The following is a 111610-nucleotide window of genomic DNA, read 5'->3' on the forward strand; positions in this document are numbered from 1 at the left end:
CCCCTGCCGGGCCACGCCTTGGCAGGGGCTCATGGCACCTGCGCAAAAGCAATTTCCAGACGTCAAGTTACAGTACCGTCGGGCTGATCATCTTCGCCTATCTCGTAAACGTCTCGGGAAGCCGTTCTGTCGGACTTCTGTCTATCGTCATGGCGGTGCTCAAGGTCGGCGGCATTACGCTGTTCGGCGCGGCCGGCCTCTGGGCCAGTGGCATCACCTTCGAGGCGACGGCCGGGGATGCTGGCGCAGGTGTTTTCGTGGCATCCGTCGCACTGTCGATTCTTGCATTCAAGGGCTTTACCACAATCACGAACAGCGGCGCGGAAATCACAAACCCGCACCGCAACGTGGGCCGGGCCATCATCCTGTCCATCGCAATATGTGTGGCTGTCTATTTGCTTGTGGCATTCGCCGTGGGCTCCAGTCTGCCGCTGGAACGCATCGTGGCAGCGAAGGACTATGCCCTCGCGGAAGCGGCTAAACCGGCGCTTGGACCGACCGGCTTCTACTTGACGGTGGCGCTTGCGCTTGTGGCCACAGCTTCGGGCCTGATCGCGAGCGTTTTCGCGGTATCGCGGATGCTGGCAATGTTGACCGAGATGAAGATGATCCCGCACAGCCATTTCGGAATGCCTGGCACGATCAGGGACCACACGCTGGTCTACACTGTCGTGATCGCGGGCTTCCTGACGGTGTTCTTTGATCTCAGCCGTATCGCCTCGCTTGGCGCTTTCTTCTACCTCGTGATGGACATCATCATTCACTGGGGCGTCTACAGAAATCTTCGCCACGAAATCGGTGCGCAGGGCTGGATGCTGTTGACGGCAATCGCGCTCGACGTGGTGGTTCTAGCTACCTTCGCCGCGATCAAGTGGCAGTCCGATCCGCTGATTGTCGGTCTCGGCATGGTCGGTATGGCGTTGGTGTTTCTGTTCGAGCGGATTTTTCTCACCCGACATCCCGTCAGTGCGGGCGATCACCATAACCATTGACCAAGGCTCGAGCTTCCCCCGTGAGTGAATGCTCCAGGCTACGACTAATCAAATGATGGAACCACAATCAAGAAGTTACGCTGGGCCTACTCAGATCTGATGTGCGCCCATCCAGGTCGCTCGAACAGGAAGTGCCCGAAACCGGTCAAGCCGATAGCAAAATAGAGTATGATCGGAGTCGTCAGGGCTACAACAAAGACCGCAAGGCTGAGTGGCCCAGTTTGCGTGATCAGCCCGGTATTCATAGCTATCTCGCGAAAGATCGACATGGGAATGGTGAAAGCAAGATAGATGACAAGCGAATGCGCGCCGATCCATCGCAACCAGCCAGTATACGGCCGATCCATCAAGACCACACTGAAGGCACAAAGCGCCACCGCGCCCGCAACACCAAGCAGGAAATGCAGCGGTGGAAATGCAGCAAATCCCATATGGGTTTCGCCCGGCATCAGTTCGAAACTCGGCAGAAACACCAAAAGTCCGTTGACGACGAACCAGGCAACCAGCGCCGCAATTCCTTTCCCTCGGTTTTCGGCTACCCAGCCCGCCACCCTGAAAATCTGCGGAGCGAACGCATAACCGATGTAGAAAAACACGAAATAGGCGGCAAATTGCGTCACAATGTAACTTGAAACGTTGATCGAAGCGATCTGCAAACCCGTCGCAACAGCAATCACAAGCCAGTGCGGAATCCGGAATTGCCAAAGAAGCTTTGCGGCTATGGCAAACAAGCCGAGCATGTAGACAAACCACAGTACGCCATAGGGCTGGACAATGGCGCGGGCAAGATCCGCCACCATGGCGATCGGATCGCGAGCGAAAATGCCCACCTTCAAAGCGATCATGATGAATGCCCACAAAACATAGAAATACATGTAATGTACAAAACGGCGATCAGCGTATCGCTGCCAAGGACGTGCAATCACGGTCGAAAGAAACAGGCCGGAAATGAGGAAGAATTCCGGCATGCGAAAGGGCGTCGCGAACGCGATCACGTAATGAAGGAAACCGACGCTGCCGGTATGTGTACCGGTGTTGTAGGCCGCATACATCATCACGACCAAGATCATCGACATGCCCTTTGCCAGGTCCACCCAAGCCAAACGCTTCGAATTGGTCATTTTGGCTCCAGGGCATAGCGCGTATTCATCTCATCATGTCCGCTGCGGATTTCGTCCGGCCATGTGCTCTTGATGTAGGAAAGCACTGCGATGATTTCTGCATCGGTGAGCACTCCTTCATAGACCGGCATTGCCGAAGTGTAGTTCTTCAGATTTGCTGCGGCTACAATTCCGTACTTTGTGATCTCGAAGAGAATTTGATCCGTGTGATGCCAAGTATGGCCGGTCTCGTCATGGGGCGGCGCTGGCATCAGACCGTCCGGTCCCGGCGAACGCCAATCCTCGACTTGTCCTTCCAATTGAACGCCATGGCAGGACGCGCAACTATCGGCATAAAGGGTTTTGCCCAACGCCAAAACCCGCCGGTCATCTAGCTTTAGGAGACCAGCCCGCAGCTCATCCTGTTGCACCGTCACTGCAGTCGCGGCGATTGCGAACCCCGCGAGTGCGGCAAAGACCATGGCATACAAAGTTTTTTCCCGCATGGGCGTCTCAAACCACGATCAGCCGGGAGCCCGAAGGCACGCGGTTGTAAAGATCAATAATGTCCTGATTCATCAGCCGGACGCAGCCGCTCGAGACCGCCTTGCCGATCGTCCAGTATTCGGGCGAGCCATGGATACGGTATAGTGTGTCTACACCGTTTTGGAAGATGTAGAGCGCGCGTGCACCCAAAGGGTTATCGAGCCCAGGTGGCATGCCACCATTGTCCGCGCTCCATTGCTCCAGCTCCGGTTTCCGCGCGATCATCTCCGCGGGCGGCGTCCATTTTGGCCACTGCTGCTTCCATTGTATGCGGCCCTCGCCCGACCATTCAAAGCCTTGCCGGCCAAGGCCAACCCCATAGCGCATAGCCTTGCCGCCTTCCTGGACAAGATGAAGGTAGAACGTGTTTGTGTTGACCACGACAGTCCCGACTGGGTGCGGGCCGACGTAATCGACCTGTCTACGCCAAAATTTTTCCGGTACTTTTGTCAGGTCTACCGCTGGAATGGGAAACCTTTCACCCGGCATCGGTCCGTACATGGCAAGATAGGCAGGCGGTGGCCCTTGCGGCTCTGGCGTCGTCTGCAGTGTTTCAGTTGTCGAACACCCCTGTAGGGCCAAAGCCGAAAGGCTTCCCGCGCCCGTAATAAATTGACGCCGGTTCATTGTTTGCCGGCCTCGAAGAAAACCGCAGGTGCATCACCGGATCGACCAGTGAACGCGTAGACCGCATAGTTTGCCTCCGAATCATCGCCCATGCCTAGTGACCCCATCGGCATGCCCGGGGTCGACACTCCCCGGATATCCGGTCGCTCGGTCATCAGTTTTTCGACCGCCTCGATCGGCACATGGCCTTCAAGCACGTATTTGGTTTCACCGCCGATCACCGCAGTATGGCAGGCCTCAAGACCGCCGGGCACGCCGGCTTGCGTCTTGATCGCGGTGAGGTCCTCGACGTCTGTGGTCGCGACGTCGTAGCCAGCCTGTTCCATGGCTTCAACCCAGGCCTGGCAGCACCCGCACCATGGCGTCTTGAACACCATGATCTGGCTGTCAGTATCGGGCGTTTCGGCGAGTGCAACCGTGGCCGTTACGGAAACTCCAATGGCAAACACGGCGGCTAATGAGATGAGAATTTTAGTCATTTCAGATGTCTCTCGTATTCTTGAGGAACTGGTCATGGCGATTATGGCCGACGGAGCACAACATGAAGCGGTGAGCACCGCGGCATAGGCCAAAAAAACAAACTCCACTTGTGGCGTTTCCTTCGGCATCGCCAAAAGAACCAGTCCTGCGCCCGCGACCTACGGCAATCAGCGTGTCAACATCAGCATTTACCGGGCGGGGTGTCCGCACCGGCCCTGCCGACGTTGCATATATTTGTCCACAGGACGCTGGCGACGCCGGAACACGGTAACGGTTCGTGTGTTTGCTGATGCATCACAAAACCACCACCTGTGCACCGACAGGCACCCTTTCATACAGGTCTTCGACATGTACATTGATCATGCGAATACAGCCGTTGGAGACCGAGCGCCCGATGGACGACGGCTGTGTCGTGCCGTGGATGCGATAGTAGGTGTCGCGTCCGTTCTTGTAGAGATAAAGCGCACGCGATCCGAGCGGATTGCCTGGACCGCCGGGGACACCCTTGGCATATTTAGCGTACTTGCCGGGCTGACGTCGGATCATATTTTTTGTCGGCGTCCAGCTCGGCCATTTCGCCTTGCGAGCTATTGTGGCAGTCCCTTTGAAAGTAAGGCCTGCCTTGCCAACGCCCACGCCATAGCGGCGTGCCATTCCATCGCTCAACTGCAAATAGAGAAAGTGGTTGCGGGGATCGACAATGACGGTGCCGGGCGCATATCCCGAGAACGCAACTGATTGTGGCTCGAACCTCGGGTCCAGCTTGAATGGCTGAATGTGCGCGTGAGCCTGCGATGCAGGCATCAATGCCAAAGCTGCAAAACCCAACATGAATTTCCGTTTGGAGATCATGATTACCTCGTGACTGGTCAAATTCCGGAAGCGCCGATTGGCGCGGCTATCCGTGATCAGGACACGATGGGGGGTCTCATGAGGTGGTCTTCGACCGAAGACGTCGGCAAAACCGTATACGTACTTACTTTCACTGGGACTGTTCGCAGGAAACCCGAATACATATAGGGCGCAAGGTAATGGCAGTCCATGGCACAATTCATGTGCCCATGCCCCATCATGCTGGCGGTCTTCACACAGCAATTCATCATGACGGCATCGGGTAGGCTTTGCATGGTCATCATCTGGTCAACCGCATCTGCAGTTTGCGCACTCTGCGTCGAGGCCATGAATGCGCCATTGGTAAATAGCAATAAAACGACTGCGATGATGATGCTGCGCATACCAACCTAATTACCCGAAAAAGCTGAAATATTCCATAACAAACCAACCATCACGCAACCGTGAACCACGTAGTCATGCCTGCCGCCGCATGTTCAAGCATGTGACAATGGTAAAGCCATTTTCCCGGATTGTCGGCGACAAAGGCAATTTCTGTCGTCTGTTCGGGCCCGATCAGGAAGGTGTCGCGCCACGGCTTGCCTTCGTCCACCTCGCTCCCTGACCGGGAGGTCACCCGGAAATGATGCCCATGCACATGCATGGCATGAACCCAGGCCGTTCTGTTGACGGTTTCTATGATGATGGTTTGCCCGCGTTCCGCAGCGAACAGGGGATCGTCGGCGAGGTTTGCAACGCCGTTGAATGCCCACAACTGGCGTGTGCTTTGCGCATCCTCGCCCTGAAGCTTCTTGCCCTGGTATATAATTTCGACAAAGCCGCCCATGGCCCCGCCCTCCATGACGACTTTGACTCGCCGTGCATTTGCGATGTCGGGCTCGGGAATGGCGTTGACCGTAAGAGCTGGTGCGGCCGCAGCGGCGGTTGCAACGCCCTCGACTTTGAATTCTGCCATGACGAAAGGATCGTTGCCCGACACCTCCTCCAGTGCGAAATGTTCCTGAGGGACAACCAGCAAATCCATGCGCTGTGCCGGGCCAAGCATCGCGGGCGCATAACCAAGGCTGATTGGCTCGGACAAAGCCTGGCCGTCATAGGCCAGCACCTTGGCATTGAACCTGTTGGGGTCTATTTCGAAGACGCGGGCGTTGGCTGCATTGATCAGGCGCAACCGGTAAGCTTCGCCGCGCTTGAGCGCCATAACCGGCACCGGCTCCCCATTCACTGTGATCCAGTTGCCGAGGCGGCCACCGTGGCTCCAGTCCATCAGCGAACCGAAGCTCTCGGTGTCCAGCACGCCCGGCCGGCGCAACCGCCAGTCATCGATAACCAATGCGATGTCGCGTGAGCTGTCGAACGGCATCTCCGGCTCATCGATGATCAACGGACCGTAAAGGCCACGGCCCACCTGGTTCCAGCTTTTATTGTGTGCATGATACCAATAGGTACCCGCATCAGGCACTTCAAAATCATACAGAAAGCTTGCGCCCGGTTGCACCGGATCCTGCGTCAGTCCGGAAACGCCGTCCATGGCGTTGTCGATCCGGATACCGTGCCAGTGAATGGATGTCGGTTCGTCCAGATTGTTGGTGAAACGGATACGGACGCGGTCTCCCTTTCGTGCGCGAATTTCGGGCCCGGGCACCTCGCCGTTGTAGGCCCAGACATCGGAAGCTTCAGTATCTGGCCGGTAGAATTTTTTCCTTGCAGGGCCAGCAATAAACTCGAGCTCTGTGGCGCTTGTGCGCGCCAGCGACAGAGCAGGAAACTGAGCGGCTGAGACAAGACCCGCCGCCCCGACAATGAAATTGCGCCGATTGATCATTTTTCAGGTTCCAAGAGATAAGTAGCATTTGCGGTGAGATCCAGATCGTACAGTAACTACGCGCCTTCGCGAGCGACCACTCCCATTGAGCCACCGTCATCAAAAAGGGTATCGACAAGGTTGGTCCGCCAACCATTTTTTTTGCCGGTCGCCGTCTGCGCCGAATGCGAATTTCCGGACTTGCGGATGCCGGCAACCAACCTCACGATCTTTCTGCGGATCGTCCATAAGGCACTGATAGTGGTTCCACCGACAGGAAGGTCAAGCCAGCAATTTCGCGATTACTCCGACCGGGGAGCGATCTCGGATCCACCCGCGAGCCAACGGTTCAAGCAGGAGAACTGATCCACTGCGTGCGTTTGTCCTCACCAGTTTCTTGGGCAGTCCCCTCCAGCGGGATCAAGATCGAGGCACATAACCCACCCTCCTCCCGATTGACCAACCAGATGTCGCCACCATGCGCAGTAATGATTGTACGTGCAATTGACAGACCGAGCCCGTGCCCACCGGTTTCCAATGACCTCGATTCTTCGAGCCTGAAAAATGGATCGAAAACCCGTTCAAGATCGGTTTCCGGGATGCCAGGCCCGTCATCTTCTACCGTGATCATGAGGTGGTCGTCTCTAGCCCAATATGCAACGCGCGCGTTTCCACCGTAGCGCACAGCGTTTTCGATCACATTGCGAAGGGCCCGGCGCATGGCGGTGGGACGAATGCGAACACTTGTCGGCGCACCCCTATCCAGGAGGAAGGGGACTGGAGAGCCGGTTCTCAGATCTTCGAGCAGGCCGCCAACATCAACAGATTGAGAGGCCTCGGACGCGGCCATCCCGCGGGCGAAGGTTAGTGTCTCCTCGACCATAGTCTGCATTTCCTCCACCGAGGCCACCAGACTGCTACGTGTTTCCTCGTCATCGACCAACTCGGCGCGGACACGAATTGCCGTAAGGGGGGACCTGAGATCGTGTCCCAACGAAGCCAGCAACCGTGTTCGGTCCGCCACAAACCGCGTCAGGCGATCCTGCATTCTGTTGAAGGTTGAAGTAAGCTCCCGCACTTCGGTCGGACCCACTGCGGGTAGTTCAGCAATCTCTTCGCCCCGTCCCAGTCTGTCAACCGCGCCGACCAGCCGCCTCAATGGACCAGTAAAGCGGGTAATGAGAAACCAGAAAACAGCGATCAGGATGACCGCCGCGGTCAGGATAAATGTCAGCATCGAGTAAAGCGGCCACTGGAGGGGCGGACGCTCGAACCGGGTGCCGACATTTAGCCAACGTCCGTCAGAAAGCGCGATGGACAGGTTCATTTCTACTGCCGAGAGCGCACCGTGCATCATAGTCCGATGCATTTCAGCCATTTCCGGCGAAAGGTGCGGCATCGGCAGGATTTGCCCCTCAATTCCATGCAATTCGACACGGATGTCGCCGCGATAGCTGTCGCCCAGAAGCGCACGTATTCGGGATTCAACAAGACCACCATCCGAGCCATCTGAATTTCCAGCTGTCGCTTCACCCGACAAGTCAAATCGGACAAGCGGCGAATTGGCCGCGCGCAGAATCGAGTCTTGCAGATTGTCGGGTGCCTCTTCAATTAGCCTCGCCACGTTTGCGGCGCGGCCTGCGGCTTCGAAGCCGAGCGCAGCCCGAACAGCGAGGCTTCTCTCATCGACGAACAACCACAGACTCACGACTTGCGCGACGACAAGCGCCGCGACAACAAGAAGCACGAGTTGTGCCCTGAGGCTTGTCAACGGCCCCCAACTCAACCTAGCACCTCCACGTCCGCAGATAGGCAATAGCCGCCGTTTCTGACGGTCGCAATGATCTTTGGCTGAAGAATGTCAGGTTCGATCTTGCGCCTGAGACGGCTGATCTGGTTGTCGATGGTGCGGTCCAACGGCCCAGCTGAACGGCCAGCCGTAAGGTCCAGAAGCTGCTCACGGCTCAGTACCACACGCGCGCGCTCCAACAGGACGATCAGCAGCTTGAAGTCTGCGCTCGTCAAGCGCGTTTCGTTTCCAGATACGTCCACCAGCGTCCGACTGTCTGAATCAAGCACGAGGTGGGCAAAACGAAGCCGCTTTCCCGCGAACCCGCCCGCGAGCTTTTCGTCGCGTTCCGAACGCCGAAGAACCGCCTTGATCCGGGCCAGCAACTCTCGCGGATTGAACGGTTTCGCAAGATAGTCATCGGCTCCGATTTCGAGTCCGACGATCCGGTCCGTGTCGTCACCCAATGCTGTCAGCAAGATGATCGGCAACACGCGCTCGGCGGAAAGCCGCTGGCACAGCGAAAGACCGCTTTCGCCCGGCATCATGACGTCCAGCACCATCAAGTCATAATTGCCGATCGCAAGTTTTGCTTCGGCATCTTGCGCATCCCTGGCGGTGCCGGCGCGCATGCCGTTCTTCTCAAGAAAACGCTTTACGCTTTCACGGATTTCCTTGTGATCGTCGACGACGAGAATATGCGGAGCATCGGACATGAGCTCTTCTATCGAAAACCAACACAATGCGTCAGTGATTGTTTTGTCACCGAATGTAACAGAACCCGCATCCTACGACATGCCGGTACAAACCGCTGGATGCAATCCATTTAAATCGGGTTCTTTATGCCCAGATAAGGAATGTGAAACCAACTAGGAGACTGTCAGATGTACAAGTTCAAGACCATCGCAACGGCACTGATCTTATCGGCCGCTTTGCCGACTCTCGCGCTCGCTGATTCCGATCACGGTCATGGCCAACGGCAAGAAACGTCGAATTTCGGCTCCGCGGCGGCCATGGCGGGCGGCAACCCCAACATGATGCAAGGAATGATGGGCGGCGACATGGGATCCATGATGCGCATGATGAGGATGATGCACGGCGGTCAATCGGGCATGATGGGCATGGGTGGTGAAATCGGCGGCATGGGCGCGGGAATGATGGGCATGGGTGGGACGATGATGGGTGACGCCGACCATATGCAACGCCTGTTCGACGCCGATAATGACGGAACAGTCTCGCCCGAGGAACTTCGCACTGGTCTGCTTGATGCCCTGAAAACCTACGACGTGGATGGGAACGGAACCCTTTCGCTCGCCGAATTCGAAACGCTTCACGCCGCCCATGTCAGGGAACAGACGGTCGACCGTTTTCAATCCTTCGACGCGGATGGAGACGGACAAGTCACCTCCGAAGAATTTGCCGCGCCAGCGGACAGGATCAAGCGGATGATGATGATGCGTTCGGGGAACATGCCTGGTCAGAATGGCGGCATGATGGACGGCGAGCAGCCGGGGAGCATGATGCAGAACGACGTGCAGAGCGAAACAAAAGAGGACAATTGAGCGTTATGCTGATTGGATGAACCAGTGGCGGAGGCAACGCCTTCGCCACTACATAGCAAGGGATTGAATGAATGATGAACGGTTATGGCATGGGATTTGGCGGGCTTTGGATGATTCTAATCCTGGTCCTTGTCGGCCTCGCGATTGCCGCGCTGATTAAGTATCTAAGGAAATGAAGGCTGCGTGAAAGGATGACAATCAGATGAGCTACACCATAGACAGAATATTTCCCGGGGCTGATATCGACGATATTGACGCCCGCACACGAGTTGCCCTGGCGGCAGCCGGCTTCGGAGTCCTGACTGAAATTGACGTCAAGGCGACAATAAAGAAGAAAATTGACAAGGACCTGCCGGGGTATCGCATCCTTGGTGCCTGCAATCCGAACATGGCCTGGCAGGCCATCGGCATGGAGCCGAGGGTCGGGGCCATGCTTCCGTGCAACGTGATTGTGCGGGAGACGAACGAAGGTGTGGAAGTGTCCGCGGTCGATCCGGTGGTCTCGATGACCGGGATCAACAATCAGGAGCTTGGCGAGGTCGCTGACCAAGTCAGGCAAATGCTTTCGGACGTTGTATCAGCGATTTGATCCTTCGTGCCGGAAGTCCGCGAAACCGAAACAATCCGCGCGCAACATGCAAGCTTAACTAAGACGATTTGGTCACGCTTGCATGTCCTGCACTATCTATAATTCGTCCGCCTAAGCAATTGCTATGCAGCTCGGCGGGCAGTGTATCGCTTTGCCGTTGTCATCAGCGCCTTTGAGGCACACCTTGCAGGAACCATTCATGGTGAAATCAGGCATCCTGGCCATGCCAGGCTCTGCGGGCATAGTCATGTCACTGCCGCTCATGGTCATCATTCGGGCCGGCATGGCACTAGCCTGAGATGCGAAAAGGCTGAACCCATCCGTTCGGCAGACCACTGGCAGTGTGACAAACACATGCTCTTGGCTAGCAACGTGCTATTACAACCCCAAGCCGGCATCGAAATGTACTATTGGCACTTCATTCAATCTCGAAAAAAATCAAAATCGTCCCGTGCAAATCAACGAATTTCGAACTTTCGTTAACCACACAAACGCACATAGCTGCTACGATGTGATTATGAAAAGCAACATCGCGCTCTCAATGGCACCTGCGGCACCAGCGCTCGGATCCACAAGGGACAGAGACGAATTTGTTTCAAAAGCTACTCAGATTTGTGATCCTGCCCGCATTGGCTGCGACTATGACGGCTTGCGTATCGACGGTTCTTGACGTCGAGAACAAGGCAAATCAACCAATTGCGGCAAGCATCGTCAGCGATATGAGCCGACGCAAAATGACCGCGGCCGACCCCATCCTGATCCGAATCTTCAAGGATGAAAGCGAGCTTGAAATCTGGAAACGTGATCGCACTGGGCGTTACGCGCTTTTGAAGATCTTTCCAATGTGTCGCTGGTCTGGGAAGCTCGGCCCAAAAACCAAAGATGGGGACCGGCAGGCTCCAGAAGGATTCTACCATGTCTCCGCCGGCATGCTAAATCCCAACTCGCAATATTATCTCTCTTTCAATCTCGGCTACCCAAACAAGCTCGAAAGTGCCCTCGGCTACAGCGGCGAAGCCTTAATGGTTCATGGTGCCTGTTCGTCGTCAGGATGCTTCGCTCTCACGGACGCAGGCGTCGCGGAAATCTATGCTATTGCCCGTGAAGCCATCAGGGGCGGACAGTCGTCGTTTCAGGTGCAGGCTTTTCCATTCCGGATGACGCCTGAAAACATGGCACGAAATCGAAATGACCCTAATTTCAATTTTTGGACAAACCTGAAACAGGGCTACGACATTTTGGAAGTCACGGGCCGTCAACCCAAGGTGTCCTATTGCGGCAGACGATATGTCTTCGACGCGACCTTTGAAGGTGGAAATCCTCGCGACCCACTTGCTTCATGTCCACCGCTACTGAGCGCGGAAGACGATGTCCTGGCAGCTCGGCGCGTTTCAGATGAACGCAAGATGGAATCGGTGCTTGCCTCAGGCACATATGTATCGGCACATGCGTATTCGGATGGTGGCATGCATCCAAGTTTCCGAAAACTTCTGAAAAGTCGTGGCGCAAAGTTGCTTGCCCAGAAAACATCATTGAATGGCGTACCGATCAGTCGACCGGATGCTGCGCTGGCCGACCCTCACACTCCCAGCGAATGACTGTTCCCGCAACCAATTCGCTGGGCGGCTTCTTCGACTACCCACCCGAAACCAGAACGCGATTTTTTCCGCAATTGCTGTCTGAAATTGTGGTGGCATGATCGTCCTGCAACCAGCAAACCTCACCGAGGCGGTTCAACATCCACAACGTGAACGATACTCGAGCCAACGCCTGTAAGCTGCAGGTGGTTTCTGTACACCGTCGCTTCCAAAACCGACGACGTGAAAAATGTTCTTGCCGATATCAATTCCATAAACCGCCGCAAGGCGCGGCATATTGCGTTCACACAATGCAATCACTTTTGGTTCGTTAGCCCCTCAATTTGATGCGCTTCAAAAGTCGAGTCTTCGCGGACTTATTAATCGAGAAGATTTTGATGGAGACAATCAGGTTTAGCGAACCGCGAGTCCTTTCAATCCTGCACCGGGGAAAATCTTGCGTGGGCCGTTCCACACCTTGGCAAGATGAGAGAATGACGCCGTATCAAAGCGGTGGCTGAACGCGCGATCATCTTCGGAGGGGCGTTCAGCCCTTGCCGCCACTCGAAACATCCATCAGCATGGAATACATGAATTCGATTGGGGTATTTCTATGGCAAGATTGATTGAGAACTTCAGGTTTGATGACAAACGCCTGGCGGACCGCCTGGAAGCCGAAGCCAAGGAACTGCGTTCTCGGCTTCGGTATGAGGGCGATAAGGAGAGACGTTACATCCAAGACGAAATCGATGAAATAGAATCGATCCTTTGCCAGATGTGTTGTTGATCCGGAATTGGTTTGCGCCGAGGTGGCGGAATGACCTCGCGCCAGATGTTGGCCAGTTGGAGGTTTGTTTCCAAAGATTGATGATTGAACAGGACAGAGTCTCGAAGGCATCCTCTGCGTCACGGCAAACGCCTGCTGACCGCCCATTCCGTCGATGACCTGATCCAAGGGGCCAGCGAAAGCGACAATGGTAGCTTCTGTCACTCCTAGATCAGGACTACCCCCTAACTTCCGCTTTCCACCCGAGGTTGCCAATTGCTCTTTGGAGCTTTCGGCTCAAGGCCGACATCGCCTGCTTCCCGATGACTAACGCGTTGCCCAGTTGGCACGGGTTAATCATCATCGGGAAAAATACGTCTAGCTACAAATAGCCCGATGATATTTGCGTCGGGGAAGCGGTTGATCAGAATGGTATGCATGGCTCGGTAGTGCGTTCCGGCTGTCAGCATATCGTCTACAATACCGATGCTACTGGGTTCCGGGTTAGCCAAGCTTTCGTCAATCGAATAGGCTGCCAGCAATTCTTCTACCGTTACCCGCTCATCAGAGCCTCGCGCATGGTTTGCAACCATTGTTGAGTTTTGGACAACTAAGTTGCGGACGTCCTGTCCTTGTACGACCAAGCGGCAGATTCTTTCCATCCGATTATCGTATGCGGGATCATTTAAAGCCTTTGATGGTGGGACTGGGACGAGCGTTGCATTTGCCAGCCATCGTGGGTTCAAGGCTTGGCGGAAAGCTGCTGCGCATTCCTGGATTGCCCGATTCTTGTATCCCAACACGGTGGGGTTACTAGTCACTGGTTTTTTTAGATTGGAGACAAGATTGTTTGTGGCGCTGAACGTGTAGTCCCTACCGGAGGTCTTTTCGTAAAGGAAAAGACAGACGTCATCGTCAGTCAGCCTCGTGTGACTGTCTCGGTTCGTGTCGTCTATCCTTGAAAAGCGGATCGGTTTAAGGCTCAAGGGCATTCCAAATGTCATCTGGCGTCCGAACCCGAACCGCACCTTGTTTCTCAAACCGTGCTGGCCAAGTGATGTCAGTACGTTTGAAGCAACTATCTAGAATGAACAGCTTGCGCCCCTGTTGCATAGCAGCCCGCGCCTGCGTGAGCGTCCCCGACGTCTCACCCGCCTCGACAATGATGGTTCCCTCTGTAAGGGCTGACATCGTAGCGTTGCGCTCTGGAAAATACTGCCGCTTGTTACGGAAAGGTTCTTCAGAATAACGAATCACAGGAACCTGTGAAATCAACAGGTGGTCTTTGGCGATATGTTCCTGAAGTTTCTGATTTTCTTTGGGGTAGAATTCACCAAGCGGCGTCCCGATCACACCAATGGTCGTCCCGCCAGCCTCCAGTGCGGCATTATGAGCAGCACTATCAATTCCCGTGGCAAGTCCAGACACTACGGCATAGTCGCGCTTTACCAGTTCTTTAGCCAAACGGGCAGCACGCTGCTGACCTTCTTCAGAGGCCTTGCGGCTACCGACGATACAAAGGCCCCGCTTTTCAGACAGTTCCCACGTCCCCTGATAATAGAGCATTTCGACCGGGTTTCTAGCGTCCCGCAACTTGATTGGATATTCACCAGCGTGGTGGATGCGAACGCCAAATGGATTAACCCCACGGTCTTTGAGCATAACCATCACACGCTTTGCAGTCGCATCAGCTTCAGACGGTGTAACAAAGTCGGACGGCATCGCATCGGGGTCATCACGGAACATATCCGCCATCCGCTTCCATGACATGCCTTGCCGAGTCCACAGGGCTTCATATGCGCCCAGTTCTCGCATCGGTGAGATCGCGTTGACAGTGGCGTCTTCTTCAGTGAATGCAAGTTTGTTCATTGTGTCTTGACGGTGCTGGTCATCATCTCACCTTGTATCATAATTTCAATTCTGGGTCCGTTGCGCCGCACTATGACGTCTTTTGCACGTGTGGCAATAATGAGCAAAGGGCATTCGGCTATGCGCAAGGGAATCGACGGCCTTGCGGCGCTCGCGCAGGACGTGCTGCGGCAGAAGCCGACAGGTGGCGCGGTGTTTGCCTTCCGGGGCCGCCGTGGCGACAGATTGAAACTGCTTTATTGGGATGGCCAGGGGTTCTGCCTCTATTACAAGGTGCTTCAGCGGGGCCGGTTTCCATGGCCGACGGCGACAACGGGTGCGGCGCGTCTGACGTCCGCACAGCTGGCGATGTTATGGGAAGGAATTGACTGGCGGCGTCCGGATTGGGGTGCTCCACCCGCGCGTGTCGGCTGGCTTTTTAACCTACCAGTCGATTGTTTTTATGGAGTTATCGGCTGCCTTGTGGTAGTCAATGGCATGTCGAGTGATGTCGAAAATCTTCCCCAGGACCCCGCCTTTCTCAAGGCGATGATCGCTGCTTTGCAGGCGGAAAATGAGAAGATGTCGGCCAGTCTGCGGGCTCATAACCTGCTGGTTCAGGCGCTGCGGGTGCGCATTGCCAAGCTACAGAAGCAAAAGTTCGGCCCCAGCTCGGAAAAGATCGAACGCGAGATCGAACAGCTGGAACTGGCCTTGGAAGACCTGCAGGTCGCACTGGCCGAGGCAGACGATGCGCCGCCGGATGAAGGCGATGGGCCAGAGACAAATGACCAGACCTCAGAGCCTGACGAGTCCCAGGAATCAAGGCGTCGCCGTCCCAAGGTTTTGAAGGACACACCGCGCGAACGCCGCGAGATTGATCCTGGCGATGCCTGCCCGGAGTGTGGCGGTGACCTTCGCGTGGTTGGCGAGGATGTCAGCGAACTGATCGATTTGATCGCAGCGCAGTTGAAGGTGATCGAGATTGCACGGATCAAGAAATCCTGTCGGCGCTGCGAGAAGATCGTTCAGGAACCCGCACCCAGCCGACCCATTCCGCGCAGCATGGCAGGTCCCAATCTGCTGGCCTAAATCCTGACCTCGAAATTCGACGACCACGTTCCGCTTTATCGCCAACATGAAATCTTCGCCCGCATGGGCGCGGATATTCCAGACACGACGATGGTCGGTTGGTGTGGTGGGGCAATGAAGACGCTGGAGCCCCTGATCGAGAAGATCGAAGCCGAGATCATGGCCAGCGATCTGCTCCACGCTGATGACACGCCCATTCGTGTGCTGGATCGCAGCCGACGCGACAAGGGTCTTGGAAAGGGCGTCAAGAAAGGCCGAATTTGGGCCTATGTGCGCGATCAGCGCCCTTGGGCAGGGACTTCCCCGCCGGGTGCAGTCTATCAATTTGCGCCCGACTGGAAAGAGGAGCACGTCCTCGCCCACCTCAGCGAAGCCAGCGGCATTCTGTAGGCCGATGGTTACAAGGGGTATGCCAAACTCTATTCCGCCGATCTTGATGGCAATCGCCAGTTCCGTGAAGCCGCATGTTGGGCGCACTTCCGCCGTGACTTTCACGATGTCTGGGCGGCGACAAAATCCGAAATCGCGCGTGAGGCGCTCGACCGGATCGGGGCACTTTACGACATCGAACGCGAAATCAGCAGCAAGCCTGCCGATCTCCGGCAGAGCGTGCGTCAGGTGAAAAGCAAACCCAAGGTCGACGCCTTCCACGCCTGGGCCGAAAAGCAACTGACCCGTATTCCGGGCAAAAGCGAACTCGCCAAGGCGTTCCGTTACGGGCTAAGTCGCTGGTCCTCCTTCACGCTGTTCCTGGAGGACGGGCGTGTGGCTATCGACAACAATCCAGCCGAGCGCGCGCTCAGACCTATTGGTGCTGGCAGACGAAATTGGTTGTTCGCTGGGTCAGATATCGGCGGCGAAACGCTCGCCCGTGCCATGACCATCATTGAGACCGCGAAAATGAATGGTCTCGATCCGCAAGCCTACCTGGCTGATGTGTTGGATCGCATCCACGACCACATGAACAACCGTCTCAGTGAATTGCTGCCCTGGAACTGGACCCCAGCAGGAACTGTGCAATCGGAGGCTGCCTGATGGGTCGCACGACCAGTGTCTACACCATCACGCATGTTGCCAAGATGCTGGGCGAAACCCTCGAATTGCTTGAAGAGATTGCCAGCAACGCTGACAATCTCGACTATGGCGACATCGTCACCATCTGGACCGGCGACGAAGAGACCATTACCTCCTTTACCGACGACGGCATCGACAGCCTGCGCGCCTTCATCCGTGATGTGAGAACATGGTCGGGCGGTATCCACCAGTTCCTAACCGGCAGCCTATGCGAGCCTGACGTGATCGAACGCATCATGTCCGATGAGCCCAAAACCTGATCCTGCTATCACCGACCCAGACTTTCCCAGATGCGCAAGGCGGTGCCAATCGAGTGGTTACGGTTTGAGTTGGACGGAGTGCCTCCATTATTTGCAGGTGCGATTACCATCAAGTTGAGTTCTCGCAAGCCAAAACGCTATGAACGAATTGATAAGACTTCTGAGAGTGGTGAGCGGTCATTCGCCGCATAAGCCACAAATGGACCGAACTCGATCAAACAGCAGGCAGCCATCGCAACGCCCGTCCCTCTCATCCCACCATGTTCGGATCAAGGTTCAGGATCGTCATAACACCCTCTCCGGGGATCTGGAATGACTGCTCTGTTATCTCATATCTGGCTGCGGAAGCCTTGTCGAACCATGCATCGGCCCCGATCTTCCGCGGAAAGCGTTGCTCGTCCTGGTTCTGATTGTGGAGCAATTCAAACGCGAAGCTGTCCGCATCCAACTCTTCCCGCGGAAACCACCAAGTCGCCATCTTGGGAGCGGATCTGTGCCACTTCCTGCCGCCAGTTCCGTGGCTGATCATCATCGAAGCCGGATAAGTGTCGCTGTCGATCATCCTTATAAGAGTAGCCGTGAGGCTTGTCTTAAAGATCCCTGCCACTTCCTTCAGCGCCTTCAGATCAAGGCGAGGATGCTTGCGGCACTCGGCCTTGAACATGGACCACGGCATCAAGAGATCTGCAGCATACTGATCAGCAGCCCGCTCCACATTGTTCGTCTTCGAGAACTTGCCTATGTCGGTTGCGCGGCATGCGACGGTCTCGCCACGGTGATGAGCCCAATGGCCGAGTTCATGGGCAATCGAGAAGCGCTCGCGCTGAGGCATGCCATTCGGATTGACTGAGATTATCCCCTTATTCCCCAGACCCGTAATCATTGCCTCGCAGCACTTGAGACAGCGCCGTTTCACGCGAAGACCGACATAGTAAGCTATTGCCTCGATATCGATATCGCGCGGTTCTGTAATACCAAGGGAACGAAGCAATGCATCAGGAGACAAATTTGTAGGAAGCGGATCAATTCTCTTCATTGTTTTTATCTTCGTCTTCCAACTCCCCGAGATCTTCAAGAATTGCTTCAAGATCACCGTCCATGGAGCCATCCCCAAATCGAGCAGCCAAAGTGAGACCTGCCGTTGAATCACCCGCTTTCGCGCGGTCATAGCGACGCTTCGCACGCTCCTTATCTAGGTTGCTTACGCCACTAGACATATTGCTGGAAAATGCGCCTGCGCGAGCGCGTTCTAATCGCGAATTCGCAAGCCTGACTTTTGCACTTTCGATAGCATTATTGAACATCTGAATATTTGCCTCATCTTCCGGACCGACAGGGCTGTCGTCCGAGAGGATGAAGTCTATGAAGTTGTCCACGGCGTCTTTCTTATTGTCGCTCATCACGCCAGTCCTTCCTTCGCTCGATAATCATCGGCGAGGTTGTCGATCTTCCGCTTCAGCCGGGTGCGCAGCGCCTCAAGGCGCTTGGCGTCCACTCCCACTGCCTCCTGCAGATCCTTTCCTATCAAGCCTTCTTGGATACCCATGAGGAGCAGCTGCATCTCGTCGTCATCCGCGAAGTGTTCCTCCAGCTTGGAAAGCGCGTCTTCTATGATCGCCTTGCAAGCAAGCCCGTCATCGTCGTCGTTCGCGGCCACCATCTCAAGGTCCTCGGAAGTCACGATAGCGAAGCCCTGGTCCAGGCGCACGACCTTTCTTTCGTCGGTCACGAATGCACTATCGCTGCGCAGGCTCTTCATCACGCCCGCCACGAACGGGACGAATCCGTGCGCCCGCGGCCAGGGCCGTTTCCCTTCCGCGATCCGAACGTATGCCTCGTTGATCAGGTCATCTGGAGACGGGAAGCCGCTGGTGCCCGCAATGAAGCGGGCAATGCGAGCAAGGTTGTCCCGATCCTTGCCGGAAAGCGCGTCGAACGCCGCAATGGCGTCTTCCGCGCCGTGGTATTCTTCATCAGGCTGATCCACCAGGTCCTCCGAATTCTCTTCCACATGTGTCGATCTCCTCCTTGATCTTCACTCTGTTTGCGCGCGGGAACGTGGATTCCGACAAATTTTTTTCGTGTCGGAATCATCGGTTCGGTGCGCAAACAAGGTGGACGAACTGTCCTCCCCAACTCCATCAACCAGGAATCACATACTATGACTATCGAACATCAGGAAACGGACCGCGGCAAGAACACTACTGTCGAAATCGCGGGTCTCGATCTCAACTTCCACGCTTTTGCGCTCGACACGCGCACGCCTACCGGTGGCAAGATCGCCAAGGCCGCCGGCTTCAATGGGGACCAGTATCCTCACGTCCTGCAGTGGCGCGACGACGGCGATCTCGAAGAACTCCGTGCCCGGGAAGAGGCCGACCTCAGCAATGGCGTGAAGTTCATCGTTGCCGAAAGCGACGGCACCAATCGCATCGCCATCGAAGGTGAAGGTCTCGATTGGCCTGCGGACGAAATCTCCGGGGCCGTTGTCCGCAAGCTAGGCCGGATCCCTGCCGACCGCTTCGTCTACCTCGAACGCACGGACAAACCTGACCGCCTTGTGGAAGATGCCGACATCATCAAGATCAAAAAGGGTGGTGTCGAGCAGTTCCGCAGCCGCAAACCCGAGATCTGGGAGTTGATCGTACAGGGCAAGAAGATCATCTCAACCATCCCCGTCATCTCGGTTGTGGACGCGCTTACTCGCGCAGGATTCGATCCGAACGCCTGGATCATCATCCTGAAGGTCGCAGGCCAGCCGAAGCGTCAGCTTTCGGTGGGCGACGAAATCGATCTGCGCGCGCCGGGGATCGAGAAGATCCGCCTGACGGCGAAGGATGTGAGCAATGGTGAGGCGCGCACTGCGCCTTCCCGTGACTTCGCGCTTCTGGAAGTTGACGAATCCTACCTGGACGGTCTCGGCCTTCAGTGGGAAACCCGCAACAGCGACGGCCACCGCTGGTTGATTATTCATGGTTATCCGGTTCCCATTGGCTACACCGCAACCACCACGACGCTCGCCCTTATGATCCCACCTACGTACCCGCAGTCCCAGATCGACATGTTCTACGCGTATCCGCCGTTGCAGCGGGCAACAGGCGCGGCCATTCCTGCGACCGAGGCAGTCCAGAGTGTCGGCGGTCTGCCCTTCCAGCGCTGGTCACGCCACCGCGGCACTGTTGTTCCGTGGAACCCTCAATGCGACAACGTCGTCACCCACCTCGCTCTGGTAGAGTCCTCGCTGGCGAAGGAGGTTGACGAATGATGCCTGAACGCACCCTCGCGATGGCAGGTGTCACCCACTCCATGCTCATGGCTCATCTGCTCTCTGACGGCAATGAGGCTGCTGCAATCCTAATCTGCGCGCCCTCGCCCGGCCCCAGGCAGCGGCTCGTCGTTCGACAGGCTATACTGGTTCCGCATGAAGCCTGTCCCGTTCGAAAGCCGGACGCCATCGTCTGGCCTGGCGTCTATATCGAAGACGCTATAGATATCGCCGAACCTGATGGATTCGTGATCATTCTGCTTCACTCCCATCCGGGTGGCTGGTTGCGGTTCTCGCATATCGACAACGAAAGCGACGCGCGCGTTATCCCCGGTCTGTTCGAAGCTTTCGGCAGTTGTCACGGTTCGGCGATCATTACCCCAGAAGGCGCAATTCGTGCTCGCCTCTACGCGCCCGACATGACTTGGCAGCCCGTGGATCTCGTGACGATCGCCGGCGACAACATCAGCTACTGGTGGAATGATTGCATCAACAACATTGTCCCGGCTGGTCGACCTCTCGCCTTTACGAGTGCCATGACCAAGGAACTCTCCAGGCTGTCTGCTGCAGTCATCGGCGTGTCGGGAACCGGATCCATTGCGGCTGAACAGGTCGCGCGCCTCGGCTTCGGGTCTGTAACGCTGATCGATTCCGACAAGATCGAGAAGAAGAACCTCAATCGCATCCTGAACTCCACCACTGAGGACGCGCAACGAGTCCGTCCGAAGGTCGAGATGTTCGCCGCCGCTATTGCTGCGCACCGAGGCGACGGAATCGCGGTCAGCATCGCAGACACTCTTGGAACGCGGGAGGCAATCGAAGCCGTCGGTCAATGCGACCTGATCTTCTGCTGCGTGGATAGCAAGGAAGGCCGACAGTACGCCGACCTGATTGCTTCAGCCTTCCTGATTCCGCTCTTCGATGTCGGCGTTACGATCCCGACATTCCTTGATGAAGGCACGGTTACCATCGCGGACGTCAGCGGGCGGATCGACTATATCCAACCTGGCGGCTCCACGCTTTCCGATCGCGGCGTGTACACCCAAGAAAGTCTGCGGGCCGAGTATCTGCAGCGCACCGACTCGGCTGCGTTCCGGGACGAACTCGCAGCGGGCTACATCAAGGGAATCCACGAGGAGGCTCCCTCGGTGATCACTCTGAATATGAGAGCCAGCTCTGCCTTGGTGAACGAGTTCGTCGCCCGCGCCTACCCCTATCGCCAAGAGCCGAACCGGAACTACGCGCGCGTCGTATTCAGCCTCGCGGCTTGTGAAGAGGACCACTACTCGGAGGACGACTTCGAGCGGACAGAGAACGCACTCCTTGGTCGGGGAGCTACCGAGCCGTTGCTCGGGCTGCCATTGTTCCGCAAGACGCGAAAGGATGCAGCATGAGGTTCGCTCGTTGGTTTCGACAACTGTGGGGCAAATATGGCCCAGCCCGTCGGCTGCAGATCATTGAGGGCGACACACTGCCGTCGGACTTGCCTGCTCGCGACCTTGTCCTGACACGGGACACTGGAGACGACTGGAGCGTCGGTATGCGATGCCCGTGCGGATGTGGTGAGACAATTGAACTCATGATCCTGAGGGAGGCGCGTCCGCGTTGGGATATTCGCCTCAACGCAGCAGGCCATCCAACTCTACACCCTTCGGTCTGGCGGAAGACTGGATGCCGATCGCATTTTTGGGTGCGCGACGGGCGAGTCCTTTGGTGCGACTAGGAACGGCCTGCGCCGATTGCACTTGCCGGTCAAGTGGCCAGTATACATGGTGCTGACCAGAGCGCGGTCCTTAGTCAACTGAGAGTTATGTATGTTCGAATTCAATGATTTCCTTCGTCGCATCGACCTAGACCCCGCGCGCATCAGGCTTCTGCGTCACGATACACGCGGAGTTGCGGCTTGGCGTCGCGGTCGTGAGGTTAGTTTCGGCTGCTTTGCTAGTTTTCAGAAGAAAACAAACTCGCCTTATGGTGGTGCCAGCGTAGCTTGCCATTTCTTGCCGGGCCCATCCCTCGATGACGGTTCCGCAACGGCCCTCTTCATAGGTATTACCAGGATAATTGATCGTTGGGACTGGGACGAGGTGCGCATGCCGAGGATCATCGACGCAGAGATGATCAAAACGGAACGAGGTCGTTTAGACATCGAAGCGTTCGACCTTGAATGGCTGGACGCGGGACACGATTTCGCCGAACGGATGCTCGTTAAGTGGGGAACCGGAACACGTGCTTGGTCGCAGTGGACGGCCCGCAATTCGAAGGAAATCTTGGAGCTGCGCCTCCAGGCACAGGAGCCACCTTTTCCGGGTTTCTCCGGTTTCATTTCGCGGATTCGTGATTTGCCCACTTTCCCGCAATCCTGGGTCAATGCACTGGAAAGCGTGCGCGGCATCTATTTGTTGGTCACAGACGGAGGAGAACAGTATGTCGGCTCCGCAATCGGTGTTGACGGACTGATGGGGCGTTGGCGCTCATACTTCGCAAACGGTCACGGTGGCAACGTCCTCCTCAGGGAAGGAGGCTATCGGGACTACTCCGTTTCCATCCTCGAGGTCGCGTCGCCGGACATGGCCCCGGAGGATATCTTGGCAAGAGAAGCATTCTGGAAGACAAAGCTTGGAGCGCGTGCGCACGGCTTGAACGCAAATTGAACGGCAATCGCGGCCCGAAGCATGCGTAATTGGGCCGCCTCTGTTCTGGGGTCGAGCTCCCGATAAGATCACAGGGTATCTGTGAACAAGGGTGAAAGATGATGGAATATTTTGCTGGATTGGACGTGTCGCTGCGGTCGTGTGCTCTTTGCATCGTCGACGGCAAGGGCAAGGTGATGTTGGAGCGGGAACTGCCGTGCGAGGTCGATGACATTGCGGCGTGCTTGACGGCCTTGCCGTATTCCATTGACCGCATCGGCTTTGAGGCTGGAACGATGACCTTCAAATCCGCCGTCGATGATCCATCCCGCTTCAAGCGATCGCGCACTGTTGCCGCCCATTTTGGACTGACACCACGACGCTATCAGTCGGGTGAGGCGGATAATCCTGGCCGCATATCGAAGGCGGGCGACAGAGATGTGCGTGCAACGCTTTATGCCGCTGCAAACGCACTTCTGATGCGCACGATGGCTGGGTCTCAGATCAAGACCTGGGGCATGCGGCTGATCCGCACCAAAGGTCGCCGCCGCGCTATCGTCGCGGTCGCACGAAAGCTTGCCGTTGTCTTGCACCGAATATGGACAGATGGCACCGAATTCCGTCCGGCAAAAGTGGAGGGCATGGCATGACCTGAAACGCCTGCCACCCAACCCTGACGGGGTCGTCCCTCACCGGACGAGGTTTGTGGATGAAGCCGAAAATGTCAGCTGCGCAACGTGAAGCGCGTCCCAAAGCAAGGCTCACCACTGCCAATCCGACATATGCGTGCAGCGATGCCACCAAGGCATCAACCAGACTGCGAAGAGAAGCGTGACCCGGATGAGCGACTACGACCCGAAAGAAAGAAAGAAGGAAAACGAGCTTGACCCAAACACCCAATTAGAGAAGCCACCGTTGGCTAGCTTTTGGATCAACGACGAGTTTCTGATTCACATCGAAAGCGTCTGGTAAACCCGTTCGATGAGATATAGTAATTGTTTAAGCCTAAAATTCGTTTGAGCCGCCGCAATTTGCTCGTCATTCGGTGCAGTACTCGTGACAACGTTAATCCAAAAGCCAAACGGCTGATAAATTAGAAATGGTAGGATCAGACTATGACAGAAGTAACCAGTGACAACGGCGCGGACCTTCTCATCGAGTTGACCGCCGAGATTGTCGCAGCCTACGTGAGCAACAATTCTGTCGCAGCAAATGACTTGCCAAATGTGATTTCCCAGGTGCATGCAGCGCTCGGCGGTGCAACAATACCCGTCGACGAGGTCGTGGAAAAGCAGAAGCCTGCCGTTACGGTTCGCCGTTCGATTCAAAACGATCACTTGATCTGTTTGGAGGATGGCCAGAAATTCAAGTCACTAAAGCGCCACCTGATGACCCATCACGGACTGACGCCTGAGCAATATCGTGAAAAGTGGGAACTGCCTGCCGACTACCCGATGGTTGCACCAGCCTATGCCGAAGCGCGCTCGAAGCTGGCTAAGGAAATGGGATTGGGCCAGAAGCGCAAGCGCGGCAAGTAAGCGGGGCTCAAGCGTACTTACTTCCAAGTTTTCGTTTTCCGACAAAGCACAGAATTTCCGTTAGATCGATGGACCGCTATAATCGAACGTGAAGATGACCGCACGAATGCAGGTTTGGTTCAGTGAGTTTTATTGATGACGTCAATCAAGATTCATCCAATTGAGCGGGATGACCCTGACCTAGATGGTTCAAGGCTGCTCGATGCGATCTGCAAGACAGTGCGATACGCCAACGAGCAAGGCGGGATCGGCCTCACCCAGTCCAAGGCTTTCAACCGCAAATTTTGCCACTGGGCATCAGAGAGTTTCAACTGGAAAGAATATTCTGCTGACGAGCTTTTGAGCATTCAAAAAGTGCTCAACGAGCAGGATGTCATGCCAGTGATGCTGCTGCACGAACTGTTTGTCGGCATGCGACTTGGACGGCATAGCAAGGGCAAGTTTCAGTTCAACAAGAAGGCCTATGCATTGATAGAGGACAAAGGGGCACTTTTTAGCGCGATCGCGAATTATTACCTTTTCGAATTTGATCACTCCAATTTTCAGCGACGGCCATTCGTGGCTCCAGGGAACTGGGATGTTTTTCTCAATGTCATCAATGTCGAAGCCCATGGCGGAGCCACCGAACCCGATCTTTTGGAAGTGCTTTATGGGTGCAGTTCCCAAGACGCAGCTGCAGAAGGTTATTGGCACTATGCGTCATTTCTGCACTGGCATGTTTTAACGCCGCTCTACTGGATCGGCTTTCTCGACAGGATTCAGGTTGGCGACAGTTTTCGGGATAGAGAAAACTTTTACATCAAGACGCCACTTTGGCAGAAATGTTTTCGTCTTGAGACGGATGGAGGCTTGGAACCGATATTGGTGCACTGATTTCACGGAGAGGTTTTCCGACACGAATTTCTATATCAATTTCCTCACAAGCAATGATGGCTTGTACCGCTTTCCGTCCCGTTTGAGACGTTTGATGAGTTCTGTCGCAATGGCCCCGCAGTAGTAATCTCGGATATGTGGACAGGCTTGATGTAGCCGACAGCATAATCTTCGTCGCCAAACCGCTTGATGTTCTCCAATTCCCACTCGTCCATGTAGTTATCATCCATCATGACGATATCCTAGCTCAACGGAAGGTCCGACAGGGTGAAGGTCTGGAAGGACTAGTGGAGAATTTGGCCATGCCACTTTTGGCCATGCGGCAAAGAAAACAGCAACGGCGACGCGCTTTGTCAACGCCAGCCTCAGCAGGAGAACCGGAAGGATATTCCGCCCACCTCCGCCGTTTGCCGCGGTGCCACAAATGCCCACACATGGGCCCAAAGTGACCGTCGCGCATTCAGCGTGATGGGTCTTAACCCTAGCGGTAAACCTCAAACCCGCGGCCGATATCTCGACCGCAAAGCGATCCACGCCTCGTTCGCCTTCCTGCCCGCCGCGCCGATCGCCGACGGTTCTGCCTTGAGCATCTCTAGAAGGCCCGTAAGCTCTGCTTCAACAAACATTGGGTGAACACTGGCTTTGGTCATGATTTCAATGCAGGCACGCGCTTTCGACGGCTGACGGAGGGTCAGGACGTCTACGCGTAGTTCGTGGATCGCCTCGCAGAGTGATACGATGTCATCGGAAAATCTTTGCGCCAGCCATCGGCAATCCGGATGCCCCATTGCAAGCGTCTGTGCCCGCTTTTCAGCGAGCAAATCGACCTTATTCTGGATCGCCTCAACAAGGGCCAAGCGAAGCCGATCCGTTTCCAGTTCCAGTTCAGCATGCCACTCGGACGAAAGAAGCCGTGAGGCATGCTCGCGGGTCCAACCAGCGCCAAGAAGTGCGCCAACCCCGCCTACTCCGCCGAGCACCAGAGCCCCCGGTGGACCGAAAACCAATAACCCAAGGAACTTTCCCGACAGCCCGCCTACAGTCGCCAGACCACCCTTGATGCTGCCATCCAGCACCACGGCGATAGGAAGGTCGGATAACGGCATTCTTCCCTGCCACCATCGATGCAAATTGCGGGCCGATGAAATTGCCATGGCGATATATGGGACATTGAGGTCGCCAAGGGCTTCCCCCGCCTCGAGCGAGGTCTTCATGACGAAGTCTGCTATTTCGCGATCAAAGCCATCTATGTAGAAGACCTTGGCGGCCCAAACCTCACCGCTGTCGATGACTGCTTCAGCCAGTTCACTGTTGGCGTAGACGGGCATGTCTGGATACTTAGCAAAATGCTCCCGCAACCCACTGACACCGAGCAAGCACTTGACCTGAAATGGGTGGCCGTCGACGAGAAGGTCGAAACCCGGATTGTTGGCTGTATCGGGGAAGCTAACGACATGGCCGTTCTCTACAAGCCGCGCAGCCACGATCTGCTCCGCCACATAGCCTCGAAGATTGTTTCCTGCCCCCGCAGCCGCAGTCGAAGCCATCGCGCCAATCCCGTCAGCGAACGCGCCGAACTGGAAGATGTCTCCGATGTCCGCCGATCTTGAGAAATCCGCGGCATTCAGGACGGCAGGATCGATTGAGACCGCGTTGTAAAGCATGTCGCCGGCCGTGATGCCCGCGACCGCTGCCACTTCCGCACCATCTCCTGTTCCCCGCGACAGAACTCCGTCAAGGAGGTGGCTCATGCGATCGCTTTGACCGGGGTCCGCACGATACTCTCCGGGAGCATCAGGAAGAGTGCCACCCGTTTCCTTGCCAATGGCTTTGACCTTGCGGAGCGTTTCGTCCCTGAAGGCGTCGGGGAGCACTGTAAAGTCGGCATATGTCGCTGACCTGTAGTCGTTCAGAGCAATACGCAACCCATTCTGCTCGGCAGATAGACCGCGCAAGGCGAGTTGGACCGCAGCGAGGGAGGCCAGACGAGCGCCCTGGCCGCCCGTGACATGCCTGTTCGCAAAATAGACGCCGCCAGCAAGCACCGGAATGCTGAACCACGGATTTGCAGCCATAAAGAGAGTGGACACGACTGCCGGGCCGCTCATCAACGGCATGAACGCCGAAGCCTGGGCTGCGAGAATGTAGGCGCTGAAGCCCGCGAGATTCACTCCGAGGCCAACGCCGAATGCAGAACTGCCCGAAATAAACAGCGCGAGTACCGCCCTGTCGCCAGACTTCATCGCTGTGCGCATGGCATCGTCCCGCATCTCGGGAGATAGCTTTTCAATATGGTGGCGAACCCTTTGACCATGGATCAGTTTCTCTTCATCCGACAGGACATCGGATTTCACTGCTTCGGCGACGGCACGCGTAACCAGTTCCGCCTGGACGGCGACTAGGGAAGAGAACTCAACAGCCTGCCCACCGCGGATCGACTTGAGCTTGCCCCATACGCGCTGAATTTTCGTCGGCGAGACCACGTCGCTATTTTCGTCGGCAGGTTTGGTCCCGGAGATCCCCGCTGCTTTGTGCGCCATAGCTGCGCCGTGCGCATTTGCAGTCCGCTTCGAGAGCGGAAGCACCGGGTCGAGTTGCAGGGCCTCCATCATCCGGAACCACAAGCGAATACGCAGGGTCCGATCAGGAACGCTAGAGGACAACATTTTATCAGCGGCGTTCTTCATCCGGCGGGCAAAAGCTGTCGCTTCGGTATCCGGACGACCGTTCTGGAGGCGGGCGAGGAGATCGGTGGCCTTATCTGCAGAGATCGCAAGCAGTGTGGTCTCTTCGAAGCTTGCCAGCAGATTGCAGAGATCACGTCGGTCCAGTGCGCCAAGGCCGGCGAGGATAGTCCATGGTGGTACGTACAAATCAGCCCCTTTGCTATCCGTGCAACTGCTTGACTGAATGCTAAAGAGAAGTCGAATTGTTTCGCTCCTGCCATGAAAAGCACAGCCAAGTCGGCGGAATTCAAAGGCGAAATCGTTTGAGCCTAATGAAAATTGGTCTGGAAGGATTAGGAGCACGCGGTACGCCGCGTGACTTGTTGGGAAGAAGTGGCGAGATCACACGCCATTCAAATTCAGTCAGATCGTAACGGCTCATCCAGCACCTTCAGTCGAGAGGTTGAATCACGCCGAAGCAAATTTGGGAATTCCGTTTATGAGTTCACGGACTAATCAATTTCTTGACTAGAGAGCGCGCCAGAATGTTGACTGTCGTCGGCGGATGCATGTTCGGGTCAGTGTCGTTGTGACGGTAGCGCTCTACAACATAGCCGTCGACGTTGTGAATTGCTTCTGTCAGTGATCATCTGGCCGATTTGGACACTCGTATCGTAGCTAGCACATTCCCAATAAAATCAAAGGCCTCGGACATCATTTGAAGATGTTCGAGGCCTTTTGAATATTCATCAACAGTGGCGGTAACGGTGGCGGTAGTCTGTCGCCATTACCGTGTCCTTGAAAGTAAGCCTTATTACACAAGGGGTTGATTGGTCGGAGCGGAGAGATTCGAACTCCCGACCCTCTGGTCCCAAACCAGATGCGCTACCAGGCTGCGCTACGCTCCGTTGCCTAAGGCGTGATCCGGATACACTGGAACGCCATGCCCCGCAACTCCAAATCGTCGCTTGCCCCGCCTTGCGGGCAATTCATTTGCCAATCACCCGGTGGCGCACTTTGTCGCCTGCCGCAATGCCCCGCTTCGCAGCCGTTCCGCCATTCAATTCCAGCACATAGCGCACCGGCGCAACCGACGGGAGAATTGTTTCGGAAAAGGGTTCCGTATCCTCGGCGATCCTTGCGACCACGCCATCGGCATCGATGAAGATCATGTCCAGCGGCAGCGGCGTGTTCTTCATCCACATCAGAACCTGCCGGGTCTGATCGAACCTGAACAGCATTCCATGATCGGCGGGCATGCTTTGCCGGTTCATCAGGCCACTGGCGCGGTCGTCCGCGGTCAGCGCCAGTTCAACCGAAAAGGCCACCGGCCCGTTTCGGGTCTCGATGACCAGCCGCTCGGAATCAGTCGGCAGCTGCGCGGCCATGCAAATGGCCGGAAAGACGAAGATCAGGATTGAAGCTATAAGGATCGCGACTTGCTTGAAGCTGCGCATGGCCCGGTCAGTGGGAATTGGGGATCGGCGAGTCGATATCCGGATGGATTTCCGCCGCCATCAGGCCCTTGTCGCCATCGCCGAAACGCACCAGCACCACCTGCCCCGGACGCAGTTCGGCCAGGCCGTAGCGTCTGAGCGTCTCCATGTGAATGAAGATGTCTTCCGTCCCCTCGCCCCGGGTCAGGAAGCCAAAGCCCTTGGTGCGGTTGAACCACTTGACGATGGCCCGCTCCAGCCCGCTCGAAGGCTTGACCTGCACATGTGTGCGCACCGGCGGCAATTGCGACGGGTGAACTGCAGTGGAGGTATCCATCGAGATGATTCTGAAGGTCTGGTAGCCGCGTTCCCGTTTCTGGATCTCGCAAACCACCCGGGTGCCTTCCAGAACGGTCTGGTAACCATCACGTCGCAGGCACGTCACATGCAGCAGCACGTCTTCCATCCCGTTGTCTGGAATGATGAAGCCGAAACCCTTGGCGACATCGAACCACTTAATGACCCCGGTGATCTCCATGAGATCGACAGCGTCTCCAAGTGCTTCCGCATCAACCTGGTTCTTTTCTGAGGACCTTTCCCCCATCCGGATGCCTCTCCAATACGCGCCACAAGCAAATGAAGTGATTCTCGTTCAAAACATTAACATTGTATTGCGAGGACAGCGCAAGCCCTGCAGGAAAACTTGTTCATTCATCCCCTTCTATCGGGCTATCATTGCCTCCGGCACTTTTCCGCCTATCGTTAAGCCCAACAAGAATCATGAGGTAAAGCCAATGCGTTATCTGCACACGATGGTCCGCGTCACCGATGTCGATGCATCGCTCGATTTCTACTGCAACAAATTGGGACTTTTGGAAATCCGGCGCCACGAGAGCGAGGCCGGCCGGTTCACCCTGATCTTTCTCGCCGCCCCCGAAGACAAGGAGCGGGCGCTTGCCGAGCAGGCGCCATTGCTCGAACTGACCTACAACTGGGACCCGCAGGAGTATGACGGCGGTCGCAATTTCGGACACCTGGCGTACGTTGTCGACGACATTCACGAGCTTTGCCAGTCGCTGCTCGACAATGGCGTCACCATCAACCGTCCGCCCCGGGACGGTCACATGGCCTTTGTCCGTTCTCCGGACGGAATATCCATCGAACTCTTGCAGAAGGGCCAACCGCTTGAACCGGTCGAGCCCTGGCTGTCGATGAAAAACACAGGTTCCTGGTAGGGTCTTTCGCAACCGGTCCGGACCATGCCGGACCGGATCTGCGAGGCGCAAGGCTCACGCAACGGACGTGACCTAACCTTCAGATAGGGCCATGCTTTTGCCTCATTTACCAAGCATCGCATGGATTTTGGCCAGTACGCCGAATTGCGTACTCAGGGCGTTGCCTTTGTTCGTTTACAAGGACGCCGCAAATGAGTAGGCATCCTTTCAGGACCTTCGGGTCTGCCGTTGCAAGATACCCGGGGGCTCCAGAGTTTGCAGATTGGCGGAAACAAAGCAGTCTACGGACGCAAGACCACGCGGGCGTTGCTGTTGGCGGGTGTGGCGGCAATCCTCAGCGGATGCATATCAGCCGCGGATCCCGAGATGTTCGCAACCCAGGGATTCGCGCCCGGCGCCCCCGCCATGACCGATGGCAGCGTCGTCGTTGATCAGTCAACCGCAATGGCCGTGGGTGAACAGACCGCGACCGAAACCGCCGCGGGGATTCCGCTGCCGGTACCCTCCCCGAATGCATCCGATGCGCCTTCGCGTATGCCGGCTGTGGCACAGGGCGAGGTCGCATCAGGTCAGTCCGTCGTCATGGCCGATACCGCGGTCGATGCGCTGAACCGCGGCATCACCCAAAGCCAGCCAACCCAGCCGATCGCCAATCTCTATGGCGCAGCACCCGTTGCAGCCGACCTTGCGCTGCAGCAGAACACATCGCTTCAAGCAGAGCCAGCAGCTCAACCGGCCTCCGACAGCCTGACACAGGGCAACCCCGCGGATTCGGGTCTGACCGAAGTCCAGCCGCGGGTCCAGGAACTGGCGGTCGTCGCGCCGCCAAAGAAGAAATCGATTTTCGCGCGGATGTTCGCGCCGCAAAAGACAGCGGCAAGAAACGCGCCTGATGGAACCACAAAACGCCTGATCAAGCCAAAGGCCGCTCAGGTCACCGTTGCCTCGGCAGGCGGGAACGCGCTGCCCGGCGTCAAACTTGAGAGCATGTTCGGCGACGGGTCCGAAGACGCTTCGGGAGATTCCGATTCGGGCCAGATCCAACTCGCCTCGGCTGCCGGCCTGGCGCGCCTTGCACCCAACGGACTGCACCTGCAGACCGAAAAGGTCGAGGTCGCCTGCTTCAAGCCACAGCTTGTCCGTACGCTCAAGAGCATCGAGCGCCATTATGGCCGCCCGGTGGTGGTAACCTCCGGGTACCGGAGTCCGAAGCACAACCGGCGCGTCGGTGGCGCGTCCGGATCACGGCACACATCCTGTGAGGCCGCCGACATCCAGATCGAAGGCGTGTCGAAATGGCAATTGGCGAAGTATCTTCGCTCCATGCCCGGCCGCGGTGGCGTCGGCACCTATTGCCACACGGAATCAGTCCACATCGACGTCGGAAACACCCGTGACTGGAACTGGCGCTGCCGTCGCCGCAAGTAATCCCGCAACACCTTCCGCAGGGGTTTGCGCTGTTTCGGCAACGCGTTCCGGTGGCATCAAAACAATCTTCATCCGAATGTCATTTTTTTCTCCTCAACACCAATTATCCGCTTGCGGTCCTAAAGCGGTCTGATTATAAGACGCCACATCGCACGCGCCCTTCGTCTATCGGTTAGGACGCCAGATTTTCATTCTGGAAAGAGGGGTTCGACTCCCCTAGGGCGTGCCACCCACTTCAAGCACTTAGCTTGAATTCTTCATTCAAAATCTGAAGTTCATGCAAGCCAGCGCCGCAGCGTTGGCGCCTCGGTCCGTGCGCTTTTTGCGTGGGCGAAATCCGCGGCTCCAAGGCATCCAAACATGCCGCGGAACAACTGCTCTGTGTGGATTTATGATGGTTTTCTGACGAGCCCGAAACTCGTCGCCTAGCGCGCCACAGCCGCGTCGATCACACGGATCTGAACCCGCCTGACGCCCTGCCAGTAATCGGCCGACAGCGAACCGGCGACGTGAAATGCCATTCCCCGTCCGCCAAGCAGCGTGGCCCCCATCTCGGTATCGGCGGCGCGGAATGCGATGCCGTTGAGTCGTCCGCCATCGGGACCGGCAAAGGCCAGCTTGATGTGATTTTGTCCGACAACGCGCGCATCCTTGAGCGTGTGTGCCGGCACCGCAAAAACCGGTTGCGGATGTCCGGCGCCGTAAGGACCGGCCCGTTCGATCATGTCGACCAGCTCGAGCGTTGCCCCCGAGGCCGAGATCGCGCCGTCAATTCTCAGCCGGTGCGCCAGGGTCAGACTGGCCACGGTCTCCGCGGCGTTTTCCTCGAAAAAGGCGCGCAGGTCGCCGAGGCGGCTTTGCTCGACCGTCAGCCCCGCCGCCATCGCATGGCCGCCGCCCTTGACCAGCAGCCCGGCTTCCACCGCCTTGCGCACCAGCCGGCCGATATCGACGCCCGGCACCGACCGGCCGGATCCGGTTCCCTTGCCATTGCCGTCAAAGGCGATCGCGAATGCCGGTCTCCGGTAGCGTTCCTTGAGCCTGGAGGCCAGCAGACCGACGACGCCGGGATGCCAGCCCTGCCGCTCGGTGACGATGACCGCAGGTCCGTCGCCGCTGGCCATTTCGATGGCCGCCTCCGCATCGGCTTCCGCCAGCATGGCCGCCTCGATCGCCTGCCGCTCGCGGTTCAGCTCTTCCAGCCGTTCGGCGATCGCCGCCGCCTCGTCTCGGTCCTCGAGCGTCAGCAGGCGGCTGCCAAGCGCCGCATCGCCGATGCGTCCCCCGGCATTGATGCGCGGACCGATGAGAAAGCCCAGGTGATAGGGCGTGACGGGTCCATTGACGCCGGCGCGCTGGGCAAGCGCTGCCAGGCCGACATTGCCCATGCTGCGCGCCGCAAGCAGCCCCTTGACCACAAAGGCGCGGTTGAGCCCCTTGAGCGGCACCACGTCGCAGACCGTTGCCAGCGCAACCAGATCGAGACACGCCAACAGATCGAAGCCGGCGGCCCGGGCGTCGCCTTTCGTCCGCAACAGCCGCAGGGTACCTGCCAGCACCATGAACACCACGCCGCAGGCGCACAGGTGCCCCAGGCCTGACAGATCGTCCTCGCGGTTGGGATTGACCAGAGCATGCGCCACAGGCAGCTCGCTCGCCACCTGGTGATGATCGATCACCACCACGTCTATCCCCCGCCGGGCGGCCTCCTGGAGCGCATCGTGGCTGGTCGAGCCGCAGTCGACCGTAATGATCAGCTTCGCCCCCCGGTCTATCAACTCGCCGATGGCGGCAGGATTGGGCCCGTAGCCCTCGAAGATCCGGTCGGGAATATAGATCTCGCTTGCGACGCCAAAATGCCTCAGGAACCGCTGCATCAGCGCCGAGGATGCGGCGCCGTCGACATCGTAGTCGCCAAAGATCGCCACCCGCTCGCCGCGCGAGATCGCAAACGCGATACGGTCGGCCGCCTTGTCGCAATCGGTCAGCTTTGAAGGATCGGGCATCAGCGACTTGATCGTCGGATCGAGAAACGCCCGGGCATCCCCTATGGCCACGTCGCGGCCCGCCAGCACGCGGGCGATGACATCCGGCAGTCCGGTCATCTGCGCGATCGAGATGGCCTTGTTCTCGCCCGCCATGTCCAGCCGGGACACCCATTTCTGGCCGGACAGCGACTCCTCCACCCCAAGAAATGCCCGGTCCGATGCGCCGTTGCCCGTCATCCACTCACCAACCTGTTGCAAGAGCACCGCGCTGGCGACGCCTTCAGAGACTGCTCATAGCGCAAACCGCCCGGCGCAGCAAAGCGCAGACACGGATCCCTTGAAGGCAGAGCAAGAACGAGACCGCCCCGGCTTCCGGGGAAGTCGGGGCGAGCGGAAATTCACGATCGGACAATGGCCGGCAGGCCGAAGATCTAGTCGAACTTGGCAAGATCCTGGTGCCGCGCCTTGATCTCGCGCACCGTGCGGGAGGAGGAACGCATCACGATAGTGTGGGTAACGATCGCATCCCGGGTGAAGCGGACACCCTGCAGCAGGTTGCCGTCGGTCACGCCGGTGGCGGCAAACAACACGTCGCCACGGGCCATTTCTTCCATCGTGTAGATCTTGTTGGGATCGGATATGCCCATCTTGGCCGCACGGGCAATCTTTTCCTCGGTGTTGAGCTGCAGCCGTCCCTGCATCTGTCCGCCGATGCACCGGAGCGCCGCGGCCGCCAGCACGCCTTCCGGCGCGCCGCCGATGCCGAGATAGATGTCGATGCCGGTTTCATCCGGATCCGTCGTATGGATGACGCCGGCAACGTCGCCATCACCGATAAGCCGGATGGCCGCGCCGGTGGCACGCACTTCCTCGATCATCCGCGCATGCCGGGGCCGGTCGAGAATGCAGGCCGTCACCTGCCCTACCGGCACGCCCTTGGCACGGGCCACGGCGTTGATGTTCTCGGTCGGCGTCGCGTCCAGCGCCACCGTGTTGGCCGGGTATCCGGGTCCGATGGCAATTTTCTCCATGTACACATCGGGTGCGTAGAGAAGGCTGCCCTTTTCGGCAATCGCGATCACGGCCAGCGAGTTGGGAAGGTTCTTGGCGCAGATCGTCGTGCCTTCGAGCGGATCGAGCGCGATATCGACCTTGGCGCCGTCGCGGGTGCCGACTTCCTCGCCGATATAGAGCATCGGGGCTTCGTCGCGTTCGCCTTCGCCGATCACAACGGTGCCGTCGATCGGCAACCGGTTGAGCTCCTGGCGCATGGCATCGACGGCAACCTGGTCGGCGGCCATCTCGTCGCCGCGGCCGCGCAGCCGGGCCGCAGCAACCGCTGCACGTTCGGTCACGCGCGCGATTTCCAGTGTAAGTATCCGGTCCAGACCACTTGCTTCTGTCGGTTTGCCTGCCATGGCCTTGATCTCCCAGGGTATGTCGTTTGGCCGCTCATACAGCTTTCGACGCTAGCAAGGCAATGTGAAAGCCGCATTAAAAGCCGTTGTTTTTTCAGGAATTTGACCTGATCCAAAACTAAATCGATTAGGCTATGCGCAAGCTCCCGCCGCCGCCGGAACCTTCGGCGGCAAGGAGCGGCAAGGACAGGACTTGCAGCGCATTCAATTATCGCGGGTCCGTTCGATCCTGATTACCTGCGGCTCGCCCGCAAGGTAGCCTTCGCTCTTGATGGCATCGACCGCGGCTCGCACCCGCGACTCCGTGGTTGCGTGCGTGACCAGAATGACCGTCTGCGGTCCGTCATCCGTCCGCGTCGGACGCGCCCGCTGAACGATCGATTCCAGCGATATCCCGTTCTTCGCCATCGAGGTGGCGATCGAGGCAAACACCCCTGCCCGGTCATCCACCTTGAGCGAGATGAAGTAGCCGCCTTCATGGCTCTGGATCTGCGCCCGCGTGTAGGGCTCGAGCTTGTCGGCGGGACGGCCGAGAGCCGGCGCGTGCTGATGGCCGGGCCGGCTCTTGGCGATATCGGCGATATCGCCGAGCACCGCCGACGCCGTGGCGTCGCCGCCCGCACCGGGACCGGACAACATCAGTTCGCCGAGAATGTCGGCTTCGATTGTCACCGCATTGGTCACACCTTCTACCTGCGCGATCATCGAGCCTTTCGGCACCATGGTCGGGTGCACCCGCTGCTCGATGCCGGTCGCAGTGCGCTGGGCCACGCCGAGCAGCTTGATCCGGTAGCCGAGTTCGTCGGCGGCATGGATATCGTCGATGGAGATGTTGGTGATCCCCTCGATGTAGACTTCATCGGCGGCGATCTGGGTCCCGAACGCCAGGCTTGTCAGGATCGACAGCTTGTGCGCGGTGTCGTTGCCCTCGATGTCGAACGCCGGGTCGGCCTCGGCATAGCCGAGCCGCTGCGCCTCTGCCAGGCACTCGGCAAAGCCCATGTTGTCGCGCTGCATGCGGGTCAGGATGTAGTTGCAGGTGCCGTTGAGAATGCCGTAGATCCGCGTCACCGCGTTGCCGGTCAGCGATTCCCGCATCGCCTTGATCACCGGAATGCCACCCGCAACCGCCGCCTCGAAGTTCAAGAGAACGCCGTTGGCCTCTGCCAGCCGCGCCAGCTCGACTCCGTGCCGCGCCAGCATCGCCTTGTTGGCGGTCACAACGTGACGCCCGGCTGTCAACGCCGCTGTCGCCGCGGCAAGCGCCGGATCGCCCTCGCCGCCGACCAGTTCCACCAGAACGTCGATGTCGGCGTCGCGTGCCATGGCGACCGGATCATCGAACCAGGCCACATTCTCGAGGTTGATGCCACGGTCACGGCTGCGGTCACGCGCACACACGGCGGTGATCACGATTTCGCGGCCGCATATGTCGGCCAGCAGGTTGTGCCGGCTCGTGACAATTCGAAACAATGCCGCTCCGACAGTGCCAAGGCCTGCAATGCCGATTTTCAGGGCATCAGTCATGTCAAAAGTCCACCTGTATGGGATCGTCCGCAACGAACGTGCGAAGCTTTGAAACTCTGGGCGGGTTTACCGGCGAGAGACCGGACGGTCAACGCCGGGCGGTCAAGGAAACCACATTCTCGCCGCCGCCATTGGTGGCAGTCGAGAAGAAACGCTTGATGTTGCGCGCCGCCTGGCGGATCCGGTGTTCATTTTCCACCAGCGCGATGCGCACATGCTCGTCGCCATGTTCGCCAAATCCGACACCGGGCGCAACCGCCACGTCGGCCTTCTCCACCAGGAGCTTGGAGAATTCCAGCGATCCCAGATGCTTGAACTGATCCGGGATCGGCGCCCAGGCAAACATCGTCGCCGCCGGCGGCGGCACATCCCATCCGGCCTTGCCGAAACTGTCGACCAGCACGTCCCGGCGGCGCTTGTAGATTGACCGCACTTCGGCGATGTCGGACCCATCGCCGTTGAGTGCGGCAGTCGCAGCCACCTGGATCGGGGTGAACGCGCCGTAGTCGAGATAGGACTTGACCCTTGTCAGCGCCGAGATCAGCCGCTCGTTGCCAACCGCAAATCCCATCCGCCAGCCCGGCATCGAGAAGGTTTTCGACATCGAGGTGAATTCGACGCAGATGTCCATCGCACCGGGTACCTCAAGCACCGACGGCGGCGGCGTGTCATCGAAATAGATCTCCGCATAGGCCAGGTCGGAAAGCACGATGATATCGTGCTTGCGGGCGAATGCGACGACGTCCTTGTAGAAATCGAGCGTCGCGACATAGCTCGTCGGATTGGACGGGTAATTCAGGATCAGCGCTAAGGGCTTCGGGATCGAATGCCGCACCGCGCGTTCCAGCGCGGCGAAGAAGCTGTTGTCCGGCACCACGTCAAGCGAGCGGATGACGCCGCCCGACATGATGAAACCGAATGCGTGGATCGGATAGGTCGGATTGGGGCACAGGATCACGTCGCCCGGCGCGGTGATCGCCTGGGCCATATTGGCAAACCCTTCTTTTGAGCCCAGCGTTGCAACAACCTGGGTTTCGGGATTGAGTTTGACGCCAAAACGCCTCTGGTAATAATTGGCCTGCGCACGCCTCAGGCCCGGTATTCCGCGCGAGGTGGAATAGCGGTGGGTGCGCGGATCGCGGACGGCTTCGCACAATTTGTCGACAATGGCCGTGGGAGTCGGCAGGTCGGGATTGCCCATTCCAAGATCGATGATGTCGGCGCCACCGGCCCGCGCCGAGGCCTTCAGCCGGTTGACCTGTTCAAACACATAAGGCGGAAGTCGGCGGACCTTGTGAAACTCTTCCATGGAATTCCCCGGAATGGTGGGCTGGACGGTGCATTCTGATGGCACGGATTTGCGTCCAAACCAAGTCAGACGCAAGTTCTATTTCTCGATTTCCTGCTGTGTATCGCTGCCATGGCTCGCGGCCAGGGCGCGCAATTGCCGCAGCCGCGCTTCATATTGCGCCCGCGCATCCGGCGTGGATGCACGATTTGCCAGCAGCTCGGTCATTTCCGCCTCGGCGGCCAGCTTGTCGGCTTCGGAGAACTGGGCATTGGCCGCACGCGGCTGCCGTCCGAAAGTCGGAAACTGCCCGGATTTGGCCACCCCCGCGTCGACGAACTCCTTGGTGTCTGGCGGAAGTGTTCTCTCAAGCGGAAGAATCGAGGCAAGATCAGGACTGCGGCGTTCTTCGGTGGTCTCTACAGCCTCGCCGGTCGACTGCCCTCCGGCATCAGATACAATCCCTTCCGCCGCAACACCGTTGGCCGGTGTGGCGTCATTGGTCCGACTGACAGGAACCGTCGTCGGCGCGACATCCTCGAGCGACGCCGTCTGGCATCCTGCCGCAAGCAGCGAGAACAAGGCAACAAACGCCGGGCGGACAATAGGTCTCATGATCACGAATATTCCGGTCTCCACCAAATGGCGGTCATGACATGGACAAAAAAAGTCCGTATCAAGGAAGGATAGATGCCAGCAAAGGCATCCAAGCAAAGCAAGTAAGCCGATTTAAGGCAGAAGACGGGCCGGAGGCAAGCTCGGGAACACATGAGGAGGCGCCGCCATGGCGGACAAGGGGAAAACCACGGCCGGAAACGAGGACGCAAAAACCGGCACGCCATCGGCCGAGGCCTACGTCGTCAAGAATCCCGAAGCATTTGCCCGCAATATCGCCCGCATGCTCGAAGAACTGGGCAAGGCTGCATCCGCCTGGGTTGAACCGCGTGAAAAAGGCGAAGTCGTCGACACCATCTCGGAGCCGATGGCCGACATGGTCAAGACCTTCTCCAAGGTTGGCGAATACTGGCTGTCAGACCCCAAGCGCGCCATCGAGGCCCAGACGTCGCTGCTGACCAGCTATTTCGGCATGTGGAACGAATCCGTCAAGCGGATGTCCGGCGAAGATGACAGCCCCAAGGCAAAGACGACGGACAAACGGTTTTCCGATCCCGACTGGGAAAACAACCCGTTCTTCGAATTCCTCAAGAACGCCTATTTCATCACCTCCGACTGGGCCAACAAGCTCGTTGACGAAAGCGAAGGGCTCGACGAACACACAAGGCACAAGGCGGCATTTTACGTTCGCCAGATCACCAGCGCGCTTTCGCCGGCCAATTTTCTGGCCACCAACCCCGAACTCTACAAGGAAATGGTCGCCTCCAACGGCGAAAACCTGGTCAAGGGCATGCACATGCTGGCCGAGGACATCGCCGCCGGCAAGGGCGAGCTCAGGCTGCGTCAATCCGATGCCTCGAAGTTCAAGGTCGGAGAAAACGTCGCGGTTTCGCCCGGCAAGGTCATCGCCCAGAACGACATCTGCCAGATCATTCAATATGATCCGTCAACCGAGACCGTGCTGAAGCGGCCCTTGCTGATCGTGCCGCCGTGGATCAACAAGTTCTACATTCTCGATCTCAACCCGAAAAAGTCCTTCATCAAGTGGGCTGTCGACCACGGTCACACGGTCTTCGTGATTTCCTGGGTCAACCCCGACCAGCGCCATGCAGGGAAGGATTGGGAAGCCTATTCCCGCGAGGGAATCTCCTTTGCCCTCGACACGGTCGAGAAAGCCACCGGCGAGCGCGAAGTCAACGCCATCGGCTATTGCGTCGGCGGCACCCTGCTGGCAGCGACCCTGGCACTGCACGCCCAGGAAAAAGACACCCGGATTGCCACCGCCACATTCTTCACCACGCAGACCGACTTCACCTTTGCCGGGGACCTCAAGGTCTTTGTCGATGATGCGCAGATCACATCCATCGAAAACGCCATGGAAAAGAACGGTTATCTCGATGGCTCCAAGATGGCGACCGCCTTCAACATGCTGCGCGCTTCGGATCTGATCTGGCCCTATGTCGTCAACAATTACCTCAAGGGCAAGGATCCGATGCCCTTCGACCTGCTCTACTGGAACTCCGACGCCACTCGCATGCCCGCAGCCAACCATTCCTATTATCTGCGCAATTGCTACCTCGAGAACAACCTGTCCCGGGGCCAGATGGAACTGGCCGGCAAGACCCTCACGCTCGGTGACATCACGATCCCGATCTACAATCTCGCGGCCAAGGAAGATCACATCGCGCCTGCCCGCTCCGCCTTCATCGGCGGCAAGCTGTTCGGTGGCGATGTCACTTATGTGATGGCCGGTTCCGGCCACATCGCCGGCGTCGTCAATCCGCCGGAAGCCGGCAAGTACCAGTTCTGGACCGATGGCCCGCGGGATGCCGGCTTTGATGACTGGGTAGCCGGCGCGACGGAAACGCCGGGCTCCTGGTGGCCGCACTGGCATGCCTGGATCCGCGCTGCATCGGACGAGGAGGTGCCGGCCCGCAAGCCCGGCGGCAAGAAACTCAAGCCGATCGAGGATGCCCCCGGCTCCTACGTCCGCGTCCGGGTGTGAGTTCGGACTTCAGCAAGCGGGGATCGTCGTACTAACAGAAAATTTTAGCGGCACCGTCCTCAGTGACCGCATCGGCCTCTCGCGGCTGAGTTTACGACCCGATCTCCAGCGTCTGAATGGAGTCGCCCGCAAACGTGAAGCGATATCTCAGCTTCGCGGGGCTGCCAGGAAATGTACCCCTCACCTTCGCCACCACGACGATCGCACCCGGCTCTTCCCGGCTTTCGAGGGGCTCGCTCAATTCGTTGTATTTCTTACTCGTTTCCGCCATCCACGCTGTGATTTCCTGATGGCCGCGATACTTTCTCGCTTCGTCTCCAACTATCGCACCGGCAGCAAAACCTGACAATGCACGCTTCGGATCACGGGCATTCTTGCCGTCGAAATAGGCTTGGATCTGATCGGGCAGTTTCATTTTCACGGCCTTTCGTGTTCATGGGATCGGTTGGCATTTGCTCACTGAAATAAATGGCTCCATACTACCGGAATGAAAAGTACTGATAAAAAAGTAAGGTACATCCGAAAAAGTAAGTCCGACACTCCACCTCCAGCCAGTGGCGCCGCGCGGGTCGGAAATGCCTTGCGGGTGCTGGAAGGACGCTGGAAGCTGGTGCTGCTGTTTCACCTTTTCGGCGGCAAGGTTCTTCGTTTCTCCGAACTCGAGCGGCAGACGCCCGGGATTTCGCAGAAGATGCTGATCCAGCAATTGCGGCAGCTCGAAGCGGATGGGATCGTGCGCCGCGTCGTGTATCAACAGATCCCACCAAAGGTCGAATACTCACTGACCGAATGGGGCCAGGCGCTTTGCCCGGCGCTCGATGCACTGGTCACATGGGTCGAGAGCAAGCCCGCAGGGCTCGAAAATGCAACGGATGATAACTGATCTCGCATGAAATTCGACCCGCCCCTGATCCCTGCCACGCTGATCCGCCGCTACAAGCGGTTCCTGTTCGACGCGGAGCTTGAAACCGGCGAACTGATCACCGGCTCCTGCCCCAACACCGGCTCTATGCGCGGCCTGACCACGCCGGGGTCCCGTTGCTACCTGACACTTCATTCCGGCGGCACCCGGAAATATCCCCATGCGCTTGAACTGGTCGAGGCGGACAGCACGCTGGTCGGAATCAACACCGCCCGTCCCAACCGGCTGGTCGAGGAAGCGATCGAGAACGGATTGATCGGATCGCTCGGCAGCTACGCCGAACGCAGGACCGAGCAGAAATACGGGATCAACTCCCGCATCGACATTCTCCTGAGCGACCCTAACAGGGGCCTCGCCTATGTCGAGGTCAAGAATGTGCATTTCCGCCGCAATGGCAGACTGGCCGAGTTTCCCGACAGCGTCACCACGCGTGGCGCCAAGCACCTTGAGGAACTCGGTGACATGGTGGAGGCTGGACACCGCGCGATAATGGTCTATCTGATCCAGCGCGGCGATGTGGACAGCCTCAGCCTGTGCCGCGATCTCGACCCCGCCTATGCAGCGGCCTTTGACCGCGCCATGAAACGCGGGGTTGAAGCTTGCGCCATACGGTGCAAGATCACATCTGAGCAAATACACGCCGAAAGGTTGGTTCCCGTTGAGGAATCCGGTCTAAACAGCGTATCATGAAGTTGTGCCGGCAAAGCCGGCCGGGACAAGACAAAGCGAGCCTGCCATGGTTACCTATATCGATGCCGCCTCGGCCCCGATGAAAAACACCGGCCAGATCCGGCTCTACGGCCCGGAAGGGTTCGAGGGCATGCGCAAGGCAAGCCAGATCACCGCCCGCTGCCTGGACGAGCTGGTCAGCCGCGTGGCGCCCGGCGTCACCACCAACGAGATCGACCGCTTCGTCTTCGAATTCGGCATGGACCACGGCGCCCTGCCCGCGACGCTGAATTATCGCGGCTACACCAAATCCTGCTGCACCTCGATCAATCACGTGGTCTGCCACGGCATTCCCAACGACAAGCCGCTGCGCGAAGGCGAAATCGTCAACATCGACGTGACCTACGTGCTGGATGGCTGGCACGGCGATTCGAGCCGCATGTACCCGGTGGGCGAGATCAAGCGCGCAGCCGAGCGCCTGCTGGAGATCACCCACAAGACCCTGATGCTCGGCATAGAGGCCGTCAAGCCCGGCGCCCGAACCGGCGCCATCGGCGAAGCCATCCAGAAATATGCCGAATCCGAGCGCTGTTCGGTGGTGCGCGATTTCTGCGGCCACGGCGTCGGCAAGCTGTTTCACGATGCGCCCAATATCCTGCATTACGGCCGCGCCGAAGAGGGTCCGGAAATGCGTCCGGGCATGATCTTCACCATCGAACCGATGATCAATCTCGGCCGTCCGCACGTCAAGGTGCTCTCCGATGGCTGGACGGCAGTGACCCGGGACCGCTCGCTGACCGCTCAATACGAGCACACCATTGGCGTCACCGAAACCGGGTGCGAGATCTTCACCCTCTCGCCCGCCGGGCTCGACCGCCCCGGACTGCCTGCATGACGTCACGCCGTCGCCCAGGTCTGAATGAACAGGGCCCGGACGGCGACGGACCAATCGATGCAGACGATCATCACGCGCCGCAGGACGAACGCACCTATTTTGCCGAAAGCCGCCAGGGCAAGACCCGCGGACGGGCGCTGGAACCCGGTCCGGACGCCGCACCTGCCGCACCCGACGAACATTTCCACGGTCATCGCGACCGGCTCCGCAATCGCTTCCGCGAGGGCGGCGACCGGGCGCTGGCCGATTACGAATTGCTCGAACTGCTGCTGTTCAGGCTGATTCCGCGCCGGGACACCAAGCCGATCGCCAAGGCGCTGCTGGCCCGGTTTGGCTCCCTGCCGGAAGTGCTCGGCGCGCCAGCCCACCTGCTCACCGAGGTCAAGGGCGTCGGCGACAGCGTCGCAACCGAACTCAAGCTCACCGCTGCCATTGCCCACCGCATGCTCAAGGGCGAACTCAAGGGCCGCCAGGTGCTTGCGTCGTGGACCTCGGTGATCGAGTATTGCCGCGCGGCGATGGCCTTCGAGGCGCGCGAACAGTTCCGCGTGCTGTTCCTCGACAAGAAGAATGCGCTGATCGCCGACGAGGTGCAGCAGACCGGGACCGTCGACCACACCCCGGTCTATCCGCGCGAGGTGGTCAAGCGGGCGCTCGAACTCTCCGCCACCGCGCTCATATTGGTCCATAACCATCCGTCCGGCGACCCGACGCCATCACGCGCCGACATCGAGATGACCAAGCTGATCATCGACACAGCGCGGCCGCTCGGAATCACCGTGCATGACCACATCATCATCGGCAAGGACGGCCACGCCAGCCTCAAGGGGCTGAAGCTGATCTAGTCGGATCAGGCTTCATCCCAGCCTCGCATCTCGGAACTTTCGAAAAACCGCTTCGAATCCGCACGGACCTCGTCAAGACGCTCGGGTTTCATCTTGTCGAGCGAGCCCATGATCAGCCCCATGCGGTGGTTCTGTCTCAGCAGCTGTTCGTTCTCAGAGAGGAAGTTCCAGTAGAGATAATTGAACGGACAGGCCTTCTCGCCGCTTTTCCGCTTCACGTCGAACCGGCAGGAGCCGCAGTAATCGCTCATCTTGTTGATGTAGGCGCCTGAGGCCGCATAGGGTTTGGAGGCAACGAACCCGCCATCGGCAAAGAGCGCCATGCCCACGACGTTGGGCATTTCCACCCATTCATAGGCATCGGAATAGACGACCAGGAACCATTCCTGAACCTCACGCGGATCGATGCCGGCAATCAGGCAGAAATTGCCGATCACCATCAGCCGCTGGATATGATGCGCATAGGCATTCGACCTGGTTTCCGAGATCGCCTGGGACAGGCAATTCATTGCGGTCTCGCCGGTCCAGAAGAACCCCGGCAACGCACGCGTGGCCTCCAGCGCATTGGCGTCCGCATAGTCGGGCATCTTCAGCCAGTACACGCCGCGAATGAACTCGCGCCAGCCGATGATCTGGCGGATGAAGCCTTCCACCGCGTTGAGCGGCGCCGCACCGTTCCTGTAGGCCTGCTCCGCCTTTTCGCAACCCTCTCTCGGATCGAGCAAACCGCAATTCATCAGGGTGGAAAGGTGGCTGTGGAACAGCAGCGGCTCGCCCTGCTTCATCGCGTCCTGCCAGTCCCCGAAAGAGACAAGCGCCTCGGCCACGAACCAGTCGAGATAGGCCACGGCGCCGGCCCGCGTGACGGGATAGTCGAACGGTTCGAGATCGCCGAAATGTTCTCCGAACCGTTCGGCAACCAGCTCGATGACCTTGCGTGTCATGCTGTCGGGCAAGAACTCCGGCCTCGACGGTAATGTGATCGAATCGGGCAGCGACTTTCTGTTTTCGGCGTCAAAGTTCCACTGACCGCCCTCGGGCTCGCCATCCGTCATCAGGTAGCCGGTGCGCCGGCGCATCTCACGGTAGAAATACTCCATCCGCAGCGATTTCGGCTGCCCGCCGCTGTCGGTCGTGGCCCAGCTGACGAACTCCTCGTGGCTTGCCAGAAAGCGGGTGTCGGCCAGAATATCGAGATCGACGTCGAGTTCCTCCCGCCAGGTTTCGGCGGCTTCGAGCACACGCATTTCGGACGGCTCGGTCATGACCACGCGGCTTGCCCCGTGGCGCTTCACGGCTTCAGCCAGCGCTGTGCCGAAATCTCCGGGATTGCCCTTTGCATCGAGGCACAGGTAATCGACCGTGAAACCTTCGCAGCGCAGATCATCGGCAAAATGCCGCATGGCCGAGAACAGGAACGCGATCTTCTTCTTGTGATGCCTGACCGAGGTGGCCTCGGCCATCACCTCCGCCATGAAGATCACGTCGGTGTCGGGCCGGGCGTCGCCAAGACTTGAAATGGTGCGCGACAGCTGATCGCCAAGGACAAACCGCAACACTCGCTTCTCTGGCATAGGAACTCCGGCAAAGACATTTGCTTCACGCCCTTCCGGACGAGGTTTCCTATGCTTACGAAGCTGAAGCGCACATGGATTGTTTGCCGAAAGAAGCAATGTGGCTGTGCCAGCGCCCTGACAATACTCAAGGTGCAGAACGCAAAAACGCCGGAGCAATGCTCCGGCGTTTTCAGACATCGAAATCGGACGGGGCTTATTCGGAAGCCGCGTCGTCCTTCTTGGCGGCCTTCTTCTTGGCAGGCGCCTTCTTCTTCGCGGCCGGCTTTTCGGAGGCTTCCGCCTCGTCCTCGGCCATCAGTTCGTCCTTGCTCACAGACTTGTCCGTCACATCGATGACGGTCAACAGGTGATCGACGGTCTTTTCTTCAAAGATTGGGGCGCGCAGCGAGGCTACGGCACCGGGAGTCTTCTGGAAATATTCGTAGATTTCCTGTTCCTGGCCCGGGAACCTCCGGACCTGCTCGAACAGCGAGCGCTGCAGTTCTTCGTCGCTGACCTGAACGCCGGCTTCCTCGCCGATTTTCGACAACACCAGTCCGAGACGCACGCGGCGCTCAGCCAGCGCGCGGTATTCTTCGCGGGCTGCCTCTTCGGTCGTGTCTTCATCGGCAAAGGTCTTGCCGTTATCCGACAGTTCCTGGTTGATCTGGCGCCAGATGCTTTCGAACTCAGCGTCGACCAGCTTGGACGGCGTATCGAACTTGTGCGCCTCGTCGAGCTGATCGAGGATCTGGCGCTTCAGCTTCTGGCGCGTCACCTGGCCATACTGGTCTTCGATCTGCGAACGGACGATCTCGCGCAGCTTGTCAGCCGAATCGAGGCCCAGCGTCTTGGCCAGTTCGTCGTTGATTTCCAGTGCGCCCGGTGCGGCAACCGCCTTGACCTTGATGTCGAAGGTGGCTTCCTTGCCGGCAAGATGGGCTGCTTGGTAGTCCGCCGGGAACGTGACCGTGATCACCTTCTCGTCGCCTTCCTTGAGGCCGACCAGCTGCTCTTCGAAGCCGGGGATGAAGCGGTTCGAACCGATGACCAGTTCCGCATCCTGATCGGCGCCGCCTTCGAAAGGCTCGCCGTCGAGCTTGCCCAGGTAATCGATCGTCACCTTGTCGCCGTCGGCAGCCTTGCCCTTCTTGGGCTCGAAAGTGCGGCTGTTCTCGGCAACGCGAAGCACCTGCTCCTCGACTTCCTCGGCCGGCACTTCGACGACTTCGCGGACAACCTTGACCTTCGACATGTCAGCTAGCTCGAAGGCCGGGATGACTTCATAGGCCATGGTGAATTCGAAATCGGCCGAACCGCTGAGGATCGCGTCGGCTTCCTTCTCGTCCTCGGTCATCGAGATCTCGGGCTGGGTGGCCGAACGCTCGCCACGCTCTGCCAGGATCGAAGCCGGCTTTTCCTGGATCATCTCGTTGACGAGCTGCGCCATGATCGACTTGCCGTAGACCTTTTTCAGGTGCGCGATCGGCACCTTGCCGGGGCGGAAGCCCTTGATCTGCATCTTGCCCTTGGCTTCGGCAAGCTTCTCGTTCATCTGCGATGCCATGTCCGCGGCGGGAACGACAATCTTCAATTCGCGCTTCAGCCCTTCGGCAAGCGTTTCGGTAACCTGCATGTTCAAACCTTCATTTCCTCGCGACTGCGACCGTTCGGGTTGGCCCCGCGACTGGGCCGGTTTTCCGGCGTCGCTTGTGGCTTTCTTCATTGTAAGCCCCAGACCGGATCAACCGGCTGAACGCCCTTCGTGCTTGCCCTGCCGTCCGATGCCAGGCGGCAATCGGACCGGACTGTAATCTGGTGCGGGTAGAGAGACTTGAACTCCCACGCCTTACGGCACCAGAACCTAAATCTGGCGTGTCTACCAATTTCACCATACCCGCTCTTAGGGCCGCAAAACCACGCTCGCGCGAGGCGACCCTGAACGCGGTCGCTCTATATCACCCGATTGGCAGCGATCAAAGGAAAAATCACCCTCAGTGTCAGTGATTTTGGGCCTGGATGCCGCGCCGTGCCGATTTGAAGCCGGCTTTTCAGTAAAGCGGCTCCTCGTAAAGGGTCTCGCCGTCGATCATCAGGCGGGCAATTTGCGGCTCTCCATCCTCTGACACGCGAACTGCGACCGTGGTTCGGCCCGCGTTCTGGGCCTTTTCGATTTCCAGCCCCTCGCCTTCAGGCACGTAGTAGCGTTCGATGCCGAAACGCAGCGGGCCGAAAGAATTCAATCCGTTGCCCGGTCCGGCGACAGAAATCCGCACCGGCAGCGACCGTAACACCACGTCCTCTCCGGCCACCGCCGAGGGTTTGGAGAAGCGCGCAGCCCTGGCGACATAGGCGCCATCACTTCCCGGCGCCAGGATCAGCCACACAGGCGCGGTGGTGTCTTGCTCGGGCCAGCTGCCCTCGACGAGGCCTTCGTCTATCGACGAGACGTCGGTATAGCCGAGCCGGACATAATCCCCGCGCATCAAGTCACGCGGATCGACCGGTTCGGTCTTCAGCACGATTTCGCGTCCGTCCCTGAGAATCGCAGCCCTGTGCTCGATCGCCAGCGCCAGGGTTCCCAACAGAATCACGCCCGACACGATCGCTGCCAGCAGCGGATTGAGCCGCCGCCGCAGGAGTTGCCCGAGATCGGTCATGACCGCCCCTCCGCCTTCTTGAACCGTTTTTCTATCTTCATCACCGCAAATGCGATGATGGCCAGCACCAGTCCGCCCAGGAACAGGAACCCGGAACTGCCGAGCAGCGACCCCAGTGTTTCACTGACCACGTAGATCGTCTCGCAGGCGAAGGCGAAATAGGCAAACCGCCGCACCAGCCGGTTTTCGCCGCCAGCCACGACCAAGAGCGCGACGCTGATCACCAGGATGAGCGCCGCCATCGCCAATTCGACCGCCAGCGAGGGATTGTCGAGCATGGCCTGGATCAGGCCGAGCCCGGAGAGCAGCATGACCGCGCCATAGGCCGACAGCGTACCATGCCGGGCGATTGTGTTGCCGAACAGGCCGGGCGCCAGGGACCCGGCGCCAAACGCGGCCGCGCCGAGCGCCGCCAGCACGTAGCCGGGTTCAAGATCACCAGCGTCGTGAACGATCCACATCACCCAGCAGATGAGCAGCAGGGCAGAGAGATGCCCGGCGATCACCGAGCCGGACCGCCAGGCCGACAGCCCGGTCGCCAGGGCAAGCGCCAGAACGGTCACGTAGGCCGAGACAGGGACACCCGGGCGGGCGTCGAAGATCGACAGGTCGGCGAACAGATATCCGAATCCCAGCAGGCCGGCGCCGATCGCGGCCATGGCCGAGGAGAAGGACAGCGACACCACCAGCGCACCGATCGCCCATGTCAGCATGAACGCCGCTTCGTCGCCGCTGAGATGATACATCTGCCCGACGAGCGCTACTCCCGCCCCATAACATAAAAGCGTGAACACCAGGGCTGCCTCGGAGAGACCGCCTGAACCCCGCCGGAGCGCCAGCGCCGCCAGGACAAGGCCGCCTACTATAAGGACAAAGACACCGATAACCCGCATCAGCCGCGGGATGAATTCCCAGTTCGCAGCGATCAGCGCGATCACCGCCGCGCCAAAGAGCACCGCGGCCAGCACCGCCAACACAGCGGACAAGCTGAAGCCGGTGTGACGCCGGTCATGATCAGCAAGCAAGGCTTCCCCCTGCCCGGGCTGCAAGAGCCCGTTCCGGGTCCACTGATCGATCTCGCGGGACAGGTACCTTCGAAACATGGGGCGATTCTTTCACTCAAGAGCCGGCGATTCTCTCCTTGAAGGAGCCGAAATCGAGATTACATCAACCGGGCGCGCGAACAACGGCGGCTTTAGAGGCAGTTTGCCTCCTAGTATGTCCGAGTTGCACAGCTTTGCGGCAAGAACGACCAAAACACGCCTTAGCTATGCAATTACAGAATAGCTTCCATGATGATATTGCACTGCACAAATCGATTGAACGCCCCTATATTCAAATCATCGGAACGCCACAGTGGTGAACCGGACAACAGCGGGACAAAGGAAGGTCGCCAATGAAACTGATCCAATCCTACGCCAGCTGGCGGAAATACCGCGAAACCTGCGTCGAGCTGAACCGGCTTTCCGAACGCGAGTTGAGCGACATCGGCATGACACGGGGCGATATCCCATTCGCCGCACGGCGCGCCATATAAAAGTTTCTGGAATTCGGAGCGGCCTCCTCCTCCTCCCAAAAAGCCGCTTCGATGTGACTGGTGTCCATCCTCCTCCCGGACATCAGTCTCCCAAAATGACGCCCACCGGATCCTCCTCCCCCGGTGGGCGTTATTTTTTTTGCCTGGACGCCAGCCACCTTTTCAAGACCATGACCTTCCGTGCCGCCAGGACACCTGGCAGACAGGCCGTTGCGCGCCGGATTCAGGGGCTCGGCACAGCAGCCTTGCCACAAACCCATGCAAATTAACGATGGTTAACAAGAGTTTACCAAGATGCCTTGCAGGATTCGCATGGCTCCTTTGCAATCTTTTGCACTGCACAAATATCCATTTTGCACCTATATCAGCATCAACCAAACACGGCGGCCAAACTTTCGGTACACCGTCACAAAGAAAGGAAAATACCATGAACTTCCGTAAGGCTTACAAGGACTGGCGCGAATACCGCAACACCGTCAACGAACTGTCCCGCATGTCGCAGCGCGAGCTCAACGACCTCGGCATCTCCCGCGGTGACATCCCGTTCGTTGCACGCCGTCCCGGCAAGTAACAGCGCGACACCTCTGCCCGGTCGATGACCGGTCATTCAAACGGCGCCCTGGCAACAGGGCGCTGTTTCTGTTTGGGCAGCCATTCTTCACTTTCGAGAGGCGCACTGCGATAACCCTGTCGCTCGCGCTATCGCTTGTTTTTTGATCATTTTCAAAAGTTGACGAACCGATAACCCAGCCATTCCGGAAGCGCATATCAGACTTGCGAATATTGCGCTGCACAAATGGTCGGCAAACGCCTATATGGCAGGCATCAGATTGAGTAAATCGTCATCACTGCCCGAACGGGCATACCCGAGGAGACTGCCATGAAATTCTTCAGCAGAGCCCGCACCTGGATGAAAACCCGCCAGACTGCACAGGAACTTGCAAATCTTTCCAACGAAACCCTGGCCGACATCGGCCTGACCCGTTTCGACATCGACAATGTGGCTCGCGGCCTTCGCACCCGCTAATCGCATATCGCATGACCGCTCGTTACGGCGTCCCCAGGGACGCCGTTTTCGTTTCTGGATCGATAACAAACATCTTTGAGACGGGATCGCGCCCGTGGTAAACGGACGCCATGACCAAGTCCAACTCTCCCCACTCCCCCATCCATGTTGTCGGCGGCGGCCTCGCCGGCTCGGAAGCTGCCTGGCAGATCGCCCGGCGCGGCCTGCCCGTGATCCTGCACGAGATGCGGCCGGTGCGCGGCACCGAAGCCCACAAGACCGACAGCCTGGCCGAGCTGGTCTGTTCCAACTCGTTCCGCTCGGATGACGCCGAAAATAACGCGGTTGGCGTCATTCACGCCGAAATGCGCATGGCGGGTTCGCTTATCATGTCCTGCGCCGACGCCAACCAGGTCCCCGCCGGCGGCGCGCTCGCTGTCGACCGCGAGGGTTTCGCCCAAGCCGTGACCGACGCCATCGCTGCAGAGCCGCTCATCACCATTGCCCGCGAAGAAGTCACCGGCCTGCCGCCAGCTGACTGGGATCAGACCATCATCGCCACAGGCCCGTTGACGGCGCCCGGACTGGCGGAAGCGATCAGCACCGAAACCGGACAGGATGCGCTGGCCTTCTTCGACGCAATCGCACCGATCATTCACACCGACTCGATTGACATGTCGGTCTGCTGGTTCCAGTCGCGCTACGACAAGGTCGGCCCCGGCGGCACCGGCAAGGACTACATCAACTGTCCGATGGACAAGGATCAGTACGACGCCTTCGTCGACGCGCTGGTCGGCGGCGACACCACGGGCTTCAAGGAATGGGAAGGCACGCCCTATTTCGACGGCTGCCTGCCGATCGAGATCATGGCCGAGCGCGGCCGCGAGACCCTGCGTCACGGCCCGATGAAGCCGATGGGCCTGACCAATGCGCACCAGCCCGACATCAAGGCCTACGCCGTGGTTCAACTGCGCCAGGATAATGCGCTTGGCACGCTCTACAACATGGTCGGCTTCCAGACGAAGCTGAAATACGGCGCCCAGGCCGACATCTTCCGGATGATCCCGGGTCTCGAAAATGCGGAGTTCGCGCGTCTAGGCGGCTTGCATCGCAACACCTACCTCAACTCGCCGCTGCTGCTGAACCAGAGCCTGCAGCTCAGGAGCCGCCCTGGCCTGCGCTTTGCCGGCCAGATCACCGGTTGCGAGGGTTACGTTGAAAGTGCCGCCATCGGTCTGCTCGCCGGACGCTTTGCCGCCGCCGAACGGCTGGGGGACAAGCTGCCTCCGCCGCCGCTGACGTCGGCCTTCGGGGCGCTACTCAATCACATCACCGGCGGCCATATTGTCAGCGACGACGAGCCGGGCAAGCGCTCGTTCCAGCCGATGAACGTCAATTTTGGCTTGTTTCCGCCGCTCGAGCCTGGCGCCATTGTCCGCCCCGAAGGCGGTGGGCGGTTCCGCGGCAAGGAAAAAGCCAAGGCCAAGAAGCAGGCCATGGCCCGCCGGGCCTTGACCGACTTCGCCGCATGGCTCGGCCACGCCACGGTTGCCGCCGACGCAGCCGAATAGTGCCATTCATCCGATCGGACGATTGACCTCCGCCATCTGCCGTTTCACCATGTCGCAGACAACGGACGGGAGGGAGCCATGCGGTTCGATATCGGCAAAGTTTACGGGACACTGCACCCCTTGGCGGCAGTCGCGATGCTCGTCGCCCTCGGCGCCGCGCCGGCACTGGCCGAACCCGACTGTGCCGATGAAGTCCGCGCCCTGATGCAGGGCGTTGCCCCCGGTGAAACCGCGGTCAAAAGCCGGTCGACCACGACGATGGCGGGCGGCCACACCATGGTCAATCTCGGACTGAGCGACGGCAAGAACCACATGAGCATGGACGAGGACGGCTCGCCGGTTTCGCTCTTCCGCGAAAACAAGTTCTACACCACCGCCGACAAGGGCGAGACCTGGACGCTGGTGCAGACCTATTCGCCCGAAGTGATGGAACAGTCCCGCGATGGTCTCGCCTCCCAGGCCAAGAAGGCGACCAACATCACCTGCACCTACGGTGTCGACCTCGACGGCAAGACCGTCAACCACTTCACCGTCGATTACGCCATCTACAACACCGGCACCCCGGTCCACGGCGAATACTGGGTCGATCCGGAAACCGGCTTTGCCTGGAAGGCCAGGACGGTCAGCGATCCGGGCGGCAACGAGATCGTCATCGAACAGGTGAGCGAACCTGCACCGGGGGAAAGCCCGCCAGACCCGGACAACTGACCGAAGGATTGGACGTCGGAGAAAGGGGGCCGCGCGCGGGCGGCTATTCGGCTGCCGCGACCGATTCGGTTGCGCGGGTGGCTGCTCCGCCGCCCGGCAGTCCGGGTGTACCGGCTGCCTGCGGATGGCGGGCCACATAGTCGGCCTTCAGCGCCTCGGATCCCATCCGCGATCCGTCATGGCTCCACCCAGGCGGTGCGAACAGGTAGGCCAGCCGCTGCCTGAGGCTCAGGCCCGGCCGAAGCGCATCCCTGAACATGTCGACCCACTCGTGAAACGCCACTCTCACCGGGTTGAACGTGCCGATGTTCTTGACGATCCCGTAGCGCGGCATGTCCTCGTCGAGTTCCGGCACGAAGGTCCCGAACATCCGGTCCCAGATGATCAGCGTGCCGGCATAGTTGGAATCGAGATAGCGCGGATTGGTGGCGTGATGCACCCGGTGATGCGACGGCGTGTTGAAGATCCACTCGATCGGCTTCCACATCCTGCCGATCGTCTCGGTATGGATCCAGAACTGGTAGACCAGGTTGAGACCGCCGACGAACAGGAGAAGCAGCGGGTGAAATCCGAGCAGCGCCAGCGGGATTCTGAGGATGAACATGCCGGTAAACGTCCCGGTCCAGCTCTGCCTCAGCGCGGTCGACAGGTTGTAATGCTGCGAGGAGTGGTGAATCACATGCTCGGCCCATACCCAGCGGCAACGGTGGGCGATCCGGTGGTACCAGTAGTAGCGCAGGTCATCGAGAATGAAGCAGAGCGCGATCACCACCCAGGATGTGCCGAGATCGACGATTCGGAACTGCCAGGCCCACATCAGCACGCCGAAAGCGACAAAACCCAGGAGCAGGCCGGACGCAACATTGCCGACCCCCATCAAGAGCGACGTCGTCGTATCGCGGGTCTCGTAATCACCCCGCCCCTTGAAATAGCGGATAACCAGCAACTCGATCAGGATGGCCGCAACGAAGAACGGGATCGCCAGCTGGGTTACATCCGGAAAATCCTTGAGATCAGGCATTGCCGTTGTCCTCCGGAGCATCAAGCGCCGGACTCGCCAGGGCGAAGCCGCCGCACAGCCAGAGGGAAACCTCGGCGGCGTCCTCGGCCGACTCGAACACATAGTCTCCGCCCTTGAGCGTCGATTCGTGGAACTCGATCCGCAAGCCCGGCTGATCGCCGATCGGTTGCACGGCCACATCGCCGGGCAGGATCAGGCGCGCTACATTGTGGCGACCCATACTCTGCATGAAGCCGGTCTTGCCGTCCGCCAGCCGAAGGAAGCTGGCATTGCCGTCCTTCGTCATCGTCACCGAGCGGATCGCCTCGCCCGGATAGGCGCGTGCAAACTCGAGGATGACTTCGCCTGGGTCCCGGTTGTCCTTCTGTCCGGACCCGCCGGTGTAGTGGACCGCACCGATCACCAGTATGACCGCGAAGGCGACGACGACAATCAGGGCTCCGAGACTCATGCATTCCTCCGGCTTGACGCAGCTCCCGACCGCGTCAACGTCCCTTGACTATGCCGCGCCAGATGCCGGTTCGCAAGGCATCACAGAATCCTTGCGCGAGACGGTATATCCGTGCGGAAGGGACTTTTTATTGCAAGAATGTCAGATATTGCCGCGCCGCTGGGCCCACCAGAGCTGAATTTGACGGCGCCATTGCGGCATCCGAACCGAACGCTCGAGACACCCGGCGTCCTCCTTCTCGGCCCGATCGAACACTGCGTTGGCAAGGGCTACCGGCAGATAGGCGGGCGTGACTGAAGCGGGGAGATCGCGAATCGCCGTGCTCGCCTTTTCCAGATGCTCCCGCCCGAAACCGGCAAAGGCACGAACCGCATTTGCCGCCTGTCCGGGATTGCCGCCGGTAAGAAAGCTGTCACGATCGAGCCCGGTGGCCGACAGCAGGTCTGCGGGTATGAACAGCTGGCCCCGCGCCTGCGAGATCGGCAGCAGCATCAGATGCCCTGCAACCGCCTGGGCGACACCGGCATGGCCGCTTGCCGTGGCAGTCAACGCCGATGCCTCGGGGTCGATCAGATACGCCGTCATTTGCAGAAGCGACGATGCGGTTTCACCGGCATAGCCCTCGTAGCTTGTCCGGTCCGGCATCGGGTCGTCGTAAAGATCGAAGATCCGCGCGTCGCACATGGCGATCAGCGGGGCAACCGGCATGGCGCGACGGTCGATCACCCCGCGCAACAGTGACGCAATCGGATGGGCCAGCGCCTCGCCGTCCCTCTCACCCGAAAGCACATCCCGCCACCATTGAAGACGCACTTCGCCGGGCAGCGGCTCGCGCACCTTGTCGCGGATGGAAGCGATTTCGGCATTGAACAGAAACAGCGCCAGCAGATCGTCGCGTACGCCCTCCGGCATCAGCAGCAGCGCGAGGTAGCGATCGATGTCGGCCTCGCGCAGTTCGCCAAGCAATCGTGACCGGGCATCCGTTGTCAGGGGTGGCGCCGGCATCGCGCTCAGACAGCGATCAGGGCGGCGGCCACTGCCCGGGATTCAGCCAGCATGACATTGTAGGTTCGCACGGCAGCCCCGGTGCTCATCGGATCAGAAGAGACATTGGCCGCTCGCAAAGAGGTCTTCAACTCCGCCGGCAGGGGCCGGATCGACATGCCGGTTCCGACCAGCAGGAACTCGATGTCCCCTGTCTCGGCCAGCACCCGCTGGAACAGATCCATTGTCAGCGGCTGGTCCTCAACCACGTCCCATCCGTGCACACCCGATGGCAGGCAGAGGATCGAGCCGCGATGCGACATGTCCGCGAACCTGAACCCGCCATTGCCATAGGCGTCGATCGGTGGACGGCCCGGAAAATGCGCCGCGCGGATCTCGATCCCCGAGGCCATTCCTCAGGCCCTGCTCTGGTCCGGAACTTCGGCCGAAGTCTCGGTTTCGCTGTCGTCGTCCAGTCCAACGCGGAAATTGTCGGCCCGGAGCTTGAACAGGATCAGCACCGGCGCAGCGATGAAGATCGACGAATAGGTACCGACCACCACACCGAAAATCATCGCGAACGTGAAGGACCGGATCACTTCACCGCCGAAGATGAACAGCGCCAGAAGCGCCAGAAGCGTTGTCACCGATGTCAAAATGGTGCGCGGCAGCATCTGGTTGATCGACAGATCGAGCAACCCGGTCAGCGGCATCTTTTTGTAGCGCCTCAGATTTTCGCGAACGCGGTCGTAAACCACCACCGTATCGTTGAGCGAATAGCCGACAATGGTCAGCACCGCCGCGATACTCGACAGGTTGAACTCGATGCCCGACACCACGAAGATGCCGATGGTCAGCACCACGTCGTGAACCGTCGCAATGATCGCGCCGAGCGCGAACTGCCACTCGAACCGGAACCAGATATAGACCAGTATGGCGAGCAACGACGCGATCACGGCAATGGTACCGGCCTGCGCCAGCTCCCCCGAAACCGTCGGGCCGACAACCTCGACACGGCGAATATCATAATCGCCTTCGAGTTCGCCGCGCACCAGCGTGATCACCGACTGTTCGGCGTTTTCTCCGCCGCCTTGCGCCTGCACCCGGATCAGCACTTCACGCGGCGAGCCGAATTCCTGCGCCTGGATGTCGCCGAGATTGAGCTCCGACAGCCGTGCGCGGATATCGCCGACATCGGCATTTCCGTCCTTGGCCTGAACCTCTATCATCGACCCGCCCTTGAAATCGATGCCGTAATTCATGTTGATCGTGGCAAACAGTCCCATCGCCGCCAGTGACAACACTGCCGATAAAACGAAAGTAAACCTGCGGATTTTCATGAAACGGAAGGTGAAATCCCGGATAATGGCGTCGAGCGCACCCTTGGGCATGGATTTCGGCCGCCGGCGGCGCACCCATTCCGCAACCATCCAGCGCGTGAAGGTGAACGCGGTAAACACGGTGGTGACGATGCCGACGGCAAGCGTCACGGCAAAACCGCGCACCGGACCGGTGCCGAGATAGAACAGGATGACCGCGGCAATCAGCGTGGTGACGTTCGCATCCAGAATGGTGGCGAAGGCCTTGCTGAAGCCCGCATCGATCGCCTGGATCAGCGACCGGCCGGACCGGTGCTCTTCGCGAATGCGCTCATAGATCAGCACGTTGGAGTCGACCGCCATACCGACGGTGAGCACGATGCCGGCGATGCCCGGCAGGGTCAGTGTCGCCCCCAAAAGCGTCAGCACCGCGATGATCATGGTCACGTTGGCAATCAGCGCCAGGTTGGCGATGAAGCCGAGCATGCCGTAGGCCACGAACATGAACACCAGCACCAGCGTCGCGCCGATGATGCCGGCGATCTCGCCGGCAGCGACCGAATCCGCGCCAAGGCCTGGACCGACTGTCCGTTCCTCGATCACCGTCAGCGTGGCAGGCAGGGCACCCGCGCGCAGCAGGATCGCCAGATCATTGGCGCTCTGAACGTCGAAATTGCCGGAAATCTGTCCGGTGCCGCCGAGAATGGGTTCGCGGATCACCGGTGCCGAAACCACCTGATCGTCGAGAACGATGGCAAAAGGCAGGCCTACGTTCTGGGTGGTCGCCTGGCCGAAACGCTGTCCGCCCTTGGAATCGAAGCGGAAACTGACGATCGGCTCATTGGTCCGCTGGTCGTAGCCGGCCTGCGCGTCGACAAGGTTTTCGCCCGACACCAGAACCGAGCGCTGAACCAGGTAAGGCACCGGCGGATCATCTGTTGTGTAAAGAACCTCGGAGTTGGCCGGCGGACGACCCTGGATGGCCTCCTGCACCGGCATGGAGGTATCCACCATCCGGAACGCCAGTTTTGCGGTCTGGTTGAGCAGGTTCTTCAGCCGCTCGGGATCGTCAAGTCCGGGAACCTGGACCAGGATTCGGTCAGCGCCCTGGCGTTGGATCACCGGTTCCGTAGTCCCGAGTTCGTCGATGCGCTTGCGAACAACCTCGATCGATTGCGCCACGGCCGAGGAGACGCGATAGGTGATGCCGTCATCGGTGAGAAGAATGCGCAACTGACCCGGCTGGGTTTCCTCGATCGTCGCTTCCGCCACCGTGCCGCCGCCAAACAGTCCGGAGTTGACCGGTTGGGTGAGTTCGTCAAGAACCGTCTTGGCTTCCTCGACCTTGGCATCGTCGCGAATCCGGACCTGAACCATCTGGCCGGTCCCGGACAATCCCGTGTACCCGATCCCTGCTTCGCGCAACAGCCGCCGGACATCGTCAACCGTCGTGGTCAACCGGTCCTTGATGATGTCCTGACGCTCCACCTGCAGGAGCATGTAGGAACCACCTTGCAGATCGAGACCGAGCGTGAGTTTCTTCGATGGCGCCCATTCCGGCAGGCTGTCTGCCTGCTGCTGGCTCAGAAGATTCGGAAACGCAAACACCACGCTGGCAAGAACGGCAAGCCAGATGAGGGTTGTTTTCCAACGGGAGAAATAAAGCATGGGGCTCTCGGTTCATCCTCGGGGACGAAAAAGGGTAAGATGACAGGCAACGCGACCTGGCAGACAGGACCGATGTCCTGTCTGCACTATGCGGCTATTCCTTGACCGGCTCGCCCTTGACGCGAACATCGGCGATCAGGCTGCGGATCAGGCGGACCTTCACGCCATCGGCGATTTCGACTTCCAGTTCCGCGTCGTCGATCACCTTGGTGACCTTGCCGACCACGCCGCCGCCAGTGATCACCTGATCGCCACGGCGCACGTTCTTGAGCATTTCCTGACGTTGCTTCATCTGGGTCCGCTGCGGGCGGATGATGAGGAAATACATGATCACGAAGATCAGCAGGAACGGCAGGATCGACATCAGGATCTCGCCGCCGCCACCGCCGAGTGCGGACTGGGCATAGGCCGGGGTAACAAACATGAAAAACTCCTTGAAGATAAGGCATGGAGCCCTTCACGGGGCCTCCAGCGGTCGAGCGGAATATAGTGGCAAGATGGGCGATTGCAACGCAAACATCGTGCCTTCCCACCTGAATTCCTGCTCAAAACCGCTTTTCCGCTTCCCCACGCCGTGCTACCCGCACTTGAACGTCTCGGGCGCGGAGGAATTTGGCTGCGCTGGAGGCAAACGCAGTGTATCGGGTGGAGCGGCAAGGCTTGCGCATTTTTGCAATGTGCGCGGACGCCGGACGCCCAAGCCCAACATCAGCCAGCTCACGGACGCTAAGATGCAAGACCAGACAGCCCAGCAAATCCTCGCAGAACTCGCCCGGCTGTCACGCGCCGTGGAATCTCTGGCGCCGGCACCCCGCATGGAAAATCGTCTCGATGCGGCCGATTGTTTTGTCTGGAACGCCGATGCGCATCATCTCGCACCGGTAGCCCGGCCAAACCGGATCGACATCGGCCTGATCAAGGGAGTCGATCACGTCCGCGATATTCTGGTCGACAATACGAGGCGCTTTGCCCGCGGCCTGCCGGCCAACAACGTTCTCCTGTGGGGCGCGCGGGGTATGGGAAAATCCTCGCTGGTCAAATCCGCCCATGCCGAACTCCTCGCCGAAAGGGAGACAATCGCTCCCCTGAAGCTGGTCGAAATCCACCGCGAAGACATCAATTCCTTGCCCGAGTTAATGGCCATACTCAGGCCCGCGCGGGAACGTTTCATTCTGTTCTGCGACGACCTGTCGTTCGACCACGACGACACCGCATACAAATCGCTCAAGGCGGCACTCGACGGCGGCATCGAGGGCCGGCCGGACAATATCGTGCTCTACGCCACATCGAACCGGCGCCACCTGCTGCCGCGCGACATGATCGAGAACGAGCGCTCTACCGCCATCAACCCGAGCGAAGCAGTCGAGGAGAAAGTCTCGCTCTCCGACCGCTTCGGACTGTGGCTCGGTTTTCACAAATGCTCCCAGGACGACTATCTCGAGATGGTCGCCGGCTATGCTGCGCATTTCGATCTGAAGATCGCACCTGAGGACCTGCAGGCCCAGGCGCTTGAATGGTCCACCACCCGCGGCGCGCGTTCGGGCCGCGTCGCCTGGCAATTCATCCAGGATCTCGCCGGCCGCAGCGGCCAGAAGCTGTAGCTGTAGCCAGTGAGATCCACCTAACCGGAAATCGAAAAAGGCCGGCACTGCAAAATGCCGGCCTTTTCCGCTTTCGCCTGGAGGGGCGTTTATTCGAGATACTTGATCGGATCGACCGGCGAAGCATTCTTCCGCACTTCAAAGTGCAGCCGCGGCGTCTTGGCCACGCCGGTCATTCCGGAACTCGCAATCACCTGGCCGCGCGTTACCTTGTCGCCGCGATTGACATTGAGCTGGTCGGCATGCGCGTAGACCGTGACCAGACCGTCATCATGCCGGACCAGAACCGTCTTTCCGTATTCCTTCAGACCATCGCCCGAGTAGATGACTACGCCGTTTTCCGCAGCCTTGACCGGGGTTCCAGTCGGCATCGAGATATCGATGCCGTCATTGCGCTTGCCGTTCTCGGTCTTGGCAAAGCCGGTGATCACCTGACCGCGTGCCGGCCAGCGGAACTTGCCGATCCCCGTCGCCGCAGGCGCCACGGAAGCGGTGTCGCCCTTGGTCTTTGCTGCAACGCTGTCGCCAGCGGCTGTCACCGGCGGCGTATAGGCCTTGGGCGCCTGTGCTGTGTTGACCGAAGCCGTTGACGACGGATTGAGCGTCGAACCGGCGCCGCCGGGAATGGTAAGCGTCTGTCCGATTCGGATATTGCTGCCCGAAATCTTGTTGGCGGCCTTCAACGCATCGACGCTCACACCATGACCGCGTGCGATCTTGCTGAGTGAATCCCCGGCCTTGACCACATAGACGCCACCGCCCGCCTCGCCGGACTTGGAGGCCGTTCCGGAAATTGGCTGATTTGCCGACGATTGCTTGTCCGGATTGCGCAGCGACGGCGCTGCCGGCAGCACCGCCACTTCGCGACCCGGCGCAGGTGCGGGCAGAGGAAGCCGGTCATGCTTGACCTCGCCGACCAGGCCGGAGCTGGAATGCGAGGCGCGGGTTTTCGCATCGCTGTCCGGCGCCGAAACCGGTGCCTGGCGCGAATAGACATAGATCGGGATCAGCAATTTCTGGCCGCTTGGAACCTTCGAGGCGTCGGTGATGCCGTTGGCCTTCATGATTTCGCTGGCGGGAACGCCGTAACGCTTCGACAGATTGTAGATCGTCTCGCCTTCGCCAAGCGTGATGCGTGTCGCACCGGTCGTGGTCCAGCCGGCACTCTGCGGCGCGGATCCGGTCACGATCGGATCCGGCGCCAGCACCGGGTCGGCATCCTGATAGCGCGGATTAACCGGGACCGTTGACGTCAACTGCTGCGGCCGCTCAGGGAAAGCCTGGGCCTGCGGCTGGGACGCCACAGGTTGCGTCATCGGCTCCAGAACCGGCAAGTTCGCCGCCTGCTGCTGCACCGGCTGGCGCGACGGCAGGATGCTGCGCGCCACGGACGAAACCCGCTGCACGCCGCCGGTAATGATATTCGATGAGGAAGACGCCCCGCGCGCAACCGAGCCGGGGATGGAGCCGGTCGATGTCGGGTCATAACCCTGTTGCGCCGGCGAGCGGTAATCTCCGGGAAACGCCTGCGAAACCGACGCCGGCGCCTGCGGGAAAGCCTGCTGTCCGGCACTCGGCGCCTGCGGATACGCCTGGGCCTGCGGGTATGCCTGAGCCTGAGGATAGCCCTGCGGCGCCGCATTGCCGCCGACGGAGCCCATCGGCGCCAGCCGGTCGGACGCGGGCTGCGGCACGGAGGCTGTCAGCAACTGATCGGTGTTTCGATAGGAAAAGCGATTGGCGTCCGAACTGCAGGCGGCGGCGGAGCCCGCCAGGAGCGCAACACCAAGCAAACGAGTTACCGATGTGCCGGAAACGACAGTCTGTCTGAGACGCATAACACTACCCAATCAACGCAAAACCAACTGGGATGATTAAAGCGCGTTAGTGTTACTCATCGGTTAAGGCGGCTAAAATCGGTGCTTTTTGTGATGATTTATGCCTCAAAGCGCAGCTGCAACACCCGGGATGAAAGCCCTGTAAGGCACCGCGAAAAGGTCCTCGCGTTCAAAACGGCTGCCGATCTTGGTCAGGCGCACCATCTGCGCCCGCCCATTCTCCTGAAGGATGGGCGCCAGCATGACGCCCCCCGACGCCAGTTGATCGACAAACTGGCGCGGCATGCCGTCAAAGGCGCACGTGGCAATGATCCGATCGAAGCTGCCCTCCCCGTTCATGCCCTTCAACCCATCCGCCTGACGCGAAACGACATTGCCAAGCCCGAGATGGCCAAAGCGCTGCTGCGCCAGCTGGACCAGCGTCTTGTAACGGTCGACTGTCACCACCCGCTCGGCCAGCCGCGCCGCAACCGCCGCCAGAAAACCGCTTCCCGTCCCGAGATCGAGCACCCGGTGACCCGCCTCGATCGCCGCAGCCATGATCAGCCTCGCAACCAGGTCGGCGCTTTCGGCGAAACTGCCGCAATCGATCGGCACCAGGCGGTCCTGGTAGGCGGCATCGGAGTAAGCGGCGGAAAAAAACAGCGTCCGCGGAGTCTGCTCAAGCGCCGTCAGCAACGCCTTGTCAGCCAGACCCTCGGCCCTGAGGCGCAGGAAAAGTCCCGCGAACCCCTCCTTCTCCGCCAGCCGCGCATTCATCGCTCAGTCTTCCAGCCTTTTGGCAATCAGTTCCTGAACCGCATGATTGGTCAGGTCCAGCTTCAGCGGCGTCACCGAAATGTAGCCGTTCGAGATGGCCTTGATGTCGCTGTTGGCTTCCGGAGAGAAATCACGGCGGCCGAATTTCAGCCAGAAATAGGGAAAGCCGCGGCCGTCGTGACGTTCCTCGATCGAAAGACCGTGCGTCATCTGCCCCTGGTCGGTCACGATCACACCCTTGACCTCATCGGCCGGGCAATTCGGGAAATTGACATTGAGCAGCGTGCCTGCCGGAAGATCGATCTTCACCAGCTTCTTGAGAAGATCCGGCGCAAGGGTCTCGACCACGTCCCACGGGACGATGCGGCCATTGACGAAATTGTAGGCCTGACTGATGGCGATCGAGCGGACGCCGAGCAGCGTGCCTTCCATGGCGCCGGCCACCGTGCCCGAGTAGGTCACGTCATCGGCGACATTCTGGCCCGAATTCACCCCCGAGAGCACCAGGTCCGGCGCCTCGTCCATCAGGCTCCGGATCGCCATGATGACGCAATCAGTCGGCGTGCCGCGCAGCGCATAGGTCTTGTCGCGGACCTTGCGCAGCCTGAGCGGCTCCGACAGGGTCAGTGAATGCGCAAGCCCGCTCTGGTCGGTTTCAGGCGCAACGATCCAGACGTCGTCCGAAAGTGTGCGGGCAATGCGCTCGAGCACCTCAAGCCCCTCGGCATGGATGCCGTCGTCATTGGTGATGAGTATGCGCATTGCCTGCTCTCCTGAAATAAATAAACTAGGACGCTTTCTCGATCTTCGTGAGCCCGCCCATGTAGGGACGCAGCACGTCAGGCACGGTGATCGAGCCGTCGGCGTTCTGGTAGTTTTCCATGACGGCGATCAGCGCGCGACCGACGGCCACACCGGACCCGTTCAGGGTATGGACGAAGCGCGTGGCCTTGTCCCCAGCCTTGCGGCAGCGCGCATTCATCCGCCGCGCCTGGAAATCGCCGCACACCGAGCAGGACGAGATCTCGCGGTAGGCTTTCTGCCCGGGCAGCCAAACTTCGATGTCATAGGTCTTGCGCGCACCAAACCCCATGTCGCCGGTGCACAGCACGATGGTGCGGAAATGCAGTCCCAGACCCTTCAGCACGGCCTCGGCGCTCGCGGTCATCCGCTCGTGCTCCTCGAGCGAGGTATCGGGCGAAGTCACGGAGACCAGTTCCACCTTGGTGAACTGGTGCTGGCGCAGCATGCCACGCGTGTCGCGGCCGGCAGATCCGGCCTCCGAACGGAAGCATGCCGTTTGCGCCACGTAGCGCTTGGGCAGCTCTTCTTCGGCAAGGATCTCGCCGGCGGCCATGTAGGTCAGCGGCACTTCCGCGGTCGGAATCAGCCAGCGGCCATCGGTTGTGCGGAACAGATCATCGCCGAACTTGGGCAGCTTGTCGGTGCCATAGGCCGCCGCGTCGTTGACCATCAGCGGTGGATTGACTTCCGTGTAGCCATGCTCGCCGGTGTGGAGATCGAGCATGTACTGACCAAGCGCGCGCTCGAGACGCGCAAGCGCGCCCGACAGGATGGTGAACCTGGCGCCCGACATCTTTGCCGCACGCTCGAAATCCATCATCCCCAGCGCTTCGCCAAGCTCGAAATGTTCCTTGGTCTCGAAACCGAGATCGGGCTTCAAGCCGGAAACCCGGATCTCGACATTGTCGCTCTCGTCACGGCCCACCGGCACATCCTCGAGCGGGATGTTGGGCAGCACCGACAGCGCATGCTTGAGCGCTTCGTCGAGTTCGCGCTCTTTGGCCTCGCCGGCCTGCAGTTCGTCCTTGAGCTTGGCGACTTCCGCCTTCAGGCTGTCGGCCGCGGCCTGGTCCTTGGCGGCCATGGCCTTGCCGATTTCCTTCGAAGCGGCGTTGCGGCGCTCCTGCAGCGCCTGCAGCGCACCAACATGGCTCCGGCGCGCTTCATCGAGAGCGATCAGCTGTCCGGATTGCGCCTCAGCGCCCCGCTTGGCCAGCGCCGCGTCAAGAGCTTCGGGGTTCTCACGTATCCATTTGATGTCAAGCATGGCAGGTTCCGGTACTTAAATGGCAGCGCCTGACCCGCAACCGTGCCGTCAGACGGCACAGCCTTCACATCAATCCGGAGCTCAGGCGTCCCGATCGGCATCGGTGGCCGCCGCCGATGCTGAATCAGCTTCCGCCAAGGCCGCATTGGCTGCGCGCTGGCGCTCCACGAGTCGGGCGCAATAGATGGCAATCTCGTAAAGAAGGATGGTTGGCAGCGCAAGCCCGATCTGGGAGACCGGGTCCGGCGGCGTCAGGATGGCGGCCGCGATGAAGGCGGCAACGATGGCATATTTTCGCTTATCCTTCAGCCCCTCACTGCTGACCAGCCCGACACGCGCCAGCAACGTGGTCACCACCGGCAACTGGAACACCAGACCGAAGGCGAAGATCAGGGTCATGATCAGCCCGAGATACTCCGAGACCTTGGGAAGCAGCATGATCGAGGCCTCGCCGGATCCGCCCACCTGCTCCATCGACAGAAAGAACCACATCACCATCGGCGTGAAGAAGAAATAGACCAGCGCCGCCCCCAACAGAAACAGAATCGGCGACGCGATCAGGAACGGCAGGAAGGCGCCCCGCTCGTTCTTGTAAAGCCCCGGCGCCACGAATTTGTAGATCTGCGCGGCAATAATCGGAAACGCCAGCACAAGCCCGCCGAACATGCCGATCTTGATCTGGGTGAAGAAGAACTCCTGCGGCGCCGTGTAGATCAACTCGATCTTGCGATCGGTCATACCGGCCCAGTCGACGGCCCAGGTAAACGGCTGGACGAGCAGGTTGAACAACGGTTTCGCAAAGGAGAAGCACAACAGGAAGGCCACGAAGAAGGCGCCAATCGCCCACATCAGGCGATTGCGCAACTCCATCAGGTGCGCCATCAGCGGCTGCGGCTTGTCATCGATGTCGTCGGTCACGCCTGGCCCTCGCCTTGCTTGGGTTTCTTGGCGCGAGGCGCACTTTTGGCCGCAGCCGGCTTCTCTGGCGCTTTCGCCGTGGTGCTCGCGGTCGTGGTCTTTGTCGCTGATTTGGGCGCTGCGGATTTGGATTTGGGGGCTGCAGCTTTCGGAGCCGCGGCCGCCTTTGCCTTTGCAGGCGCGGCTTTCACGGAAGCCGCGGACTTGGCGGTCTTCGTCGCTGCCGGCTTGGCCGCAGGCTCTTTCGCCGCAGCAGCGGGCTTGGAAGCGGATTTGTCCGAAACCTCGGAGGTCTTTGCCGCCGGCATGTCCGGCTTGAACTCGGGTGGACCATCCGCAAGCTTCATCGTCGGCTCGGGAGCCGACATCTTCGGCGGCTCCTGCGGTGTCGATGAAGGTGTATTGACCGCTTTTTCCAGGTCCGCCTTGATGTCCTTTGCCGTGTCCTTGAGCGGATTCACGGCATCGCGAATGCTCTGCATCGGATTGAGCTTGCGCGCGTCGTCAAACGTCTTCTTGACGTCGTCGAGCTCCGCTTCACGCAACGCCTCGTCGAACTGCCCGCGAAACTCCGAAGCCATGCCCCGGAGTTTCTTGGTGGTTCGCCCGAAGGCACGCAGCATGGGTGGCAGGTCCTTCGGACCAACCACGATGATCAGCACAATGGCTACGACCAGAAGCTCCGGCCAACCGATGTCGAACATTCAGGCGTCTCCTCACCCGTCAGGGCAACGGGATTGGGATATCAGCCGCGATCCTTGGCTTCTTCGGCCTTGCTTTCGACGGTCTTGGTTTCGGCTGGCGGGGTTTCGTCCTCGCCCATGCCTTTTTTGAAGCTCTTGATACCCTTGGCAACATCGCCCATCAGTTCCGGGATCTTGCCGCGGCCGAAAAGAAGCAGAACGACGACCAGAACGATTAGCCAATGCCAAATGCTGAATGAACCCATGATACTCTCCTGTATGCACCTACCCTGATTTAGGGTGTTTATCCGCTTCTTTCAAACACCAAAATGTCACGCTCGTTGACGGTAACCGATACGTCGCGGACGCCGCCCCTCAATTGACCTGCGCGAATGCGCGCGTCAATCGGGTTTTCTCCGCCCGCAACCACCACCGTCACCAATTCCTCCACTCCGAGGAATCGCCGCGCCACAATCCGTGCCGACACGCCACAAGGCGTTTCCGTAACTTCAACGCCCGGAAGCCTTATGGCAATCGAGACGTTAGCACCATCTCTAAAACCCCTTGCCGCCACCGGACCCAGCGGCGTCGGCGCGGATTCGCTCGAAACCGTGCTCTCGAAGATGTTGATTTCAGAAAAGAATCCGGCCGCAAAAAGATTGGCCGGACGATGGTAGAGGTCTTCCGCCGTGCCGACCTGTTCCAGTGCGCCATCCTTCAGGAGCGCAATCCGGTCGCCCATCCGCATGGCTTCCTCGGCATCATGGGTGACCACGATGGCAGTGGCCCGCGCCTCGCGCAGGATCGCCAGCGTCTCGGCCCTGACACTGTCCTTGAGCCGCGAATCGAGACCGGAAAACGGCTCATCCATCAGCAACACCGCCGGCCTTGGCGCCAGCGCCCGCGCCAGCGCCACGCGCTGCTGTTCGCCGCCCGACAGCGCATGCGGGTAATTGTCGGCGTAATGCACCATGCCTACGCGGTCGAGGGCGGCGAGCGCTTCCCGCTTCGCATCCGCACTCGACAACGCGGTCAGTCCGAATTTCACATTGTCGAGGATGGTCAGGTGCGGAAACAGCGCGAAATCCTGGAACATCAGGCCGATGCCACGCCGTTCGGGCGGCAGGTTGACCTGAGGCCCGGCGATCTCGCGGTCGTTGAGCAGCAGCCGTCCGCGGTGCAAGGGCTCGATCCCCGCCGCTAGCCTCAAGAGAGTTGTCTTGCCCGAGCCCGACGGGCCGAGCAGGCACAGCACCTCGCCTGGTTCCGCCGCCAGCGTCACGCCGCGCAGTGTCGGAAGCTCACCATAGGAATGATGAACATCCTCGAAGGCCAGACGCGCGGCAAAGGTAACACCGGCCGTCCTGCGCGCGATCGCCGTTCTTGTCTGCTGTGTAACGATGGTCGGAACCCTTGCAATCAGCTTCAAGCGCCCCGGAAAGTTCCGGGACCGGACGCTTAGTCCTCCGCTTCACCCATCGGTGTCAAGAGACCGAGCTCTTCCAGGTCCATTTGGGTGATCGGATCTTCGTCCTCGGTCAGTTCGTCGCCGGAAGGCAGAAGCGGCGGCTGGAAGTTCGAAGGCACCCGTCCCGACAGCAGACCCGCGCCCTTGAGCTCGTCCATTCCGGGCAGGTCGCGCAAGTCTTCAAGGCCGAAATGATCGAGAAACGCCATCGTCGTGCCGTAGGTCACCGGTCGGCCCGGCGACCGCCGCCGGCCGCGCATCTTCACCCAGCCTGTCTCCAGAAGCACATCCAGCGTCCCCTTGGAGGTCGCCACGCCGCGCACATCCTCGATCTCCGCCCGCGTCACCGGCTGGTGATAGGCGATGGTCGAAAGCACTTCGAGGCCGGCACGCGACAGTTTCTTCACCTCTGTCTCGTCCTGCCGGATCAGGAAACCCAGATCGGCCGCTGTCCGGAACGCCCAGGCATCGCCGATCCGGACCAGATTGACCCCACGCGAGGCATAGCGCTCGGCCAGCCGCTCCATCACCACTCTTACGGGCGTGTCCTGCGGCAGCTTGCCGGCAATCAGTTTCTCCGCAACCGGTTCGCTCGAGGCAAACACCAGTGCTTCGGCGACGCGTTCCGCCTCATGCAGGGCACGATCCTTGAGCGCATCCAGGGCGTCCGATCCCATCACATTGTCCTCTGCGTCATCCGCTTCCGCCCCGAAGGCGAACGCGGTGCTGTGGCCCGGGTCCATTGTCATGCTTTGCTCCCTGCGCTGACGGCAGCGTGTTGCGGCCGTCGCATGAAGATTGGCTGGAACGCGCCATCCTGACGAATTTCAAGCCGCCCTTCCCGAACCATCTCGAGACTGGCGGCAAACGAGCTGGCGATCGCCGTAGTCCGCTCTTCCGGATCGGACAGATAGCGCAGCAGATACTGGTCGAGCGCGGTCCAGTCCGCGAGCTCGCCGATCAGCCGGAACAGGATCACCCGGGCATCGCTGAGCGACCAGACGCGCCGGCGCGAAATCGTCACCTGGGTAATGGTCTGGCGCTGCTTCTGGGCAGCATAGGCCGTCAGGAGGTCGTAAAGCGTCGCGTCGAAGTTTGACGTCTTGTCGATCACCATCGGTTCGGGCGCGCCGCGCGCGAATACGTCGCGGCCCAACCGGTTGCGGTTGACCAGCCGCGTCGCGGCTTCCCGCATCGCTTCCAGCCGCTTGAGCCGGAAGGCGAGCTGTGCCGCCATTTCCTCGCCACTCGGCTCGTCGCCCTTGGATGCCTGCGGGATCAGCAGCTTTGACTTGAGATAGGCGAGCCAGGCCGCCATCACCAGGTAATCGGCCGCAAGCTCGAGTCTGAGCGCGCGGGCCTTTTCGACGAATTGCAGATATTGTTCGGCCAGCGCCAGCACCGAAATCCGCGCCAGGTCCACCCGCTGGGTGCGCGCCAGATGCAGCAGCAGATCGAGCGGTCCTTCAAAGCCCGCGACATCGATCACCAGCGCCGGATCACCGGTTGCCCGGTCAGCAGCGGCATCTTCCCACATGACGTCCATGGGCGTCCTGCCCTGGGCCGTCTTGCCGGGATTGCCAGCGCTTTGCCGGTTGCCGTTGTTCACACCTGCCGCCTTTCACATCTGGGGTTAGGAGGCCGCCATCAACCCCTCGAATTCATCACGCAATGCTGCCTCGTCGCTGTCATCGGGAGCACGGAATGCCGCCATGACGCTCCTGGCGCGCCGCAGGCTCTCGCCGCTGAGCTCCGGGGTGACCGACGCCACCGCTTCCATTTCGGCCCGATCGCCATTGCAGTGCAATGTGACATCGCATCCCGCGGCAAGAATTGCACTGGTCCTTGTGGCGAAATCCCCAGAAAGCGCGTTCATCGACACATCGTCGGACATTAAAAGCCCGTCAAAGCCGATTTCGCCGCGGATCACCTCGTCGACCACGCGACGCGACGTCGTCGCCGGATTATCCGGGTCTATATCAGTAAACACCACATGCGCCGACATCGCCATCACCTCGCCGGCAAGCGCCTTGAACGGAACGAAGTCACGCGCCGACAGTTCCGCCCGGGATGCCTGAACACGCGGCAATTCGTAATGCGTGTCGGCACCTGCGCGTCCGTGTCCGGGAATATGCTTGATCACCGGCAACATCCCGCCTGCCTTCAGCCCTTCCGCGGCCGCAGCACCGAGGGTGCAGACCACGTCCGGCGTGATCCCGTAGGCACGGCTGCCGATCACCTCGTGTCCGCCAGGCGAAGGCACATCCAGCACCGGCAGGCAGTCGACGCTGATCCCGAGCGGGTAAAGATCGAAGGCATGCAGCCGCGACATGATCCATGTCGCCCGCAGGCCGGCATCCCGGTTGGCCAGGTAAAGCGCGCCGAGATCCGCCCCGGACGGATATTGCGGCACCAGCGGCGGCTTGAACCGCTGCACCCGCCCGCCTTCCTGGTCGATCAGCACCGGCGCGTCAGGCCGTCCAACGCTTTCGCGCAGGCTGGCAGTCAGATCCGCGACCTGGGCAAGACTTGCGATGTTGCGGCCGAAGAGAATGAAACCCCATGGCCGTGTATCGGCAAAGAAGGCTGCTTCCTCGGCAAGAAGCTCAGGTCCCGCGCATCCGAATATGACTGCTTTTGATTCGCTCATGGCGCAATGGTAGTCGAACTGCGGGCATTTGACAGTCAGGCATCACCGGAAGAGCCGACATGAAAAGGCCGCGCATCCTGTGCGCGGCCCCCTTGTTTCAGCGCGCAATCAGCGCGAGACGAAGCAGCTGCCGCCCGCGGCCTTGTAGCGGCTGCAAAGCGCATTGGCCTGGTCCCGGGAGCCGGCGGGTATCCTGACCCGGTGAAACACGCCCTTGCCCGGAATGTCCGCGCGCTGGATGTCGACACCGAGCCCGCCCAGAACCGAACTGTAGCGGCTCGACAGGGTCCGCCAGGACGCCTGGGCGCCTTCCGCGGTCGGCTGGGAGGCGATCTGCACATAGTACCCACCGGGATTGGCAGCGGGCGCGGCGGTGGCAGGAGCCGAAGCAACGGCGACCGGCTCTGCGGCGGCGGGTGCCGCGGGCACAGCGGGTGCGGCCGGCGCGGCGCCGACCCGACCCTCCTGGCTGACCGTCCCGACCACATTGACCGGCTGGTCCGCCGGACGGCCTTGCGGAACCGGCGCATTGGCCACGGGACGGATCAGCTGGGTCGTGACCACGCGCACCGGGGCAACGGTGCCCTCGGTCGCGGCAACATCCGTGCCTGCAGCCTGTTCCGGCTCTGACACGACGGTTTCTGCCGACGGCTGCGCCGCAACAGCCTCGGGAACCTGCCCCGGCTCAACGGAAAGCGCCGGTTCCGGTGCGGCTGCGGCCAGGGTCTGCGGAGCCGCTTCGGGGGCCGATGCCTCCGGCTCCGACACTTCCCGCGCCACGATGGAACCATCCGGCTTGACGATCATGGTGCGCACCTTGCGCGGTGACACAACGGGGGCAGCGGCCGCATCCGGCGTGGCTTCGTCACCACCGCTGTCCGCCGACAGCCGTTCCTCGGATTTGACCGCGAAGTCCGATCGGCCTTCAAGCGGCAGGATTTCCGGATCGAGAGTCCGCTGAACCACATCCACCGGCTCTTCTGCAGAATTCACCAGCGCCGGCTGCCCGGGGGAAGCCCCCTCGCCGCCTGCGACACGGTCGTAGACCGCCTTGTCCTGGTTGGGTACGGTCACGCCACCCGGATTTTCGGGAAGAACCTTGACCGGATCCTTGTCTGCCCGGATGATCCGCGGTCCGCCGTCAGCGGTGGTCTCATCACCCGACAGCATGCTCCAGCCAAATGCGGCAACGCCGGCCAGCAACGCCAGCCCCAGGACTGCGACAGCAAGAACCGGGCCTCGCGACCCGTTGTCAGTGCGCTCATCCCGGCCTGACATGTCCCCGGGGAACTCACCTTCTGCATGCATCGCATTGCCGGCACGCCCCGCAGCCGCGGTGGCAGCAAATCCGGACTGATCGACACCGGCGCCGAGCTCGCGTTCCAGCGCAATATAATCATCCGACATTTCATGGCCGCGCGAAGTGGTTGCAGCACGGCTCCAGTCTTCGGTTGAGCCAAAAGCGGCACCAGCAGCCTCAGCCGGATGTTCGTCCAAACCGGGCTCGTTGCGATCTATGATGTCGGCAAACTCGCGTTCGATCTCGGTCTCGTAATCCGGCTCGAACTGCTGAGGCTCGTCATGCACCAGCTCGGGAACATCGATATCGGTGACGATCTCGACCGTTTCGTCGGATTCGGAAATCAGCTCCGCATCGAAATAATAGTCCGACGAGGCGGAATGTGATCCTCCCGGCTGCACGAGGTGCTCGGTGGTGTCAAAGCCGTCAAGCCAGTCGTCCTGCTCCGGTTCTGTCGAAGCCCCCCCATTCGCAGACCCGTTGCCGGCCGCTCCCGTGACAGGCGCCGCTTCCGCAACCTGATCAACATCTTCCGGCACGAGACCGAGAAAGGCTTCGGCCAGTTCATCCCGCTGCACAGGCTGGACCGGTGCCGGACTGTGCGACAGCCAGTCATCAGCCTCGGAAACCGGTTCCGCGGCTTGCGCCACCTCTACCTCGAGCGGTTCTGCCCAATCATCTTCAGAACCGTCGAAACTGTCTGCCAGCACCTGTTCGAGATCGAGTTCAAAATCATCATCGACATCCGCTTTTGCAACCGGCGGCTCCGCAGCACGTTCGGGCAGACTGATCATGTCGCCGAGTTCATCATCAAGCTCATCGGCTGCAGCTTCTTCGATACTGTCGAGAGACCAATCGGCAGTAGCCCCCCGCGATGCGCTGGCAGCTGATGCTGCCAGACTGCTGAACTCGACACCATCGTTGATCGCGGCAAGCAGTTCCTCGGCAGCGTCATCAAAAATTGCGACCTCGTCATCGAGCGACGCGTCATTGAGCGTATCCAGGGCGGTTTCGACATCAATATCGGCCACTTTATCGCGCGCATCGGCTTGCGCGGCGTCGCCGGTCTCGTAGTGATTTTCGCCGATTTCAACTTCCTGCTTGAATACATCGAGTTCGGTGGACAGATATTCCTCGAAATCCAGCGCGGCCTCATCGCGATCGAAGTCAGACTGCGTTTCAGCCGTCAACACTGCGACATCGGCGCTTTCCGGGCCGAATGAAGGTTTCGAGCTCAGATCAAAGCGAACCATGTCGGCAAGAACTTCATCTCCCATATCAACCGCCGGCGCCATCGCGGACCCTGCTACTGTCTCAAGTCCAGCGGTATCCGCAACCGGTTCATGCGCCTGTCGAGTATCCACGCCCTCAGGCTCCGGACCATTCGCCGGTTCATCCAATACGAATTCATCCTGACCTGTATCCAGCGCCCATTGGCCGTCATCATCAAACGGCTCATCCGCAACCGGATCAGCATCCTGATCCGCCAGCTGATCTGCGCCCTGATCGACCGGGAATTCACTCTCGATGGCCTTGAGCAAGGCATCGGACGACCGCCCCTCGACCGAAAGGAAATCGGCGCTATCGAGCGCCGGCACGTCGTCAACGGGAATTTCCGCCTGGACATCGTAAGGATCGTCATGCTCAGCATCAGGAAGCAACTGCTCGGGCTCCTGATCAAAGACCGTGTCCGCCAGCACGGCATCGAGCGCTTCGTCGGCCTCTATCCGGTCCAGTTCGTCGATGGAAGGCGCCTGCGGCACGTCGAGCTCGCGCATCAACTCCGCCTCGAGGTCGAATTCACTCGACTCCGCGGATTCGTCGGCCTTCACCGTATCCTCGGATGGCCGCTCGTAACCGATGATCCTGGCAAGTTCCGCCAAAGGATCATCGATTTCGGCATCCGGATGCGGGGACCGGGCGTTGTTATCGAATTGATCAGCCATGCATCACTCACATACTCTCGCACACTCTACTGCCAGAGCAATGTGGGGAAAAGGTGTCGTTCAGCGCATTTCTTCGGGTGCATCGGTCCCGGTAATCGCGAGACCTGACTTCAACACCGACGCTACTGCGTACACCAGACCCAACCTGGCAATTGTCGATTGTCTGTTTTTATCATTAACAAACCGCAAACCCGGCTCATCACGACCCTTGTTCCAGTGCGCATGCAGCAGGCTGGCAAGCTCATAGAGATAGAATGCCACCCTGTGCGGCTCCTGTCCGGAGGCCGCGGCCTCGATCATCCGGGGGTATTCGCCGAGTTTGGCAATCAGCGCCAGTTCACTCTCGTGGGCGAGATCCGACAGATCGGCGGAGGCAAGCGTTTCGGGCGAAAGGTCGAGATCCGGGAAGGTTTCGACGGCCTGCCGCATCACCGAAGCGCAGCGCGCATGGGCATATTGCACGTAAAAGACCGGGTTGTCTTTGGAATGCTCGGTGACCTTGGCGAAATCGAAGTCGAGCGATTCAGAGCTCTTGCGGTAAAGCATCATGAAGCGCACCGAATCGACGCCCACCTCGTCGACCACGTCGCGAAGCGTGACGAAATCGCCCGACCGCTTGGACATGCGCACCGGCTCGCCGTTGCGGTAGATCTTGACCAGCTGGCAAAGCAGCACCGTCAGCTTCGCTTCACCCGCCGAAACCGCCTTGGCGACCGCCTCGAGCCGCTTGATGTAGCCGCCATGGTCGGCGCCCAGCACATAGATCATCTCGCTGAAGCCACGTTCGAACTTGTCGCGGAAATAGGCAACATCGGCGGCAAAGTAGGTGTAGCTGCCATCCGACTTGATCAGCGGCCGGTCGATATCGTCGCCGACTTCGGTCGAGCGGAACAATGTCTGTTCGCGATCTTCCCAGTCTTCCGGCGACTGGCCCTTCGGCGGCGGCAGCTTGCCCTTGTAGACATGGCCCTTGAAGGTGAGGTCATTGATGGCGTTGCGGATGGCGCGTTCGCCATCGGCATGCAGGCTGCGCTCGGAAAAGAACACATCGTGCTCGACATTGAGCGCCTTCAGATCGGAGCGGATCATGTCCATCATCGCATCGATCGTGCGGTCCTTGATCAGGGCCATCCGCTCGGCTTCCGGCATCGTCCTGAGCGAGGTGCCGAACTCGTCGGCCAGCTTCTGTCCGACCGGAACAAGGTAATCCCCGGGATAGAGCCCTGCCGGGATTTCACCGATGTCCTCGCCCAGCGCCTCGCGGTATCTCAGATAGACCGACTTCGCCAGCACGTCGATCTGCGAGCCGGCGTCATTGATGTAGTATTCCTTGGTCACCTGGTAGCCGGCAAACCCCATCAGGTTGGCCAGCGCATCGCCGACAACCGCACCGCGGCAATGGCCCACATGCATCGGCCCGGTCGGGTTCGCGGACACATATTCGACATTGACCTTGCGGTCCGCACCCAGGGTGGACCGGCCGTAGTCGGCGCCTTCGCGGATGATCGTCGACACCAGCCGGCGCCAGAACGCCGCTGTCAGCCTGAAATTGAGAAAGCCGGGACCGGCCACGCTTGTCTCCGACACGTCGGCGTCGCCTGCGAACTGGGCCGCGATCATGTCCGCCAGCGCCCGCGGATTCATGCCCAGCGGCTTGGCCAGCACCATCGCCGCATTGGTCGAGATATCGCCATGCGCCGGATCCCGCGGCGGCTCGACGGTCAATCGCTCGAAGCTGACTTCGCCGCCCCTGTCCCTGACCACATCAAGCGCCTCGACGGCCTGCTTGATTCTGTTTTCGAAGTCCTTGAACACATTCATGGCTAAAGTCCGGATATGACGGAGAAACGGGGGCGAAACGGCTGCCCGCCCCAAGGTGAGCGCTGCCTATCGCAATTCCGGCGTATCGTCAAACAAGCGCCGGTGCGCCGCGATCGCGTAGGTGTCGGTCATTCCCGCGAGGTAATCCCTGACCTTCCGCGCCCGCTTGTCCACGGCCATCTCCTCGATCCCCGCGTGCCGGTGCTTCTCCCCCATGGCCGATGGATCTGCCATGAAGGCCGCGAACAGGTCACGGACGATGCGGGTGGCCGACGCCCTCACCCGCATCACGTCGGGATGCCGGTACAAATGACGGTACAGGAACGCCTTGATGTGCCGGTCGGCCTCGACGAATTCTTGTGAGAAATGCGCCATCGTCCGGCCCGCGTGACGCACGTCGTCGGCCGTTTGCGGCTTGATCTCCTTGATATGCGCCTGGGTGACCGCGATCACGTCCTCGACCATCCGGGTGATCTGCCGCCGCATCACCTCGTGGATCAGCCGCGGCTCTTCAAGACCGGGATACCGGTCCCGGACCTCGGCAAGCAAACGCGAAATCAGCGGCAGCTCTTCCAGCATTTCCAGCGTGATCAGGCCGGACCGCAGACCGTCGTCAATGTCATGGGTGTTGTAGGCAATATCATCGGCGATCGCCGCAACCTGGGATTCGAGGCTCGAATGGGTCGCAATCCACAGGTCGTGAGCGGCATTGTACTGCGCGATCGGCTCCGGCACCGGCTTGCTGCCCTGCCCGGTCAGCGGTCCGTTGTGCTTGACCAGCCCCTCGAGCGTCTCCCAGGTAAGGTTGAGCCCGTCGAAGTCGGCGTAGCGTTGCTCGAGCTTGGTGACGATGCGCAGCGACTGTGCGTTGTGATCGAAACCGCCAGCATCCGCCATCAGTTCATCGAGCGCCTCTTCCCCGGTATGGCCGAACGGCGTGTGGCCGAAATCATGCACCAGCGCCACGCCCTCGGCCAGATCCTCATCGAGCTTCAGCGCTCGTGCAAGAGCACGCGCGATCTGCGCCACCTCGATCGTATGGGTCAGCCGGGTGCGGTAGTGATCGCCCTCGTGGGCGACGAACACCTGGGTCTTGTGCTTGAGCCGCCTGAACGCGGTGGTGTGGATGATCCGGTCGCGGTCGCGCTGAAACTCCGAGCGGGTCGGGCTCACCGGTTCGGCAAACAGCCGGCCGCGGCTCGACCACGGATCAACCGCCCAGGGCGCACGCGCCGTGGTTCCGAACCCCAGTTGCTCGATGTCAATTTCCATGCCTATCCCGTCAACAGGCGCCAATCAGATCCCGACTCAGTCCGTCCAAGCATTGACGCCGGGCCAGCGCCTTCATACCTATAGAGCAACTGATTTGAAACCTGTCTCTTCCGGACCTTGACCCCGGCAAGGAGGTACCATGACTGAAAACGCAACCGTCACGCTCTCGGAATCCGCCGCCCGCAGGATCAGGGAAATCGTTTCCGCCGAAGCCGGCAAATCCGCTCTTCGGGTTTCCGTCGAAGGCGGCGGATGTTCCGGCTTTTCCTACAAGTTCGACCTCGCCGACCAGCCCGCCGAAGATGACATCGTGCTTGAAAAGGACGACGCAAAGGTGCTTATCGACCAGGTCTCGCTCGTCTACATGGCCGGATCGGAAATCGATTTCGTCGACAATCTGATGGGCCAGGCTTTCCAGATCAGGAACCCGAACGCCGTCGCCTCCTGCGGCTGCGGCACAAGCTTTTCAGTCTGACCAGTCAAGTCTTGCCCGCCATGGATCCGCGCCCGAGCGGATCGTCTGTTGAAGGATGACCGCCTTGAAAATCGCCACCTGGAACATCAATGGCGTCAAGGCGCGGATCGACAACCTGCAGGCATGGCTGAAGGAGAGCGATCCGGACATCGCCTGTCTGCAGGAAATCAAGTCGGTCGACGAGGGTTTTCCGCGGCTCGAGATCGAAGCGCTCGGCTACCACGTTGAAACTCATGGCCAGAAGGGCTTCAACGGTGTTGCCATCCTGTCGAAGAAAAGCCCCGACGAGGTCAATCGCGGCCTGCCCGGCGACGACGATGATGAACAGGCCCGTTTCATCGAGGCGGTGTTCTCGGTCGATGGCGGTGTGCTGCGCGTCGTCTCGCTGTATCTGCCCAACGGCAATCCCGTCGATACGCCGAAATTTCCCTACAAGCTCTCCTGGATGGAACGGCTGCAAACCTTCGCCAGGGACCGGCTGGCGCTGGAGGAACCGCTGGTGCTCGCCGGCGACTACAATGTCATCCCCGAGCCCGTCGACTGCCACGACCCGAAAGTCTGGGAAGGCGACGCACTGTTCCGTCCCGAATCCCGCAACGCCTTCAGAAAACTCGAAAATCTTGGCTTCACCGACGCGTTGCGTGCGGTCAACGACGCCCCGGAAACCTACACATTCTGGGATTATCAGGCAGGCGCCTGGCCGAAGAACAACGGCATCCGCATCGACCATCTGATGCTCTCGCCCGAGGCCGCAAGCCTTCTGCAATCGGCAACCGTGGAAAAACACGTCCGCGGCTGGGAAAAACCGTCGGACCATGTCCCGGTGGCGATCCAGCTCGACCTCTGATCGCCACCGCCAACGGCGCGGTTCGCGCCCGTGGGCTCGCCAAGCTTGCCAAAGACCCGCAGTGGGTGCATTATTCACCTATGAAACTTGCGCCGCCTTATCGACTGGCATTGAGCATCGGTTTTCTGACCGTGGCGTTTCTTGCGGGTTCGCCCGCTTTCGCCGGACAGGATTGCGAGTGCTTGGGCAATGGCAAGAGGGTCAAGGAAGGCGGTGTGATCTGCCTGCAGATCGGCTCATCCCAGCGCTATCTCGCGCGCTGCGAACGCAATCTCAACAATACCAGCTGGAAGAAGATTTCGGACGGATGTCCGGTGTCTCAAATGTCGCCGTGGACTTCAAGACCGCCGGCTCCGGCACACGGCTGATTCCCCGCACCACTGACAGCCAGCCTGCACCGGAATGCAAAAACTCCGGATAATCCGACGGCTTGTCAGTTCAGGCCCTTGGCCAGCATATCCTGGGCCAGCGCGATGGCTGTGCGCCGGTCGGCTTCCCCAGCCAGCGAGAAGGCGCGCTCCTGCATTGCCTGGATCCAGGCCTTGTCGGAAGCCGGTGACCGTTCAAGCGCGGTGGTCATGAAGGCAAGCCCGCGCACGGTCTGGCCTTCCTCGAACACCACGTTGCCGAGCACCGCTGCGGCGGCGGGATGGCCGCTGACCCGGGCCCGGTTCAGCCATTTCTTCGCCTGCTGGATGTCGTTGGCGCCGCCCTCACCCTGGAGGATCATGCGGCCCAGCCGGTATTGCGCTTCCGGCACGCCGAAGGCTGATGCGGCCTGAAAATACAATTGCCGCGCAGCACCCAGATTGGCCTTGATCGGGCTGCCGGGAATACCCTTCTGATAATAGGTCGCCAGCGACAACAGCGCGTTGACGAAATAGCCGGTGTCCTGCGACCCCGGCTCGACGCCCTGGCGGGCTATATCATCATAGATCTTGAAGGCTTCGTAGTCGTTCTCGACCACGCCGTCGCCATAGGCGTACATGTTGGCAAGCGCCCAGCGCGCGCCGGGATGACCCTTTTCGGCGGCATATTTGTAGGCTTCGACGGCCTCGTCCTTGCGACCCTTCTTGTAGGCGGAAAAACCGAACTTGAACAAATCGAAGGGACCGGATTCGCGGGTGACGCCCGCATTGGGATCCAACGCAAAGGCCTGGCCGCCGCAGCCAACGGCCACGGCAAGCACTAGACCAAAAAGACCCGTCCGGGTGCGACTAGATGTCTGCATAGCAGTGTTTTTCTTTCGCTCCGCCCGGATGGGTAACCGCGCCGTAGCGCGCCGACCCCACCGTCTGGGCGTATTTCCACAGCGCGCCCGATGCGTAATCGGTCTCGCGCGCCGTCCATTTTTCCTTGCGCGCAGCCAGTTCCTCGTCGGACAGCTGCACATTCAATGTGCCGGCAACGGCATCGATCTCGATGATGTCGCCATCCTGCAACAGGCCGATCGGCCCGCCTTCTGCGGCTTCCGGGCCAACATGGCCGATGCAGAAACCGCGGGTTGCGCCGGAGAACCGGCCGTCGGTGATCAGCGCAACCTTGTCGCCCATGCCCTGGCCGTAAAGCGCCGCGGTGGTCGACAGCATTTCGCGCATGCCCGGACCACCCTTGGGGCCCTCGTAGCGGATCACCAGAACTTCGCCTTCCTTGTACGTGCGATTTGTGACCGCATTGAAGCAGTCTTCCTCGGAATCGAAACACCGGGCCGGGCCGGTGAATTTCAGCTTCGACATGCCCGCAACCTTCACGATGGCACCGTCTTCGGCCAGGTTGCCCTTCAGGCCAACGACACCGCCGGTCACCGTGATCGGCTTGTTGGCCGGGTGCACCACGTCCTGCTCGTCATTCCAGCGGACATGCTCCATGTTTTCAGCCAGCGTCCGCCCGGTCACGGTCATGCAGTCGCCGTGAAGATAGCCATGCTCGAGCATGGTCTTCATCAGCACCGGAATGCCGCCGGCCTCGAACATGTCCTTGGCGACATACTTGCCGCCCGGCTTCAGGTTGGCGATGTAGGGTGTGCGTTCGAAAATCTTGGCGACGTCGAACAGATCGAACTCGATGCCGCATTCATGCGCGAGCGCCGGCAGGTGCAGCGCCGCGTTGGTCGATCCGCCGGTTGCCGAAACCACCGCCGCGGCGTTCTCAAGCGACTTCCGGGTGACGATGTCGCGCGGCCGGATCTGCTTGGCGACCAGTTCCATCACCTTCTCGCCCGCCGCATAGCAGAACTTGTCGCGCATGTCGTAGGCCGCCGGCGCACCACAGGAATAGGGCAGCGCCAGTCCGATCGCCTCGGCCACCGTTGCCATTGTGTTTGCGGTGAATTGCGCGCCGCAGGAGCCGGCCGAGGGGCAAGCGGCCTGTTCGATCTCGAGCAGGTCCTCGTCCGAAATGTCGCCGACCGAATGCTGGCCGACGGCTTCAAAGACGTCCTGGATCGTGATCTGCCGGCCGCGGTAGCTGCCGGGAAGGATCGATCCGCCATAAAGAAAGATCGAGGGCACGTTGAGACGGACCATCGACATCATCATGCCCGGCAGCGACTTGTCGCAGCCGGCCAGCCCGACAATGGCGTCGTAGCAATGGCCGCGCATGGTCAGCTCAACCGAATCGGCAATCAGGTCACGGCTGGCCAGCGACGCCTTCATGCCCTGGTGGCCCATGGCGATGCCATCGGTCACGGTAATCGTGCAGAACTCGCGCGGCGTGCCCTTGCCGGCGGCGACGCCCTTCTTGACGATCTGCGCCTGGCGCATCAGCGAAATATTGCACGGCGCCGCTTCGTTCCAGCAGGACGCCACTCCGACCAGCGGCTGGGCAATCTCCTCGCTCGACAGTCCCATCGCGTACAGGAAAGAGCGGTGCGGAGCACGCTCCGGCCCAACCGTCGTGTAACGGCTTGGAAGTTTGGACTTGTCGAATGGTGTGGCGCTCATGAAATCCTCAGACGCGTCTGGCCTCGTTGACCGAGCCGCGGGGCTGGACCGATGCCTTGCCCTGCGCCCCGTTTGTGGCGGGAAATGGGCACAACAAGCCCCCGGAATTTCATAGCAGATGCTTTGAAAAAATGTGTTGCGGATTCGTCACAATTCGTGATCTCCGTCATCCCGATGCTCGGGAATATGCCCGGATTACAATGAAAAGCGGCCCGACCGGAGCAGCCAGCAGGCCCGGCAAGCCAAATCGTTCGGCGATCACCCGGCACCAACAATCGCCCGGCAAACGAAGAAAGGCGGCCCGTTCTGCCGGACCGCCTTTCTGGTGTGCTGGATTACGTTGATCTCAGCCCGCGCTGACCTCAACCGGGCATGATATCACCCTGCCTGCGCGAGCCGGTCGATCGCCGCGCCCAGCTTGTCTTTCTGCCCCAGAAGATCGGCCAGCTTCTCGCGCTCCGCCGCAACCACTTCCGGCTTGGCGTTGGCGACGAATTTCTCGTTGGCCAGCTTGCGTTCGATCTTGTCGACGTCGTCGGCCACCTTGGCCAGCGCCTTCTCGAGCCGCGCCTTTTCGGCACCAAGGTCGATCAGGTCGCCCAGCGGCAGGCAGGCGGTCGCCTCCCCGACCACGATCTGGGCCGATCCGGACGGCACTTCGCTCTCAAGCACGATCTCCGTCACCCGGGCCAGTTGCTGGATTGCCGGCTTGTGGCGCAGCAATCGTTCCTCTGTCGTCGCGGTGGTGCCGACCATGACCAGCGCCGCTTTCGCCGATGGCGGAACATTCATTTCCGAGCGAACCGACCTCAGGCCCGAGACCAGGTCGACCAGCCAGTTGATTTCCGCAGCCGCCGCCTCGTCGGTAAACACCGGTTCCGGCCATGCCGCGTGGCAGGCAAGCCCGGCGCCCGCGCCAGCCAGATGCTCCCAGAGCTCTTCCGTCATGAACGGCATGAACGGATGCAGGAGCTTGACTGCTTCCGCCAGGACATGCGCGGCACAGGCGCGTGCCTCGACCTTGGCCGCTTCGTCTTCGCCGTTGAAAACCGGCTTGAGCAGCTCCAGGTACCAGTCGCAAAGCTGGTTCCAGACAAAGCGATAAAGCGCGCTCGACGCCTCGTTGAACTTGTAGGCCTCGATCGCCGTCTTCACCTCGTTGGCGGTCCGTGTCAGCTCGGTCAGGATCCAGCGGTTGATCGTCAGCTTCGCCGCCGACGGGTCGAAGGCCGGATCCAGCACCGCGCCGTTCATGTCGGCAAAACGGGTGGCGTTCCACAGCTTGGTGCCGAAATTGCGGTATCCGGCAATCCGCGACGGATCGAGTTTCACGTCGCGGCCCTGCGCCGCCATGATCGCCAGCGTGAAGCGCAGCGCATCGGCGCCGTACTCGTCGATCAGCTCCAGCGGATCGATGACGTTGCCCTTGGACTTCGACATCTTGGCGCCGTCCTTGTCGCGCACCAGCGCGTGGACATAGACCGTGTGGAACGGCTCCTCGTCCATGAAGTGAAGCCCCATCATCATCATCCGGGCAACCCAGAAGAAGATGATGTCGAAGCCGGTCACCAGCACGTCGGTCTGGTAATAGCGCGCAAGTTCCGGCGTCTTGTCCGGCCAGCCGAGTGTCGAGAACGGCCACAAGGCGGAGGAGAACCAGGTGTCGAGCACGTCCTCGTCGCGGGTCAGGATCTCGCCCGGCTGGAAGTTCTCGAGCTTCTCCTCGACCCAGGCCTTCCACGGCCCCTCGTGGGCGAGGTAATGCTGGATCGCCGCATCCAGCGCGGTTTCCTCATCCTTCTCGACGAACACCTGTCCATCCGGACCATACCAGGCCGGAATCTGGTGCCCCCACCACAATTGCCGGGAAATGCACCAGGGCTGGATGTTTTCCATCCACTCGAAATAGGTCTTTTCCCAGTTCTTCGGAACGAAGTTGGTCCGGCCCTCGCGCACGCTTTCAATCGCGGGCTTGGCCATCTCGGCGGCATTGACATACCACTGGTCGGTCAGGAACGGCTCGATCGGCACGCCGCCTCGGTCGCCATGAGGAACCATGTGGGTGTGCGGCTCGATGTGATCGAGACAGCCGATCTCATCCATCTTGGCGACGACTTCCTTGCGCGCGGCAAAGCGGTCCATGCCATCGAGCTCTTCCATCACCTCGATCAGCTTGCCCTCGACCTTGAGGTCTTCGAGGAAGTCCTCATTGTCCTTGAGCGCCATCCGCCCGTCGGTGGTCAGGATGTTGATCGCCTTGAGGTGGTGGCGCTTGCCGACTTCGAAGTCGTTGAAGTCATGTGCCGGCGTGATCTTGACCGCGCCGGAACCGGCGGTCTGATCCGCGTAGTCGTCGCCGACAATAGGAATGCGGCGCCCGACCAGCGGCAGAACGACTTCCTTGCCGATCAGGTCCTTGTAGCGGATGTCTTCCGGGTTGACCGCAACTGCGGTGTCGCCAAGCATGGTTTCCGGACGGGTGGTGGCGACGATGATGTAGTCGCGGGTCTCGTAGGTGAAGATCTCGGTGTCCTCGTCATAGGAAACCGGATGCTCATAGGTGACGCCATCGGCGAGCGGGTAGCGGAAGTGCCAAAGGTTTCCCTGGACCTCGACCTGCTCGACCTCGAGGTCGGAAATCGCCGTCAGCAGCTTCGGATCCCAGTTGACCAGCCGCTTGTCCTTGTAGATCAGCCCTTCCTTGTAGAGGCTGACAAACACTTCCAGCACCGCGCGCGACAGCCCCTCGTCCATGGTGAAGCGCTCGCGCGACCAGTCGCACGATGCGCCAAGCCGCTTGAGCTGGTTGAAGATCATGCCGCCGGACTGGTCTTTCCACTCCCAGACCTTTTCGATGAACGCTTCGCGCCCGATCTCGCGGCGGTGGATCTGCCGCTCGGCCAGCTGCCGCTCGACCACCATCTGCGTGGCAATGCCCGCGTGGTCCATGCCCGGCTGCCAGAGCACGTTCTCGCCCAGCATGCGATGGTAGCGCACCAGGATATCCTGAAGCGTGTTGTTGAGCGCGTGCCCCATGTGCAGCGAGCCGGTCACATTCGGCGGCGGGATCACGATGCAAAACGAATCCCGCTCCGGCTGGGCGCCGGCGCCAGCGGCGAACGCATTCGCCTCTGCCCAGCGTGTCGCGATTTTCGGCTCTATGGCCGCGGCGTCATAGGTTTTTTCGAGCATAATCGGGTAACCGTTTGCATCTGAAGGAATAGGACGGTGATAAACCGGAACGGATTGGTGGAGTCAACACAGGCTGCGTCCGACGGAAGCAATGCGATTGCATTCACCGGCCGCACACGCGCCTCAAGCTGCTTGCCCGGATCAACGCGCACCACCGGATTAAAATCCTAGCATTCTTCGATCATGATGGCGTCATGCAATATGCCGCAGCACAACCCCTCCCGCTCCGGCCCGCGTGCACGGACCGACCGGCGCTCGCCCGCAGGCTGTCAGACGATGAAATGACAGCCGTTCAGGGCGACGCGGCTTAGCGGCGATTGCCGCGCGACACGCGCTCGATTTCCTCGCGCACCAGCCGCTCGACCAGGGTGGGCAGATTGTCATCGAGCCACTGGGTCAGCATCGGCCGCAGCATCTCTTCGGCAATCTCGTCGAAAGACCGTCTCTGACCCGCCGCAATGGCCGCATCGAGTTCGCCAAAGGCCGCAGCGACCTTCTCGCCGGTTTGCAGCGATACCAGTTGCCCGCCACCGGACTGCCCAACATTGGACTGCTCGCTACCGGACTGTTCGGCGGCAGGCGCCCGGCCTTCGGAGGTCCGAGGATCTGAGGATGGTGCGGAACGGACAGGCTCGGGCTGTGGTTCTGCCTGCACGGCAACCGGTTCGGCTTCCGTCTGCTTGGCCGCGGCGGCGACAACCTCTGCCAGGGCTTCGACCGGCTCCTCGGAGGTCAAGGCTTCCCGGAGTTCTTCGGCCGCCGCATCCATCACGTCGGCTGCGCCGTCGGAGACTTCCTGGTGAACTTCAGGGCTGTGCACATTCGCTGACCGGCTTTCCGGAACCGCGCGTGCCCGTGCTGCAACGTCGGCGAGCGAAACCGGCTGGGCAACAGGTGCGTCATTGGCGACAGCCCGCTGCCTCTCGGAGGCCTGTTCCCTCTGGTCCATGTCATAGGCATCGTCATCCGCGGCACTCTCGTCAGCATCGTGCTGGCTGAACGCCTCAGCGGAATTAACCGGATTGCCATCCGGTCCAGGCTCGTTGTTTTCGATGATCCTGCGGATGGAAGCCAGGATTTCTTCCATCGACGGTTCGCGCTGCGCGCCGGCCTGTCCCATGATTACGCTCCGTTACTCTCGTCGCCAGGCTCATGCCAACCGGCGAATCACCTTGCCAGCTTATGGCATCGGCCCCGATTTGAGAATCGCGTCCGGCGAAGCTTCGGCGTTCATGCACAGGAATTCACGTCAGGCGCCGCAAAAGCCGGTTCGCGCGCTCGTCAGGACCGGCTCAGCGTCCGTCGACGGTCCGCAGGCCGTACCAGCGGTCCTTGGTCGCTTCATAGTGAACTTCGGGCCGGTAGTTGGCCACCTGCAACCCGAGACGGTCGATGGTCAGCTTGCCGGTTGACGCAAGCACGGAGAAGCTTGCGACGATGGCGTTGCGTTCCGACTGGGAAATCGCTTCCTTGGCGTTGAGCACCGTTTGCTGCGCATTGAGCACGTCAAGCGTGGTGCGCTGGCCGACACGGCGCTCCTCGACCACGCCGTTGAGCGCGAGGTTCGCGGCAGAGAGCTGGGCCCGGTTGGCCTCGATGGTAGCGATTGCGGCCTCCATCTGCGTCCAGGACGACACCACCGACTGCTCGATCGAGCGGCGGGCCGAATCAACCAGTATCCGCTGCTGGCCCAGTTTTTCCTTGGCCTGGCGAACCGATGCCGACGCGGCCCCGCCCTGGTAGAGCGGAATGGTCACCTTGGCCTGGACCGAGCTTGTGCTGATGCCGCCACTGGCCTCGGCAACCGAACCGGTGACCTTGACGCCCGGCAGGAACGTTCCTTCCTCGGACTTCACCTTATAGCCGGCTGCATCGACGCCATAGAGCGCAGCCAGTACGGCCGGATGCTCCTTGGTCCCTTGCGCCACCGCAACATCAATCGAACCAGGAAGCAGCTTGCGTGGCAGCGGAACAGGCTTGAGATTCTTCGGCACCGAACCGACGATCTGGGCATAGACCGCGGCACTGGACTTGGCCTGGGCAACGGCTGCCGTCAGGCTCGCCTTGGCGCCCGCAAGCTGTGCCTCGGCGAGACTCACGTCCGTCCGTGTGCTCTCGCCCACATCGAAGCGGGCGCGGGCAGCAGCGAACTGCTCCTGAAGGAAGGCAATGTTCTGCTTGCGGTAGACGACAATCTGGTTGTCGCGGTTGACGTTCGCATAGGCCTGGACGGTGGCAAGCAGGATGTCGATCTCGGTGCCACGCAGGTTCTCGCGGCCGGCAAAAACCGCAGCTTCCGCCGCACGCACATTGTTGCGGGTCTGGAATCCGTCGAAAAGGGTCTGGCTGATCGAGACGCCGACGCTCGCCGATTTGACGACGCGCCCCTCGGTATTGACGACTGATGTGCTCGCTTCCGCGCCGATGATCGGGCGGTATCCCGATTTCGCCAGCGCCACACCTTCGTCGGTAGCGCGAAGGCCGGCACGTGCGGCGTTGAGATCGGGGTTGTTCTCGTAGGCTTTGGCCATCGCCTGATAGATCGTTTCGGCAAAAACCGGCTGAGGAGCCAGGGCCATCATCGAAACGACGGCAACGCAGGCGAGTGAATTCTTGACAAATGACACGAGTATGTACTCCAGCATGCGCGAAAACGGTGCCCCCGATCTGGCGCAGGACACTATCATGGTGTTCCGACAATATATGATGTGTAGCGCCGCAGGACGCAATCGCGCACAGTGAATAATCGTTCACTAATCCCCACCAAGTTGCCATCGCGCAACAGCGCGACAATTGGCAGCACGTTTGGCTCGCTTGGCCGCGAGGGACTAGAAAACGAATTCTTCGGCTTTGCGGAAACCCGGCAGCGGCTTGATGGAGACGTTGAAAGCCGGCCTGCCCGAAACGACGCCCCCATCCTTGACGAACAGTTGCGCCTGCGCCGAAAGCCCGAATCCGACGGCCGCAACCAGCCGCCCGCCTTCGCGCAGCTGATCGAACAGGGCCGCGGGCACAGTTTCGACCGCACCATTGATAAAGATCAGGTCATAGGGACCTTCCGCAGCGTAGCCCTTCTCGAGATCTCCGGTGACCACCGCCACATTGTCATAGCCGCTGCCACTCAACCGTTCGCTCGCGGCGTCGGCCAGCTCCGAATCGCTTTCGACGGCCACGACCGATCCCGCAAGCAACGACAGCAGCGCCGCGCAATAGCCGGATCCGCAGCCGATTTCGAGCACCACGTGATCGCGGCTGATCTGGGCCAGTTGCAGCAGCTTGGCAAGCGGCGACGGCTCCATGACGAAGCGCGCCACGCCATCAGCCCCGCCCGCGGAAATCTGAATGTCGCTGTCGATATAGGCCAACGGCTTGAGCGGCGTCGGAATGAAATCCTCGCGCGCAACCGTCAGGAAGGCCTTCAACACCGAATGCGATGTCACGTCCGTCGTGCGGATCTGGTTGTCCACCATTTTCTGGCGCGCGTCTTGATAGTCGGTGCCCATCCGGTCTCTCCGATGCATCTGGTCTTGCGCTTCAATAAAGCGCCGCACCGCTAGATTCAAGCTGATCCGCAGACAAGCCGGTCGAATTAGAGGTTTTCAACCAAACAAGTCATGGAGAAACCAACGCTGGCAATCAACATGCCCCTTGCGCCGCTTCGATTCTCCGTCTATTTGCCAGCCGTCCGGTCAGTGACCGGCACGAGGCCTCGTGGCGGAGTGGTTACGCAGAGGACTGCAAATCCTTGCACCCCGGTTCGATTCCGGGCGAGGCCTCCACTTCTTCTACTCCCCCGTCTTTTCCCTGCCGGCTTCGGGTTTCCCCGTTGCCCCGCCATTGCGCGCGGGTCGTTTTCCGTTGCGCCGCTCCCGTTTGACCACGAAAGACCGCCGCCAGCGGCGCACCGCCGGAAGATCCAGCGACAGCACCAGCAGGCCGAGCGGAATCATCCAGAAGCCGAGCACCGGAAGAAACCCCAGCATGCCACCGACGATCAGGCCGATCCCCAGCGTGATTCTCCCCGATGCCCGCTGCGGCAGGCGGAAATGCCTGGATCCGATCTGAACCTCGCCCCGGCCGGCGTGGAAATTGAAAAAGCGCTTCTGGGACATCGGCGGCGGATCTGCCTTTGGTCGTTGCGGGATCGTTTGATAGACCCTCGAATTATGCCCAGAACATGGGCTTTGACGGTGGGCTTAGCAAGAACGACACATTTTCTTCAAAAACCGCTTGGCAAATCAGAGAGGCATTTGTTATAGGCCCCACACGCTGCCTGACGCAGTGATCCCCGGTAGCTCAGTGGTAGAGCAATCGACTGTTAATCGATCGGTCGCTGGTTCGAATCCGGCCCGGGGAGCCAGAATTCATTTAGACCGCATCCTCTCGAGGATTGCGGTCTTTTTGTTGGGTTTGATCGCGACCGGCGAAGCTGCGGATTTACTGCAGTTTACGGCCGGCATCACACTGAAAACCGGATCAACCGTCCGTGCCGCTGGCGAGTGCACGGATGCTCCCGGCTGCATTCCCGATCACAACCTGGTTGCGACCTGCGTTCTTTGCCTCGTAAAGCGCGTTATCCGCATCCTTGATCACTTGCTGAAGCGATATCCTTCCACCACGGATATCGGACACTCCAATGCTGACGGTCACAGAGAAGGCTTCAAAGCCGATCGCTTCGAATCGCCGAATGGCCAGGGCTTCCCGAATTCTCTCGGCTATGGACCGCGCAGAGCGAAGATCGGTATGCGGCAGCGCAGCGACGAATTCCTCACCGCCCCAGCGGCCAAACAAATCGATATCGCGCAAGGAAGACCGGACCAGTTCGCAGAACCCTCGAATCACCTGATCGCCCAAATCATGTCCGTAGGTGTCATTGATCGACTTGAAGCGGTCGAGATCGAACATCAGCAGAGATAGCTCTGTTTTGTAGCGAATAGCACGATGCCATTCCCGCTCCAGTGATTCCAGGAACGCCCTTCGGTTGAGCTGTCCCGTCAGAGGATCCGCGCTTGCCATGTGGGCAAGCTCCTGCTGCAGCTTGATGCGTTCACTGATATCCCTGAGCATCGCCACCATGATCGGCCCGTCGTCAGTTGCCACGGTGAGAATGGTCGCTCCAAGCATCACCTCCGTGCCATCGGCATGCAGGCCGAGAAGGTGCGATTTACGATCGCCCATGTATCGGGCGGGACTTCCATTGCTCTGGAATTCGTTCACCTTGGCGGCATGTCCGCTTCTGTAGCGATGCGGCAGCAGCGTATCGAGCGGCTTACCGACGATCTCATCGCGTGAATAGCCGAACAGTTTTTCTGCCGCTGGGCTGAAAAGCACCAACTTCTGATCCCGGTTGACCGCGACAACAGCATCGGCAGATTCCATGACTATGCGCCGGAAGAATTCACCCGACTCGCGGGCACCAGCGTCAAGCGGCATGTCTTCCGTCATATGTACAGCCCTCTGCAGAACGGCCTTGTTCGAACAATATCGTAAAGGCTGCATCAATCGATAATCTCGATTCCTTAATAGCTTGTTTCTTTTGAAGATAAGTCGAGTTCCCACGGGTTTTATCCGGGCAAACAGACCGTCTGCACCCTGCCCCGCCCCAAAGCCGCACCTTTCAGGTTCGAGCCATCGTTCACGCCTTGTCTCGTCAGCAGCAACATGGTGGAAGAACAGCATTTTTTCGTGAAACTTTTGATCCGCCTTTTCCGTAGATCCGTAAGAGACAGTCAAAAGGCCCGGCGACTTTCGCCACAACGGAAAAAATGCATCGAATGGAACACGACACACCCATCTGCAACCGCCCGGCGATTGTCTGGTTCCGCAATGATCTGCGGGTTGGGGACAACCAGGCTCTGGTTGCGGCAAGCCAGCACCGATCGCTCGTTCCGGTCTATATCCGCGAAACGGCAAGCCCAGCGCGGCCTCTCGGTGGCGCACGTGCCTGGTGGCTGCACCATTCGCTTTCGAACCTGTCTGAAACACTTGAAAAGCTTGGCGCACCGCTCGTTCTGCTCAGCGGCGATCCGGCCGATCTTGTTCCGGCGCTGGTGAAAGCCACCGGGGCCTCGGCCGTCTACTGGAACCGGCGCTACGACCCAGCCTTTCATGATGCCGATTCGACGCTCAAGGCGGGCCTGCAGGCAAGAGACCTTGTCGCCGAGAGCTTTGCCGGCCAACTGCTGCATGAACCGACGAGGCTGCGCACCGGGACGGGAACCTATTACAAGGTCTACAGCCCCTTCTGGCGGGCGCTGGAACCGGACGCGGAGACCCGGGTTCCCCTCGATGCGCCGCAATCCCTGAAAGCCGTTACGGGCGGTTACGGCAGCGAGTCGGAAGATCTGGACACATGGAATCTGCTCCCGACCAGGCCCGACTGGTCCGGCGGCCTGGCGGAAGCCTGGACGCCCGGCGAGGCCGGCGCGCATGCGCGGCTGACCGATTTCATCGAAAACCGCATGCATGGCTACTCGGACCGGCGAGACATCCCCGGTGTGGACGCCACGTCGGGCCTGTCACCGCATCTTGCCAATGGTGAAATCACCCCGGCACAGATCCTTGACGCGCTGAAATCCGCCGAGGCGGCGCCCGCCGACACGGCCAAGTTCCGCAAGGAAGTCGGCTGGCGGGAGTTTTCCTGGCATCTGCTCGCCAACGAGCCGGCATTGGCGAAAAGGAATCACAATCCGAAATTCGACGGGTTCCCCTGGCTCGACAATGAAAAGGCGTTTTCCGCCTGGCGGAAGGGGCTGACCGGTTATCCGATCGTCGATGCCGGCATGCGCCAGCTCTGGCAGACCGGCTGGATGCACAATCGCGTGCGAATGGTCGTCGCCTCCTTCCTGACCAAGCACCTGATGATCGACTGGCGCAAGGGCGAGGACTGGTTCTGGGACACCCTCGTCGATGCCGACCCCGCCTCCAATGCCGCAAGCTGGCAGTGGGTTGCCGGTTCCGGCGCCGATGCCGCACCCTATTTCCGGATCTTCAACCCGGTGCTGCAGGGCGAAAAATTCGATCCCGACGGCGACTACGTTCGCACATTCGTGCCCGAACTGGCGGAAATGCCGTCCAGATACATCCACAAGCCGTGGAGCGCGCCAGAACAGGTCCTCGGGGCTGCCGGCGTCCGCCTCGGCGACACCTACCCTCACCCGGTTGTCGACCATCAACTGGCGCGCGATCGCGCGCTGGCCGCCTATCAGCAGATCAAGGATGCCGCATGAACGTTCATATGAAGCCTTTTCCAGTCGCAACCGGGCCCGAGCGCATGCCAGAGCGTTTGAAAGTGGCCGTTGTCGGTTCCGGTATTTCCGGTGCATCGGCTGCCTGGGCGCTGCGCGACATTCACGATGTCACCCTCTACGAAGCCGAGAAGCGCCCCGGCGGCCACACTGCAACCGTCGACATCGACTATGACGGCGCGCACCTTTCGGTCGACACCGGCTTTATCGTCTACAACGAACTCAACTATCCCAACCTGACCGCGCTGTTTGAGCATCTCGGCGTGAAAACCCACGACAGCGACATGAGCTTCGCGCTCTCGCTGGATCACGGCAAGCTGGAATGGGGCGGCGACAATCTGTCGACCCTGTTCGCCCAGAAGCGCAACCTGCTGCGGCCCTCTTTCCTGCTGATGCTGCGCGAAATCCTGCGCTTCAACAAGATCTGCCTGCAGGATCGCGCCGAAGGCCACCTGGCCGCCCGCTCGATTGGCGACTACTTGAACTGGCGCGGCTTCTCGCCGGGTTTCATGAACAACTATCTCGTGCCGATGGCCGCGGCGATCTGGTCGACGCCGGCCAAGCGGATGATGGAGTTCCCCGCCACCTATTTCGTCAATTTCTTCGAGAACCACCGCCTCATCTATTCCGAGCGGCCGACCTGGCGCACGGTAACCGGTGGAAGCCGCAACTATCTCACCAGGCTGCTGGCGCCGCTCGGCGACCGGGTTCGCCTGGATGCGGGTGTGGTCTCGGTGCGCAGGAGCGCCGAGGGCGTCGGCATCCTCGACACGACCGGCGCCACGAAATCCTATGACCGTGTGATCCTCGCCTGCCACACCGATCAGGCGCTTCGCATTCTCGACCGGCCGACCGAACAGGAAACGTCGATCCTGAGCGCCATCCCCTACAGCCCCAACCGCGTGGTGCTGCACCGCGACGAGCGGCTGATGCCGACCCGCAAGAAGGTCTGGGCGTCCTGGAACTACCTTCGCTCGTCCGACCAGCGCAGCGATGCCAATGTCGCCGTCTCCTACTGGATGAACCGGCTGCAGGGCATCGATCCGTCCCGGCCGTTGTTCGTGACCCTCAACCCCGACCGCGAACCGCGCCCGGAACTGGTCTTCGGCGAGTACAGCTACGATCATCCGCAGTTCGGCACGGACGCGATGGACGTCCAGGCAAGGCTCGGCCGGATCCAGGGTGACAACAACACCTTCTTTGCCGGCGCCTGGACCGGCTACGGCTTCCACGAGGACGGGCTCACCTCCGGCATTCTGGCGGCGGAAGCGCTGGGCGCGGTCCTGCCCTGGCGTGCCGGCGCCGTAAGCGCGGAGGAAGTGGCTGCATGACCATAATGCCAGCCCAGACCACCTTCGTGCCCGAACCGGATGCCGCAAGACCGCCCGCATGCCTCTATGCGGGCGATGTGATGCACCAGCGCATGAAACCGGTCGGTCACCGGTTCCGCTACCGGGTCTATTCGCTGCTGATCGATCTCGACCGTCTCGACGAGGCCGATCGGCTTTCGCCGCTGTTTTCGGTCAATGGCGCGAACGTGGCGTCTTTCCACGAAGCCGACCATTTGCGCGGCGCGGATCAGCCATCCCTGCGCGCCCATGTCGACGCGCTGCTCGCCGAGGCCGGCCTTGAACAGCGGGCTGCCCGCATCGAGCTCGCCTGTTATCCGCGCATCTTCGGCCAGGTGTTCAATCCGCTGTCGGTTTATTACGCCTACGACGACGCCGGCCAGCCGCTAGCGCTGGTCTACGAGGTGCGCAACACCTTCGGCGAGAACCACACCTATGTCTGCAGGATCGAGTCCGGAGACGTGACGCCGGCGGGCATTCGCCAGAGCCGGAGCAAGCTTTTCTACGTCTCGCCATTTGTCGAAATGGAAGCCCGCTACAATTTCCGCATGAATGTCCCAGGCAAGCAACTGAAGTGGCGAATCCTCGAGACCGACCGGTCCGGGCCGCTGCTGGCAGCGACGTATAATGGCAACAGGCGGGCCCTGACCACCGGGGCAATTTTGAGCTGCCTCTTGCAGATTCCGCTTCTGACGTGGAAGATTGTCGCTGGCATCCACTTCGAGGCACTGAAACTCTGGCTCAAGGGGATGCGTTATGTGCCGCGTCCGGCACCGCCTCCCAATGCGAGCTTTCGCGATCAGGGAAAGTTCGAACGTCAGGTGGCCAAGCCGTGACGAGTGAAACACTGGCGAGACGGCGGAGGCTGCGATCATGAAGACTGAAGCCACGTGGAATGAACATCAGGCTGTAGAAAAGCTCTCGACCGACAATCTGTCGGCCTATCTGCGCGGATTGCCGGCAAAGGCCAAGATGGCGTTGCGCGGACTGGTGCACATGGGACACGGACGATTGTCGATCCGCATGCCCGACGGCCGCACCGTGCTGATCGAGGGCCGCTCGGAAGGCCCCGAGGCAACCTTGATCCTGCACAACTGGAACCTTGCGCACCGGGCGCTCACCGGCGGAACCATCGGCGTGGCGGAATCCTACATGGACGGCGACTGGGAAAGCCCCGACGTGACAGCGTTTCTTGAGTTGTTCCTGGTCAATGTCGAAGTTGGAGACACGCTGGCCGGCGGCGCCCGCGGCATCGCCCGGGTTGTCGAACTGATACGCCATTGGCTCAGATCGAATTCGCGCGCCCAGGCGAAAAAGAACATTTCCGCCCATTATGATCTGGGCAACACGTTCTATTCGAAATGGCTCGACGAAACCATGACCTACTCGTCGGCGCTTTATCAGGATGGCGCCAATGATCTGGCCAGCGCCCAGACCGCCAAGTACCGGGCGCTGGCGCGGGCTGCGGGTCTGAAGGCCGGCGACCATGTGCTCGAAATCGGCTGCGGCTGGGGCGGGTTCGCCGAATACGCAGCCAGCGAGATCGGCTGCCGCGTCACCGGCCTCACGATTTCCCGGGAGCAGCTGGCCTTTGCCCGCCAGCGCATTGAGAAGGCGGGCCTGTCCGACAAGGTCGACCTGCGGTTCCAGGACTATCGCGACGAAACCGGCAAGTATGACGGCGTCGTCTCGATCGAGATGTTCGAGGCGGTCGGCGAAAAGTACTGGCCGACCTATTTCTCCAAGGTGCGGGAATGCCTCAAGCCCGGCGGCCGCGCCGGACTGCAGATCATCACCATCAAGCCCGAGGCCTACCAAGCCTACCGCGCCAACCCCGATTTCATCCAACGCTATGTCTTCCCCGGCGGCATGTTGCCAACGGAGAACCACCTGACATCGCTGGGCCAAGCCGCCGGCCTCGAGATGGTCGGACACCGTGCGTTCGGTCCCGATTACGGCCGCACGCTCGCCGAATGGCGCCAGCGTTTCTGGAACGCCTGGGAGGAGATCCAGCCGATGGGCTTCGATCTCCGCTTCAAGCGGCTGTGGGAGTTCTACATGTATTATTGCGAGGCAGGCTTCCGCTCCGGTCACATCAATGTCCGGCAGGTGGTCTACAGCTGACCGGCCCACATCTTTGACATCACCCCGCCGATACCTGGCATCGGCGGGGTGAACCATTTGAGGACCTGGGACGTATTCAAGGGCGCAACTGACTTTCTCAAGGTCCTGACCGCAAGGGTTCGGCCAAGCCCATGGATAGAACATTGGCCACAAGCCTGGATACCGCCTCACGCCAGCAACCGGCGCCTGCACCCCTCGCCCTGTCCAGCATCATCGCCTACGCGCTGCCGGCCATACCGCTCGCGGCCCTGACGCTGCCGCTCTACGTGCTGGTTCCAACCTTCTACACGGAGACGCTTGGCCTGTCGCTAGCCTCGGTCGGCTTCGCGCTGCTGCTGGTGCGCATATTCGACGCGGTCAACGATCCGCTGATCGGCTTTGCGGCGGACCGGTTCCGGCCGAGCTTCGGCCGCCGCAGGGCGCTGTTTGCGATCAGCCTGCCGTTGACCGCGCTTTCCGCCTTCATGCTGTTCTGGCCACCGGTCGATGCGACCGTCGTCTGGCTGGCCGGATGGGGGCTGATGCTGTCGCTCGGCTACACCGCCGCCCTGATCCCGTTTTCAGCCTGGGGCGCGGAACTGGCGACCGACTATCACGGCCGCTCGCGGATCACCGCCTGGCGCGAGGGACTGACCCTGATCGGCACCCTGATTGCGATTGCCCTGCCTTTCTCGATCGGATTTGACCAGGCCGGCGGCATCCATGGCCTGGCAGCACTTGGACTGCTCATTCTTGTTGCTTTGCCGCTTTTCGGCGCCGCGGCTGTGGCACTGACCCCCGAACCGGTTGAACACTCGCGCACCCGGGTCAACTTCAGATCGGGCCTCACGCATCTCGCCCGCAACCGGCCGTTCGTCCGCCTGATCGTGGCATTTTTCCTCAACGGACTGGCCAACGGCATTCCGGCGACGCTGTTTCTGTATTTCGTTTCGGCCCGTCTCGGACTTCCCGATGCACGCGGCCCCCTGCTGTTCTTCTATTTTCTCTGCGCCATTGCCGGCGTGCCGCTCGCGGCCTGGGCGGCCCGCCGCCTCGGCAAGCACCGGGCGTGGTGCTACGGCATGCTGGCCGCCTGCGCCGCCTTCGCACCGGCGCCGCTGTTGCCGGAAGGCAGCCTCATCGCCTTTGCCGCGATCTGCGCCGTGACCGGCCTGCTGCTTGGCTTCGATCTCACCTTGCCGCCGGCCATCCAGGCCGATGTCATCGATGTCGACACCGCGGCCTCGGGCGAGCAGCGCTCCGGCACCTATTTCGCCGCCTGGAATCTCGCCACCAAGCTCTCGCTTGCCGGTGGTGTCGGTGTCGCCTTCCCGGCGCTTGCGGTGTTCGGCTTCGATCCTTCTGAAAGTGCCGCGACCGGAGAAGGGCTGACGGCGCTCGCGGTCGCCTATGCCTGGGTACCGATTGCCGCGAAACTCGCCAGCATCGCCATCATGTGGAACTTCCCGCTCGACGAGGCCGCGCAGAGAACGCTGCGCAACCGCATAGAGGCAGCCTGAACGATCCCGGTCAACGGGTCTCGAGCGGCCGTTTCTTCCATCCGGTCGCAGCGTTCATCAGCCAGAAATAGGCCGGATAGGGCAGAAATTGCAGCGCCTTGAGCACATAGGTGAAGCGGCGCGGAAAGGTGATCTCGAAGGACCCGGACTTCAGCCCCCGTGCGATGCGTTTGGCCGCCGTCTCCGGCTGAACCAGCGCCGGCATCTCGAATGCATTGTCCGCGGTCGCCGGGGTGTCGACAAACCCGGGATTGACCACCTGGATGCGCACCCCAAACTTGTCGAGATCGAATTTCAGGCTTTCCGCCATGTTGATCAATGCCGCCTTGGTCGCGCCATAGGCAGCACTTGTCGGCATGCCGCCATAGCCGGTGACCGAAGAGACGATGGCGATCTGGCCGCGGCCGCGGGCCTTCATCCGCTCGATGGCGGGAACCAGGCCGTTGACCACGCCCGACAGGTTGACGGCGAACGTCTTGTCGAAATCCTCGACCTTGAGCGTCTCGCCGTGGACCGGCAGGTAGACCCCGGCATTGAACACGGCCAGCGCCAGCCCGTTGCCGTCCGCACCGATGCGTTCGACTATCGCGGCCATCGCCTCGGTATCGGTGACATCGCCCGGCGTGGCGATGATCCGGCCCCTGAGCGCGGTCGACTGTCCGGCAAGCTCATCCAGGGCCTCCTTGCTGCGCGCCGTCGCATAGACCGTGAACCCCTCGCCCGCCAACTCCAGCGCCAGCGCCTTTCCGATGCCGCTGGATGCACCGGTCACCCAGGCGGAGCCGTCTGCGGGGGTGGCGGTGAAACTGGTCATGCATGTCTCCAATCAAAAAGGCCGTCTGGAACCTGATACGTTCCAGACGGCCTTTTGGTTCAGATTCTTCGCTGTTAAAGCCGGCTCAGCCGATGATGTCGCCGATCAGCTGACGGAACGAACCGGTCAGTTTCAACGGCGCATCCATCACCGCAAATCCAATGCAGGGGCGGCCCGAATCGGCATGCGGACGGTGATCGACGCTGTCGTCGGCAACCGAGATGTCGCCGCGGCCATAATGACCGCGCGCGTCGCTGAACGCGCCATCGAGCACCAGCGACAATTCGCTGCCTTCGTGGGTATGCGCCGGCACGGTGCGGCCCGGCTTGATCCAGAACAGGTTGACGTGGCAACCCTCGATATCGCCGAGGTCATATTCCTTGAAACCGGGCATCCGCGTCCGCCACGGCACGTCGTCGGCATCGAAGCCGACAAAATCGTAAAGCGCCTTGGGGAAAACCCGCGCTTCGCCGCCGCGTCCGGCAACGGGGGATTCCGGGATCTTCGATGCAAGCACCCTGGCCAGCATCGCGTCGCGGTCATCAAGCGGAGCGGGATCCATCGCCATCAGCTCTAGCCCCGCCATGGCTTCCAGGTTGGCAACCTTGATCCGGCTTTGCGGCTTGAGTTCCAGATGGGCTTCGACCAGCACCCGCGCAGGGGTCGGAAGAGTTCCCGCGACATACCTGGCCAGCAGCGAGTCGATCGTATCGATATGTTCACGCACCATGCGTATTAAGCTTTCTTCAATTTCAAAGGCTTGCGCACATAGCACCAGCCAAAGACCGTTTCCGGCCACTTTGATTTTCACTCTATACGCCCGGAGAGACAATATGGATCACCGGAACATGCCATTTCTCATTTTTGCCGATCGAAGGCAAATTTTCCCTTATGCTCCGGCATCCGGAGAGCAGGTTTCTTGCAACATTTCTCTTGAGAAGCCAGAACTGGCTGCCTAGTCTCCTCCAGCCTGTGCACTCACAGCCAATAACAGGAAAAACCATGCCAGCCATCAATTCCGTTCTCGACGCCATCGGCAATACCCCCTTGATCCGCCTCAAGGCGGCGTCGGAGGCGACTGGCTGCACCATCCTGGGCAAGGCGGAGTTCCTCAACCCGGGACAGTCGGTCAAGGACAGGGCCGCACTGGAGATCATCCGCGATGCCGAATCGCGCGGTCTGCTGCGCTCCGGCGGAACCATCGTCGAGGGTACCGCCGGCAACACCGGCATCGGACTGGCGCTGGTCGCCCGCGCGCTCGGCTACAAGACCGTCATCGTCATTCCCGAAACCCAGAGCCAGGAAAAGAAGGACGCCCTGCGGCTGCTCGGCGCAGAACTGGTCGAGGTGCCCGCCGCCCCCTATCGCAATCCCAACAACTATGTCCGCCTCTCCGGCCGGCTGGCCGAGCAGATTGCCAAATCCGATCCCAACGGCGCGATCTGGGCCAACCAATTCGACAACGTCGCCAACCGCCAGGCGCACGTGAAGACCACCGCGCCGGAAATCTGGCGCGATACCGATGGCAAAGTCGATGGCTTCATCTGCGCGGTCGGCTCCGGCGGCACGCTGGCGGGCGTGGCCGAGGGGCTTCGCAGCAAGAACAAGTCCATCAAGGTCGGCCTTGCCGACCCCGATGGCGCGGCCCTCTACAATTTCTACACATCCGGAGAGATGACGTCTTCCGGCAGCTCGATCACGGAAGGCATCGGCCAGGGACGGATCACCGCCAACCTGGAGGGGTTCACCCCTGACATGAGCTTCAACATCCCCGATTCCGAGGCGATCCCGCTGGTCTTCGACCTGCTTGAGCATGAAGGCCTCTGCCTCGGCGGCTCCTCGGGAATCAATGTCGCGGGCGCGATTCGCATGGCGCGCGAGATGGGACCCGGCCACACCATCGTCACCATCCTTTGCGACTACGGCAACCGCTACCAGTCGAAGCTCTTTAATCCCGAGTTCCTTTCGTCGAAGGACCTGCCGGTCCCCGAATGGCTGACCCGGGTGAGCGATCTTTCCATCCCCTATGTGAGTGAATAAGTTCGATGACCGCCCTTTTTCTTGAAGATGCCTACCTTTCCACTGCCGAAGCGCTGGTCACCGGCGTTCGCGAGGATGGCGGCATCCAGCTCGACCAAACCTGTTTTTACGCGACCTCTGGCGGACAGCCGGGCGACACAGGATTCCTGGAGCGCGAGAACGGCGACAGGATCGAGATTGCCGGAACGGTCACCGGCGATACCAAGGCGGAGATCATCCTGATCCCGGCGCCAGGCCAGCCGGCGCCTCAAGTGGGCGAAAAGCTGGTCCAGCATATCGACTGGGACCGGCGTTACCGGCTGATGCGCATGCACACCGCCTGCCATCTGCTTTCCGTGGTCTGCCCCTACCCCATCACCGGCGCCTCGGTGAGCGAAACCGACAGCCGCGTCGATTTCGACATGACCGACACCATCGACAAGGCCGAGGTGACGGCGAAGCTGATGGAACTGGTCAACGCCAATCATCCGGTCTTCCATCAGTGGATTTCGGAACAGGAGCTGGGGGCCAATCCAGATCTGGTCAAATCGAAGAATGTCCGCCCGCCGCGCGGTCAGGGACGCATCCGCCTGGTCTGCATCGGCGAAGGCTCCTCGATCGACAGCCAGCCCTGCGGCGGCACCCATGTCGGAGAAACCGCGGAAGTCGGCGAGATCCACATCGGCAAGATCGAGAAGAAGGGCAAGGAAAACCGCCGCTTCCGCATCCGCTTCGGCCCGCTTCCCGATTGATATTTGCGTTTGCCGTGCTGCCGGCCTTCGGTGAAGCATCCATATTCGCCCGCCAGTTCCGCAATAGGCACATTTCCGGACAATTTGAACCATCTCCTTGATGATGTATTAGGGGGCGGTGCGTAAGCATTGGCGTGCGTTCGGCAGCACTCCGGCTTGCCGTGCGCGATCAATAGGCAGAACCGGCCGCCCGGGCCGGATTTCGCCATGCATGGAAGAGCGCCCTGATGCCCTCGATCATCGGAACTTCATACCCCGTCTCCGCGATGGTGCCGAGCGTCATGCCCGCACCAACCTCAACTCCTGACAACAGGCAGGCGGTCCAGAAACCCGACGGGGTTTCGTCGGCGGAACCCTCCCGCGTCCTCTCCGAGCGCGTCACCGCCTTTCTTTCCTCTGAACCGGCAGCCATGCCCAAGGGGCCTCGCCCCGATGGTCCGGCAGGCGGCGGCCAGGGCACTCGCAGCGCCTCGCCACGCGCGAACTCGGCAAGCACCGGGGCCGAAACGGCCCTGACACTGCCTGAGGAAACCGGGGCCGGGACGGAAGAGAGCGACGGTTCGACTTCCCAGACAGGGACCGGGACCGTCTCGATCCTGTTCGACGAAGCCAGGATCTATCGGCCCACCTCCCTCTATTGATCAGGGACACCCCCGGCACCTGAACACGGGCTGGCTCACGGCGCAGGTTTTTTGCCGATATCCCCGGCTGCGGGCTGCACCTGACATTGCGATAGTCTTCGGCCATGGCGTAACATGCGAACCGATCCGGCGTCGACAGCCGGGCTTCCCGCCACGCTGCTTGCAAGGACATTGCCATGACCGATCCCGCCGACCAGAGCCCGTTCGTGGTTTCCTTTGAGTGGCTGGCGCAGTCCCTGGGTCAGCCCGGCCTCAAGATCGTCGATGCCTCCTGGTATTTGCCGGCACAAAACCGCGACAGTGCGGCCGAATATGCAGCGTCGCGCATTCCCGGCGCCGTCTTCTTCAACCAGGACGAGGTCGTGGACCCCGCTTCCGACCTGCCGCACACGATTGCCGGTGAAGCCGATTTTGCCCGTTCCGCCGGAGCGCTCGGCCTGGCCGAAACCGACACGATCGTGGTCTATGACGGCCCGGGCATGTTCACCGCGCCCCGGGTCTGGTGGCTGCTGCGCCTGTTCGGCGCGGCCAACACCTATGTGCTGGACGGTGGCTTCGATGCCTGGAAGGCACAGGGACTGCCGCTGGAAACCGGTACTCCGGCCACGCCGTCGCCAACTCGCTTCAATGCCGCGGTGAATTCCGGCGCGATCACCAGCTTCGAGCAGATGAGGTCGATTGTCGAAAGCCGCGCGTCCCAGATCGCCGACGCGCGCGGACTGGGCCGCTTTACCGGGGTCGAGCCCGAACCGCGTCCGGGCATGCGCTCCGGCCATATGCCCGGTGCCCGCAACGTGCCCTTCGCCAGCCTGTCCGAAGGCGGCAAGCTGAAGCCGCTCGAAGAATTGCGCAGCGTGCTCGAGAACGCGGGACTTGATCTCGAAAAACCGGTCGTCACCACCTGCGGTTCCGGCGTGACCGCGGCGGTGATCAGCCTGGCGCTGCAGTCCATCGGGCATCGCGACAACACGCTTTACGACGGGTCCTGGTCCGAGTGGGGCGGCCGAGATGACACGCCTATCGACACCGGAGAAGCTTGAGATGGCCAAGGCAGCAAAACCGAAATCGCTCAAGGCGACAGTTACCCATCTGGAGATGACCCGCAGGCCGCGTGCGATCACCCCCCTGCCCGTCAACCTGCATGCGACATTGATGAAGGCAACCAGCATCCCGCTGCATTTTTATCGCTATCTGCAGTGGCAGGTCGGCCGGGAATGGAACTGGGTTGCCCGGCTGCGCATGACCGACGAACATCTGTCGAAAATCGTGCATGCCAAAACCACCCGGATCTTCGTGCTCAGCGTCGATGGCGCCCCGGCGGGATTTTTCGAGCTGGCCGATCTCGAGGAATCTACCGTCGAGCTGTCCTATTTCGGCCTCATGGGCCATGTGCGCAAACGCGGGCTTGGCGAATGGATGCTTGGCCAGGCGCTGACCACCGCCTGGTCGACCACCCCTGCCCGGGTCATCGTCTCCACTAACACGCTCGATCACCCTGCCGCCCTGCCGCTCTACCAGAAGATGGGCTTCGAGCCGGTGAGCCAGAACCAGGCCATCATCCGGCCGCTGGCCGATGAGGAGATTCTGGCCCTGATGAAAGCCGAAAGCGAGATCACCGGCTGAAATCGGGTGGCGCGCGGCCTATACCCGCCGCACAAGCTCGCATGATGTTAACCCACCATGCGAGGAAAAGATGCCGTTCACATTCGAACCCATGGACGAGGCCACCGCCGCGCATTTCCGCTCCGGCGGCGCGGATTCCTATGGCAACGCGCCCGAGCGCCGTATCTCCGATGGAGCCGGTGTTCCCTGCCGGCGCTGCATGCGGATGGTGGGCCGGGATGAACCCTTTCTGATCGTCGCCTGGCGGCCGTTTACCCGGCTGCACGCCTATGCGGAAACCGGCCCGGTGTTCCTCCATGCCGACAACTGTACCCCCTGCAAGATCGAACCTGACGGGTTGCCGGATTTCCTGACAAGTCCGGACTACATCCTGCGCGGCTATGATGCCGACGAGCGCATCGTCTATGGAACCGGCGGCGTGATTGCCCGCGACGCCATTCCGGCCCGTATCGAGGAATTGCTGGCAACAACGGCGGTCAAGGCCGTCCACATCCGCTCGTCACGCAACAATTGCTACCATTGCAAGGCGGTTCCGAGCGCGGAAGCCTGAGCCGGGCAGCCGCTCAACAAAAAGCCCGCCCGCATGACATGATGCGGACGGGCCGGGCCTGTGGACAAGCCCACGGAGCTTGATGGTGCGGGCGGTTATGCCACCTTAAGCACCTTGTCGAGATCGGCCAGCTCATAGCCGAGTGCATCGGCCACCGGACGGCTGGTAATACGGCCCTTGTGCACGTTAAGGCCCGCGCGCAGGTGCCGGTCTTCGGCAATCGCCTTGAGCCCCTTGTCGGCCAGCATCAGGCCATACTGCAGCGTCGCATTGTTGAGGGCGTGGGCCGAGGTGATCGGCACTGCGCCCGGCATGTTGGCGACGCAGTAGTGAATCACACCGTCGACCTCGTAGGTCGGTTCCGCATGGGTGGTGGCGTGCGAGGTCTCGAAGCAGCCGCCCTGGTCGATGGCGACATCGACGATCACCGAGCCCTTCTTCATGCCCGAGAGCATTTCGCGGGTAACGAGCTTGGGAGCCGCAGCGCCCGGGATCAGAACCGCGCCGACCACCACGTCAGCCGAGAACACTTCTTCTTCCAGCGCCTCGATGGTCGAGTAACGGGTGTGAACCCGGCCGTTGAAGATATCGTCAAGCTGGCGCAGGCGCGGCAGCGAGCGGTCGAGGATGGTCACGTCGGCGCCAAGGCCGATGGCCATCTTGGCCGCATTCAGCCCGACCACGCCGCCGCCGATGACCGTGATCTTGGCAGGAAGCACGCCGGGAACGCCGCCCAGAAGAATGCCGCGGCCGCCATTGGCCTTCTGCAGCGAGGTGGCGCCGGCCTGGATCGCCAGACGTCCGGCGACTTCCGACATCGGCGCCAGCAGCGGCAGGCCGCCGCGGTCATCGGTCACGGTCTCGTAGGCAACCGCCGTGCAACCCGATTCGATCAGACCCTTTGTCTGGTCCGGATCCGGAGCCAGGTGCAGGTAGGTGTAGAGAAGCTGTCCGTCGCGCAGCTGCATCCATTCCGACGGCTGCGGCTCCTTCACCTTGACGACCATGTCCGAGCGCTCGAAGACTTCCCGTGCGCTGTCGACGATCCTGGCGCCGGCGGACTGATAGGCCGCGTCGTCCTCGCCAATGCCCATGCCTGCCTTGGTTTCGACAATCACCTCGTGGCCATGCGCCACATATTCGCGCACCGCGCCGGGTGTCAGGCCGACGCGATACTCGTGGTTCTTGATTTCCTTGGGGCAGCCTACGCGCATTGACGTCTCCTCCGAGCGTTGACCGGCGATTCAAGCGCCAGGTCCGGTTTCAATGCAGCCAATTCAAACATTTGCGCCCTGAAATGTCCTTGCAAACTGGCCTTGTTCCGCCTGCCTCATTCGAATATTGTTGCACAAAATACATCTTTGTTCGGATTTTCTGCGCATGAACCACCTTGATTCAATCGATACTACCATTCTCAGAACCCTTCAGAGCGAAGGCCGAATCTCAAATGCGGCATTGGCCGAACGGGTGGGCCTCTCGGCATCGGCCTGCTCCCGGCGGCTCGACATTCTGGAAAAATCCGGCGTCATCAAGGGCTACCACGCGCGATTGTCGCATAAGGCGCTCGACTACCGAATGATCGCGATCGTACACATTTCGCTGTCGGGCCAGTTCGCCAAGACGCTGGCCGAGTTCGAGGCGGCGGTGAAGCGCTGTCCCAATGTTCTGGTCTGCTACCTGATGAGCGGCGAGTATGACTATATCCTGCGCATCGCCGCGCGCGATCTCGAGGACTATGAGCGCATCCACCGCGACTGGCTGTCCGCCCTGCCCCACGTGGTCAAGATCAACTCCAGTTTCGCCCTTCGCGAGATCATCGACCGCCCCAATGTCGGCCTTGCATGATACATGAGTATTTTACTCATGTTATTTTCTGAAAGACCTGCTAGACAGGCTCCCGAAGTTTGAACCCAAGGAGCGCTGACATGGCCCGGCCCGAACCAAGACAACTCGATGTGATCGCCAAGCGGCAGGTGACACCCAACATGCTCCGGGTCACGCTCGGCGGTCCCGGACTGGCGGATTTCCCGGACGACCAGACCAGCGCCTATGTCAAACTCAGGCTGCCGGATCAGGCGGCCGGCCGCGACGTGGTCCGCACCTACACGGTTCGCTCGCACCGTTCCGATGAGATCGACGTCGACTTCGCCCTGCACGAGGAATGCGGCCCGGCTACGCTCTGGGCGATGAACACCCGGCCCGGAGACAGCATCATGGTCGGCGGCCCGGGCCCGCGCAAGCTCGTCCATCCGGGCGCAGACTGGTACCTGCTGGTCGGAGACATGACCGCACTGCCGGCGATCTCCGGCAATCTCGAATTGCTTGCCGACACGGCAAGGGGAACAGCCGTGATCGAGGTCATGGATGAAGCGGATATCCAGGACCTTGAGAAGCCGCCGCATCTGAACATCGAGTGGGTGATCAATCCCCGGCCCGGTCACGACAGCGTTCCGCTGGTCGAACGGGTCCGGTCTGTCGCCTGGGCACCAGGCGCTGCCTCGGTCTGGGCGGCCTGCGAATTTACCAGCATGCGTCAATTGCGCGACTACTTCCGCACCGAGCGCGGCCTCTCCAGCGGCAATCTCTACATCTCCAGCTACTGGAAGGCGGGGCTGACCGAGGACAATCACAAGATCGCCAAGCGCGAGGATGCGAACGCCATGGCATGAGGACGCGATTGCCACAGACGGATCGACCGCCGAACAGTTCGGCGGTCGATCTTTAAGTCAGGCTTCGGGTCTGGCGCAAAACACGGTGGTTTGAACGCCATGTATCGCTACCCGGTTGCTCAGCGCCAGTAAGGCGGGTTGCCGTAGTGGGCATACAGCCGCTCCTGGGTCGAGGGATTCCAGTCGTAATCTGAGCCTGCACGATATTTCGGCGCACCTTCCACCTGATCCTTGGTGACATCGGCGCGGTAGCCGCCCAGTTCCTCGTCATACTGCAGCTTTTCCCAAGGCAGCGGATAGTGATCGTCGCCAATGCCAAAGAAGCCTCCGAAGCTCAGCACGGCATAGGTCACCTTGCCGCCAACCTTCTCTATCATGACTTTTTCAATCGAGCCGATGTGCTGCCCGGACCGGTCATAGACCTCGGTGCCTGCGACCTTGTCGCTGCCGATCACAGAAATTGTTTCCTTGGTGAGTGTGGACATGCGTTTCTCCTTCAGGGTGACAGAAGCCATAGGGGTTCAATTGAGACCGACAGTTTGCGAGGCGTCCGACAAGCCTTTGCCCACGCTCCGGTCCTGATCGATCAACGCTGCAAGCCCCTCAGCGTTCCGAGATCCATTGTGAAATTTTCAAGGCATCCGGGCTGCAACGGAGCCGCATTTCAGCGCAACTTGATGGGCACTGCACGGCAGCCCGATGAGACAAATCGGACATCAAATGCCCGCTCGAAACCGGTTCGCAGCCGGTCCCTCGGATTGCTCCGCTGACGCCGGACAATGGAGTGAAGTGGGGAAGCATGTGCCTGTCGAAGAAACAGCTTGACCGGCGCGAGCGGATGGCAGAGATCGTGGCGCGCGCTGATCCGCTTCGACAGACCGAAGCCCGGCAGCGCTCGGCGCAGCTTGCACAGGCGTTCCAGCTTCCGGATCTTCGCATCAACCAACATGCGACGGCAGACGGCCCACGAATTGTGATGCGAACGCACCGAAGGCCGGAATGACAACCACCACGGGGACTAAGATGAAACTTCTCTATTTAAGCGCCGCCCTGACTTTCGCTTCGCTCGTATCGGCAACAGGAGCCCTTGCTCAAACCGGATCCGAATGCGTGTTCACGATCCACAACGACACCGCAGAGAACACCTTGACCGGCTTCTATACCAGTGAAGACGATGGCGCGACCTGGAGCGCCAACTGGATCGCCCGGAACATGAAGCCCGGCCAGTCCGCCGTCGCCGAATTCACTGCCGACACCTGCGCCTGCGATCAGGTTTTCCAGGCCGGGTGGCTCGATGTGAACGGCGGCGAAACCCTGGACGAGGAGCACACGATCGACATCTGCGAAGCCAGCAACGTCTATCTCGGCGACAACGAAGTCAGCTTCGACTGACCCGTTGGCTCCTCACTGATCCGAAAGCAATAGATGGCGCGGAATCGAAGATCCGCGCCATCTGGTAATTTGGCGTAGATTTGCCGAACTGTTAACGCAGTCCGTTGCGGCCTACCTAAACAACGCATCCCCCTGCTCGTCGATGATCTGCCGCGCCTTGCGCATTGTCGCCGCCTCCACATCGTCCCGGCTTGAGAAAATGTCGGCGCGGATGAACTTGTGCTCCCGAGCGGCCTCGCCATCGCCCTTGACGATGCGTCCGGCCAGCCGCCACTGCCCGCCCTCGGCCATCGGCTCGGCATAGATCAGGCAATCCTTGTAGGTATCGGGCTCATTGGCAGCCTGCGGCGGACCGGATTCGGACCTGCCGCCGAACATATTGCGGATGCTGTCCAAAATGCCTGCCATGCCATGCTCCTTACTGTCGCAATCGGTTCTGGTGACGGCGATGAAAGGGTCAGACTAGCCCTGCCGATCCTGCCGTCGAATTCGGTTGCACAAGTGTCATGTCGGGATCACACTCGGCATTTAAGGCTTGTCGTCAGACATGACGGAAAGCCGCTCGCCGATGCGTGGCGATGCATCCGGCAAGCACCTTTCTAGGCCAACTGCAGGGAGAAAGTCCATGAAAGACCAACGCATTCTCGACATGCTGCATCCGATCTCGCGCCGTTCTCTTCTTGGTGGCCTCGCTGCCACCAGCGCTCTGGTCATGGTGCATCCGTTCACCGCGCGCGCCAATGCCAACCAGGCACATCTGCGCATCATGGAAACGACCGACCTGCATGTGCATGTGTTCGCCTACGACTATTACGGCGACAAGCCCAACGACACGATGGGGCTCGCCCGAACCGCATCGATCATCGACCAGATCCGCGCCGAAGCGCAGAACTCGATCCTCGTCGACAATGGTGACTTCCTGCAGGGCAACCCGATGGGCGATTACATCGCCTATGAGCGCGGCATGAAGGAAGGCGATCTTCACCCGATCATCGCCGCGATGAACGTGCTCGGCTATGACGGCGGAACGCTCGGCAACCATGAGTTCAACTACGGCCTCGATTTCATGTTCAAGGTCATAGGCGGCGCCAACTTCCCGATGGTCTGCGCCAACCTCGCCAGGGGCGCGCTTGCCGAAAACCCGCGCGACGACGACCTGTTCCTCAAGCCCTACATGATCCTTGACCGCACCATCAAGGATGGCGCCGGCGCCGAACATCCGATCAGGATTGGCCTCATCGGATTTGTCCCGCCGCAGATCATGACCTGGGACGCCCGTCACCTGAGCGGCAACGCCGCCACCCGCGACATCGTCAAGGCGGCGGAAGCCTGGGTGCCGCAGATGCGCGAGGAAGGCGCCGACATCGTCATCGCGCTTTCGCATTCCGGCATCGGCCAGCAGGAATGGGCGGAAAACCTCGAGAACGCATCCGTTCCGCTTGCAGCTGTTCCCGGCATCGACGCGATCGTCACCGGCCACAGCCACCTCGATTTCCCCGGTCCGAAATTCGACGGCGTCGCCGGCGTCGACAACGCCAAGGGCACCATCTCCGGCAAGCCGGGCGTCATGGGCGGCTTCTGGGGATCGCATCTCGGCCTCATCGACCTGATGCTCGAGCGCGACGGCAATGCGTGGAAGATCGTCGGCCACACATCCGAAGCCCGGCCGATCTACCAGCGCGTCGACCGCAAGGTCAATGCGCTGGTGGCCGACAAGCCCGAAGTGCTGGCCGCAGCCAAAGCCGACCACGAGGCCACGCTCGCCTATGTCCGCACCGCCGTCGGAAAGACGTCTGCGCCGCTGCATTCGTATTTCGCCCTGGTCGCCGACGATCCCTCCGTGCAGATCGTCAGCCAGGCGCAGACCTGGTACATCACCGACATGCTCAAGGACACCGAGTGGAAGGACCTGCCGGTGCTCTCCGCCGCAGCCCCCTTCAAGGCCGGCGGCCGCGGCGGTGCCGACTATTATACCGATGTGCCCGCAGGCGACATTGCCATCAAGAACGTGGCAGACCTCTACCTCTATCCCAACACGGTGCAGGCGGTGGTGATCACCGGCGCCCAGGTCAAGGACTGGCTGGAAATGTCGGCCGGGATCTTCAACCGGATCGAACCCGGCGCCAAGGACGCCGAGCTGATCAATGGCGAGTTCCCGTCCTACAATTTCGACGTCATCGACGGCGTGACCTATCAGGTCGACCTCACGCAACCCGCCAAATACACCCCCAAGGGCGATCTGCAGGACGCCGGCGCCAGCCGGATTCAGAACCTCAGCTTCAACGGACAACCTGTTGATCCTGAGCAGAAATTCGTCGTCGCCACCAACAACTACCGCGGCGGCGGCGGCGGCAAGTTCCCCGAAATCGGCCCGGACAAGGTGATCTTCCAGGCGCCCGACACCAACCGCGACGTCATCGTCCGCTACATTGTAGACCAGGGCACCATAAACCCCTCGGCGGATGGCAACTGGAGTCTGGCTCCGGTGGAGGGTGCAACCGTGCTGTTTTCGACCGGCCCCAAGGCGAAAGAATTTGCCGGCGGTGTGAAGGGCGTTTCAATCGAACCGGCGGGCGAAGGCGCGGATGGCTTTGCCCTGTTCCGCATAACCTTGTAGCCGAGGCGGTTGAGTACGCTTACGAGCAGGTGACGACTGCCGGGAGGATAGGGGCGCGCTCCGCGCCTTCCCGCCTCCCGCTTCATCACAACAGGGAGTTCAATCCGTCCTCGTCTTAGCAATTTGATTACCGCCGGATGCGAGACTGCGCGCTCAGTCAGCGAGGAAACAGATTGCAATGACGGGTTTGACCGGCCGCGCCTTGAAGCGGGACAAGACTAGGGTGAAGGCGAAAATCGACTGCATGGGGCAGAAGACCACCGGCGCCGTTATCGATCTCTCCCAGCAGGGAATCTGCCTGCAGCTTGATGCCGGCATCCCCATGGCACGCGGCGACAAGATCCACGTCGAGACCGAGGAAATGGGCCTGCTCATCGGAACGATCCGCTGGATCCGCGGACCGCGCATTGGCGCGGCCCTGGTGCTGACCTCCAACAACCGCGCCAAGGTTGAAAGCTACTACAAGATGTTCCTGCACAACCGCCAGCCGGCATGACTGCGGAGACGGCAGGCCTGTCTTGCACCCCAACCACCGGCAATCTAAGCTAACCTCAGCAGACGGCGACACGCCGACGAAGACCGGGCAGGCAGGGCATTTTCCATGGCCAAGACCATAACGAGGACGCGCATGGTGCTCTATTTTCTTGGCCTGCTGCTCCTCGCCGGCGCAGCGGCCTTCGTGCTGGGCCCGAGGCCCCAGGCTGACGCTAGCGTCAGCTTCGACGAAACCACGCTGCCCGACGATCTCGAAACCTATCTCGACGAGTCCGAATCGCGGTTTGCCGACCTGCGGCCCGCCAATGAGCGGCAGATCATCTGGGCCTACCCGGCGTCCCGCGCCCGCACGCCGCTGGCGATCGTCTATATCCACGGCTTCTCCGCCAGCCCCGGCGAATTGCGCCCGTTGCCCGATCTCGTCGCCAAAGAGCTTGGCGCCAACCTCTACTATGCCCGCCTCAAGGGTCATGGCCGCAGTGGTGACGCCATGCTCGAGGGGTCGGTGCACGGCTGGGTCAACGACTTCGCCGAGGCCGTCGCCATCGGGCGCAGGCTGGGCGAACGCGTCGTGGTGATGGCGACGTCGACCGGCGCATCGCTCGCCACCTGGGCTGCAACCCGGCCGGAGCTGATGCGCGATGTGGCGGGGTTGGTGCAGGTCTCGCCGAATTACGGAATCCAGGCCGCCGGTTCGGGCATGCTGACCATGCCATGGGCGAAACAGATGCTGCGGCTGATCGTCGGCGAACGCCGCTCGTTCGTCCCCAGGAACGATCTTCATGCGCAATTCTGGACCTACGAGTACCCGAGCGCCGCCCTGCTTCCGATGGCGGCGCTGGTCGATCTTGCCGATGCCACGGATCCGCAAAGCATCAAGGTTCCCTCGCTGTTCGTCTATTCGCCGCTGGACCAGGTTATCCGCCCGGAACTGGCCAAGGCGAAGGCCGGCAACTGGGGCGGTCCGGCCACCATCATCGAGGTCACCGACGACGGTGACCCGAGCCACCACGTCATTGCCGGGGCTGCGCTTTCGCCCTCCACCACCGAGAGACTGGCGGCCGAAACGGCCCGATGGATCGCAGGCCTCTGAACCCGCGCCACACTGCCCTATCCTCAGATCACCAGGTTGGCGATGATCTCGTTATCGGTGATATCCTGATAACTCAGGCCAGCCCGGTCAAACGCCTCCACCAGGCGCAGGAAGTTGTCCGGCGAACCTGTCTCGATGCCAATCAGGATGGAGCCAAAATTGCGGGCGGATTTCTTCAGGTACTCGAACCGGGCAATATCGTCTTCCGGGCCCAGCAGGGACAGCAGGTCCCGCAGCGCTCCCGGACGCTGCGGCAGG

The 111610-nt window shown here is 60.5% G+C and carries 109 protein-coding genes, 5 tRNA genes and 4 pseudogenes (1 of these 118 cut by a window edge); 51 read left to right on the top strand and 67 right to left on the bottom strand.

Annotated features, from left to right (window positions below):
* The first annotated feature begins 86 nt into the window (after window positions 1-86).
* On the top strand, window positions 87-992 hold the full coding sequence (locus O4H62_RS06170) for an APC family permease (RefSeq protein ID WP_269387527.1): 906 nt from the start codon (window positions 87-89) through the stop codon (window positions 990-992).
* An 86-nt stretch (window positions 993-1078) separates the two neighbouring features.
* Here O4H62_RS06170 and O4H62_RS06175 read toward each other — a convergent pair whose 3' ends face one another.
* The 9 genes from O4H62_RS06175 to O4H62_RS06215 all read right to left on the bottom strand — a co-directional run bounded on the left by O4H62_RS06175 (window position 1079) and on the right by O4H62_RS06215 (window position 8906).
* Window positions 1079-2113, bottom strand: a complete 1035-nt coding sequence (locus O4H62_RS06175) for an acyltransferase family protein (RefSeq protein WP_269386358.1) — start codon at window positions 2111-2113, stop codon at window positions 1079-1081.
* Window positions 2110-2598 carry a c-type cytochrome gene (locus O4H62_RS06180; RefSeq protein ID WP_269386359.1) on the bottom strand — a complete coding sequence of 163 codons (489 nt, stop codon included), beginning with the start codon at window positions 2596-2598 and terminating at the stop codon, window positions 2110-2112. The genes O4H62_RS06175 and O4H62_RS06180 overlap by 4 nt, the downstream gene beginning before the upstream one ends.
* A 7-nt stretch (window positions 2599-2605) precedes the next feature.
* Window positions 2606-3265, bottom strand: a complete 660-nt coding sequence (locus O4H62_RS06185; RefSeq protein WP_269386361.1) for a L,D-transpeptidase — start codon at window positions 3263-3265, stop codon at window positions 2606-2608.
* Window positions 3262-3873, bottom strand: a complete 612-nt coding sequence (locus O4H62_RS06190; protein WP_269387529.1) for a DUF411 domain-containing protein — start codon at window positions 3871-3873, stop codon at window positions 3262-3264. The genes O4H62_RS06185 and O4H62_RS06190 overlap by 4 nt, the downstream gene beginning before the upstream one ends.
* A 166-nt stretch (window positions 3874-4039) precedes the next feature.
* Window positions 4040-4597, bottom strand: a complete 558-nt coding sequence (locus tag O4H62_RS06195; RefSeq protein ID WP_430538388.1) for a L,D-transpeptidase — start codon at window positions 4595-4597, stop codon at window positions 4040-4042.
* 56 nt (window positions 4598-4653) lie between these two features.
* Window positions 4654-4980 carry a hypothetical protein gene (locus O4H62_RS06200; RefSeq protein WP_269386363.1) on the bottom strand — a complete coding sequence of 109 codons (327 nt, stop codon included), beginning with the start codon at window positions 4978-4980 and terminating at the stop codon, window positions 4654-4656.
* 50 nt (window positions 4981-5030) lie between these two features.
* Complete coding sequence (locus tag O4H62_RS06205; RefSeq protein WP_269386364.1) at window positions 5031-6422, bottom strand: multicopper oxidase family protein; 1392 nt, start codon at window positions 6420-6422, stop codon at window positions 5031-5033.
* 328 nt (window positions 6423-6750) lie between these two features.
* Window positions 6751-8148 (bottom strand): ATP-binding protein, encoded by a 1398-nt coding sequence (locus O4H62_RS06210; protein WP_269386365.1) that lies wholly within the window; start codon window positions 8146-8148, stop codon window positions 6751-6753.
* A 35-nt stretch (window positions 8149-8183) separates the two neighbouring features.
* Window positions 8184-8906: a response regulator gene (locus tag O4H62_RS06215; RefSeq protein ID WP_269386366.1), complete on the bottom strand. Its 723-nt coding sequence runs from the start codon at window positions 8904-8906 to the stop codon at window positions 8184-8186.
* A 168-nt stretch (window positions 8907-9074) separates the two neighbouring features.
* On the opposite strand from O4H62_RS06215, the gene O4H62_RS06220 reads away from it, so the two are divergent.
* The 3 genes from O4H62_RS06220 (at window position 9075) to O4H62_RS06230 (ending at window position 11939) form a co-directional block, all read left to right on the top strand.
* A complete protein-coding gene (locus O4H62_RS06220) occupies window positions 9075-9752 on the top strand; it encodes an EF-hand domain-containing protein (protein ID WP_269386368.1) in 678 nt (225 codons plus the stop codon).
* Between the two features lie 202 nt (window positions 9753-9954).
* Window positions 9955-10341, top strand: coding sequence for a DUF302 domain-containing protein (locus O4H62_RS06225; protein ID WP_269386370.1), 387 nt, complete (start codon window positions 9955-9957; stop codon window positions 10339-10341).
* 641 nt (window positions 10342-10982) lie between these two features.
* Window positions 10983-11939 (top strand): L,D-transpeptidase family protein, encoded by a 957-nt coding sequence (locus tag O4H62_RS06230; RefSeq protein ID WP_269387531.1) that lies wholly within the window; start codon window positions 10983-10985, stop codon window positions 11937-11939.
* A 526-nt stretch (window positions 11940-12465) separates the two neighbouring features.
* On the opposite strand, the gene O4H62_RS06235 is transcribed toward O4H62_RS06230, so the two are convergent.
* The 3 genes from O4H62_RS06235 to O4H62_RS06245 all read right to left on the bottom strand — a co-directional run bounded on the left by O4H62_RS06235 (window position 12466) and on the right by O4H62_RS06245 (window position 14553).
* On the bottom strand, window positions 12466-12909 hold the full coding sequence (locus tag O4H62_RS06235; RefSeq protein WP_269386372.1) for a hypothetical protein: 444 nt from the start codon (window positions 12907-12909) through the stop codon (window positions 12466-12468).
* Window positions 12910-13037: 128 nt separating this feature from the next.
* Window positions 13038-13670, bottom strand: coding sequence for a hypothetical protein (locus O4H62_RS06240; protein ID WP_269386374.1), 633 nt, complete (start codon window positions 13668-13670; stop codon window positions 13038-13040).
* Window positions 13660-14553, bottom strand: coding sequence for a DNA-processing protein DprA (locus O4H62_RS06245; RefSeq protein ID WP_269386376.1), 894 nt, complete (start codon window positions 14551-14553; stop codon window positions 13660-13662). Before O4H62_RS06245 ends, O4H62_RS06240 begins: the two co-directional genes overlap by 11 nt.
* A 99-nt stretch (window positions 14554-14652) precedes the next feature.
* Between O4H62_RS06245 and tnpB the strand changes: the two are divergent.
* From tnpB to O4H62_RS06260, 3 genes and pseudogenes are all read left to right on the top strand, one after another.
* A pseudogene (tnpB, locus tag O4H62_RS06250) lies at window positions 14653-14922 on the top strand (IS66 family insertion sequence element accessory protein TnpB); the annotation flags it as partial.
* A 108-nt stretch (window positions 14923-15030) separates the two neighbouring features.
* Window positions 15031-16659, top strand: a pseudogene (gene tnpC / locus O4H62_RS06255) (IS66 family transposase).
* A complete protein-coding gene (locus tag O4H62_RS06260; RefSeq protein WP_269386377.1) occupies window positions 16659-16958 on the top strand; it encodes a hypothetical protein in 300 nt (99 codons plus the stop codon). Before tnpC ends, O4H62_RS06260 begins: the two are co-directional and overlap by 1 nt.
* 250 nt (window positions 16959-17208) lie before the next feature.
* Here the strand turns inward: O4H62_RS06260 and O4H62_RS06265 are convergent, their stop codons facing one another.
* The 3 genes from O4H62_RS06265 to O4H62_RS06275 are packed head-to-tail and all read right to left on the bottom strand — an operon-like array spanning window position 17209 to window position 18969.
* The gene (locus tag O4H62_RS06265) at window positions 17209-17994 is read right to left on the bottom strand and encodes an ImmA/IrrE family metallo-endopeptidase (RefSeq protein WP_269386378.1); all 786 of its coding nucleotides are present in this window, start codon (window positions 17992-17994) and stop codon (window positions 17209-17211) included.
* Window positions 17981-18358: a hypothetical protein gene (locus O4H62_RS06270; protein WP_269386379.1), complete on the bottom strand. Its 378-nt coding sequence runs from the start codon at window positions 18356-18358 to the stop codon at window positions 17981-17983. The genes O4H62_RS06265 and O4H62_RS06270 overlap by 14 nt, the downstream gene beginning before the upstream one ends.
* A complete protein-coding gene (locus O4H62_RS06275; protein ID WP_269386381.1) occupies window positions 18358-18969 on the bottom strand; it encodes a transposase in 612 nt (203 codons plus the stop codon). Before O4H62_RS06275 ends, O4H62_RS06270 begins: the two co-directional genes overlap by 1 nt.
* Window positions 18970-19119: 150 nt before the next feature.
* Here O4H62_RS06275 and O4H62_RS06280 point away from each other — a divergent pair, with 150 nt between their 5' ends.
* From O4H62_RS06280 to O4H62_RS06315, 8 genes are all read left to right on the top strand, one after another.
* A complete protein-coding gene (locus O4H62_RS06280) occupies window positions 19120-20223 on the top strand; it encodes a multiubiquitin domain-containing protein (RefSeq protein ID WP_269386382.1) in 1104 nt (367 codons plus the stop codon).
* Window positions 20220-21617: a ThiF family adenylyltransferase gene (locus tag O4H62_RS06285; protein WP_269386383.1), complete on the top strand. Its 1398-nt coding sequence runs from the start codon at window positions 20220-20222 to the stop codon at window positions 21615-21617. Before O4H62_RS06280 ends, O4H62_RS06285 begins: the two co-directional genes overlap by 4 nt.
* 146 nt (window positions 21618-21763) lie before the next feature.
* Complete coding sequence (locus O4H62_RS26435) at window positions 21764-21946, top strand: DUF6527 family protein (protein WP_331284454.1); 183 nt, start codon at window positions 21764-21766, stop codon at window positions 21944-21946.
* A gap of 91 nt (window positions 21947-22037) precedes the next feature.
* Complete coding sequence (locus O4H62_RS06295) at window positions 22038-22877, top strand: GIY-YIG nuclease family protein (RefSeq protein WP_269386387.1); 840 nt, start codon at window positions 22038-22040, stop codon at window positions 22875-22877.
* Between the two features lie 98 nt (window positions 22878-22975).
* Complete coding sequence (locus O4H62_RS06300) at window positions 22976-23506, top strand: transposase (RefSeq protein WP_269386389.1); 531 nt, start codon at window positions 22976-22978, stop codon at window positions 23504-23506.
* 190 nt (window positions 23507-23696) lie between these two features.
* On the top strand, window positions 23697-23828 hold the full coding sequence (locus tag O4H62_RS06305) for a hypothetical protein (protein WP_269386390.1): 132 nt from the start codon (window positions 23697-23699) through the stop codon (window positions 23826-23828).
* Window positions 23829-23971: 143 nt separating this feature from the next.
* A complete protein-coding gene (locus O4H62_RS06310; protein ID WP_269386391.1) occupies window positions 23972-24394 on the top strand; it encodes a MucR family transcriptional regulator in 423 nt (140 codons plus the stop codon).
* Between the two features lie 135 nt (window positions 24395-24529).
* Window positions 24530-25267, top strand: coding sequence for a hypothetical protein (locus tag O4H62_RS06315; protein WP_269386392.1), 738 nt, complete (start codon window positions 24530-24532; stop codon window positions 25265-25267).
* 44 nt (window positions 25268-25311) lie between these two features.
* On the opposite strand, the gene O4H62_RS06320 is transcribed toward O4H62_RS06315, so the two are convergent.
* From O4H62_RS06320 to O4H62_RS06345, 6 genes and pseudogenes are all read right to left on the bottom strand, one after another.
* Window positions 25312-25500 carry a hypothetical protein gene (locus O4H62_RS06320; RefSeq protein WP_269386393.1) on the bottom strand — a complete coding sequence of 63 codons (189 nt, stop codon included), beginning with the start codon at window positions 25498-25500 and terminating at the stop codon, window positions 25312-25314.
* A 261-nt stretch (window positions 25501-25761) separates the two neighbouring features.
* Complete coding sequence (locus tag O4H62_RS06325) at window positions 25762-28296, bottom strand: hypothetical protein (protein WP_269386395.1); 2535 nt, start codon at window positions 28294-28296, stop codon at window positions 25762-25764.
* Window positions 28295-28375 (bottom strand): annotated as a pseudogene (locus tag O4H62_RS06330) (IS5/IS1182 family transposase); the annotation flags it as partial. The pseudogene O4H62_RS06330 and the gene O4H62_RS06325, both read right to left, overlap by 2 nt.
* 389 nt (window positions 28376-28764) lie before the next feature.
* Window positions 28765-28841: transfer RNA gene (locus tag O4H62_RS06335), tRNA-Pro, on the bottom strand.
* An 81-nt stretch (window positions 28842-28922) separates the two neighbouring features.
* Window positions 28923-29321: a DUF192 domain-containing protein gene (locus O4H62_RS06340; RefSeq protein WP_269386396.1), complete on the bottom strand. Its 399-nt coding sequence runs from the start codon at window positions 29319-29321 to the stop codon at window positions 28923-28925.
* Between the two features lie 76 nt (window positions 29322-29397).
* Window positions 29398-29973, bottom strand: a complete 576-nt coding sequence (locus O4H62_RS06345; protein ID WP_269386397.1) for a cold-shock protein — start codon at window positions 29971-29973, stop codon at window positions 29398-29400.
* 190 nt (window positions 29974-30163) lie between these two features.
* On the opposite strand from O4H62_RS06345, the gene O4H62_RS06350 reads away from it, so the two are divergent.
* From O4H62_RS06350 to O4H62_RS06360, 3 genes are all read left to right on the top strand, one after another.
* Window positions 30164-30604 (top strand): VOC family protein, encoded by a 441-nt coding sequence (locus O4H62_RS06350; RefSeq protein WP_269386398.1) that lies wholly within the window; start codon window positions 30164-30166, stop codon window positions 30602-30604.
* Between the two features lie 366 nt (window positions 30605-30970).
* Window positions 30971-32032, top strand: a complete 1062-nt coding sequence (locus O4H62_RS06355; protein WP_269386399.1) for a D-Ala-D-Ala carboxypeptidase family metallohydrolase — start codon at window positions 30971-30973, stop codon at window positions 32030-32032.
* 154 nt (window positions 32033-32186) lie between these two features.
* A tRNA-Glu gene (locus tag O4H62_RS06360) sits at window positions 32187-32261 on the top strand.
* A gap of 196 nt (window positions 32262-32457) precedes the next feature.
* On the opposite strand, the gene recJ is transcribed toward O4H62_RS06360, so the two are convergent.
* The 5 genes from recJ to O4H62_RS06385 all read right to left on the bottom strand — a co-directional run bounded on the left by recJ (window position 32458) and on the right by O4H62_RS06385 (window position 38868).
* Window positions 32458-34257 (bottom strand): single-stranded-DNA-specific exonuclease RecJ, encoded by a 1800-nt coding sequence (recJ, locus tag O4H62_RS06365; protein ID WP_269386401.1) that lies wholly within the window; start codon window positions 34255-34257, stop codon window positions 32458-32460.
* A gap of 194 nt (window positions 34258-34451) precedes the next feature.
* Window positions 34452-35438, bottom strand: a complete 987-nt coding sequence (gene glpX / locus O4H62_RS06370; RefSeq protein ID WP_269386402.1) for a class II fructose-bisphosphatase — start codon at window positions 35436-35438, stop codon at window positions 34452-34454.
* A 204-nt stretch (window positions 35439-35642) separates the two neighbouring features.
* The gene (locus O4H62_RS06375; protein WP_269386403.1) at window positions 35643-36965 is read right to left on the bottom strand and encodes a homoserine dehydrogenase; all 1323 of its coding nucleotides are present in this window, start codon (window positions 36963-36965) and stop codon (window positions 35643-35645) included.
* A gap of 88 nt (window positions 36966-37053) precedes the next feature.
* A complete protein-coding gene (locus tag O4H62_RS06380; RefSeq protein WP_269386405.1) occupies window positions 37054-38274 on the bottom strand; it encodes an LL-diaminopimelate aminotransferase in 1221 nt (406 codons plus the stop codon).
* A 78-nt stretch (window positions 38275-38352) separates the two neighbouring features.
* A complete protein-coding gene (locus tag O4H62_RS06385; protein WP_269386406.1) occupies window positions 38353-38868 on the bottom strand; it encodes a hypothetical protein in 516 nt (171 codons plus the stop codon).
* A 169-nt stretch (window positions 38869-39037) separates the two neighbouring features.
* Here O4H62_RS06385 and phaC point away from each other — a divergent pair, with 169 nt between their 5' ends.
* On the top strand, window positions 39038-40873 hold the full coding sequence (phaC, locus tag O4H62_RS06390; RefSeq protein WP_269386407.1) for a class I poly(R)-hydroxyalkanoic acid synthase: 1836 nt from the start codon (window positions 39038-39040) through the stop codon (window positions 40871-40873).
* Between the two features lie 91 nt (window positions 40874-40964).
* On the opposite strand, the gene O4H62_RS06395 is transcribed toward phaC, so the two are convergent.
* Window positions 40965-41288: a nuclear transport factor 2 family protein gene (locus O4H62_RS06395; protein WP_269386409.1), complete on the bottom strand. Its 324-nt coding sequence runs from the start codon at window positions 41286-41288 to the stop codon at window positions 40965-40967.
* Window positions 41289-41360: 72 nt separating this feature from the next.
* On the opposite strand from O4H62_RS06395, the gene O4H62_RS06400 reads away from it, so the two are divergent.
* The 4 genes from O4H62_RS06400 to radC are packed head-to-tail and all read left to right on the top strand — an operon-like array spanning window position 41361 to window position 44204.
* The gene (locus tag O4H62_RS06400; RefSeq protein WP_269386411.1) at window positions 41361-41756 is read left to right on the top strand and encodes a winged helix-turn-helix transcriptional regulator; all 396 of its coding nucleotides are present in this window, start codon (window positions 41361-41363) and stop codon (window positions 41754-41756) included.
* A 6-nt stretch (window positions 41757-41762) separates the two neighbouring features.
* The gene (gene sfsA, locus O4H62_RS06405; protein WP_269386412.1) at window positions 41763-42485 is read left to right on the top strand and encodes a DNA/RNA nuclease SfsA; all 723 of its coding nucleotides are present in this window, start codon (window positions 41763-41765) and stop codon (window positions 42483-42485) included.
* Between the two features lie 46 nt (window positions 42486-42531).
* Window positions 42532-43359 carry a type I methionyl aminopeptidase gene (gene map / locus O4H62_RS06410; RefSeq protein ID WP_269386414.1) on the top strand — a complete coding sequence of 276 codons (828 nt, stop codon included), beginning with the start codon at window positions 42532-42534 and terminating at the stop codon, window positions 43357-43359.
* Window positions 43356-44204 (top strand): RadC family protein, encoded by an 849-nt coding sequence (radC, locus tag O4H62_RS06415; RefSeq protein ID WP_331284449.1) that lies wholly within the window; start codon window positions 43356-43358, stop codon window positions 44202-44204. The genes map and radC overlap by 4 nt, the downstream gene beginning before the upstream one ends.
* A 5-nt stretch (window positions 44205-44209) precedes the next feature.
* Here the strand turns inward: radC and O4H62_RS06420 are convergent, their stop codons facing one another.
* From O4H62_RS06420 to O4H62_RS06440, 5 genes are all read right to left on the bottom strand, one after another.
* Window positions 44210-45778, bottom strand: coding sequence for a cryptochrome/photolyase family protein (locus O4H62_RS06420; RefSeq protein ID WP_269386415.1), 1569 nt, complete (start codon window positions 45776-45778; stop codon window positions 44210-44212).
* A gap of 196 nt (window positions 45779-45974) precedes the next feature.
* Entirely contained in the window at window positions 45975-47396 is a 1422-nt protein-coding gene (gene tig, locus O4H62_RS06425) for a trigger factor (protein WP_269386417.1), read from the bottom strand.
* A 180-nt stretch (window positions 47397-47576) separates the two neighbouring features.
* Window positions 47577-47661: transfer RNA gene (locus O4H62_RS06430), tRNA-Leu, on the bottom strand.
* A 150-nt stretch (window positions 47662-47811) separates the two neighbouring features.
* Window positions 47812-48420, bottom strand: coding sequence for a GDYXXLXY domain-containing protein (locus O4H62_RS06435; protein ID WP_269386419.1), 609 nt, complete (start codon window positions 48418-48420; stop codon window positions 47812-47814).
* Window positions 48417-49523 carry a DUF2157 domain-containing protein gene (locus tag O4H62_RS06440; protein ID WP_269386420.1) on the bottom strand — a complete coding sequence of 369 codons (1107 nt, stop codon included), beginning with the start codon at window positions 49521-49523 and terminating at the stop codon, window positions 48417-48419. The genes O4H62_RS06435 and O4H62_RS06440 overlap by 4 nt, the downstream gene beginning before the upstream one ends.
* A 293-nt stretch (window positions 49524-49816) precedes the next feature.
* On the opposite strand from O4H62_RS06440, the gene O4H62_RS06445 reads away from it, so the two are divergent.
* The 5 genes from O4H62_RS06445 to O4H62_RS06465 all read left to right on the top strand — a co-directional run bounded on the left by O4H62_RS06445 (window position 49817) and on the right by O4H62_RS06465 (window position 53242).
* Window positions 49817-49957 carry a DUF1127 domain-containing protein gene (locus O4H62_RS06445; protein WP_269386421.1) on the top strand — a complete coding sequence of 47 codons (141 nt, stop codon included), beginning with the start codon at window positions 49817-49819 and terminating at the stop codon, window positions 49955-49957.
* A 427-nt stretch (window positions 49958-50384) separates the two neighbouring features.
* Complete coding sequence (locus O4H62_RS06450) at window positions 50385-50528, top strand: DUF1127 domain-containing protein (protein WP_269386422.1); 144 nt, start codon at window positions 50385-50387, stop codon at window positions 50526-50528.
* Window positions 50529-50837: 309 nt separating this feature from the next.
* Entirely contained in the window at window positions 50838-50984 is a 147-nt protein-coding gene (locus tag O4H62_RS06455) for a DUF1127 domain-containing protein (protein WP_269386423.1), read from the top strand.
* Between the two features lie 110 nt (window positions 50985-51094).
* Window positions 51095-52534 (top strand): methylenetetrahydrofolate--tRNA-(uracil(54)-C(5))-methyltransferase (FADH(2)-oxidizing) TrmFO, encoded by a 1440-nt coding sequence (gene trmFO / locus O4H62_RS06460; protein ID WP_269386425.1) that lies wholly within the window; start codon window positions 51095-51097, stop codon window positions 52532-52534.
* A 78-nt stretch (window positions 52535-52612) separates the two neighbouring features.
* The gene (locus O4H62_RS06465) at window positions 52613-53242 is read left to right on the top strand and encodes a hypothetical protein (protein WP_269386426.1); all 630 of its coding nucleotides are present in this window, start codon (window positions 52613-52615) and stop codon (window positions 53240-53242) included.
* Between the two features lie 43 nt (window positions 53243-53285).
* Here the strand turns inward: O4H62_RS06465 and O4H62_RS06470 are convergent, their stop codons facing one another.
* The 6 genes from O4H62_RS06470 to yajC all read right to left on the bottom strand — a co-directional run bounded on the left by O4H62_RS06470 (window position 53286) and on the right by yajC (window position 59109).
* Window positions 53286-54263, bottom strand: coding sequence for a sterol desaturase family protein (locus O4H62_RS06470; protein WP_269386428.1), 978 nt, complete (start codon window positions 54261-54263; stop codon window positions 53286-53288).
* Window positions 54256-54714 carry a hypothetical protein gene (locus tag O4H62_RS06475; RefSeq protein WP_269386429.1) on the bottom strand — a complete coding sequence of 153 codons (459 nt, stop codon included), beginning with the start codon at window positions 54712-54714 and terminating at the stop codon, window positions 54256-54258. The genes O4H62_RS06470 and O4H62_RS06475 overlap by 8 nt, the downstream gene beginning before the upstream one ends.
* 141 nt (window positions 54715-54855) lie before the next feature.
* Window positions 54856-55719: a phytoene/squalene synthase family protein gene (locus O4H62_RS06480; RefSeq protein ID WP_269386431.1), complete on the bottom strand. Its 864-nt coding sequence runs from the start codon at window positions 55717-55719 to the stop codon at window positions 54856-54858.
* 5 nt (window positions 55720-55724) lie between these two features.
* Window positions 55725-56111: an Mth938-like domain-containing protein gene (locus tag O4H62_RS06485; protein WP_269386432.1), complete on the bottom strand. Its 387-nt coding sequence runs from the start codon at window positions 56109-56111 to the stop codon at window positions 55725-55727.
* 3 nt (window positions 56112-56114) lie between these two features.
* On the bottom strand, window positions 56115-58685 hold the full coding sequence (gene secDF, locus O4H62_RS06490; RefSeq protein WP_269386434.1) for a protein translocase subunit SecDF: 2571 nt from the start codon (window positions 58683-58685) through the stop codon (window positions 56115-56117).
* Between the two features lie 94 nt (window positions 58686-58779).
* The gene (yajC, locus tag O4H62_RS06495; protein ID WP_269386436.1) at window positions 58780-59109 is read right to left on the bottom strand and encodes a preprotein translocase subunit YajC; all 330 of its coding nucleotides are present in this window, start codon (window positions 59107-59109) and stop codon (window positions 58780-58782) included.
* Window positions 59110-59416: 307 nt separating this feature from the next.
* On the opposite strand from yajC, the gene O4H62_RS06500 reads away from it, so the two are divergent.
* On the top strand, window positions 59417-60286 hold the full coding sequence (locus tag O4H62_RS06500; RefSeq protein ID WP_269386437.1) for an ATP-binding protein: 870 nt from the start codon (window positions 59417-59419) through the stop codon (window positions 60284-60286).
* Between the two features lie 89 nt (window positions 60287-60375).
* Here the strand turns inward: O4H62_RS06500 and O4H62_RS06505 are convergent, their stop codons facing one another.
* The 14 genes from O4H62_RS06505 to O4H62_RS06570 form a co-directional block, all read right to left on the bottom strand.
* Window positions 60376-62124, bottom strand: coding sequence for a peptidoglycan DD-metalloendopeptidase family protein (locus O4H62_RS06505; RefSeq protein WP_269386438.1), 1749 nt, complete (start codon window positions 62122-62124; stop codon window positions 60376-60378).
* Window positions 62125-62229: 105 nt separating this feature from the next.
* Window positions 62230-62883 (bottom strand): protein-L-isoaspartate(D-aspartate) O-methyltransferase, encoded by a 654-nt coding sequence (locus O4H62_RS06510; RefSeq protein WP_269386439.1) that lies wholly within the window; start codon window positions 62881-62883, stop codon window positions 62230-62232.
* Between the two features lie 3 nt (window positions 62884-62886).
* Window positions 62887-63645: a 5'/3'-nucleotidase SurE gene (gene surE / locus O4H62_RS06515; RefSeq protein ID WP_269386440.1), complete on the bottom strand. Its 759-nt coding sequence runs from the start codon at window positions 63643-63645 to the stop codon at window positions 62887-62889.
* Between the two features lie 25 nt (window positions 63646-63670).
* A complete protein-coding gene (serS, locus tag O4H62_RS06520; RefSeq protein ID WP_269386442.1) occupies window positions 63671-64954 on the bottom strand; it encodes a serine--tRNA ligase in 1284 nt (427 codons plus the stop codon).
* 81 nt (window positions 64955-65035) lie between these two features.
* Entirely contained in the window at window positions 65036-65836 is an 801-nt protein-coding gene (tatC, locus tag O4H62_RS06525) for a twin-arginine translocase subunit TatC (protein WP_269387536.1), read from the bottom strand.
* 32 nt (window positions 65837-65868) lie between these two features.
* A complete protein-coding gene (gene tatB / locus O4H62_RS06530) occupies window positions 65869-66576 on the bottom strand; it encodes a Sec-independent protein translocase protein TatB (protein ID WP_269386443.1) in 708 nt (235 codons plus the stop codon).
* Between the two features lie 41 nt (window positions 66577-66617).
* Window positions 66618-66821, bottom strand: coding sequence for a twin-arginine translocase TatA/TatE family subunit (locus tag O4H62_RS06535; RefSeq protein WP_269386445.1), 204 nt, complete (start codon window positions 66819-66821; stop codon window positions 66618-66620).
* Window positions 66822-66859: 38 nt separating this feature from the next.
* Window positions 66860-67978 carry an ABC transporter ATP-binding protein gene (locus O4H62_RS06540; RefSeq protein WP_430538405.1) on the bottom strand — a complete coding sequence of 373 codons (1119 nt, stop codon included), beginning with the start codon at window positions 67976-67978 and terminating at the stop codon, window positions 66860-66862.
* 35 nt (window positions 67979-68013) lie between these two features.
* Window positions 68014-68700 (bottom strand): SMC-Scp complex subunit ScpB, encoded by a 687-nt coding sequence (scpB, locus tag O4H62_RS06545; RefSeq protein ID WP_269387539.1) that lies wholly within the window; start codon window positions 68698-68700, stop codon window positions 68014-68016.
* Window positions 68701-68768: 68 nt separating this feature from the next.
* Window positions 68769-69569, bottom strand: coding sequence for a segregation and condensation protein A (locus O4H62_RS06550; protein WP_269387541.1), 801 nt, complete (start codon window positions 69567-69569; stop codon window positions 68769-68771).
* A gap of 87 nt (window positions 69570-69656) precedes the next feature.
* The gene (gene nagZ / locus O4H62_RS06555) at window positions 69657-70673 is read right to left on the bottom strand and encodes a beta-N-acetylhexosaminidase (RefSeq protein WP_269386447.1); all 1017 of its coding nucleotides are present in this window, start codon (window positions 70671-70673) and stop codon (window positions 69657-69659) included.
* A 108-nt stretch (window positions 70674-70781) separates the two neighbouring features.
* Complete coding sequence (locus O4H62_RS06560; protein WP_269386448.1) at window positions 70782-73919, bottom strand: SPOR domain-containing protein; 3138 nt, start codon at window positions 73917-73919, stop codon at window positions 70782-70784.
* Between the two features lie 60 nt (window positions 73920-73979).
* On the bottom strand, window positions 73980-75740 hold the full coding sequence (gene argS / locus O4H62_RS06565; protein WP_269386449.1) for an arginine--tRNA ligase: 1761 nt from the start codon (window positions 75738-75740) through the stop codon (window positions 73980-73982).
* Between the two features lie 66 nt (window positions 75741-75806).
* Window positions 75807-77012, bottom strand: a complete 1206-nt coding sequence (locus O4H62_RS06570; protein ID WP_269386451.1) for a deoxyguanosinetriphosphate triphosphohydrolase — start codon at window positions 77010-77012, stop codon at window positions 75807-75809.
* A gap of 139 nt (window positions 77013-77151) precedes the next feature.
* On the opposite strand from O4H62_RS06570, the gene erpA reads away from it, so the two are divergent.
* Window positions 77152-77487 (top strand): iron-sulfur cluster insertion protein ErpA, encoded by a 336-nt coding sequence (gene erpA, locus O4H62_RS06575; protein WP_269386452.1) that lies wholly within the window; start codon window positions 77152-77154, stop codon window positions 77485-77487.
* Between the two features lie 64 nt (window positions 77488-77551).
* A complete protein-coding gene (gene xth, locus O4H62_RS06580; RefSeq protein WP_269387543.1) occupies window positions 77552-78334 on the top strand; it encodes an exodeoxyribonuclease III in 783 nt (260 codons plus the stop codon).
* A 433-nt stretch (window positions 78335-78767) separates the two neighbouring features.
* Here xth and O4H62_RS06585 read toward each other — a convergent pair whose 3' ends face one another.
* The 6 genes and pseudogenes from O4H62_RS06585 to O4H62_RS06610 all read right to left on the bottom strand — a co-directional run bounded on the left by O4H62_RS06585 (window position 78768) and on the right by O4H62_RS06610 (window position 87971).
* Window positions 78768-79565 carry a tetratricopeptide repeat protein gene (locus O4H62_RS06585; protein ID WP_269386454.1) on the bottom strand — a complete coding sequence of 266 codons (798 nt, stop codon included), beginning with the start codon at window positions 79563-79565 and terminating at the stop codon, window positions 78768-78770.
* Entirely contained in the window at window positions 79552-81276 is a 1725-nt protein-coding gene (gene ilvD, locus O4H62_RS06590; protein ID WP_269386456.1) for a dihydroxy-acid dehydratase, read from the bottom strand. Before ilvD ends, O4H62_RS06585 begins: the two co-directional genes overlap by 14 nt.
* Window positions 81277-81654: 378 nt before the next feature.
* Window positions 81655-84468, bottom strand: a complete 2814-nt coding sequence (locus O4H62_RS06595) for a valine--tRNA ligase (protein ID WP_269386458.1) — start codon at window positions 84466-84468, stop codon at window positions 81655-81657.
* 307 nt (window positions 84469-84775) lie between these two features.
* Window positions 84776-84988, bottom strand: a pseudogene (locus O4H62_RS26505) (PopZ family protein); the annotation flags it as partial.
* A 772-nt stretch (window positions 84989-85760) separates the two neighbouring features.
* Window positions 85761-87095, bottom strand: a complete 1335-nt coding sequence (locus O4H62_RS06605) for a TolC family outer membrane protein (protein WP_430538389.1) — start codon at window positions 87093-87095, stop codon at window positions 85761-85763.
* Between the two features lie 201 nt (window positions 87096-87296).
* Window positions 87297-87971 carry a protein-L-isoaspartate O-methyltransferase family protein gene (locus tag O4H62_RS06610; RefSeq protein ID WP_269386463.1) on the bottom strand — a complete coding sequence of 225 codons (675 nt, stop codon included), beginning with the start codon at window positions 87969-87971 and terminating at the stop codon, window positions 87297-87299.
* Between the two features lie 202 nt (window positions 87972-88173).
* Between O4H62_RS06610 and O4H62_RS06615 the strand changes: the two genes are divergently transcribed.
* A tRNA-Cys gene (locus O4H62_RS06615) sits at window positions 88174-88247 on the top strand.
* Window positions 88248-88253: 6 nt separating this feature from the next.
* Here the strand turns inward: O4H62_RS06615 and O4H62_RS06620 are convergent.
* On the bottom strand, window positions 88254-88580 hold the full coding sequence (locus O4H62_RS06620; RefSeq protein ID WP_269386465.1) for a hypothetical protein: 327 nt from the start codon (window positions 88578-88580) through the stop codon (window positions 88254-88256).
* Between the two features lie 173 nt (window positions 88581-88753).
* On the opposite strand from O4H62_RS06620, the gene O4H62_RS06625 reads away from it, so the two are divergent.
* Window positions 88754-88828: transfer RNA gene (locus tag O4H62_RS06625), tRNA-Asn, on the top strand.
* A gap of 116 nt (window positions 88829-88944) precedes the next feature.
* Here the strand turns inward: O4H62_RS06625 and O4H62_RS06630 are convergent.
* Window positions 88945-89913, bottom strand: coding sequence for a sensor domain-containing diguanylate cyclase (locus O4H62_RS06630; RefSeq protein ID WP_269386467.1), 969 nt, complete (start codon window positions 89911-89913; stop codon window positions 88945-88947).
* A gap of 329 nt (window positions 89914-90242) precedes the next feature.
* On the opposite strand from O4H62_RS06630, the gene O4H62_RS06635 reads away from it, so the two are divergent.
* The 5 genes from O4H62_RS06635 to O4H62_RS06655 all read left to right on the top strand — a co-directional run bounded on the left by O4H62_RS06635 (window position 90243) and on the right by O4H62_RS06655 (window position 96687).
* A complete protein-coding gene (locus O4H62_RS06635) occupies window positions 90243-91697 on the top strand; it encodes a cryptochrome/photolyase family protein (RefSeq protein ID WP_269386468.1) in 1455 nt (484 codons plus the stop codon).
* Window positions 91694-93046, top strand: a complete 1353-nt coding sequence (locus O4H62_RS06640) for an NAD(P)/FAD-dependent oxidoreductase (protein ID WP_269386469.1) — start codon at window positions 91694-91696, stop codon at window positions 93044-93046. The genes O4H62_RS06635 and O4H62_RS06640 overlap by 4 nt, the downstream gene beginning before the upstream one ends.
* Before the next feature lie 5 nt (window positions 93047-93051).
* Window positions 93052-93900 (top strand): DUF1365 domain-containing protein, encoded by an 849-nt coding sequence (locus tag O4H62_RS06645; protein ID WP_430538406.1) that lies wholly within the window; start codon window positions 93052-93054, stop codon window positions 93898-93900.
* 37 nt (window positions 93901-93937) lie between these two features.
* Window positions 93938-95188 carry an SAM-dependent methyltransferase gene (locus O4H62_RS06650; RefSeq protein ID WP_269386474.1) on the top strand — a complete coding sequence of 417 codons (1251 nt, stop codon included), beginning with the start codon at window positions 93938-93940 and terminating at the stop codon, window positions 95186-95188.
* A gap of 131 nt (window positions 95189-95319) precedes the next feature.
* Complete coding sequence (locus tag O4H62_RS06655; protein WP_269386476.1) at window positions 95320-96687, top strand: MFS transporter; 1368 nt, start codon at window positions 95320-95322, stop codon at window positions 96685-96687.
* A gap of 10 nt (window positions 96688-96697) precedes the next feature.
* Here the strand turns inward: O4H62_RS06655 and O4H62_RS06660 are convergent, their stop codons facing one another.
* Window positions 96698-97501: an SDR family NAD(P)-dependent oxidoreductase gene (locus O4H62_RS06660; RefSeq protein ID WP_269386478.1), complete on the bottom strand. Its 804-nt coding sequence runs from the start codon at window positions 97499-97501 to the stop codon at window positions 96698-96700.
* Between the two features lie 85 nt (window positions 97502-97586).
* Window positions 97587-98231 carry a ChrR family anti-sigma-E factor gene (locus O4H62_RS06665; RefSeq protein WP_269386479.1) on the bottom strand — a complete coding sequence of 215 codons (645 nt, stop codon included), beginning with the start codon at window positions 98229-98231 and terminating at the stop codon, window positions 97587-97589.
* Window positions 98232-98503: 272 nt separating this feature from the next.
* On the opposite strand from O4H62_RS06665, the gene O4H62_RS06670 reads away from it, so the two are divergent.
* Both O4H62_RS06670 and O4H62_RS06675 read left to right on the top strand, forming a co-directional pair.
* Entirely contained in the window at window positions 98504-99541 is a 1038-nt protein-coding gene (locus tag O4H62_RS06670; protein WP_269386481.1) for a cysteine synthase A, read from the top strand.
* 5 nt (window positions 99542-99546) lie between these two features.
* Window positions 99547-100272, top strand: a complete 726-nt coding sequence (locus O4H62_RS06675) for an alanyl-tRNA editing protein (protein ID WP_269386482.1) — start codon at window positions 99547-99549, stop codon at window positions 100270-100272.
* A gap of 169 nt (window positions 100273-100441) precedes the next feature.
* Here the strand turns inward: O4H62_RS06675 and O4H62_RS06680 are convergent, their stop codons facing one another.
* Window positions 100442-100654 carry a hypothetical protein gene (locus O4H62_RS06680; RefSeq protein WP_269386483.1) on the bottom strand — a complete coding sequence of 71 codons (213 nt, stop codon included), beginning with the start codon at window positions 100652-100654 and terminating at the stop codon, window positions 100442-100444.
* Between the two features lie 28 nt (window positions 100655-100682).
* Between O4H62_RS06680 and O4H62_RS06685 the strand changes: the two genes are divergently transcribed.
* From O4H62_RS06685 to O4H62_RS06700, 4 genes are all read left to right on the top strand, one after another.
* Window positions 100683-100913: a hypothetical protein gene (locus tag O4H62_RS06685; protein WP_269386484.1), complete on the top strand. Its 231-nt coding sequence runs from the start codon at window positions 100683-100685 to the stop codon at window positions 100911-100913.
* 176 nt (window positions 100914-101089) lie between these two features.
* The gene (sseA, locus tag O4H62_RS06690) at window positions 101090-101953 is read left to right on the top strand and encodes a 3-mercaptopyruvate sulfurtransferase (protein WP_269386485.1); all 864 of its coding nucleotides are present in this window, start codon (window positions 101090-101092) and stop codon (window positions 101951-101953) included.
* A 1-nt stretch (window position 101954) separates the two neighbouring features.
* Window positions 101955-102536: a GNAT family N-acetyltransferase gene (locus O4H62_RS06695; protein ID WP_269386486.1), complete on the top strand. Its 582-nt coding sequence runs from the start codon at window positions 101955-101957 to the stop codon at window positions 102534-102536.
* A 70-nt stretch (window positions 102537-102606) separates the two neighbouring features.
* Window positions 102607-103086: a DUF1203 domain-containing protein gene (locus O4H62_RS06700; protein WP_269386487.1), complete on the top strand. Its 480-nt coding sequence runs from the start codon at window positions 102607-102609 to the stop codon at window positions 103084-103086.
* Window positions 103087-103181: 95 nt separating this feature from the next.
* Here O4H62_RS06700 and ald read toward each other — a convergent pair whose 3' ends face one another.
* Window positions 103182-104300 (bottom strand): alanine dehydrogenase, encoded by a 1119-nt coding sequence (ald, locus tag O4H62_RS06705; protein WP_269386488.1) that lies wholly within the window; start codon window positions 104298-104300, stop codon window positions 103182-103184.
* A gap of 166 nt (window positions 104301-104466) precedes the next feature.
* Between ald and O4H62_RS06710 the strand changes: the two genes are divergently transcribed.
* Complete coding sequence (locus O4H62_RS06710) at window positions 104467-104931, top strand: Lrp/AsnC family transcriptional regulator (protein WP_269386489.1); 465 nt, start codon at window positions 104467-104469, stop codon at window positions 104929-104931.
* 80 nt (window positions 104932-105011) lie between these two features.
* Entirely contained in the window at window positions 105012-105755 is a 744-nt protein-coding gene (locus tag O4H62_RS06715) for a siderophore-interacting protein (protein ID WP_269386490.1), read from the top strand.
* Window positions 105756-105874: 119 nt separating this feature from the next.
* Here the strand turns inward: O4H62_RS06715 and O4H62_RS06720 are convergent, their stop codons facing one another.
* On the bottom strand, window positions 105875-106240 hold the full coding sequence (locus O4H62_RS06720) for a PRC-barrel domain-containing protein (RefSeq protein WP_269386491.1): 366 nt from the start codon (window positions 106238-106240) through the stop codon (window positions 105875-105877).
* Window positions 106241-106554: 314 nt separating this feature from the next.
* Here O4H62_RS06720 and O4H62_RS06725 point away from each other — a divergent pair, with 314 nt between their 5' ends.
* Window positions 106555-106758 carry a hypothetical protein gene (locus tag O4H62_RS06725; RefSeq protein WP_269386493.1) on the top strand — a complete coding sequence of 68 codons (204 nt, stop codon included), beginning with the start codon at window positions 106555-106557 and terminating at the stop codon, window positions 106756-106758.
* Window positions 106755-107147 carry a hypothetical protein gene (locus O4H62_RS06730; RefSeq protein WP_269386495.1) on the top strand — a complete coding sequence of 131 codons (393 nt, stop codon included), beginning with the start codon at window positions 106755-106757 and terminating at the stop codon, window positions 107145-107147. Before O4H62_RS06725 ends, O4H62_RS06730 begins: the two co-directional genes overlap by 4 nt.
* A gap of 111 nt (window positions 107148-107258) precedes the next feature.
* On the opposite strand, the gene O4H62_RS06735 is transcribed toward O4H62_RS06730, so the two are convergent.
* Window positions 107259-107555 (bottom strand): HlyU family transcriptional regulator, encoded by a 297-nt coding sequence (locus tag O4H62_RS06735; protein ID WP_269386496.1) that lies wholly within the window; start codon window positions 107553-107555, stop codon window positions 107259-107261.
* A gap of 217 nt (window positions 107556-107772) precedes the next feature.
* On the opposite strand from O4H62_RS06735, the gene O4H62_RS06740 reads away from it, so the two are divergent.
* The 3 genes from O4H62_RS06740 (at window position 107773) to O4H62_RS06750 (ending at window position 111352) form a co-directional block, all read left to right on the top strand.
* Window positions 107773-109764, top strand: a complete 1992-nt coding sequence (locus O4H62_RS06740) for a bifunctional 2',3'-cyclic-nucleotide 2'-phosphodiesterase/3'-nucleotidase (RefSeq protein ID WP_269386498.1) — start codon at window positions 107773-107775, stop codon at window positions 109762-109764.
* 178 nt (window positions 109765-109942) lie between these two features.
* Entirely contained in the window at window positions 109943-110260 is a 318-nt protein-coding gene (locus tag O4H62_RS06745; protein WP_269386499.1) for a PilZ domain-containing protein, read from the top strand.
* A 105-nt stretch (window positions 110261-110365) separates the two neighbouring features.
* Entirely contained in the window at window positions 110366-111352 is a 987-nt protein-coding gene (locus tag O4H62_RS06750; RefSeq protein WP_269386501.1) for an alpha/beta hydrolase, read from the top strand.
* 23 nt (window positions 111353-111375) lie between these two features.
* On the opposite strand, the gene ilvA is transcribed toward O4H62_RS06750, so the two are convergent.
* Window positions 111376-111610: the final stretch of a threonine ammonia-lyase IlvA gene (ilvA, locus tag O4H62_RS06755; protein WP_269386503.1), read on the bottom strand. Its footprint extends 1040 nt past the window's final position; the window shows 235 of its 1275 coding nt (coding positions 1041-1275); its start codon lies off the right edge, out of view — the gene reads right to left on this strand; it ends in the stop codon at window positions 111376-111378.

This window comes from Parahoeflea alexandrii (genome assembly GCF_027214025.1).
GTDB classification, from domain to species: domain Bacteria; phylum Pseudomonadota; class Alphaproteobacteria; order Rhizobiales; family Rhizobiaceae; genus Hoeflea; species Hoeflea alexandrii_A.

What these genes read in the sequence shown, in the direction of transcription:
- O4H62_RS06265 (WP_269386378.1), bottom strand. Translation starts at nt 17,994, where the DNA reads ATGAAGAGAATTGATCCGCTTCCTACAAATTTGTCTCCTGATGCATTG.
- O4H62_RS06635 (WP_269386468.1), top strand. Translation starts at nt 90,243, where the DNA reads ATGGAACACGACACACCCATCTGCAACCGCCCGGCGATTGTCTGGTTC.
- O4H62_RS06560 (WP_269386448.1), bottom strand. Translation starts at nt 73,919, where the DNA reads ATGGCTGATCAATTCGATAACAACGCCCGGTCCCCGCATCCGGATGCC.
- O4H62_RS06230 (WP_269387531.1), top strand. Translation starts at nt 10,983, where the DNA reads ATGACGGCTTGCGTATCGACGGTTCTTGACGTCGAGAACAAGGCAAAT.
- O4H62_RS06175 (WP_269386358.1), bottom strand. Translation starts at nt 2,113, where the DNA reads ATGACCAATTCGAAGCGTTTGGCTTGGGTGGACCTGGCAAAGGGCATG.
- O4H62_RS06315 (WP_269386392.1), top strand. Translation starts at nt 24,530, where the DNA reads ATGACGTCAATCAAGATTCATCCAATTGAGCGGGATGACCCTGACCTA.
- O4H62_RS06470 (WP_269386428.1), bottom strand. Translation starts at nt 54,263, where the DNA reads ATGCCTGATCTCAAGGATTTTCCGGATGTAACCCAGCTGGCGATCCCG.
- O4H62_RS06550 (WP_269387541.1), bottom strand. Translation starts at nt 69,569, where the DNA reads ATGGACGTCATGTGGGAAGATGCCGCTGCTGACCGGGCAACCGGTGAT.
- O4H62_RS06640 (WP_269386469.1), top strand. Translation starts at nt 91,694, where the DNA reads ATGAACGTTCATATGAAGCCTTTTCCAGTCGCAACCGGGCCCGAGCGC.
- O4H62_RS06395 (WP_269386409.1), bottom strand. Translation starts at nt 41,288, where the DNA reads ATGAAACTGCCCGATCAGATCCAAGCCTATTTCGACGGCAAGAATGCC.
- O4H62_RS06535 (WP_269386445.1), bottom strand. Translation starts at nt 66,821, where the DNA reads ATGGGTTCATTCAGCATTTGGCATTGGCTAATCGTTCTGGTCGTCGTT.
- scpB (WP_269387539.1), bottom strand. Translation starts at nt 68,700, where the DNA reads ATGGGATCGGACGCCCTGGATGCGCTCAAGGATCGTGCCCTGCATGAG.
- recJ (WP_269386401.1), bottom strand. Translation starts at nt 34,257, where the DNA reads ATGACGGGCAACGGCGCATCGGACCGGGCATTTCTTGGGGTGGAGGAG.
- O4H62_RS06510 (WP_269386439.1), bottom strand. Translation starts at nt 62,883, where the DNA reads ATGAATGCGCGGCTGGCGGAGAAGGAGGGGTTCGCGGGACTTTTCCTG.
- O4H62_RS06320 (WP_269386393.1), bottom strand. Translation starts at nt 25,500, where the DNA reads ATGATGGATGATAACTACATGGACGAGTGGGAATTGGAGAACATCAAG.
- O4H62_RS06420 (WP_269386415.1), bottom strand. Translation starts at nt 45,778, where the DNA reads ATGCCAGAGAAGCGAGTGTTGCGGTTTGTCCTTGGCGATCAGCTGTCG.
- O4H62_RS06730 (WP_269386495.1), top strand. Translation starts at nt 106,755, where the DNA reads ATGACAACCACCACGGGGACTAAGATGAAACTTCTCTATTTAAGCGCC.
- O4H62_RS06285 (WP_269386383.1), top strand. Translation starts at nt 20,220, where the DNA reads ATGATGCCTGAACGCACCCTCGCGATGGCAGGTGTCACCCACTCCATG.
- O4H62_RS06610 (WP_269386463.1), bottom strand. Translation starts at nt 87,971, where the DNA reads ATGGGCACCGACTATCAAGACGCGCGCCAGAAAATGGTGGACAACCAG.
- O4H62_RS06345 (WP_269386397.1), bottom strand. Translation starts at nt 29,973, where the DNA reads ATGGGGGAAAGGTCCTCAGAAAAGAACCAGGTTGATGCGGAAGCACTT.
- O4H62_RS06700 (WP_269386487.1), top strand. Translation starts at nt 102,607, where the DNA reads ATGCCGTTCACATTCGAACCCATGGACGAGGCCACCGCCGCGCATTTC.
- O4H62_RS06435 (WP_269386419.1), bottom strand. Translation starts at nt 48,420, where the DNA reads ATGACCGATCTCGGGCAACTCCTGCGGCGGCGGCTCAATCCGCTGCTG.
- phaC (WP_269386407.1), top strand. Translation starts at nt 39,038, where the DNA reads ATGGCGGACAAGGGGAAAACCACGGCCGGAAACGAGGACGCAAAAACC.
- O4H62_RS06660 (WP_269386478.1), bottom strand. Translation starts at nt 97,501, where the DNA reads ATGACCAGTTTCACCGCCACCCCCGCAGACGGCTCCGCCTGGGTGACC.
- nagZ (WP_269386447.1), bottom strand. Translation starts at nt 70,673, where the DNA reads ATGAGCGAATCAAAAGCAGTCATATTCGGATGCGCGGGACCTGAGCTT.
- ald (WP_269386488.1), bottom strand. Translation starts at nt 104,300, where the DNA reads ATGCGCGTAGGCTGCCCCAAGGAAATCAAGAACCACGAGTATCGCGTC.
- O4H62_RS06225 (WP_269386370.1), top strand. Translation starts at nt 9,955, where the DNA reads ATGAGCTACACCATAGACAGAATATTTCCCGGGGCTGATATCGACGAT.
- O4H62_RS06200 (WP_269386363.1), bottom strand. Translation starts at nt 4,980, where the DNA reads ATGCGCAGCATCATCATCGCAGTCGTTTTATTGCTATTTACCAATGGC.
- O4H62_RS06720 (WP_269386491.1), bottom strand. Translation starts at nt 106,240, where the DNA reads ATGTCCACACTCACCAAGGAAACAATTTCTGTGATCGGCAGCGACAAG.
- O4H62_RS06475 (WP_269386429.1), bottom strand. Translation starts at nt 54,714, where the DNA reads ATGAGTCTCGGAGCCCTGATTGTCGTCGTCGCCTTCGCGGTCATACTG.
- O4H62_RS06670 (WP_269386481.1), top strand. Translation starts at nt 98,504, where the DNA reads ATGCCAGCCATCAATTCCGTTCTCGACGCCATCGGCAATACCCCCTTG.
- O4H62_RS06745 (WP_269386499.1), top strand. Translation starts at nt 109,943, where the DNA reads ATGACGGGTTTGACCGGCCGCGCCTTGAAGCGGGACAAGACTAGGGTG.
- O4H62_RS06385 (WP_269386406.1), bottom strand. Translation starts at nt 38,868, where the DNA reads ATGAGACCTATTGTCCGCCCGGCGTTTGTTGCCTTGTTCTCGCTGCTT.
- tatB (WP_269386443.1), bottom strand. Translation starts at nt 66,576, where the DNA reads ATGTTCGACATCGGTTGGCCGGAGCTTCTGGTCGTAGCCATTGTGCTG.
- O4H62_RS06480 (WP_269386431.1), bottom strand. Translation starts at nt 55,719, where the DNA reads ATGCCGGCGCCACCCCTGACAACGGATGCCCGGTCACGATTGCTTGGC.
- O4H62_RS06340 (WP_269386396.1), bottom strand. Translation starts at nt 29,321, where the DNA reads ATGGCCGCGCAGCTGCCGACTGATTCCGAGCGGCTGGTCATCGAGACC.
- argS (WP_269386449.1), bottom strand. Translation starts at nt 75,740, where the DNA reads ATGAATGTGTTCAAGGACTTCGAAAACAGAATCAAGCAGGCCGTCGAG.
- O4H62_RS06440 (WP_269386420.1), bottom strand. Translation starts at nt 49,523, where the DNA reads ATGTTTCGAAGGTACCTGTCCCGCGAGATCGATCAGTGGACCCGGAAC.
- O4H62_RS06400 (WP_269386411.1), top strand. Translation starts at nt 41,361, where the DNA reads ATGAAAAGTACTGATAAAAAAGTAAGGTACATCCGAAAAAGTAAGTCC.
- O4H62_RS06585 (WP_269386454.1), bottom strand. Translation starts at nt 79,565, where the DNA reads ATGCAGACATCTAGTCGCACCCGGACGGGTCTTTTTGGTCTAGTGCTT.
- yajC (WP_269386436.1), bottom strand. Translation starts at nt 59,109, where the DNA reads ATGTTTGTTACCCCGGCCTATGCCCAGTCCGCACTCGGCGGTGGCGGC.
- O4H62_RS06270 (WP_269386379.1), bottom strand. Translation starts at nt 18,358, where the DNA reads ATGAGCGACAATAAGAAAGACGCCGTGGACAACTTCATAGACTTCATC.
- O4H62_RS06350 (WP_269386398.1), top strand. Translation starts at nt 30,164, where the DNA reads ATGCGTTATCTGCACACGATGGTCCGCGTCACCGATGTCGATGCATCG.
- O4H62_RS06655 (WP_269386476.1), top strand. Translation starts at nt 95,320, where the DNA reads ATGGATAGAACATTGGCCACAAGCCTGGATACCGCCTCACGCCAGCAA.
- O4H62_RS26435 (WP_331284454.1), top strand. Translation starts at nt 21,764, where the DNA reads ATGCGATGCCCGTGCGGATGTGGTGAGACAATTGAACTCATGATCCTG.
- O4H62_RS06465 (WP_269386426.1), top strand. Translation starts at nt 52,613, where the DNA reads ATGCGGTTCGATATCGGCAAAGTTTACGGGACACTGCACCCCTTGGCG.
- O4H62_RS06710 (WP_269386489.1), top strand. Translation starts at nt 104,467, where the DNA reads ATGAACCACCTTGATTCAATCGATACTACCATTCTCAGAACCCTTCAG.
- O4H62_RS06645 (WP_430538406.1), top strand. Translation starts at nt 93,052, where the DNA reads ATGCCAGCCCAGACCACCTTCGTGCCCGAACCGGATGCCGCAAGACCG.
- O4H62_RS06305 (WP_269386390.1), top strand. Translation starts at nt 23,697, where the DNA reads ATGAGCGACTACGACCCGAAAGAAAGAAAGAAGGAAAACGAGCTTGAC.
- O4H62_RS06195 (WP_430538388.1), bottom strand. Translation starts at nt 4,597, where the DNA reads ATGATCTCCAAACGGAAATTCATGTTGGGTTTTGCAGCTTTGGCATTG.
- O4H62_RS06280 (WP_269386382.1), top strand. Translation starts at nt 19,120, where the DNA reads ATGACTATCGAACATCAGGAAACGGACCGCGGCAAGAACACTACTGTC.
- O4H62_RS06260 (WP_269386377.1), top strand. Translation starts at nt 16,659, where the DNA reads ATGGGTCGCACGACCAGTGTCTACACCATCACGCATGTTGCCAAGATG.
- O4H62_RS06500 (WP_269386437.1), top strand. Translation starts at nt 59,417, where the DNA reads ATGCAAGACCAGACAGCCCAGCAAATCCTCGCAGAACTCGCCCGGCTG.
- sfsA (WP_269386412.1), top strand. Translation starts at nt 41,763, where the DNA reads ATGAAATTCGACCCGCCCCTGATCCCTGCCACGCTGATCCGCCGCTAC.
- O4H62_RS06215 (WP_269386366.1), bottom strand. Translation starts at nt 8,906, where the DNA reads ATGTCCGATGCTCCGCATATTCTCGTCGTCGACGATCACAAGGAAATC.
- surE (WP_269386440.1), bottom strand. Translation starts at nt 63,645, where the DNA reads ATGCGCATACTCATCACCAATGACGACGGCATCCATGCCGAGGGGCTT.
- O4H62_RS06620 (WP_269386465.1), bottom strand. Translation starts at nt 88,580, where the DNA reads ATGTCCCAGAAGCGCTTTTTCAATTTCCACGCCGGCCGGGGCGAGGTT.
- O4H62_RS06735 (WP_269386496.1), bottom strand. Translation starts at nt 107,555, where the DNA reads ATGGCAGGCATTTTGGACAGCATCCGCAATATGTTCGGCGGCAGGTCC.
- O4H62_RS06450 (WP_269386422.1), top strand. Translation starts at nt 50,385, where the DNA reads ATGAACTTCCGTAAGGCTTACAAGGACTGGCGCGAATACCGCAACACC.
- O4H62_RS06375 (WP_269386403.1), bottom strand. Translation starts at nt 36,965, where the DNA reads ATGACTGATGCCCTGAAAATCGGCATTGCAGGCCTTGGCACTGTCGGA.
- tatC (WP_269387536.1), bottom strand. Translation starts at nt 65,836, where the DNA reads ATGGCGCACCTGATGGAGTTGCGCAATCGCCTGATGTGGGCGATTGGC.
- O4H62_RS06695 (WP_269386486.1), top strand. Translation starts at nt 101,955, where the DNA reads ATGGCCAAGGCAGCAAAACCGAAATCGCTCAAGGCGACAGTTACCCAT.
- O4H62_RS06445 (WP_269386421.1), top strand. Translation starts at nt 49,817, where the DNA reads ATGAAACTGATCCAATCCTACGCCAGCTGGCGGAAATACCGCGAAACC.
- O4H62_RS06190 (WP_269387529.1), bottom strand. Translation starts at nt 3,873, where the DNA reads ATGCCGAAGGAAACGCCACAAGTGGAGTTTGTTTTTTTGGCCTATGCC.
- O4H62_RS06220 (WP_269386368.1), top strand. Translation starts at nt 9,075, where the DNA reads ATGTACAAGTTCAAGACCATCGCAACGGCACTGATCTTATCGGCCGCT.
- O4H62_RS06630 (WP_269386467.1), bottom strand. Translation starts at nt 89,913, where the DNA reads ATGACGGAAGACATGCCGCTTGACGCTGGTGCCCGCGAGTCGGGTGAA.
- O4H62_RS06750 (WP_269386501.1), top strand. Translation starts at nt 110,366, where the DNA reads ATGGCCAAGACCATAACGAGGACGCGCATGGTGCTCTATTTTCTTGGC.
- erpA (WP_269386452.1), top strand. Translation starts at nt 77,152, where the DNA reads ATGACTGAAAACGCAACCGTCACGCTCTCGGAATCCGCCGCCCGCAGG.
- O4H62_RS06665 (WP_269386479.1), bottom strand. Translation starts at nt 98,231, where the DNA reads ATGGTGCGTGAACATATCGATACGATCGACTCGCTGCTGGCCAGGTAT.
- serS (WP_269386442.1), bottom strand. Translation starts at nt 64,954, where the DNA reads ATGCTTGACATCAAATGGATACGTGAGAACCCCGAAGCTCTTGACGCG.
- trmFO (WP_269386425.1), top strand. Translation starts at nt 51,095, where the DNA reads ATGACCAAGTCCAACTCTCCCCACTCCCCCATCCATGTTGTCGGCGGC.
- O4H62_RS06300 (WP_269386389.1), top strand. Translation starts at nt 22,976, where the DNA reads ATGATGGAATATTTTGCTGGATTGGACGTGTCGCTGCGGTCGTGTGCT.
- O4H62_RS06595 (WP_269386458.1), bottom strand. Translation starts at nt 84,468, where the DNA reads ATGCTCGAAAAAACCTATGACGCCGCGGCCATAGAGCCGAAAATCGCG.
- O4H62_RS06650 (WP_269386474.1), top strand. Translation starts at nt 93,938, where the DNA reads ATGAAGACTGAAGCCACGTGGAATGAACATCAGGCTGTAGAAAAGCTC.
- O4H62_RS06740 (WP_269386498.1), top strand. Translation starts at nt 107,773, where the DNA reads ATGAAAGACCAACGCATTCTCGACATGCTGCATCCGATCTCGCGCCGT.
- O4H62_RS06295 (WP_269386387.1), top strand. Translation starts at nt 22,038, where the DNA reads ATGTTCGAATTCAATGATTTCCTTCGTCGCATCGACCTAGACCCCGCG.
- O4H62_RS06355 (WP_269386399.1), top strand. Translation starts at nt 30,971, where the DNA reads ATGTTCGCAACCCAGGGATTCGCGCCCGGCGCCCCCGCCATGACCGAT.
- tig (WP_269386417.1), bottom strand. Translation starts at nt 47,396, where the DNA reads ATGCAGGTTACCGAAACGCTTGCCGAAGGGCTGAAGCGCGAATTGAAG.
- O4H62_RS06380 (WP_269386405.1), bottom strand. Translation starts at nt 38,274, where the DNA reads ATGGAAGAGTTTCACAAGGTCCGCCGACTTCCGCCTTATGTGTTTGAA.
- O4H62_RS06185 (WP_269386361.1), bottom strand. Translation starts at nt 3,265, where the DNA reads ATGAACCGGCGTCAATTTATTACGGGCGCGGGAAGCCTTTCGGCTTTG.
- ilvD (WP_269386456.1), bottom strand. Translation starts at nt 81,276, where the DNA reads ATGAGCGCCACACCATTCGACAAGTCCAAACTTCCAAGCCGTTACACG.
- O4H62_RS06715 (WP_269386490.1), top strand. Translation starts at nt 105,012, where the DNA reads ATGGCCCGGCCCGAACCAAGACAACTCGATGTGATCGCCAAGCGGCAG.
- map (WP_269386414.1), top strand. Translation starts at nt 42,532, where the DNA reads ATGGTTACCTATATCGATGCCGCCTCGGCCCCGATGAAAAACACCGGC.
- sseA (WP_269386485.1), top strand. Translation starts at nt 101,090, where the DNA reads ATGACCGATCCCGCCGACCAGAGCCCGTTCGTGGTTTCCTTTGAGTGG.
- O4H62_RS06245 (WP_269386376.1), bottom strand. Translation starts at nt 14,553, where the DNA reads ATGAACAAACTTGCATTCACTGAAGAAGACGCCACTGTCAACGCGATC.
- O4H62_RS06675 (WP_269386482.1), top strand. Translation starts at nt 99,547, where the DNA reads ATGACCGCCCTTTTTCTTGAAGATGCCTACCTTTCCACTGCCGAAGCG.
- secDF (WP_269386434.1), bottom strand. Translation starts at nt 58,685, where the DNA reads ATGCTTTATTTCTCCCGTTGGAAAACAACCCTCATCTGGCTTGCCGTT.
- O4H62_RS06455 (WP_269386423.1), top strand. Translation starts at nt 50,838, where the DNA reads ATGAAATTCTTCAGCAGAGCCCGCACCTGGATGAAAACCCGCCAGACT.
- O4H62_RS06685 (WP_269386484.1), top strand. Translation starts at nt 100,683, where the DNA reads ATGCCCAAGGGGCCTCGCCCCGATGGTCCGGCAGGCGGCGGCCAGGGC.
- O4H62_RS06180 (WP_269386359.1), bottom strand. Translation starts at nt 2,598, where the DNA reads ATGCGGGAAAAAACTTTGTATGCCATGGTCTTTGCCGCACTCGCGGGG.
- glpX (WP_269386402.1), bottom strand. Translation starts at nt 35,438, where the DNA reads ATGGCAGGCAAACCGACAGAAGCAAGTGGTCTGGACCGGATACTTACA.
- O4H62_RS06725 (WP_269386493.1), top strand. Translation starts at nt 106,555, where the DNA reads ATGTGCCTGTCGAAGAAACAGCTTGACCGGCGCGAGCGGATGGCAGAG.
- radC (WP_331284449.1), top strand. Translation starts at nt 43,356, where the DNA reads ATGACGTCACGCCGTCGCCCAGGTCTGAATGAACAGGGCCCGGACGGC.
- O4H62_RS06505 (WP_269386438.1), bottom strand. Translation starts at nt 62,124, where the DNA reads ATGCGTCTCAGACAGACTGTCGTTTCCGGCACATCGGTAACTCGTTTG.
- O4H62_RS06570 (WP_269386451.1), bottom strand. Translation starts at nt 77,012, where the DNA reads ATGGAAATTGACATCGAGCAACTGGGGTTCGGAACCACGGCGCGTGCG.
- O4H62_RS06485 (WP_269386432.1), bottom strand. Translation starts at nt 56,111, where the DNA reads ATGGCCTCGGGGATCGAGATCCGCGCGGCGCATTTTCCGGGCCGTCCA.
- O4H62_RS06310 (WP_269386391.1), top strand. Translation starts at nt 23,972, where the DNA reads ATGACAGAAGTAACCAGTGACAACGGCGCGGACCTTCTCATCGAGTTG.
- O4H62_RS06205 (WP_269386364.1), bottom strand. Translation starts at nt 6,422, where the DNA reads ATGATCAATCGGCGCAATTTCATTGTCGGGGCGGCGGGTCTTGTCTCA.